This is a genomic window from Collimonas sp. (assembly GCF_035566375.1).
GTDB lineage: Bacteria > Pseudomonadota > Gammaproteobacteria > Burkholderiales > Burkholderiaceae_D > Collimonas.
In genome coordinates this window covers 1-115,343 of record NZ_DATMRK010000074.1, presented here as the reverse complement: position 1 = coordinate 115,343, position 115,343 = coordinate 1, and the positions used below count along the sequence as shown (strand labels likewise).

General features: G+C 56.6%; 101 protein-coding genes and 1 tRNA gene. 55 read left to right on the top strand and 47 right to left on the bottom strand.

Annotation, left to right across the window (positions count from 1 at the left end; genetic code table 11):
- Positions 1-7 precede the first annotated feature (7 nt).
- The 4 genes from pepN to VNZ60_RS22630 all read left to right on the top strand — a co-directional run bounded on the left by pepN (position 8) and on the right by VNZ60_RS22630 (position 5,136).
- Positions 8-2,731, top strand: coding sequence for an aminopeptidase N (gene pepN / locus VNZ60_RS22645; RefSeq protein WP_325663237.1), 2,724 nt, complete (start codon positions 8-10; stop codon positions 2,729-2,731).
- Between the two features lie 84 nt (positions 2,732-2,815).
- Positions 2,816-3,817: a class 1 fructose-bisphosphatase gene (locus VNZ60_RS22640; protein ID WP_325663235.1), complete on the top strand. Its 1,002-nt coding sequence runs from the start codon at positions 2,816-2,818 to the stop codon at positions 3,815-3,817.
- Positions 3,818-3,988: 171 nt separating this feature from the next.
- Positions 3,989-4,273: a hypothetical protein gene (locus tag VNZ60_RS22635; protein ID WP_325663233.1), complete on the top strand. Its 285-nt coding sequence runs from the start codon at positions 3,989-3,991 to the stop codon at positions 4,271-4,273.
- Positions 4,274-4,578: 305 nt separating this feature from the next.
- Positions 4,579-5,136, top strand: coding sequence for a DUF2726 domain-containing protein (locus VNZ60_RS22630; protein WP_325663231.1), 558 nt, complete (start codon positions 4,579-4,581; stop codon positions 5,134-5,136).
- Positions 5,137-5,204: 68 nt separating this feature from the next.
- Here the strand turns inward: VNZ60_RS22630 and VNZ60_RS22625 are convergent, their stop codons facing one another.
- Positions 5,205-6,608 (bottom strand): diguanylate cyclase, encoded by a 1,404-nt coding sequence (locus tag VNZ60_RS22625; protein ID WP_414648949.1) that lies wholly within the window; start codon positions 6,606-6,608, stop codon positions 5,205-5,207.
- Between the two features lie 241 nt (positions 6,609-6,849).
- Between VNZ60_RS22625 and VNZ60_RS22620 the strand changes: the two genes are divergently transcribed.
- On the top strand, positions 6,850-7,221 hold the full coding sequence (locus VNZ60_RS22620; RefSeq protein WP_325663228.1) for a nucleotide pyrophosphohydrolase: 372 nt from the start codon (positions 6,850-6,852) through the stop codon (positions 7,219-7,221).
- A 37-nt stretch (positions 7,222-7,258) separates the two neighbouring features.
- Here VNZ60_RS22620 and VNZ60_RS22615 read toward each other — a convergent pair whose 3' ends face one another.
- The gene (locus VNZ60_RS22615; protein WP_325663226.1) at positions 7,259-7,669 is read right to left on the bottom strand and encodes a MerR family transcriptional regulator; all 411 of its coding nucleotides are present in this window, start codon (positions 7,667-7,669) and stop codon (positions 7,259-7,261) included.
- 81 nt (positions 7,670-7,750) lie between these two features.
- Between VNZ60_RS22615 and VNZ60_RS22610 the strand changes: the two genes are divergently transcribed.
- Positions 7,751-8,998, top strand: a complete 1,248-nt coding sequence (locus VNZ60_RS22610) for an NADH:flavin oxidoreductase/NADH oxidase family protein (protein ID WP_325663224.1) — start codon at positions 7,751-7,753, stop codon at positions 8,996-8,998.
- A 44-nt stretch (positions 8,999-9,042) separates the two neighbouring features.
- Here VNZ60_RS22610 and VNZ60_RS22605 read toward each other — a convergent pair whose 3' ends face one another.
- On the bottom strand, positions 9,043-9,903 hold the full coding sequence (locus tag VNZ60_RS22605) for a PhzF family phenazine biosynthesis protein (protein WP_325663222.1): 861 nt from the start codon (positions 9,901-9,903) through the stop codon (positions 9,043-9,045).
- A 169-nt stretch (positions 9,904-10,072) separates the two neighbouring features.
- Between VNZ60_RS22605 and VNZ60_RS22600 the strand changes: the two genes are divergently transcribed.
- Together VNZ60_RS22600 and VNZ60_RS22595 are read left to right on the top strand one after the other, a co-directional pair.
- Complete coding sequence (locus tag VNZ60_RS22600) at positions 10,073-11,071, top strand: M14 family zinc carboxypeptidase (protein WP_325663220.1); 999 nt, start codon at positions 10,073-10,075, stop codon at positions 11,069-11,071.
- On the top strand, positions 11,064-11,885 hold the full coding sequence (locus tag VNZ60_RS22595) for an alpha/beta fold hydrolase (protein WP_325663218.1): 822 nt from the start codon (positions 11,064-11,066) through the stop codon (positions 11,883-11,885). The genes VNZ60_RS22600 and VNZ60_RS22595 overlap by 8 nt, the downstream gene beginning before the upstream one ends.
- A 15-nt stretch (positions 11,886-11,900) precedes the next feature.
- Here VNZ60_RS22595 and VNZ60_RS22590 read toward each other — a convergent pair whose 3' ends face one another.
- The 3 genes from VNZ60_RS22590 to VNZ60_RS22580 all read right to left on the bottom strand — a co-directional run bounded on the left by VNZ60_RS22590 (position 11,901) and on the right by VNZ60_RS22580 (position 15,429).
- Complete coding sequence (locus VNZ60_RS22590; protein ID WP_325663217.1) at positions 11,901-12,839, bottom strand: AraC family transcriptional regulator; 939 nt, start codon at positions 12,837-12,839, stop codon at positions 11,901-11,903.
- Positions 12,829-14,274, bottom strand: coding sequence for an aldehyde dehydrogenase family protein (locus VNZ60_RS22585; RefSeq protein WP_325663216.1), 1,446 nt, complete (start codon positions 14,272-14,274; stop codon positions 12,829-12,831). Before VNZ60_RS22585 ends, VNZ60_RS22590 begins: the two co-directional genes overlap by 11 nt.
- A gap of 276 nt (positions 14,275-14,550) precedes the next feature.
- Positions 14,551-15,429 carry a LysR family transcriptional regulator gene (locus tag VNZ60_RS22580; protein WP_325663215.1) on the bottom strand — a complete coding sequence of 293 codons (879 nt, stop codon included), beginning with the start codon at positions 15,427-15,429 and terminating at the stop codon, positions 14,551-14,553.
- A gap of 219 nt (positions 15,430-15,648) precedes the next feature.
- Between VNZ60_RS22580 and VNZ60_RS22575 the strand changes: the two genes are divergently transcribed.
- From VNZ60_RS22575 to VNZ60_RS22565, 3 genes are all read left to right on the top strand, one after another.
- Positions 15,649-16,638 carry a quinone oxidoreductase family protein gene (locus VNZ60_RS22575; protein WP_325663213.1) on the top strand — a complete coding sequence of 330 codons (990 nt, stop codon included), beginning with the start codon at positions 15,649-15,651 and terminating at the stop codon, positions 16,636-16,638.
- A gap of 346 nt (positions 16,639-16,984) precedes the next feature.
- Positions 16,985-17,989 (top strand): ABC transporter substrate-binding protein, encoded by a 1,005-nt coding sequence (locus tag VNZ60_RS22570; RefSeq protein ID WP_325663212.1) that lies wholly within the window; start codon positions 16,985-16,987, stop codon positions 17,987-17,989.
- Between the two features lie 205 nt (positions 17,990-18,194).
- Positions 18,195-18,821 (top strand): LysE family translocator, encoded by a 627-nt coding sequence (locus tag VNZ60_RS22565; RefSeq protein ID WP_325663210.1) that lies wholly within the window; start codon positions 18,195-18,197, stop codon positions 18,819-18,821.
- A 684-nt stretch (positions 18,822-19,505) separates the two neighbouring features.
- Here the strand turns inward: VNZ60_RS22565 and VNZ60_RS22560 are convergent.
- From VNZ60_RS22560 to VNZ60_RS22525, 8 genes are all read right to left on the bottom strand, one after another.
- Positions 19,506-19,581: transfer RNA gene (locus tag VNZ60_RS22560), tRNA-Thr, on the bottom strand.
- 86 nt (positions 19,582-19,667) lie between these two features.
- Complete coding sequence (gene xylB / locus VNZ60_RS22555) at positions 19,668-21,158, bottom strand: xylulokinase (RefSeq protein ID WP_325663208.1); 1,491 nt, start codon at positions 21,156-21,158, stop codon at positions 19,668-19,670.
- Between the two features lie 68 nt (positions 21,159-21,226).
- Positions 21,227-22,633 (bottom strand): D-arabinitol 4-dehydrogenase, encoded by a 1,407-nt coding sequence (dalD, locus tag VNZ60_RS22550; RefSeq protein ID WP_325663206.1) that lies wholly within the window; start codon positions 22,631-22,633, stop codon positions 21,227-21,229.
- Between the two features lie 71 nt (positions 22,634-22,704).
- Complete coding sequence (gene ugpC, locus VNZ60_RS22545; protein ID WP_325663204.1) at positions 22,705-23,847, bottom strand: sn-glycerol-3-phosphate ABC transporter ATP-binding protein UgpC; 1,143 nt, start codon at positions 23,845-23,847, stop codon at positions 22,705-22,707.
- 87 nt (positions 23,848-23,934) lie between these two features.
- Entirely contained in the window at positions 23,935-24,648 is a 714-nt protein-coding gene (locus VNZ60_RS22540; RefSeq protein WP_325663202.1) for an HAD-IA family hydrolase, read from the bottom strand.
- A gap of 21 nt (positions 24,649-24,669) precedes the next feature.
- Positions 24,670-25,497 carry a carbohydrate ABC transporter permease gene (locus VNZ60_RS22535; RefSeq protein ID WP_325663200.1) on the bottom strand — a complete coding sequence of 276 codons (828 nt, stop codon included), beginning with the start codon at positions 25,495-25,497 and terminating at the stop codon, positions 24,670-24,672.
- Positions 25,494-26,423 carry a carbohydrate ABC transporter permease gene (locus VNZ60_RS22530; protein WP_325663198.1) on the bottom strand — a complete coding sequence of 310 codons (930 nt, stop codon included), beginning with the start codon at positions 26,421-26,423 and terminating at the stop codon, positions 25,494-25,496. The genes VNZ60_RS22535 and VNZ60_RS22530 overlap by 4 nt, the downstream gene beginning before the upstream one ends.
- 126 nt (positions 26,424-26,549) lie before the next feature.
- Positions 26,550-27,830, bottom strand: coding sequence for an ABC transporter substrate-binding protein (locus tag VNZ60_RS22525; RefSeq protein WP_325663378.1), 1,281 nt, complete (start codon positions 27,828-27,830; stop codon positions 26,550-26,552).
- Positions 27,831-28,272: 442 nt separating this feature from the next.
- Here VNZ60_RS22525 and VNZ60_RS22520 point away from each other — a divergent pair, with 442 nt between their 5' ends.
- On the top strand, positions 28,273-29,238 hold the full coding sequence (locus VNZ60_RS22520) for a sugar-binding transcriptional regulator (protein WP_325663196.1): 966 nt from the start codon (positions 28,273-28,275) through the stop codon (positions 29,236-29,238).
- Between the two features lie 118 nt (positions 29,239-29,356).
- Here the strand turns inward: VNZ60_RS22520 and VNZ60_RS22515 are convergent, their stop codons facing one another.
- Genes VNZ60_RS22515 through VNZ60_RS22505 form a run of 3 tightly spaced genes read right to left on the bottom strand, consistent with a single transcriptional unit; the run spans position 29,357 to position 31,760 of the window.
- Complete coding sequence (locus VNZ60_RS22515; protein ID WP_325663195.1) at positions 29,357-29,653, bottom strand: DUF6587 family protein; 297 nt, start codon at positions 29,651-29,653, stop codon at positions 29,357-29,359.
- Positions 29,650-31,500, bottom strand: coding sequence for a ferrous iron transport protein B (gene feoB / locus VNZ60_RS22510; protein ID WP_325663194.1), 1,851 nt, complete (start codon positions 31,498-31,500; stop codon positions 29,650-29,652). Before feoB ends, VNZ60_RS22515 begins: the two co-directional genes overlap by 4 nt.
- Positions 31,501-31,511: 11 nt before the next feature.
- Entirely contained in the window at positions 31,512-31,760 is a 249-nt protein-coding gene (locus VNZ60_RS22505) for a FeoA family protein (protein WP_325663192.1), read from the bottom strand.
- A gap of 221 nt (positions 31,761-31,981) precedes the next feature.
- On the opposite strand from VNZ60_RS22505, the gene VNZ60_RS22500 reads away from it, so the two are divergent.
- The 3 genes from VNZ60_RS22500 (at position 31,982) to VNZ60_RS22490 (ending at position 35,710) form a co-directional block, all read left to right on the top strand.
- Complete coding sequence (locus tag VNZ60_RS22500) at positions 31,982-33,145, top strand: esterase/lipase family protein (protein WP_325663190.1); 1,164 nt, start codon at positions 31,982-31,984, stop codon at positions 33,143-33,145.
- 4 nt (positions 33,146-33,149) lie between these two features.
- Positions 33,150-34,154, top strand: coding sequence for a lipase secretion chaperone (locus tag VNZ60_RS22495; protein ID WP_325663188.1), 1,005 nt, complete (start codon positions 33,150-33,152; stop codon positions 34,152-34,154).
- A 425-nt stretch (positions 34,155-34,579) separates the two neighbouring features.
- Positions 34,580-35,710: an ABC transporter substrate-binding protein gene (locus VNZ60_RS22490; protein ID WP_325663186.1), complete on the top strand. Its 1,131-nt coding sequence runs from the start codon at positions 34,580-34,582 to the stop codon at positions 35,708-35,710.
- 69 nt (positions 35,711-35,779) lie between these two features.
- Here the strand turns inward: VNZ60_RS22490 and VNZ60_RS22485 are convergent, their stop codons facing one another.
- The 8 genes from VNZ60_RS22485 to VNZ60_RS22450 all read right to left on the bottom strand — a co-directional run bounded on the left by VNZ60_RS22485 (position 35,780) and on the right by VNZ60_RS22450 (position 44,289).
- Positions 35,780-35,998, bottom strand: coding sequence for a hypothetical protein (locus VNZ60_RS22485; RefSeq protein WP_325663184.1), 219 nt, complete (start codon positions 35,996-35,998; stop codon positions 35,780-35,782).
- Positions 35,999-36,165: 167 nt separating this feature from the next.
- Entirely contained in the window at positions 36,166-37,647 is a 1,482-nt protein-coding gene (locus VNZ60_RS22480) for an aldehyde dehydrogenase family protein (protein WP_325663182.1), read from the bottom strand.
- Positions 37,644-39,374, bottom strand: a complete 1,731-nt coding sequence (locus tag VNZ60_RS22475) for a 5-guanidino-2-oxopentanoate decarboxylase (protein ID WP_325663181.1) — start codon at positions 39,372-39,374, stop codon at positions 37,644-37,646. Before VNZ60_RS22475 ends, VNZ60_RS22480 begins: the two co-directional genes overlap by 4 nt.
- Before the next feature lie 57 nt (positions 39,375-39,431).
- Positions 39,432-40,247 carry a transporter substrate-binding domain-containing protein gene (locus VNZ60_RS22470; RefSeq protein WP_325663179.1) on the bottom strand — a complete coding sequence of 272 codons (816 nt, stop codon included), beginning with the start codon at positions 40,245-40,247 and terminating at the stop codon, positions 39,432-39,434.
- Positions 40,248-40,272: 25 nt separating this feature from the next.
- The gene (locus VNZ60_RS22465; RefSeq protein ID WP_325663177.1) at positions 40,273-41,379 is read right to left on the bottom strand and encodes an ABC transporter ATP-binding protein; all 1,107 of its coding nucleotides are present in this window, start codon (positions 41,377-41,379) and stop codon (positions 40,273-40,275) included.
- A gap of 75 nt (positions 41,380-41,454) precedes the next feature.
- The gene (locus tag VNZ60_RS22460) at positions 41,455-42,306 is read right to left on the bottom strand and encodes an ABC transporter permease (protein ID WP_325663176.1); all 852 of its coding nucleotides are present in this window, start codon (positions 42,304-42,306) and stop codon (positions 41,455-41,457) included.
- Positions 42,303-43,160, bottom strand: coding sequence for an ABC transporter permease (locus VNZ60_RS22455; RefSeq protein ID WP_325663174.1), 858 nt, complete (start codon positions 43,158-43,160; stop codon positions 42,303-42,305). The genes VNZ60_RS22460 and VNZ60_RS22455 overlap by 4 nt, the downstream gene beginning before the upstream one ends.
- Before the next feature lie 34 nt (positions 43,161-43,194).
- Positions 43,195-44,289: an ABC transporter substrate-binding protein gene (locus VNZ60_RS22450; RefSeq protein WP_325663172.1), complete on the bottom strand. Its 1,095-nt coding sequence runs from the start codon at positions 44,287-44,289 to the stop codon at positions 43,195-43,197.
- 410 nt (positions 44,290-44,699) lie between these two features.
- On the opposite strand from VNZ60_RS22450, the gene VNZ60_RS22445 reads away from it, so the two are divergent.
- The 17 genes from VNZ60_RS22445 (at position 44,700) to VNZ60_RS22365 (ending at position 65,965) form a co-directional block, all read left to right on the top strand.
- Positions 44,700-45,590, top strand: a complete 891-nt coding sequence (locus VNZ60_RS22445; protein WP_325663170.1) for a LysR substrate-binding domain-containing protein — start codon at positions 44,700-44,702, stop codon at positions 45,588-45,590.
- A gap of 381 nt (positions 45,591-45,971) precedes the next feature.
- A complete protein-coding gene (locus tag VNZ60_RS22440) occupies positions 45,972-46,442 on the top strand; it encodes a transposase (RefSeq protein ID WP_325663168.1) in 471 nt (156 codons plus the stop codon).
- 482 nt (positions 46,443-46,924) lie between these two features.
- Complete coding sequence (locus VNZ60_RS22435; protein ID WP_325663166.1) at positions 46,925-48,481, top strand: glycosyltransferase; 1,557 nt, start codon at positions 46,925-46,927, stop codon at positions 48,479-48,481.
- Positions 48,478-49,803: a glycosyltransferase gene (locus VNZ60_RS22430; protein ID WP_325663164.1), complete on the top strand. Its 1,326-nt coding sequence runs from the start codon at positions 48,478-48,480 to the stop codon at positions 49,801-49,803. Before VNZ60_RS22435 ends, VNZ60_RS22430 begins: the two co-directional genes overlap by 4 nt.
- On the top strand, positions 49,800-50,729 hold the full coding sequence (locus VNZ60_RS22425; protein WP_325663162.1) for a class I SAM-dependent methyltransferase: 930 nt from the start codon (positions 49,800-49,802) through the stop codon (positions 50,727-50,729). The genes VNZ60_RS22430 and VNZ60_RS22425 overlap by 4 nt, the downstream gene beginning before the upstream one ends.
- A gap of 20 nt (positions 50,730-50,749) precedes the next feature.
- On the top strand, positions 50,750-51,943 hold the full coding sequence (locus VNZ60_RS22420; RefSeq protein WP_325663160.1) for an acyltransferase family protein: 1,194 nt from the start codon (positions 50,750-50,752) through the stop codon (positions 51,941-51,943).
- Positions 51,944-51,953: 10 nt separating this feature from the next.
- On the top strand, positions 51,954-52,805 hold the full coding sequence (locus tag VNZ60_RS22415; protein WP_325663158.1) for a class I SAM-dependent methyltransferase: 852 nt from the start codon (positions 51,954-51,956) through the stop codon (positions 52,803-52,805).
- A gap of 63 nt (positions 52,806-52,868) precedes the next feature.
- Positions 52,869-53,813: a GDP-mannose 4,6-dehydratase gene (locus VNZ60_RS22410; RefSeq protein WP_325663156.1), complete on the top strand. Its 945-nt coding sequence runs from the start codon at positions 52,869-52,871 to the stop codon at positions 53,811-53,813.
- Between the two features lie 50 nt (positions 53,814-53,863).
- Positions 53,864-54,835, top strand: coding sequence for a GDP-mannose 4,6-dehydratase (locus VNZ60_RS22405; protein WP_325663154.1), 972 nt, complete (start codon positions 53,864-53,866; stop codon positions 54,833-54,835).
- A gap of 14 nt (positions 54,836-54,849) precedes the next feature.
- Complete coding sequence (locus tag VNZ60_RS22400; RefSeq protein WP_325663152.1) at positions 54,850-56,331, top strand: mannose-1-phosphate guanylyltransferase/mannose-6-phosphate isomerase; 1,482 nt, start codon at positions 54,850-54,852, stop codon at positions 56,329-56,331.
- Complete coding sequence (locus VNZ60_RS22395; protein WP_325663150.1) at positions 56,331-57,140, top strand: ABC transporter permease; 810 nt, start codon at positions 56,331-56,333, stop codon at positions 57,138-57,140. The genes VNZ60_RS22400 and VNZ60_RS22395 overlap by 1 nt, the downstream gene beginning before the upstream one ends.
- Entirely contained in the window at positions 57,140-58,402 is a 1,263-nt protein-coding gene (locus VNZ60_RS22390; RefSeq protein ID WP_325663148.1) for an ABC transporter ATP-binding protein, read from the top strand. The genes VNZ60_RS22395 and VNZ60_RS22390 overlap by 1 nt, the downstream gene beginning before the upstream one ends.
- On the top strand, positions 58,399-59,808 hold the full coding sequence (locus VNZ60_RS22385) for a glycosyltransferase family 4 protein (protein ID WP_325663146.1): 1,410 nt from the start codon (positions 58,399-58,401) through the stop codon (positions 59,806-59,808). Before VNZ60_RS22390 ends, VNZ60_RS22385 begins: the two co-directional genes overlap by 4 nt.
- Positions 59,783-60,922 (top strand): glycosyltransferase family 4 protein, encoded by a 1,140-nt coding sequence (locus VNZ60_RS22380; protein WP_325663144.1) that lies wholly within the window; start codon positions 59,783-59,785, stop codon positions 60,920-60,922. The genes VNZ60_RS22385 and VNZ60_RS22380 overlap by 26 nt, the downstream gene beginning before the upstream one ends.
- A 103-nt stretch (positions 60,923-61,025) precedes the next feature.
- Complete coding sequence (locus VNZ60_RS22375; protein ID WP_325663142.1) at positions 61,026-62,174, top strand: glycosyltransferase family 4 protein; 1,149 nt, start codon at positions 61,026-61,028, stop codon at positions 62,172-62,174.
- A gap of 262 nt (positions 62,175-62,436) precedes the next feature.
- Positions 62,437-64,125 (top strand): GGDEF domain-containing protein, encoded by a 1,689-nt coding sequence (locus VNZ60_RS22370; RefSeq protein WP_325663140.1) that lies wholly within the window; start codon positions 62,437-62,439, stop codon positions 64,123-64,125.
- Between the two features lie 76 nt (positions 64,126-64,201).
- Positions 64,202-65,965: a DUF885 domain-containing protein gene (locus VNZ60_RS22365; RefSeq protein ID WP_325663138.1), complete on the top strand. Its 1,764-nt coding sequence runs from the start codon at positions 64,202-64,204 to the stop codon at positions 65,963-65,965.
- Positions 65,966-66,025: 60 nt separating this feature from the next.
- Here VNZ60_RS22365 and VNZ60_RS22360 read toward each other — a convergent pair whose 3' ends face one another.
- The gene (locus VNZ60_RS22360) at positions 66,026-66,925 is read right to left on the bottom strand and encodes a LysR family transcriptional regulator (protein ID WP_325663137.1); all 900 of its coding nucleotides are present in this window, start codon (positions 66,923-66,925) and stop codon (positions 66,026-66,028) included.
- Between the two features lie 148 nt (positions 66,926-67,073).
- Between VNZ60_RS22360 and VNZ60_RS22355 the strand changes: the two genes are divergently transcribed.
- Positions 67,074-68,081 carry an aldo/keto reductase gene (locus VNZ60_RS22355; RefSeq protein WP_325663376.1) on the top strand — a complete coding sequence of 336 codons (1,008 nt, stop codon included), beginning with the start codon at positions 67,074-67,076 and terminating at the stop codon, positions 68,079-68,081.
- A 29-nt stretch (positions 68,082-68,110) separates the two neighbouring features.
- Here VNZ60_RS22355 and VNZ60_RS22350 read toward each other — a convergent pair whose 3' ends face one another.
- Positions 68,111-68,992, bottom strand: coding sequence for a LysR family transcriptional regulator (locus VNZ60_RS22350; RefSeq protein WP_325663135.1), 882 nt, complete (start codon positions 68,990-68,992; stop codon positions 68,111-68,113).
- Positions 68,993-69,040: 48 nt separating this feature from the next.
- Complete coding sequence (cadR, locus tag VNZ60_RS22345; protein ID WP_325663133.1) at positions 69,041-69,496, bottom strand: Cd(II)/Pb(II)-responsive transcriptional regulator; 456 nt, start codon at positions 69,494-69,496, stop codon at positions 69,041-69,043.
- A 117-nt stretch (positions 69,497-69,613) separates the two neighbouring features.
- Here cadR and VNZ60_RS22340 point away from each other — a divergent pair, with 117 nt between their 5' ends.
- The gene (locus tag VNZ60_RS22340; RefSeq protein WP_325663131.1) at positions 69,614-71,938 is read left to right on the top strand and encodes a heavy metal translocating P-type ATPase; all 2,325 of its coding nucleotides are present in this window, start codon (positions 69,614-69,616) and stop codon (positions 71,936-71,938) included.
- Between the two features lie 25 nt (positions 71,939-71,963).
- On the opposite strand, the gene VNZ60_RS22335 is transcribed toward VNZ60_RS22340, so the two are convergent.
- A complete protein-coding gene (locus VNZ60_RS22335) occupies positions 71,964-73,571 on the bottom strand; it encodes a bifunctional protein tyrosine phosphatase family protein/NAD(P)/FAD-dependent oxidoreductase (RefSeq protein WP_325663129.1) in 1,608 nt (535 codons plus the stop codon).
- A 346-nt stretch (positions 73,572-73,917) separates the two neighbouring features.
- Between VNZ60_RS22335 and VNZ60_RS22330 the strand changes: the two genes are divergently transcribed.
- Complete coding sequence (locus tag VNZ60_RS22330) at positions 73,918-74,787, top strand: MBL fold metallo-hydrolase (protein ID WP_325663127.1); 870 nt, start codon at positions 73,918-73,920, stop codon at positions 74,785-74,787.
- Positions 74,788-74,792: 5 nt separating this feature from the next.
- Here VNZ60_RS22330 and VNZ60_RS22325 read toward each other — a convergent pair whose 3' ends face one another.
- The 6 genes from VNZ60_RS22325 to VNZ60_RS22300 all read right to left on the bottom strand — a co-directional run bounded on the left by VNZ60_RS22325 (position 74,793) and on the right by VNZ60_RS22300 (position 78,602).
- Entirely contained in the window at positions 74,793-75,392 is a 600-nt protein-coding gene (locus VNZ60_RS22325; protein WP_325663125.1) for a DUF924 family protein, read from the bottom strand.
- Between the two features lie 49 nt (positions 75,393-75,441).
- Positions 75,442-75,672, bottom strand: a complete 231-nt coding sequence (locus VNZ60_RS22320) for an RNA-binding S4 domain-containing protein (RefSeq protein ID WP_211462635.1) — start codon at positions 75,670-75,672, stop codon at positions 75,442-75,444.
- A 27-nt stretch (positions 75,673-75,699) separates the two neighbouring features.
- The gene (locus tag VNZ60_RS22315) at positions 75,700-75,990 is read right to left on the bottom strand and encodes a hypothetical protein (RefSeq protein ID WP_325663123.1); all 291 of its coding nucleotides are present in this window, start codon (positions 75,988-75,990) and stop codon (positions 75,700-75,702) included.
- A 56-nt stretch (positions 75,991-76,046) separates the two neighbouring features.
- Complete coding sequence (locus VNZ60_RS22310; RefSeq protein ID WP_325663121.1) at positions 76,047-76,430, bottom strand: MAPEG family protein; 384 nt, start codon at positions 76,428-76,430, stop codon at positions 76,047-76,049.
- A 60-nt stretch (positions 76,431-76,490) separates the two neighbouring features.
- A complete protein-coding gene (gene ypfJ, locus VNZ60_RS22305) occupies positions 76,491-77,387 on the bottom strand; it encodes a KPN_02809 family neutral zinc metallopeptidase (protein WP_325663119.1) in 897 nt (298 codons plus the stop codon).
- Between the two features lie 96 nt (positions 77,388-77,483).
- The gene (locus tag VNZ60_RS22300; protein WP_325663117.1) at positions 77,484-78,602 is read right to left on the bottom strand and encodes an SDR family oxidoreductase; all 1,119 of its coding nucleotides are present in this window, start codon (positions 78,600-78,602) and stop codon (positions 77,484-77,486) included.
- 505 nt (positions 78,603-79,107) lie between these two features.
- Between VNZ60_RS22300 and VNZ60_RS22295 the strand changes: the two genes are divergently transcribed.
- From VNZ60_RS22295 to VNZ60_RS22285, 3 genes are read left to right on the top strand one after another with little or no spacing between them, the layout of a single operon-like run.
- Complete coding sequence (locus tag VNZ60_RS22295; protein ID WP_325663115.1) at positions 79,108-81,606, top strand: acyl-CoA dehydrogenase; 2,499 nt, start codon at positions 79,108-79,110, stop codon at positions 81,604-81,606.
- A gap of 41 nt (positions 81,607-81,647) precedes the next feature.
- Complete coding sequence (gene speG / locus VNZ60_RS22290) at positions 81,648-82,232, top strand: spermidine N1-acetyltransferase (RefSeq protein ID WP_325663113.1); 585 nt, start codon at positions 81,648-81,650, stop codon at positions 82,230-82,232.
- A gap of 56 nt (positions 82,233-82,288) precedes the next feature.
- Complete coding sequence (locus VNZ60_RS22285) at positions 82,289-82,858, top strand: PadR family transcriptional regulator (RefSeq protein ID WP_325663111.1); 570 nt, start codon at positions 82,289-82,291, stop codon at positions 82,856-82,858.
- 334 nt (positions 82,859-83,192) lie between these two features.
- Here the strand turns inward: VNZ60_RS22285 and sbcB are convergent, their stop codons facing one another.
- On the bottom strand, positions 83,193-84,626 hold the full coding sequence (sbcB, locus tag VNZ60_RS22280) for an exodeoxyribonuclease I (RefSeq protein ID WP_325663109.1): 1,434 nt from the start codon (positions 84,624-84,626) through the stop codon (positions 83,193-83,195).
- Between the two features lie 174 nt (positions 84,627-84,800).
- Between sbcB and VNZ60_RS22275 the strand changes: the two genes are divergently transcribed.
- Positions 84,801-85,133, top strand: coding sequence for a DUF3563 family protein (locus tag VNZ60_RS22275; protein WP_325663107.1), 333 nt, complete (start codon positions 84,801-84,803; stop codon positions 85,131-85,133).
- Between the two features lie 252 nt (positions 85,134-85,385).
- On the opposite strand, the gene VNZ60_RS22270 is transcribed toward VNZ60_RS22275, so the two are convergent.
- Complete coding sequence (locus tag VNZ60_RS22270; RefSeq protein WP_325663105.1) at positions 85,386-85,688, bottom strand: antibiotic biosynthesis monooxygenase family protein; 303 nt, start codon at positions 85,686-85,688, stop codon at positions 85,386-85,388.
- Positions 85,689-85,819: 131 nt separating this feature from the next.
- Between VNZ60_RS22270 and VNZ60_RS22265 the strand changes: the two genes are divergently transcribed.
- Together VNZ60_RS22265 and VNZ60_RS22260 are read left to right on the top strand one after the other, a co-directional pair.
- Positions 85,820-86,338 (top strand): DUF1269 domain-containing protein, encoded by a 519-nt coding sequence (locus VNZ60_RS22265; RefSeq protein WP_325663103.1) that lies wholly within the window; start codon positions 85,820-85,822, stop codon positions 86,336-86,338.
- A gap of 227 nt (positions 86,339-86,565) precedes the next feature.
- Entirely contained in the window at positions 86,566-87,864 is a 1,299-nt protein-coding gene (locus VNZ60_RS22260; RefSeq protein ID WP_325663101.1) for a solute carrier family 23 protein, read from the top strand.
- Positions 87,865-87,941: 77 nt separating this feature from the next.
- Here VNZ60_RS22260 and VNZ60_RS22255 read toward each other — a convergent pair whose 3' ends face one another.
- Positions 87,942-89,534: a BCCT family transporter gene (locus VNZ60_RS22255; protein ID WP_325663100.1), complete on the bottom strand. Its 1,593-nt coding sequence runs from the start codon at positions 89,532-89,534 to the stop codon at positions 87,942-87,944.
- A gap of 291 nt (positions 89,535-89,825) precedes the next feature.
- On the opposite strand from VNZ60_RS22255, the gene betI reads away from it, so the two are divergent.
- The 3 genes from betI to betA all read left to right on the top strand — a co-directional run bounded on the left by betI (position 89,826) and on the right by betA (position 93,692).
- Positions 89,826-90,419, top strand: a complete 594-nt coding sequence (gene betI / locus VNZ60_RS22250) for a transcriptional regulator BetI (RefSeq protein WP_325663375.1) — start codon at positions 89,826-89,828, stop codon at positions 90,417-90,419.
- A gap of 56 nt (positions 90,420-90,475) precedes the next feature.
- On the top strand, positions 90,476-91,948 hold the full coding sequence (gene betB / locus VNZ60_RS22245; protein WP_325663098.1) for a betaine-aldehyde dehydrogenase: 1,473 nt from the start codon (positions 90,476-90,478) through the stop codon (positions 91,946-91,948).
- Between the two features lie 73 nt (positions 91,949-92,021).
- Positions 92,022-93,692, top strand: coding sequence for a choline dehydrogenase (betA, locus tag VNZ60_RS22240; protein ID WP_325663096.1), 1,671 nt, complete (start codon positions 92,022-92,024; stop codon positions 93,690-93,692).
- A gap of 22 nt (positions 93,693-93,714) precedes the next feature.
- On the opposite strand, the gene VNZ60_RS22235 is transcribed toward betA, so the two are convergent.
- On the bottom strand, positions 93,715-94,983 hold the full coding sequence (locus VNZ60_RS22235; RefSeq protein WP_325663094.1) for an MFS transporter: 1,269 nt from the start codon (positions 94,981-94,983) through the stop codon (positions 93,715-93,717).
- Between the two features lie 149 nt (positions 94,984-95,132).
- On the opposite strand from VNZ60_RS22235, the gene VNZ60_RS22230 reads away from it, so the two are divergent.
- The gene (locus VNZ60_RS22230; RefSeq protein ID WP_325663092.1) at positions 95,133-96,044 is read left to right on the top strand and encodes a LysR family transcriptional regulator; all 912 of its coding nucleotides are present in this window, start codon (positions 95,133-95,135) and stop codon (positions 96,042-96,044) included.
- A gap of 112 nt (positions 96,045-96,156) precedes the next feature.
- On the opposite strand, the gene VNZ60_RS22225 is transcribed toward VNZ60_RS22230, so the two are convergent.
- The 6 genes from VNZ60_RS22225 to VNZ60_RS22200 form a co-directional block, all read right to left on the bottom strand.
- Positions 96,157-96,666, bottom strand: a complete 510-nt coding sequence (locus VNZ60_RS22225; RefSeq protein ID WP_325663090.1) for a DUF1993 domain-containing protein — start codon at positions 96,664-96,666, stop codon at positions 96,157-96,159.
- A 91-nt stretch (positions 96,667-96,757) separates the two neighbouring features.
- Positions 96,758-97,228 (bottom strand): DUF4429 domain-containing protein, encoded by a 471-nt coding sequence (locus tag VNZ60_RS22220; protein WP_325663089.1) that lies wholly within the window; start codon positions 97,226-97,228, stop codon positions 96,758-96,760.
- Positions 97,229-97,404: 176 nt separating this feature from the next.
- Positions 97,405-99,180: a glutamine--tRNA ligase/YqeY domain fusion protein gene (locus VNZ60_RS22215; protein ID WP_325663087.1), complete on the bottom strand. Its 1,776-nt coding sequence runs from the start codon at positions 99,178-99,180 to the stop codon at positions 97,405-97,407.
- 262 nt (positions 99,181-99,442) lie between these two features.
- Entirely contained in the window at positions 99,443-100,237 is a 795-nt protein-coding gene (locus VNZ60_RS22210) for a LytR/AlgR family response regulator transcription factor (RefSeq protein WP_325663085.1), read from the bottom strand.
- A complete protein-coding gene (locus VNZ60_RS22205; RefSeq protein WP_325663083.1) occupies positions 100,234-101,337 on the bottom strand; it encodes a sensor histidine kinase in 1,104 nt (367 codons plus the stop codon). Before VNZ60_RS22205 ends, VNZ60_RS22210 begins: the two co-directional genes overlap by 4 nt.
- A 42-nt stretch (positions 101,338-101,379) precedes the next feature.
- Complete coding sequence (locus VNZ60_RS22200; protein ID WP_325663081.1) at positions 101,380-101,658, bottom strand: 2TM domain-containing protein; 279 nt, start codon at positions 101,656-101,658, stop codon at positions 101,380-101,382.
- A gap of 297 nt (positions 101,659-101,955) precedes the next feature.
- Here VNZ60_RS22200 and ugpQ point away from each other — a divergent pair, with 297 nt between their 5' ends.
- The 5 genes from ugpQ to VNZ60_RS22175 all read left to right on the top strand — a co-directional run bounded on the left by ugpQ (position 101,956) and on the right by VNZ60_RS22175 (position 108,448).
- Positions 101,956-102,732, top strand: coding sequence for a glycerophosphodiester phosphodiesterase (gene ugpQ / locus VNZ60_RS22195; protein WP_325663079.1), 777 nt, complete (start codon positions 101,956-101,958; stop codon positions 102,730-102,732).
- A gap of 197 nt (positions 102,733-102,929) precedes the next feature.
- Complete coding sequence (locus VNZ60_RS22190) at positions 102,930-103,148, top strand: hypothetical protein (RefSeq protein WP_325663077.1); 219 nt, start codon at positions 102,930-102,932, stop codon at positions 103,146-103,148.
- Between the two features lie 268 nt (positions 103,149-103,416).
- Positions 103,417-106,041: an alanine--tRNA ligase gene (gene alaS / locus VNZ60_RS22185; RefSeq protein ID WP_325663075.1), complete on the top strand. Its 2,625-nt coding sequence runs from the start codon at positions 103,417-103,419 to the stop codon at positions 106,039-106,041.
- 126 nt (positions 106,042-106,167) lie between these two features.
- Positions 106,168-106,722, top strand: coding sequence for an NUDIX domain-containing protein (locus VNZ60_RS22180; protein ID WP_325663074.1), 555 nt, complete (start codon positions 106,168-106,170; stop codon positions 106,720-106,722).
- A gap of 136 nt (positions 106,723-106,858) precedes the next feature.
- Positions 106,859-108,448, top strand: coding sequence for a rhomboid family intramembrane serine protease (locus tag VNZ60_RS22175; protein ID WP_325663072.1), 1,590 nt, complete (start codon positions 106,859-106,861; stop codon positions 108,446-108,448).
- Here the strand turns inward: VNZ60_RS22175 and VNZ60_RS22170 are convergent, their stop codons facing one another.
- Complete coding sequence (locus tag VNZ60_RS22170) at positions 108,449-109,798, bottom strand: hypothetical protein (RefSeq protein ID WP_325663071.1); 1,350 nt, start codon at positions 109,796-109,798, stop codon at positions 108,449-108,451. It lies immediately after the preceding gene.
- A 263-nt stretch (positions 109,799-110,061) separates the two neighbouring features.
- Here VNZ60_RS22170 and VNZ60_RS22165 point away from each other — a divergent pair, with 263 nt between their 5' ends.
- The 4 genes from VNZ60_RS22165 to VNZ60_RS22150 all read left to right on the top strand — a co-directional run bounded on the left by VNZ60_RS22165 (position 110,062) and on the right by VNZ60_RS22150 (position 114,400).
- Positions 110,062-110,289 (top strand): sulfurtransferase TusA family protein, encoded by a 228-nt coding sequence (locus VNZ60_RS22165; RefSeq protein ID WP_325663069.1) that lies wholly within the window; start codon positions 110,062-110,064, stop codon positions 110,287-110,289.
- Between the two features lie 372 nt (positions 110,290-110,661).
- Complete coding sequence (locus tag VNZ60_RS22160) at positions 110,662-111,414, top strand: electron transfer flavoprotein subunit beta/FixA family protein (RefSeq protein WP_325663067.1); 753 nt, start codon at positions 110,662-110,664, stop codon at positions 111,412-111,414.
- A gap of 114 nt (positions 111,415-111,528) precedes the next feature.
- Positions 111,529-112,458, top strand: a complete 930-nt coding sequence (locus VNZ60_RS22155; RefSeq protein WP_325663065.1) for an electron transfer flavoprotein subunit alpha/FixB family protein — start codon at positions 111,529-111,531, stop codon at positions 112,456-112,458.
- 151 nt (positions 112,459-112,609) lie between these two features.
- Positions 112,610-114,400 (top strand): acyl-CoA dehydrogenase, encoded by a 1,791-nt coding sequence (locus tag VNZ60_RS22150; protein ID WP_325663063.1) that lies wholly within the window; start codon positions 112,610-112,612, stop codon positions 114,398-114,400.
- A gap of 74 nt (positions 114,401-114,474) precedes the next feature.
- On the opposite strand, the gene VNZ60_RS22145 is transcribed toward VNZ60_RS22150, so the two are convergent.
- Positions 114,475-114,930 (bottom strand): NINE protein, encoded by a 456-nt coding sequence (locus VNZ60_RS22145; protein ID WP_325663061.1) that lies wholly within the window; start codon positions 114,928-114,930, stop codon positions 114,475-114,477.
- A gap of 241 nt (positions 114,931-115,171) precedes the next feature.
- Here VNZ60_RS22145 and VNZ60_RS22140 point away from each other — a divergent pair.
- Positions 115,172-115,343: small ribosomal subunit protein bS16 (locus tag VNZ60_RS22140; RefSeq protein ID WP_325663373.1), on the top strand; the 172-nt coding region annotated here is incomplete at its 3' end.

Genomic DNA, 115,343 nt, shown 5'->3' with positions numbered 1-115,343 from the left:
ACTTCCCATGCGCACAGACACCTCAGCCACGCCAGCAACCATTCTCCGTAAGGATTACACCGTTCCAGCCTTTCTGGTCGACAGCGTCGACATGGGCTTTGATCTCGATCCTGCGGCCACTCGTATCGCTACACGCATCACGATGCGACGCAATCCGGCCAGCAGCAGCAAGGAAATCGTCTTGTTCGGCGAAGAGCTGGAACTGGTGCAACTGCGCCTCAACGGCAAACAATTGAAACCCGGCCAGTACCAGCTGGAAGCTGGAAAATTGCGGATCGCATCGGCGCCGGCCAAGGTGGTGCTGGAAATTGAAACGCTGACCAGTCCGGAGAAAAACACCTCGTTGATGGGTTTGTATGTGTCCAACGGTAATTTCTTCACCCAGTGCGAAGCTGAAGGTTTCCGCAAGATTACCTATTTCCCTGACCGTCCCGATGTGATGGCCAAATATACCGTCATGCTGCGCGCCGACAAGAAAAAATACCCGGTGCTTCTGTCGAACGGTAATCTGATCGAAGAAGGCGATCTGGCCGACGGCCGCCACTACGCCAAATGGGAAGACCCGTTCAAGAAACCGTCCTATCTGTTTGCGCTGGTGGCTGGCAATCTGGTTTGCCAGGAACAGAAATACACCTTGAAATCCGGTCGCGAAGTGCTGCTGCAGGTCTGGGTGGAAGACGGCAACCTGGACAAGACCCAGCACGCAATGGATTCACTGATCAACAGCATTCGCTGGGATGAAGAGCGGTTTGGCCTGGAACTCGATCTGGATCGTTTCATGATCGTTGCCGTCGGCGACTTCAACATGGGCGCGATGGAAAACAAAGGCCTGAACATTTTCAACACCAAATATGTGCTGGCCAATTCGCGTATCGCCACTGACGTCGACTACGCCAATATCGAAGCCGTGGTCGGCCACGAATATTTCCACAACTGGACCGGCAATCGGGTTACGTGCCGCGATTGGTTCCAGCTGTCCTTGAAAGAAGGCCTGACCGTGTTCCGCGACCAGGAATTTTCGGCGGACATGGTTGGTACCGACAGCGGCCGCGCCGTCAAGCGGATCGACGACGTGCGTGTCTTGCGCCAGGCGCAGTTCCCGGAAGACGCCGGTCCGATGGCGCACTCGGTGCGGCCTGACTCCTATGTCGAAATCAATAATTTCTACACTGTGACGATTTATGAAAAGGGCGCCGAAGTAGTCCGCATGTACCAGACTTTGTTTGGCCGCGACGGCTTCCGCAAGGGCATGGACTTGTACTTCGAACGGCATGACGGACAAGCGGTCGAGTGCGACGACTTCCGCGCCGCGATGGTGGATGCCAACGGCCGTGACCTGAGCCAGTTTGAACGCTGGTACAGCCAGGCCGGCACGCCGCGGGTACAAGCGCAGAGCAAGTACGACGCCGCCAGCAAGACCTACGAACTGACTCTGTCGCAGACTTGCGCGCCAACCCCGGGCCAGACCAAGAAATTGCCTTTCCATATCCCGGTAGCAGTCGGCCTGCTCGACAGCAAAGGTAACGACATGCCGTTGCGTTTGCAGACAGACGGCAAGGGCAAGGCCAACGGTGATGCCGGTGCCGCAACTACTCGTGTACTCGAATTGACCAAAGCCCAGCAGACCTTCCGCTTTGTCGATGTCGCTGAACCACCGGTGCCTTCGATCCTGCGTAATTTTTCTGCGCCGGTGGTGCTGGAGGTCGAATATAGCGACGCCGAGCTGGCTTTCCTGCTGGCGCACGACAGCGATCCATTCAATCGCTGGGAAGCTGGCCAACGCCTGGCTACGCGTAGCTTGCTGGCGCTGACTGCGGCGCTCCAGGATGCTTCGCAAGCCGGCCATGTGGCGGCGCTGCAAGATGTCTTGGACAACGCGACTTCCAACAGCGGCGCCCTGGGTTCGGCATTCGGCCTGATCCTCAACGATGCAACACTCGATGCTGCTTTCCGTGAGCAAGCCTTGACGCTGCCGTCGGAAGTGCTGCTGGCAGAACAGACTGAAGTGATTGATCCGCAAGCGATCCATAAATCGCGCCAGTATCTGCGTGGCAAACTGGGGCAGGCACTCAAGGACGATCTGCTGGCGGCTTATCACGCCAATCAAACGCCGGGCGCTTACAGCCCCGATGCAGAAGCGTCCGGCAAGCGCGGATTGAAGAGCGTTGCCTTGTCGTATCTGATTCAGGCCGACGACGCTGCGGCGCATGCACTGGCGCAGCAACAATACGATAACGCCAACAACATGACCGACCGCCTGGCAGCACTGGTTGCACTGACTAACAGCAGTGCGCCGGGCAAGGCCGCCGCCCTGGAAAAATTCTATAAGGATTTCGAACAGGAAGCACTGGTCATCGACAAATGGTTCGCCCTGCAAGCTACGGCTCACACCGCTGATATCGCGGTTATCCGCGCTTTGCTGGAGCATCCGGCCTTTACGTTGAAAAATCCGAATCGCGCGCGCAGCTTGATTTTCAGTTTCTGCAGCGGCAATCCAGCCAATTTCCACGCGGTCGATGGCAGCGGTTATGAGTTCTGGGCCGACCAGGTGATCGCACTTAACGGCGTCAACCCGCAAGTGGCGGCGCGCCTGGCGCGCAGCCTGGATCGCTGGCGCAAATATGCGCCGGCGCTGCAGGAAAAAATGCGCAGCGCTTTGCAGCGCGTCGCAGCAGCACCAAACTTATCCAAAGATGTACAGGAAGTCATCGGCAAAGCACTCGCCAATTGATTTTTGCCGTTTTTGCCATGTTACGGTCTGGCGCCGATTTGCCCCGCGCCAGGCCGTGAAAAGCCACAACAAAGAAAGAGCAATATGAAACGTATCAGTCTTACCCAGCACCTGATTGAGCAACAGCGTTTGCACAACAGCATTCCGGCAGAACTGCGCTTGTTGATTGAAGTAGTCGGACGCGCCTGTAAAACCATCAGTCACGCGGTCGGCAAGGGCGCGCTGGGCGAAGTGCTGGGCAGCGCCGATAGCGAAAACGTGCAAGGTGAAGTACAGAAAAAACTGGATATCATTTCCAATGAAATCCTGCTGGAAGCCAATGAGTGGGGCGGTCACCTGGCGGCCATGGCTTCGGAAGAAATGGAATCGATTCATCCGATTCCGAACCGCTATCCGCAAGGCGAATACATGCTGTTGTTCGATCCGCTCGACGGCTCCAGCAATATCGACGTCAACGTCTCGATCGGTACCATTTTCTCGGTATTGAAAGCACCGGACGGCATGAAATCGCCGACTGAAAAAGATTTCATGCAATCGGGCCGCAAGCAGGTCGCCGCCGGCTACGCCGTCTACGGCCCGCAAACCATGCTGGTGCTGACTACCGGTAACGGCGTCCATTGTTTTACCTTGGATCGGGAAATGGGTTCGTGGGTATTGACCCAGCGCGATATGCAAATCCCGGCCGAAACCAAGGAATTTGCGATCAATGCATCCAACGCTCGCCATTGGCATCCGCCGGTCACGCGTTACGTCAACGAGATGCTGGAGGGCAGCACCGGGCCACGTCAAAAAGATTTCAATATGCGCTGGATTGCATCGATGGTTGCTGACGTCCATCGTATTCTGAACCGTGGCGGTATCTTCATGTATCCGGCCGACGCTCGCGAGCCGGACAAGCCAGGCAAATTGCGTCTGATGTACGAAGCCAACCCGATGGCCTTCATCGTCGAACAAGCCGGCGGCGCCGCCACCGACGGCAAACAAGCGATCCTGGATATCCAGCCGGAGAAATTGCACCAGCGCGTGCCGGTTTTCCTCGGTTCGAAGAGCGAAGTTGAACTGGTGACGCGCTACCATCAGGAATAAGCAGGAACCCTCTCCGTGAGATCAGGTCCGATGCAGGGCAGGGATCGGGTTTTACGGAGCGTCACGACGGTTACACGCCAGACCTAGTAAAATCGCTCACCTGCAAGCTAGCGTACATGCGGCAAGCGTAGCTGTAGCAATATTTATCAATATAAAGACAAGAGGAATAGATTGAAAACTGCACTAATCGGAGATAAGGACGTCCCCGAGTTCGATCACGACATCATGACCAATCTGCTGGTCAGGACGGTAGAGCTGAACGTCGTCAGGCAAGAACAGATGTTGCTCGGCATCCGCAATGCGAAACAAGAGATTTATCGTGTTATCGGCGCTTCCAACAGCAAACAATTCAATAATGCCGCGGAAGAGCTGGAAGATCTGGGTTTGAGCAACGAACTGGACGAAGTCGATCGCGACAAGAACGGCTACGATGCGATTTTTGGTTTGACCGAGTAATTTCGGCCGGCAGATACTGTCAGCTCAACGGGCTGACAGGGCTAAGCTGGACGGTATCTGCCCTCCGCTCTTCCCCCTTCTATCTCCCCCCCCTTTTCCTGCCTCGCTGGCCCCGGCTTAGCCGATACGGTTCTGCGTCTTGCAGCCGTCGGCAATTCTTTCCAATTCTTCCTTCTATCGAGCTTGCCAAAGCCGTGCTTCTGCTCGCCATCAGAGTGAAGTAGAGGAAAGCTCCGTATTTTTGACTTCATTATATTTCTATATGGAAATATAATGGCCGCTGCATTCAACTAGGGAACAGAATAATGAAAGCAATCATTGCACTGACGGTGCTAACGATCATTATCATGGCGGTGATTGGCGTGGTCACCAGGGAGAAGCAGGCGACGCAACAGAAGCGCCGCGAATACATCAAGAAAAGACCGTTATCTAACAACGAACAGGTTATGTACTGGCGGCTGATTGGCGCCTTGCCAGACTATATGGTGCTGGCGCAGGTCGGCTTGAGCCGTTGCCTGGGCACCAAGGACAGCGCCGGTCTCGATACTCTGACATCAAAGAATCTGGATTTCGTGATTTGCGATAAAGCCAGCGATGTGGTCGCGGTGATTGAAATAGACAACAAGAATCACAACAACAAGATTCTCAGTAAAGAGGATGAAAGAAAATACAAGGCACTCAAAAAAGCGGGCATCGATATCATCAGATGGCGCGCAAATTCGCTGCCAAGCGAAGCCGACATCCGGGAGCGATTCACGCTGCTGGACCCTAGCAAAAAGCTGAGAGTGGTGAAACCTAAAAGCCATCAAACCAGCATATTCGGGATAGGCATAGGCAAATACCGCAATACCGGCGCCGGCTGAAATGCGATGACAGCTTTGTGATGCGAGGCTGCTGCAAGGTTATTGCGGGGTTACTGCGAGGTTACTGTTTATACCGTAATCACGCAATTGCGGCCCTGGTCTTTAGCGCGATAAAGACGCTCATCCGCAGCACGGAAAATCGTGTCGATGGTGCTGCCGTCGCGGCCGAATTGCGATACGCCGATGCTGACCGTGAGTATCACTTTGGGCATGACGATGCTGTCGAACACAGCATTTTCCGTGCCCGATCTGATGCGTTCGCCGATCGTCACTGCCAGTTCCAGCGTCGCTTGCGGCAGCAACACCATGAACTCCTCACCGCCCATGCGCGCCACAACGTCATAGGGACGGATCTCTTCCAGGCATTTCTGCACAAAACCCTGCAGCACCTCGTCACCTGTCTGGTGGCCGTAGTGATCGTTGATGGCCTTGAAGTTATCCAGATCGAGGGCCAATAGGGCAAACGACAGGTTGTCTCGCTTTGCCCGGGCGATTTCGGCGTCCACTCTTTCGATAAAATGGCGGCGGTTGGCGGCGCCGGTCAATGGATCGGTAGATGCCAGATGCTCCAGTTTCTGGTTGCTATGCTTTAATTCTTGCAGCGCATTTTCTGTTCTCACCATCGCCATCGCCAGGCGATTCACCATTTCTTCCTGATTGTAGACATTGGCGAATGAACGGGTGGTGTGGAATGCCTGGATGATGCCGTAACTGAGGAAGAAAAATCCGCCGGCAAAAATGGCGTGCGCCAGCCACCACATATGGTTCCAGGGACGGCCAAGAATGAAGGCCAGCGATGACAGGCCGAACAGGGCGATCGAGATACCGAAAATCGTCATCAGCGGTGAGCGGATCCTCCCAGCCAGCATGATAAGCAGATTGACGGCGGAGAAAAACAGCGCTCCGCCTTCCATCGTCAGACGGACCGCCGGATTGCCGGCAATCGCCGAATAGGCGACAATCGCAACCGCGATGTCGACCAGCAAAAACACCGCTATCCATTGCAGCCATGAGCGCGGGTTGGGGCGTTGTTCAGGCGTATCTGATTCCTGGTTGAACGACAGCAAGCCAATCAGCAGCAAGATCGCCATCGCCAGGCGAGACGCCGGTCCGTACAGCAGGAACAGCCAGATATTGTGATGCGCCATGCCGGTAAATGCGCCGTGCAAAGCATAGATCAGGGTAAACCCGAAAAAACCCAAGGTCAGCCAGCGCAGCAGGGGCTCTCCCGACGACAGGTAACAGCGCCAGCTGACATAGGTAACAAACAGACCTTCGAGAGTAGCGGCGGCAATCGCGATTTCGTGGAACAGGTGATTTTCAAATTTGAGTGCCGGATCCTGGAAGAAATACAGGTAGGCAATCAGCACTGCGGGGGATAGGGCGAAGGCGGCAATCAGGAGCGCCGCGTAAATTTTGGTCAGCCGGCGAATCGGCTCTGGCCGTTCACCGATTTTTGCGCTCATGTCCATATGCATCCTCGCTGAGATGATGGTTCCGTCATGATGGCCCGCTACTAAAATTAAACGGAAAATTAAACGGCGGCACGTCAGTTCACAAAATTACTGTCAAAAACAAGTTCCTGTAAGCAAGGTAACAAACATTCTTGTAAGAAAATAGGCCTACGCAAAAAAATATTTCAAGCATCGCTGGGATTGGGGCCGGATTTTGTCACACTCTGGATACCTATATGACATTAAAGGGGGCGCTTCCATGATCGAGCAGTCAAACAACGGCGAGTTTGCCAACTTACGCGATCAAATTCGTCAGTTCGTTACTGAACGCGACTGGGATCAATTTCATACTCCCAAAAATCTGTCCTCTGCGCTGTGTGTTGAGGCGGCCGAACTTCTTGAACACTTTCAATGGCTGCAGACAGGCAACGGCGATGAGCTCAGTCCGGAAAAATTACAGCAGGTCCGGCATGAAATGGCCGATGTACTGGTTTACCTGATTCGTCTGGCCGATAAGCTCGATGTCGATCTTAGCGCCGCGGTATCAGAAAAAATGGTCCTTAACCGGCTTAAATATCCGGCAGATAAAGTGCGTGGGGATGCGCGTAAATACTCGGAATATAAGGACTAGCGGAATACAAGGACTAGCAGCAGCGCTGGCGATCCATTTAGTGTTTCCCTGGTTTAGCCGGCTTGCCTTTGACCAAGTCAGTGGTGTGCAGGCATTCTCCCTCTGCCCAGGTTTCTCGCAGCGTGGTGCGTAAGGCCTGCAGATGTTGCTGCTGCTCACGCAGCGTATCCATGAGCTGCTCGATCTCCTGCAATCGTCCGTCCAGTTTGCGCAGCAGATCATCTTTGGATAGCTCTTCTTCGCTGGCAAATACGCTACGGATAGCGTCCAGCGAAAACCCCAGGCTTTGCGCCATCTGAATCCGGCGCAAGCGTTCGATGGCTGCCTCAGCATAGTCGCGATAACCGTTGCTCCCGCGTTCCGGCTTGGGCAGCAAGCCGCTTTGCTCGTAATAGCGGATGGCCGAGGCTGCCATGCCGGTTTTGTCTGCCAGTTCACCAATCTTCATATCGCTTGACCTTCAAGTTGACTTCAAGCTTAGCATACAGTATTTCCTACTTCCGCTAGCGAGCTTGCCATGATCTCAGCCATGATTCCAGCAATAACCTCAACCATGTTTTCATCTTTGCAACTACCGAACGGCAGCATCTTGCCCAATCGCCTGGCCAAGGCTGCCATGGAAGAAAACATGGCAGACAGCGGCCAACTACCCGGCGCTGCCATCCACCGCTTATACCGGGCCTGGGCCGATGGCGGCGCCGGCCTGATCATTACCGGCAATGTGATGATCGACGGCCGCGCCTTGACCGGCCCGGGCGGCATAGTGCTGGAAGCCGGCACTCCATTGCAGCCTTTCATGCAATGGGCCGAGGCCGCAAAACACCAGGGCGCACAAGTGTGGATGCAACTCAATCATCCCGGTCGCCAGGTGATGGCCGCAATGGGCGGCGCGGCATGGGCGCCTTCAGCGCTGGCGCTGGACATGGGCAAGCACAGCAAGCTCTTCGTACAACCCAAAGCCATGAGCGATGCCGAGATCCAGGAAGTCATAACACGCTTCGCCGCCAGTGCAGCCGCTGCCGAGCGGGCGGGCTTTAACGGCGTCGAGATCCACGCCGCCCATGGCTACCTGATTTCACAATTCCTCTCGCCTTTGAGCAATCAACGCAGCGATGAATGGGGCGGCAACCTGGCCAACCGGGCGCGTTTGTTGCTACAAGTGGTACGCGCAGTGCGCGCCACGGTGTCGGCCGGCTTTTGCGTCGCGGTGAAACTTAATTCCGCCGATTTCCAGCGCGGCGGCTTTAGTGAAGACGACGCCAGGCAAGTCATCCTGTGGCTCAATGAGCTGCAGGTGGATCTGGTCGAGCTGTCTGGCGGTAGTTATGAAAGTCCGGCGATGCAGGGGCGCACCGCCGATGGCCGTAGCCTGGCGCGCGAAGCCTATTTCCTGGAGTTTGCCAAAGAACTGGCAGCCGTCGCCCGTATGCCCGTAATGACTACCGGCGGCATCAGTCGCAAGGCGGTGGCGGAACAGGTTCTCGCCAGCGGAGTGGCGGTGGCGGGCATGGCGACAGCGCTGGCGATAATTCCCGATTTGCCGGCGCAATGGCTGGCCGGCGGCGACCAGACCGCGCACAGTCAGCAAGTCGACTGGAAGGATCAAGTCATGGCGGCAGTGGCGCGCATGGCCCTGGTCAAACGCCGCTTGCGCTTGCTCGGCGCCAGCCGCATGGCGACGGCCAATCATTCACCGCTACTGAGTTTGATTATCGACCAGCTACGCACACGCCGCCTGACACGGCGCTATCGGCGCTGGTCGCAGGGGCGGGCTTGACGGGCTTGAGTAAGTCGCTGCGCCCGTGCTACCGGATTTGATCGCTACAAACTGATCTTGCCGCGGCCGATTTCGATGACTTTGCCGCCTACCTGGATGGCGTTATCAGCCGTCACTTTAAGCCGCAACAGACAGGGCCGCTGCACAGCTTCGCCTTGTTCGATTTCATATTCGACAGGCAGCGCATGGCGACTGGCGATCAGCCAGCCGCCAAGATTGGCGCAAGCCGATCCGGTGCCCGGATCTTCGACCACGCCGCCACCTTGCTTGGCAAAGAAGTAGCGCGACAGGATCCGGCCGGGGCGCTCCGGATCGAAAGCAAATACATACACGGTCTTGCGCTCAAGGCTGCTTTCAGGCCAGGCGTCTAGCTGCGCGCTGTCGGGACGGGCGCGGTGCACGGCGTCCATGCTGCGCAGTGCTACCAGCAACTGATCGGTGCCGGTGTCGACCCACAAAGGCGGGGCTAGCAAATCGTCTTCGCGCAAGTTGAGCAGTGCCGCCATCCCGGCCTGGGTCAGATTTGCCGGCGCCGTTTTCAGCCCGCCACTTTGAGGCGCGGTGAGCGTCCAGACATCGCCCACGGCATGGACTGGGACTATGCCCGCGGTGAATTCCAGCGAGAGTGCATCGCCGGTTCCGGCCAGATCGCGCACCACATGTGCAGTGCCCAGCGTAGGATGGCCGGCAAACCGCATTTCATAGCCGGGCGTGAAGACTCGCACGCGGGCGTCGGCGCGCTCGGACGGCAGGATAAAAGTGGTTTCCGAGAGATTGAACTGCAGCGCCAATGCCTGCATGGTGGCGTCGTCCATGCCGCGCGCGTCTTCAAATACACATAGCTGATTGCCGCCGAAAGTGGATTCAGCAAAGACGTTGAGGATGCGGAAGGAGTAGGTGGCCATGGAAAACCTGCTGTTCTGATAAGAGGGAAATTCTAGCAGGTAAATTGCAGCAAACCGGCCTCGTTGAAGGGGTGGTTTTTTTAGATATGCCCTTGACAAGACCCCAAACAAAGCGCAAAAGTTTTCCTTGTCCCGATGCACAAAAAAATGGGGCAGAGGGGGCGCCAAAATGGAAGTCGATTTGCCGGAATTGATCGAGCTTGAACGCATTATTCAGGAGGGGCGGCCTTACCTCGAAGCTCGGTCCGTATGCGAAATAGAAATGAAGGGTCATCTCTTCCCGGTCTATGTCTTGTCTATCGGCAGCAAAAATCCGGAGGCGCCGGCAGTCGGTTTTTTCGGCGGCGTTCACGGTCTCGAACGCATCGGCACCCGAGTTCTCCTAGCCTTCTTGCGCAGCTTGCTGGCACGTTTGAAATGGGATGCGGTATTGCATCACCAATTGGCGTCGGTACGTTTGATTTTCATGCCTTTGGTGAATCCTGCCGGGATGTGGGACAGTACCCGCAGCAATCCGCGCGGTGTCGACCTGATGCGCAATGCGCCGATAAATGCTAGCGAGAAAGTCCTTTTTTTGCTTGGCGGACAACGCATCAGCCCGCATTTGCCTTGGTACCGTGGAGCATGCAACACGCCGATGGAGGCTGAGGCCCAGGCATTGTGCAACGTCGTCCAGCAAGAGCTGCTGAGCCGTCAATTCAGTATCGCACTGGATTGCCACTCCGGCTTCGGATTGAAGGATCGCATCTGGTTTCCTTACGCCTGCAGCAGGACGCCGATCCGGCACTTGCCGCAAGTTCTCGCTCTCAAGGATCTGTTTAATCAAACCTATCGCGAACACAATTATCTGTTCGAAGCGCAAAACTGCCAGTATCTGACCCATGGCGATCTGTGGGACTACCTTTACCTGCAAGTGCCAGCCAGCAGTGATCAGGTTTTTCTCCCCCTCACGCTGGAGATGGGATCCTGGCTTTGGGTAAAAGAAAATCCGCGGCAACTGTTTTCCCGTCTCGGCATGTTTAATCCAAAATCACCGGGACGTCTGCATCGTGTGCTGCGCAGCCATCTGGTATGGCTCGATTTTCTTACCAGGGCCGCCAGCGCTCATCAGTATTGGATGGCAGGTATTCCTGAGCAAGCAGAACAACATGAGGCGCGCCATGAATAAATGGGTGTTTCTGAGAGGGCTGATGCGGGAGACACGGCACTGGGGAAAGTTTCCGGAGCTGTTTCGTTCGATGGTGCCGGAAGCCGATATCACACTTCTCGATTTACCCGGCAACGGCAGCCTGCACGCGCTCAAAAGCCCTATGCGAGTGGAGCAGATGACAGATTTCTGCCGGCGCCAGCTCTTGAGCCTGGATATCGCGCCTCCCTATTATTTGTTTGCTCTATCTTTAGGAGGGATGGTCGCGACCGATTGGGCTAGCCGTTATCCGGATGAAGTTGATGGCTGTGTTTTGCTCAATACCAGTTTACGGCCAGTCAGCCCATTCTATCGACGCCTGAGGCCGCGCAATTATCCGGCGCTGCTGGCTCTTGGTCTGTTCGGTCTGCATAAGCGCAATGTCGCAAGGCAGGAAAGTCTCTTGTTGCGCTTGACCAGCAATCAGCATGCTCAGCAAGCAGATGTGCTGGCTGACTGGATCAGTTATCAACGCGACCAACCGGTTACTTATCGGAACGCCCTGCGGCAGCTATGCGCGGCAATCCGTTATCGCGCACCTGCGCATGCGCCGCAGCCGCCGTTGCTGATTCTTGCCAGCGGCACGGATCGCTTGATCGATCCACGCTGTTCACAGCAGTTGGCGCATCAATGGCAGGCATCTTTGGCGGTACAAGCCAGCGCAGGCCACGACCTGCCGCTGGACGCCGGGGAATGGGTGGCAGAACAGGTGCGGGATTGGCTTGTGAGATCGTCCAATGCAGATTGGCGCCGGCGAGACCACCGTTCCCCTCGCGGCCTGGAGCGCATCGACTGATATTGACGCACCGGACTATTGCTCCAGTTCGTGGTGCTTCAGGTATTCCATATCTTGCAACGGCGATGCTCCGAACAATCTGCGATATTCCCGGCTGAACTGCGACGGGCTTTCATAGCCCACCTTGAACGCCACCGTCGCAGCTTCGATATTCCCGCTTAAGAGTAGCTTGCGTGCCTCCAGCAGGCGTATCTGTTTTTGATACTGCAAAGGGCTCATGACGGTGATTGCCTTGAAGCGGTGATGCAGGTTCGACACGCTCATGCTGACTGTCTTGGCCAGCTTCTCGATCTGCATCGGTTCGGCGTAGTTTGTCTTGATCCAGTGAATCGCTTGATTCACTCCTTTTTCCTGATAATGCGCCAGCACGGTTTGACCCAGCAGGTCGCCGTCTTTCGCACTGATGAGGCGGTACAGGATTTCTTGCTTGACCAAGGGCGCCAGGGCGGCCAGGTCCTTGGGTTTCTTCAATAGCCGCAGCAGGCGTAGAAACGCATCCTGCAATTCAGCATCCGACGCTTCTACATAAGCACCCGCACGCGAGCGAGAATTCTTTGGAATCGCGATTTTGCCGTCAATAATCTGCGCGGCGATTTCCTTGGCGTCCAAAGCAATTCTCACCCCGAGATAGGGCTCTGCAACCGAAGCCTCTGTTACCTGGCCCGAAACCGGCATATCGATGGCGGAGAGCACATAACTGCCGCTTCCATAGTGCGTTATTTCGGTCCCTATGAGTACCTTCTTCTTCCCTTGCAACACCAGGCACATCGACGGTTCCAGCATACCCCTGCTGAGTTCGGTGGGGCGGACGAAACGAATGAACGAAAGATAGGGCAGCGCAGTGGGCATATCACGCTGCTCTTCAGGAATATTTTTGAAATGGCTAAGCACCTCCGCCCGCAGCAGGTCCAGCGGGCTGGAGGGCAATATTGAAGAGTTGCCGCTATTGCGCATTTTCATTACTTGTTTCACCGTGGCCCATGATGGCTTTCGGTTCCAGGTAGGCTTCAAGTCCGTATGTGCCAAACTCCCTGCCGATGCCTGACTGTTTGAAGCCGCCAAACGGCGCTCTAGGTTCATCATACATGCCATTGATAAACACCCGGCCGGCGACGATCCGGGCCGCCACACGATTTGCCCTGCCGATGTCTGACGAACTGACGAAGGCGTGCAAACCATAGATTGTGTCATTCGCGATATCGACGGCTTCCGCCTCGGTTTTATAGCTCAGAATCGACAGCACCGGCCCGAAAATTTCTTCTTGCGCGATTTTCATGTCCATGGTCACGTTCGCGAACACAGTAGGCTGCACGAAGTAGCCGCTGTCAAGTCCGGCCGGATGACCGGCGCCGCCGATCAACAGCTCTGCGCCTTCTTCCACGCCCAGGCGGATATAACGTTGCACCCGGTCATACTGCGTTTGAGTGACCATCGGCCCGATCGCCGTAGCGCTGTCGCGCGGATCTCCCACTTGCAAGGCTTGCACCGCTTTTTTCACCAGAAGTTTTACTTCATCGAGACGACTCTCAGGAACGATCAGCCTGGTGCCGGCCATGCAAGCCTGGCCGCTATTGACGGTCGCCGCCGCCACCGCAATAGGAATGGCTTTTTCCAAATCGGCATCATCCAGGATCACGTTCGGAGATTTACCGCCGAGTTCCAGGGTGACCCGCTTCATCGTATCCACCGCGCCGCGAACGATGGTTTTACCGACAGCAGTCGAGCCGGTGAATGAAATCTTTGCAATATCGGGGTGGCGAGTTATCGCTGCACCTACCGTCGCGCCACGCCCGGTAACAATGTTAATCACGCCAGCAGGCAAACCGGCCGCGTGCAAGCACTCGGTAAGCAACTGGGTTTGCAAGGAGCTCAGCTCGCTGGGTTTGATCACAGCCGTGCTGCCGGCGGCAATCGCCATGGCCAGCTTGCTGCAGATGAAACCGTAGTTGGCGTTCCAAGGAGTGATGAGGCCGACTACCCCAAGTGGTTCGAGCACGACTTTCGAGATGCCGACATGCTTGACGAAATCAAATGTCTTCAACAGTTCTTTTGCCAGAAGAAAGCTATTGGCTGCGCGCTGCGTGCTTGCATTGCTGATGCGGCGCGGGCCGCCGTATTCTTCAATCATGACTTCCAAGAGTTCGTCTGATCGCGCCGCTACGGCGTCGTGCAAGCGCTGCAAATATTCCATACGCTGCTCTTTGGTGGTTTGCGAAAAACTCTTGTAAGCTGCCTTTGCCGCGGCTATGGCGTCTTGTGCATCCTGTTCATCCGCGAGCGTAACCCGGCCGATTACCGTCTTGGTCGAAGGATTGATGAGTTCGAGCGTTTCTGTGCCGTGCGGTTTGGTGAATCTACCGTTGATATAGATGTGGTCTAGCGTTTTCATGGGATCTCCGTGGATGAACGAAACGTTGATCTCATCTTAGGCGGCGCGCATGAACTGGGGTAGATCAATGCTGTGGGAGGATTGCCTGATTCTGCCGAAATCGCAAAGGGGAGAGGAGCGGGAGTGGCTACCAGCAAGCAATAGTTTTAGTGATAATTTGTAAATTTTTTAAAGAGGCGCTGCAGAACCATACATCACCTGGTATTTTTGAGGGATGGAAATTTCGAGTTGCTACTGCTTCTTCTATCCAGACTATGACGTCGTAACACGGTACACTTATTTCGGATGTCCCGACATCGCAAGCCTAGGTTCTCGCTCAATGCAATCAACCAGAAAATCCATCACGACTTTCACTAATGGACTACGCCGAATGTCCGGATACACAATCATCCAGATCTCTCTCTCGGGTGCTTCCACTTCCGTCGGCAGTTGAACCAGTTCCGGGTCGATCTCGCCGACCATTGTGGGCAAAACGACCGCGCCAACATGGTCCCTTGCCGCTATTTGCTGTGACATCAGGTCACTCGCAAAGAATGTTATTGGACGATCTGCCCTAATTCGATGTAACCAAATTTGCTGTGGCAGATGATCGAGCGACTCGTCATAAGAAATGAATGTCCAACGCTCGGGAGGACGTCGGCTGAACTCGCGCGTACCGTAGAGCCCGAATCGCACCACACCTACCTTTTTTCTGATCAGTTCGCCTTCCTCAGGACGAACGGTGCGAATCGCAATATCAGCTTCTCCCTTACTCAATGCTGCCAAAGATGTGGAAGGCTGCAAAATCAAACGAAGCTTGGGATGCGCGGCTCGTAGCGCCGCTATGCGAGGAACTATGCATGCTCGTGCGAGTGACGGAGGAGCGCTAACTCGGACAGCGCCTGCCAGCCCGATAGAGGCCGTACGCGAGCGCTGCTCTATCAAGCTCGCCATTTGCTCCATGTTCTGCGCCAGAATGGCGACAGCTCGCCCGTCTTCTGTTAGCGGGCGACTCCGGGGAAGTTTATCGACAAGTCGCAAGCCCAATGCCTTCTCGAGCGACTCTATCCGTCGCCCTACCGTAGCGTGTTCGATACCTAACTCTCTGGCAGCGCCCGAGAGTGATTCCGTGCGCGCCAGTACCGTAAATATGTAGAGATCTTGCCAATCAAACATCGGTAAATATTTTCACGGAAAGGGTGAGAAATTTGGGAATTTTCAATCGACTATCGCCGTTTTATCATGCTTCTCAGAAAACGGGAAGTAAATAGAAAAGAGCGTGGGTTCTCACCTGCCGCTGTCTGCACCGATCGGACTGGGTAGTCGGCGAAAGCGGAATTCTTTTCGATCTTCCTGCAAAACACATTTTTAAATCGTCTGAAGGGAAGAAATCCAGTGAAAGCTATCACCATAGAGCAATATGGCGGGCCGGAAGTAATGCAAAAGCGCAATGATGTGCCGGAGCCTGAAGTACGAGCGGGTCATGTGTTGATTAAAGTTGTCTGCGCTGGAATTAATTTTATGGATGTACATACGCGCCAAGGAAAATACGCAAACTCGCGGACATATGGAGTGCGTTTGCCTTGCACTTTGGGAATGGAAGGCGCGGGTGAGGTGATGGCGTTTGGTCAAGATGTCCAAGATTTTTCCGTTGGCGATCGCGTCGCATGGTGCATCACCTGGGGTAGTTATGCGGAATACATATCCGTGCCCGCAGCGCTAGTGGCCAAGATTCCGGACAACATCACATATGCGCTGGCAGCAGCGTCTATCTTCCAAGGCTCAACCGCGCATTATCTTATAGAGGACGTCGCACGACTGGAGCAAGGCAGTACATGCCTTATTCATGCTGCGGCCGGCAGCATCGGTCAGTTGTTGGTGCAAATGGCAAAGCGCCGGGGGGCGACGGTATTTGTCACAGCCGGCTCCGCAGAAAAACGCGCTATTGCGATCAAGCGGGGAGCCGACCATGCATTTGATTATTCGCGGGGCGACTTCGTAGATCAAATTCGTGAGGCTAACGGCGGAAATGGCGTGGACATAGTATTCGACTCCGTCGGGAAAGCAACATTAAGAGATAGTTTCCGCGCTTGCAGAAAAAAAGGATTGATCGTGAATTATGGAAATGTATCCGGTTCTCTTATCGACCTGGACCCAATCGAGCTTGGCGAGGCTGGGTCACTCTTCCTTACGCGTCCGCGTCTCGCGGATCACATGGGGGATCGAAAAATAGTTCAGCACAGGGCGAATGATGTTTTCGCAGCACTTCTTGATGGATCGCTACAAGTGGAAATTGAGGGCTACTACTCGCTAGACAACGTGGAACAGGCGCACGCTCGCATAGAGGGACGAGAGCAAGTGGGTAAACCCATTTTGCGAATATAAATCTAATCGAAAATTCGCCTATCGATTTGAGGAATCCTCGAAAAATCGCAGCTTGCGATGCAAGTTCAGCAGGAGAAGTGCCGTCGTACGAAGCGCGTTACATCAAAAAAGCCTTTGCAACAGAACCGTCTCGTCATCCCCAATGACGAAGTAAAAGAGCCAGATCTAGGCCTTCATAATAAGTAGACATCCGGAGATAGATATGATCTACGCGATTAGTAAATCAGTAATCAAGCCAAACCGGTGATGCCTTACGTCAGCGCCGACTTTTTCATCGGCCACTGCCAGCGAGGAACATGCTTTTCAGCACAATCGAGCATTCAAAACTAAAACAGAGGAGATATTTATGAATTTCATAATCAGATCCGTTGCAACCGCCACCATTCTGTCGTGCGGGTTATTTACGGCGAGTGTACGAGCCGCAGAAAAAATTACCATCATCGTTGGTGGAATCAACAAATTGATTTATCTGCCGCCCAAGCTTGCAGAGAATTTGGGTTACTTCAAGGATGAAGGATTAGATGTAGATTTACAATCCCAACCGGCCGGCGTAGATGCCGAGAACGAGCTGCTGGCAGGAGCGGCGCAGGCGGTAGTCGGATATTACGATCACACGATAGACCTGCAAAGCAAAGGTAAGGCGGTCCAGAGCATTGTTCAATTCGGTCTGGTGCCAGGTGGCATGGAAATGGTCCGAGCTGATGCGGCCAGCCAGATCGGCAACATGGGCGATATCAAAGGTAAAACTATTGGCGTTACCGGATTAGGGTCGTCGTCAAGCTTCCTTGGGCAATACCTTGCCTCCGTGCACGGCGTGAAAAGCACCGATTATTCGATATTGCCAGTGGGTGCCGGAAACAGTCTTTTCGTCGCGCTCAAGCAAAAGCGGATCGACGTGGCCTGGACGACCGAACCAACTACTTCAGTTTTGTTAACCAGTGGCGAGGCAAAGGTGCTCGTTGACATGAGCACAATTGAAGGCACCAAAGCGGCCTTGGGCGGTCTTTACCCAGCCTCAAGCCTATACGTTCAAAGTGATTGGCTGCTGTCACATAAAGACACTGCGACCAAACTTGCACGCGCCTTTGTCCGAACGCTGCAATTCATCCATACGCACACGGCGCAGGAGATCGCGGATAAAATGCCGCGCGACTACTACGGCGGTAACAAACCTCTTTATATTCAGGCGTTAAACGCATCGCTTCCAATGTATTCGGCGGATGGCAAGATGCCCGATGGCGGACCGGAAAATGTTCTGAAAATCATGGCGGCCTTCAGCCCTAACATCAAAGGCAAGCATACAGACCTGTCTAAAACGTACACGAATGAGTTTGTGTCGAAGGTCAAATAACACATGAGTTTGGTAAACACGAAAGCAGACTAGTTCGACAGGGCGGTTTGTATATGGAGCTGCCCAGTTTCGCAGCCAGTAGCTGGTCCGTCTTTTATTGGTTGCGGGGGCAGGATTTGTACGTTATCTACCTATCCGCCCGAAATGGCGCTTCACCCTTCCCTGATATAGTGCAAGGATAGAAACTTGCGCATAAGGAATTCTCATGCTTGACATTGCTACCATAGCAACATTCATGGCTGTTGTACTTGGCCTGTTCCTCATCCCAGGCCCGGCGGTTCTCTTGGTATTCACGCGCACACTGCAAGACGGTCGCAAGACAGGTATCTTCACTGGATTGGGCATCGCTGCCGGTGATTTCGTTCATACATTGTGCGCGGCAGTTGGGCTATCTGCGTTACTAATGACTTCTGCGCTGGCGTTCAATGCTGTTAAATTTGTGGGTGCGGCGTATCTTATCTATCTTGGCATACGCGCGCTGCGAACAAAGTCGATCAGTCCCCATTTGCCCAAGGTGGCGCCTGTGACGGCCACCCGAGCATTTCTGCAAGCCGTTCCGGCTGAAGTGCTGAATCCGAAAACGGCATTGTTCTTCCTAGCATTTCTGCCCCAATTCGTGCATCCAGAGCATGGTTCTTCGTTTCTTCAATTCGCTTTACTAGGGCTGATCTTTGTGGCCATGAGCGCGATGTATACGACCCTTATCGTCCTGGCCATCCGCCCACTGGGTCGACTCGTCAAACACCTGAGCTGGCTCAGCCGCTGGCAAAACAAAGCAATTGGCGTTATCTTTATTTCGCTGGGACTCAAGGTAGCCACTCAGACGCGCTGACCATCCTGCAAATTAGAATAACCAATACAGAAGGGCATAAGCGGCTGAGGATTCGATCCCCGCCGCCGCCATTACAAACCACTCCAGACCACCGCAGACCGCATAAACATTAGGATGCACAAAAGCGGCTAGGTCTGGGACTGGTTAGAAACGTCTCCATTTTTGCCAAAATTTCGCCCACGCTTGAGAGTTCCGACTCAACGCCAATCCATCATCCTATAGTTCACGGCGTGGAATGAGACTGAAACCCCGCGCCAGTTATACATCCCACTATTTGCTGTAGCAAATCCGTAGCACTCAATTTCTTCTACGATTTTCTGCATTCGCATGCATTACGAATGTCTGATATCAGATGTGGATTCAACCGGTGGATGCAACACACTACTATAAACTGCTCACAACGAATTGGAATGGATGATCAGGTCGGACTGGCGTATACAAGCTACGCAGAATTGATAGCTAAAGCTTTAAAAGGGCGGTCTGTTAACGCAACTGCTAAAGACTGGAATGTTCAACAACGGACATTAGACCGATATGTAAAGGTTGAAATGCTGCCGGACTTCAGAACAGTCATAAAGATTGTAGAAGAGACCGCTGTGACCTATGAGGAAGTGATAGCTGCACTTGCGATAGAAGAGACAAAACGAAAAAACCACTCTCATGCGAAAGTGGTTTCGAACAGCGTGGTGCCGGAGAGAGGAGTCGAACCCCCGACCTCTTCATTACGAATGAATTGCTCTACCAACTGAGCTACACCGGCACTGCTCTTGCAAAAAACGCATGCAGGAGCACGAATAGATTCTAGCAGCAACCAACCGCAAAATTAAAGCGTTAAATTGAAGCAATTCAATGCCTGGCCGGGTTGACCTCTGCGTTGCGTTGCGGACGGCAGCGATAAATCTCGCGGAAGGCCGCCAGGCGTGGCTGCAACGCTGCGTGACGTTGGGCATTTGGCGTAAATATTTCCCGTACCGGCGGCTTGGCGCAGATGACGGCCTCCTTGCCGGGCTGGTCGTTGGCCGCCAGCCAGGCCAGGCGGGCAGCGCCTAGCGCACCGCCGGTTTCGCTGCCGACATGGGTCACCATGCGTACATTCAGCGCGTCGGCGATCAGTTGCGCCCAGTAGGGGCTGCGCGAACCGCCGCCTACCAGCGACAATTCCGTGACTTCGGTGCCGGCTGTGTGCAGGGCGCCAAGGCCGTCGGCCATGCCGAAGGTGACGCCTTCGATCACGGCGTAACCTAGCGCGGCGCGGCCGTGAGCGTGCGTCAGGCCGTGGAATACGCCTTGCGCATAGGGATCGTTGTGGGGAGTGCGTTCGCCCGACAGGTAGGGCAGGAATAGAGGTGCATTTTCCAATGCAGCCGGGTCAAGTTCGGCGATTTCTTTCAGCAACGTGGCTTCGTCGACGCTGACCAGCCGGCAGAACCAGCGCAGGCAGCTGGCAGCCGACAGCATCACGCTCATCTGGTGCCAGCGGCCGGGCAGGGCGTGGCAGAAGGCATGTACCGCCTGGGCCGGATTAGGGCGGAAGCGGTCATTGACGACGAACAGTACGCCCGAGGTGCCGAGTGAGATAAAACCGTCGCCCGGGTTCACAGCACCGATGCCTACCGCACTGGCGGCGCCGTCGCCACCGCCGCCGGCGACGATCACTTCGCGCGACAAGCCCCAGGCGTCCGCCACTTCAGGCAACAGCGCGCCGGATGACTCGCCACCTTCCACCAGGCGCGGCATGTGCGAGCGGCGCATGCCGGTGGCGGCGAGCAATTGGTCCGACCAGTCGCGCTTGGCGACATCCAGCCAAAGGGTGCCGGCCGCATCGGACGGCTCGGATACTTTGTTGCCGGTCATTTTCAGGCGCAGCCAATCTTTCGGCAGCAACACCGTCTGCATCGCGGCAAATGTTTTCGGTTCATGCCGCGCCAGCCACAGCAGCTTGGGCGCAGTAAATCCGGGCATGGCCAGGTTGCCGGCAATCTGGTGCAGTTGCGGCGCGCGCTCGGTCAGCTCGGCGCATTCATCGATGCTGCGTAAATCGTTCCATAAAATCGCCGGGCGCAATACCTGATCTTGCGCATCAAGCAGCACCGCGCCGTGCATCTGGCCGGACAGGCCGATGGCGCGCACGGCGCGAAATTGCGCTGGCGCTTTTTCCCGCAGTTTGGCGATGGCTTCGCCGGTTGCTTGCCACCAATGCCCGGGATCCTGTTCCGACCAGCGCGGCTGCGGGCGAGATACGGTGAGCGTGCTGCCGGCGTCGGCCAGCAGGCTGCCGGCCTGATCCATCAGGACTATCTTGACTTCCGAAGTGCCCAGGTCGATGCCGAGATACATGTCTCCATCCTTGCTTTGTTTTTATGCTTGGTTATTGCGGCAATCAATGCCGCGATCGCATCATTCCGTCAGGTTTGTTGCGCAAGCCAGTTCTGAACCTGAACCAGCGCTTCCCGCAGCGGCAACTCAAGCTGCGAGCTGCCAGCTAGTGTGCCCCATAAGGCGGCATCGGCGCAATAGGCGCGCAGCGGGTCGGCGCTGGCGAGCATGGCGCGGGTGGCGCTGGCATCGAAGACACCGTCTTGATATTCGTAGGGAAGCTGGCCTTTGGCCCAGCGCTGCAGGAATACGAAGAATAGCGCCGGCAAGACGAGGGTGGCGTGCGGCGCCGCGCCGCGCGCAAAACATTCCTGCAGGGTTGGCACGATGAAGCCGGGGATTTTCGAGAAGCCGTCGGCGGCAACCCGCTGGTTGCTGTCCTGGATATTCGGATTGCCGAAGCGTTCCAGCACCACGTCGCGATAATTTTCCAGATTGAGCGGGCTCGGCGTCAGGCATGGAATGACGTCTTGCGTGACATAGTCGTAGGCCATTTTGCGAATATCCGCGCGGGCGCAGCCTTCGTGAATATAGCTCAGCCCGACCAGCGTGCCAGCCCAGGCGATGCAGCTGTGGGTGGCGTTGAGTATGCGGATCTTGGCCTCTTCATACGGCAGTACCGACTGCACCATTTCGACTCCGACCTTTTCCAATGCGGGACGCCCTGCGGCAAACTTGTCTTCGATCACCCACTGGATGAACGACTCCGCCATCAGCGCGCAGGGATCGGCCTGGCCGCAGGCTTGCGCTACGCGTGTTCTGACTTCTTCGGTAGGGCGCGGCGTGATGCGATCGACCATCGAGTTGGGGCTACTGGTGTGTTCTGCCACCCAGTGCTGCAACTCGGTTTCGCCGCGCAATGCCAGGAACTGCAGCAAGCCGTCATGAAAGCGTTCGCCGTTGTGGCGCAGGTTGTCGCAATTGAGCAGGGTAAGCGGGCCGCCGTTGGCAGCGGCGCGAGCGCGCAGGATGGCCGCCGACGCGCCGTAGATCGTGTTCAGTTCGCCTTGCAGATCGGCGGCAAGATCCGGATTGCTGGTGTCCAGGCGGTGATGATGATCGAGATAATAACCAGCTTCGGTGACCGTGAATGAAATTATCCTGGTGGCGGTTTTTGCACCAATCGCGGTCAATTCAAGCAGCGCTGCATCCCAGGGCACGATGGTCTTGATCGAGCGGATGGTTTCGTAATTGCGGACGCCGCCCGGCGTCACGGTTTCCAGCGTATAGGCGCCGTCTTGGCGCTCCAACGCATCCAGTAGCGGTGTCATGTCGTCACGGATATTGGCCAGGGCGAGCGACCAGCCGGTATCGCCGGCTTCCATCAAGTGATGCAGATACACCGCCTGGTGCGCACGGTGGAACGAGCCTGCACCGATGTGCAGCCAGATCTTGTCGGCGGTATCAGCCGTGGTGGCGGAGGAAGTTACTTGCATGGTGGGTCCTGAATAAATAATGGCAAACGCCGCTTTTGTAAATAGTGCGTTATTAGTACGTTATTAGTACATTATGCAGTTTGTGCCGCAGCCGTCACTGCCTGCGCTGTCGTGGCCGCAGTCGAATCCAGCCGGCTCAAGGCGCGGCCGTCGCGATCGAACAGATGGCAACGCTGCGGATCGGCGGAGACGCCGATCTCGCTGCCGTGCTGGATGCTCACGGTATCGGCTACCCGCAGCACCAAGGGCTCTTCCGAAACGTCGGAATCGGCGTACAGATAGGAAAAATCGCCGAGCGCTTCCAGCACAGTGAATTTTGCTTTCAGCATCGGCTTGTGCGGATCAAGCATCAGGTGTTCGGCCCGCACGCCAATGCTGACCGGGTCGCCGATCTGCAAACCGCTGCCATCGACCGCGACCGATTGCCGGCCGCCGGTGGTGAGTTGGACCAGCACGCCTTGACTGGCGATGGCGGCCACTTTGCCATCGATGAAATTCATCTTGGGAGAGCCGATGAAACCCGCTACAAAACGGTTCGCCGGGTGATGGTAGAGCTGCTGCGGCGAGCCGACCTGTTCGACCCGGCCGGCGGACAGCACCACGATCTTGTCGGCCAGCGTCATGGCTTCGATCTGGTCGTGGGTGACGTAGATCATGGTGGTCTTGAGCTGATCGTGCAACCGTGAAAATTCAAGGCGCATCTTGACCCGCAAGGCGGAATCCAGATTCGACAAAGGTTCGTCGAACAGGAATACGCTCGGCTCGCGGGTGATGGCGCGGCCGATGGCGACCCGCTGACGCTGGCCGCCTGACAAGGCCTTTGGTTTGCGATCCAGCAGGTGATCGATGTGCAAGGTCTTGGCGGCGCGTTGGACTGCGGTGTCGATTTCGGCTTTCGATTTGCCGGCGATCTTGAGGCCGAAAGCCATGTTGTCGTACAGCGTCATGTGCGGATACAGCGCGTACGACTGGAACACCATGGCGATGCCGCGCTTGGCTGGCGGCACGTCGTTCATGCGCGTAGCGCCGATGAACAGGTCGCCGCTGCTGATGTCTTCCAGGCCGGCGATCATGCGTAACAGAGTCGATTTACCGCAGCCGCTGGGGCCGACGAAGACGACGAATTCGCCGTCGTCGATGTCGAGATTGATGTCGCGCATGACTTCATTGTCGTCGTAGCTCTTGATGAGGTTTCTGATCTTTACGCCTGCCATGATGGTCTCCTTCTGTTTTGTTCGTAGAGCGCCGTTATCTGTGTCACGAATGTCACCTATGTCACATGCTGCGGCGGCTCAGTGGAATTACGCTGTTTGTGTTCCGAGCAGTTCTGCCAGTTGCTGCATGTCGTCGAATATCCGTTCGGCGCCGGCTGCCAGCAATCTTGCGCCGGCTCGTTTGCGGTCGTGCGCTACGCCGGTGAAGCCGATGACGCGGATGCCGGCGGCGACGGCCGAACGAACGCCGGTGATACTGTCGTCTATCGCGATGCATTGCTGCGGCGCGACGCCAAAGCCGGCAGCAGCGGCCAGGTAGACGTCCGGTGCTGGTTTGGGTTTGCCTATTGCATGGCCGCTATGAATATGACCCTCAAACAAGTCCAGCAAATCGCAGCGGCGCAAGCCGGCAACGATGCGATCCAGGCTGCTATTGCTGGCGACCGCCTTGGGCAAGGGGATTGCCGCCAGCGCTTGCCTGACGCCTGGCACCGAATCGACTTCGTCACTGCAGGCGCGGCCGACCGCCAGGTTGATCGCGCTGTAGTCAGTTGCAGCCAGTCCCAATTTGAACTCGCTGTCGATTTCATCCAGCAGCAGGTCGGTCATCATGCCTAGCCGTTCGGCGATTGCGCTGTGCAGTGCGGATCTGGCCTGCGGCGTTGGATATGGCAGATGCGTAGACAGGTACGGCGTCAGCTGACGATGCAAAACATTGAGGGCGATGCTTTCGCTATCCAGCAAAACGCCGTCGCAATCGCAGATAAGGTGGCTGACGGGGTGGAAAATACGGGTATTCATTGCTTTATCCATTGAAATGCGTCATTTCACCGCGCCGAATGTCAGGCCACGCACCAGTTGCTTTTGCGCCAGCCAGCCGAGCACCATGATCGGCGCGATCGCCAACAGCGAAGCGGCTGACAGCTTGGCCCAGAACAGACCCTCTGGATTCGAGTAGGAGGCGATGAATACGGTCAGCGGCGCACCGCTGACGCTAGTCAGGTTGATGCTCCAGAACGCTTCGTTCCACGACAGGATGATCAGCAGCAGGGCGGTCGAGACCAGGCCTGGCATGGAGGTCGGCAGCAGCAGGTACAGCATTTCCTGCCAGGCGTTGGCGCCGTCGATGCGCGCCGCTTCCAGGATTTCCTTCGGCACATCGTTGAAGTAGGTGAACGCCATCCACACCGCAATCGGCAGATTGATCAGGGTGTAGATGATGGTCAGGCCGGTCACCGTATCGAGCAGGCCGGTATTCTTGGCCAGCAGATAGATCGGGATCAGCACGCCGACGGCCGGCATCATCTTGGTCGACAGCATCCACAGCAGCAGCTTCTGGGTGCGCGCGGTGGGGAAGAACGCCATCGAATACGCCGCCGGCACCGCGATCAGCAGCGCCAGAATGGTGGAGCCGAGCGAGACGATCAGCGAATTACCGACAAAGTTCATGTAGCTGCTGCGTGCCATCACTTCGTGGAAACTTTCCAGCGTCGGCCAGAAGATCAGGGTCGGCACGTAGGCCTGATGTTCGGTCTTGAAGGCGGTGATCGCAACCCAGAAAATAGGAAAGAACAGGACGATGGCGCAAGTCCATGCCAGCAGTCCCGGCCACAGGGGATTTTTGCGCTTCTTATAATTTAATGTGCTCATTTTTCGTTCGCTCCTTTCAGATTCTTAGCCATCATCCGTACCAGGAAGAACGACACAATATTGGCCAGGATCACAGCAAAGATGCCGCCGGCCGAGGCGATGCCGATATCGAACTGCTGCAAACCGATCGAATACACCAGGTAAGCCAGATTGGTGGTCGCTGTGCCCGGACCGCCGGCGGTGGTGGTGAAGATTTCAGCGAAAATCGACAACAGGAAAATGGTTTCGATCATGATCACTACCGTGATCGCCCGCTTGAGATGGGGCAGCACCACATACCAGAACACCCGGATCGGTCCGGCGCCGTCAAGCTGCGCCGCTTCTTTCTGTTCCATGTCGAGCGATTGCAGCGCCGTCAGCAGTATCAGGAAGGCAAACGGAATCCATTGCCAGGCGACGATCATGATCACCGACAGCATCGGATATTCAGCCAGCCAGTCGATCGGCTCCAGGCCGACCAGGCGCATGGCCCATGCCAGCAGGCCGTAGACCGGATGCAGGATCATGTTTTTCCAGATCAGGGCGGCCACGGTCGGCATCACGAAGAACGGCCCGATCACCAGCAGGCGGGCGATGCCGCGCCCGAAAAACGGCTGGTCGAACAGCGCCGCCAGCAGCGTGCCGGCGACCACGCTGATAACCAGCACCGAGCCGATCAGCAGCAGCGTATTGAGGATAGCCGGCCAGAACGCCGGATCGTTGAACAGGAAGGCATAGTTGTCCAGTCCGACAAAGCCGGTCACGTCCGGCATCATTAGGTTATAACGGATGACTGAGAAATACAGCGTCATCGCCAACGGCACTATCATCCACAGCAGCAACAACAAGACCGAGGGCGTTTGCAGCAACCGTACCGGCTTGAATTTGCTGGCGCTTGGCCGCACCAGCGCGGCCGCGTTTGCGACCTGGGCGGAAGGAATCGACATGATGATTTACCTCTTACGTTTTGTTGCGCTACAGATCGTGGGCCAAGCAAGGGCAAAGTCCAGCAGCGGCAAGGGAGGGCAAGCGGACGCTCGCGTCCGCTTGCCGGTCTGCTTTTTATTGACTATTTATTTGATATAGCGTCCTTGACGCATCACCCGATCCGCCTGCGCTTGCGAAGTCTGCAGCGCAACTTCGACAGTCGACTTGCCAGCCAGTGCGCCGGCAATCGCCTGGCCGACTACCGTGCCCAGCGATTGGAACTCAGGAATCGTCACGAACTGGATGCCGGTATAGGGCACTTTTTGCAGCGTCGCATCTTTGGTGTCGGCCGACTGGATCGCGTTCAGCACGAAATCGGAATAGGGCGCAGCCTGCTTGTATTCAGGCGAGGCGTAGGTCGACATGCGGGTGCCGGGAGGCACCAGCCCCCAGCCCTTTTCCTTGGCCACCAGTTGCACGTATTCCTTGGAAGTCGCCCAGGCAGCGAATTTCTTGGCGGCCTCCTGCGATTTAGACGATTTGGGAATCGCCAGCGACCAGATCCACAACCAGTGCGCACCCTTCGGCGTGACGGCCACCGGCGACGGTGCAAACGCCACCTTGCCGACCACTTTCGATTCCTTGCTGCTGTAGATCATGCCGGCCGCCACGGTGGCGTCGATCCACATGCCGCATTTGCCGCTGGAGAACAGCACCAGGTTTTCGTTGAAGCCGTTGGAGGTGGCGCCTTGCGGACCGTATTTACGCAGCAGGTCGACATAGGTGGTGACGGCATTTTTCCACTCAGGCGAATTGAGTTGCGGCTGCCATTTTTCATCGAACCAGCGGGCGCCGTAGGTATTGGCGATGGTGCTGACCAGCGCCATGTTCTCACCCCAGCCGGCGCGTCCGCGCAGGCAGATGCCGGCGACGCCGTTTTGCTTGTCGGTCAGCTTTTCAGCGAAACCGGCGATGTCCTGGAAAGTCGGGTGCTCAGGCATCTTCAAGCCTTTTGCCGCAAACAGGTCCTTGCGGTAATAGGTCATCGAGCTTTCGGCGTAGAACGGCAGAGCGTACAGCTTGCCGCCTTCAGTCAAGCCTTCGCGCACGGTCTTGATCAGATCGGCTTCATCGTAGCCGGCCGGCAAACCTTCCATCGGCGCCAGCCAGCCTTTCTTGGCCCAGATCGGCGCTTCATATGCGCCTATCGTCATCAGGTCGAACTGGCCGCTGCCGGTGGCGATGTCGGTGGTGACGCGCTGCCGCAGCACGTTTTCTTCCAGTACTACCCAGCGCAGCTTGATATCAGGATTGGCTTTTTCGAAATTCGACGAGAGTTTTTGCAATTCGATCATGTCTGGATTGTTGATCGTTGCGATGTTCAGGGTGGCCGGTGCGGCCCAGGCGCTGCTGCATAGCATAGCCATCGAGATCAGGCTGAGCGGGAGTGGGGATGAAGCCAGGACGGTCGAAAACGAGCTTGCGCGAATGCTGCGACGTTTCATGTTTGTCTCCATGGTTGGAATGATTAATACGCCATGCCGACTTGCGCGGCTTCGCGGTATCACTTTCTCAAGCAGTGTTTATGGTTTCTACCTGGAAAATTTTTAACGTTGTCTTTTGGTTCATAGTGATAAAAATATTGAGCAAAAGACTTTTCGTTGAGCAAATAATCATCCATGATTCAAAGCATGTCAAGATTTTTTTGCTGAATAAATGTGCGCCGGGTAGTTCTGCGACGCTGCGCTATCTGGGACAATCCCGAGGTCGAATGCCAAAAAAACAGGGCCGCAGCGAGATTGGTGATGCATGTTGTGCGCATGTTGTGAGTCAGCACGCCAAGCGCTCCACGCCAAAAAAGGAAATCAGATGGCATCAAGAAATGAAAAGTTGGATCTCGCCGCGCGTGCGGCGTGGATGTATTACGTGGCCGGCAATACGCAAAACGAAATCGCCGATCACCTTGGCATCTCGCGCCAGATGGCGCAGCGGCTGGTGGCTTATGCGCGCGAATCGGGGCTGGTCAAAGTCAGGGTAGAGCACCCGGTGTCGACTTGCCTGGAGCTGGCGGCCGCATTGCAGCAGCGCTACGGCCTTGAGCAATGCTATGTGGTGCCGAGTGAAGGCGCGGGCGATAGCGTGGTTGACGACGTTGGCGTGCAGCAGATGTTGGCGGTAGTCGGGGCCGAGGTGATGGAGCGCTATCTGCAGCAGGAAACGCCGCTGGTGGTCAATGTCGGTTCGGGGCGGACCTTGAAGGCGGCGCTGGAAGCGGTCACCGAAATGGAGCGGCCGCAGCACCGGATCGTTTCGATGGTCGGTGCGATTGCTGCCGATGGTTCATCGAATCGGTATGACGTGGCGCTTACCGCCGCCGATAAAATCCAGGCGCGTTTCTTTTTCCTGCCGGCGCCGCTGGTGGCCGACAGTGCCGAAGACATGCGGCAGTGGTGCAGCCATCGGGTGTATCGGATCGTTGCCGATCTGGCGCAGCAGGCGGATGTGACCTTTATCGGCGTCGGCACCATTGCGCCCGGTTGCCCGATGCATGTAGACGGTTTCATTACGGCTGAGGAAGTTGCGCAATTGCAGGCGTATGGGGCGGTGGGGGAAATGATCGGACATGCGATTGCGGGTGACGGCCGCTTGATCGCATCGCCGCTTGAAGAGCGTGTCACCAGTCTGCCGCTGAGCTCGCCGCCAACCCGGCCGGTAATCGGCATGGCCGGCGGGGCCAAGAAGGCTGAGGCGATTCGGGCTGTGTTGCGGGGTGGCTGGTGGTCAGGATTGATTACCGACGAGTACTGCGCACGCTACGCGCTGCAGGATAAATAGTTAAATGGGGTCAGAGTTTTTTTTCGCGGTTGTTTGCGAAAATTACTCTGACCCCTTTTAACGGGCCACGGAGTGCATGCACCGGCATCCAGAAGCTGAAAATAGCCTCCCAAGATATTTATTCGCTCGATCGCTCGCGAAACTGCATCGGTTGTTCGGTAGTGGCGGACGCCGAACCGCATCCAGTGGAGCACGAACCGCAACCGCTGCCGCAACCGCCGGCAGCCGCCACCGGCTGCAAACGCTTGCCGATCGCGCGCAGCGCTGCCGGTCGAGAAGCAGTGCTCAATGCATTTGCCAACGCCGCCTGCCAACGCTGGCTGGTAGCTGGCATCAAACGGCGGCAGGCGTAGATCAGGCTGGCGATTACAGCGCTGCCGATCACAATGGCTTGGATCACGAGAAATGGCGTCATGTCAGGAACTTGGTAATTTGGTAGGTGAGGAAAGCCGCCAGATAAGCCAGGCCAAACAGGTAGGCGGCAGCGACGGCGACAATCTTCCAGGAATTTGTCTCGCGCCGCATCACTGCCAGTGTCGACATGCATTGCGGTGCAAATACATACCAGGCCAGCAACGCTAGCGCAGTCGCCAGCGACCATTGATGGGCAATCATCGGTCCCAGTTGCGAGGCAATCATGTCTTCGCTGCCGGACATGGCGTACACGGTACCCAACGCCGACACCGCAACTTCACGCGCGGCCATGCCCGGCACCAGCGCAATGCAGATCTGCCAGTTAAAGCCGATAGGGGCAAAGATGTGTTCCAGCAGATGGCCGATCCTGCCGGCCAGGCTGTAATCGATGGCTGGCATGGTCGCACCTGGCGGCGGGCCGGGGAAGGTCGACAGAAACCACAGCAGTACGGTGAGCGCCAGGATGATGGTGGTGACGCGGCGTAAAAAGATCAGCGCCCGTTCCCACAGGCCGATGGCGATATTGCGGGCGCCGGGCAGACGGTAGGACGGTAATTCCATCAGCAACGCATGCTCGCTCTTGTCCTTGCGCACCCGCTTGATGACCCAGGATACCGCCAGCGCGCTGACGATCCCGGCCACGTACAACACGAACAGCACGATGCCTTGCATATTGAACAGGCCCCACACGCTGCGGTTCGGAATGAAGGCGGCGATCAGCAGCGTGTACACCGGCAGCCGTGCCGAGCAAGTCATCAGCGGCGCCACCAGGATAGTGGTGAGGCGATCGCGCGGGTCTTGAATGCTGCGGGTGGCCATGATGCCGGGAATCGCGCAGGCGAAACTCGACAATAGCGGGATGAAGGAACGGCCGGTGAGGCCGGCCTTGAACATCATGCGGTCGAGCAGGAAGGCGGCGCGCGGCAGATAGCCGGATTCTTCCAGCATCAGGATAAAGAAAAACAGAATCAGGATTTGCGGCAGGAACACCAGCACTGTACCCAAGCCGCCGAAGATGCCGTCGCTGATCAGGCTGCGCAGCAGGCTTTCCGGCATGGCAGCGGCAACCCAGGCGCCGACTGCGCTTACGCCGGCCTGGATGCCTTGCATCAGCGGCTGCGCCCAGGAAAAAACCGCCTGGAAAATAAAGAACATGATGGCCGCCAGTAGCGCCAGCCCGAATACCGGATGCAATACCCAGCGGTCGATCGCATCGTCGATCATCGAGGTATTGCGCGGCATGGTAACCGCCGCCGCCAGCATGCTACGCACTTGTGCGTGCAAATCGTCGTCGGCGCTGTCGCTTGCCGATGTCGATGTCGATGAAGGGGCAGCGGCCTGGTCCAGGTGCTGGATCAGTGCGCGCGCGCCGCCGCTGCGTACCGCTACGGTTTCGATTACGGGAATACCGAGACGACGTTCCAGCTCGGCGCGGTCGATGGTGATGCCGCGTTTGCGGGCGGCGTCCATCATGTTCAGCGCCAGCACCATGGGCCGGCCCAGCCGTTTGACCTCTAGCACAAAGCGCAGGTGCAGGCGCAGATTGGTTGCATCCGCCACGCAGACCACCAGGTCCGGCAACGCTTCGCCTGGCATCTGGCCGAGGCAGATTTTGCGGGTAATCATTTCGTCCGGGCTGGTTGCTTCCAGGCTATATGCGCCCGGCAGGTCGAGCAATTGGAACGCGCGCCCGGAGGGAGCAGTGAAGCGGCCTTCCTTGCGTTCTACCGTGACACCGGCATAGTTCGCTACTTTCTGGCGGCTTCCGGTCAACTGATTGAAGAGGGCGGTCTTGCCGCAATTAGGGTTGCCGACCAGGGCGATGCGGAGGGAGGATGCGCTAGACATGGGGCTGGGATTCAGGACGCCGGATTAGCAGGATTGACGTGGACCCGGTGCGCTTCGGCGCGACGCAGGGCAAAACGGGTGAAGCCGATCTGTATCATCAGCGGATCGGCGCCGACCGGGCCGCGCGCCACCAGGCTGACCGCTTCTCCCCGGACAAAACCCAGCTCGCGCAAGCGTTTGGCGATCGGGTCCAGCTCCAGCACGTCTTCTACGTAGTCAATCACTGCCGGCGCAAACGGCGTCAAATCACAAAGTCTCATACAAAAGCCATGATCAATAATGATTCTCATTATATACATTCAGCGCTGTCTGTATGTTGTTCAACTGGGAAATCAGAATATTCCAGCCCGCCTTGTAGCGCTTTGCTGAGTATCTTGCCAACAACAAGTGATGAAAATAAGAATCGTCTTATTTTTCCGTCAACGTTACTCACCTATGATCTGACGATTCTCAACTACTGCACTGATTATTCAGCAGAAACATGACTTCAATCGCAAAAAAAACCATGCTGGCCGCCGCCGTGGCTGCGGCAACCCTGATGTATAGCATCGGCAACGTGAACGCGCAGGCAACCCCGGCTAAGCAATATGCTGAGACGGCGTACCCGGTGATCCTGGTGCCGGGCGTTGGCGGCGCGGAAAGCTATTCCAAGGGCACGATTGCCATGCTGGGCGGCCTTATCAACTCAGTTCTGAAGGCACTGAACATACAGTTTGCCGTGCCCACCACCGACGTCGATTATTGGTACGGTTTTAAGCAAGAACTGGAACGCAGCGGCGCCAAGGTATATGTGGCGGATCTGGAAGCATTCAGCGTCGATGACGCCAAAGATCCGTTATTTGGTGTGGTAAATATCGGTCGCGGCGATCAGTTATTGAACTATGCGAATGCAGTGATGGCGCAGACCGGCGCTACCAAAGTCAATTTCATCGGCCACAACCAAGGCGGTATGACGGCGCGTTATGTGGCCGCCGTGGCTCCGGGGAAGGTGGCGTCGGTGACCACCATCGGCACGCCGCACAAAGGCTCTGAGCTGATTGATCAGGCGTTGAATTTCATGGATCAGCAAAAGTTGACGGATAGCGCTCTGACGGCATTGACCGTCGCGAGCATTGCACAGCGTACGGCTGACGGCAAAGCAAATCTTCAATACACGCCGTTTCAGAATGCTCAAGCAGCATTACGCCAGCTCACTGTCGGTGGCGCCAAGCAGTTCAATGCCAAGTTCCCTAGCGCTGGTTTGAGCACCGCAAGCTGCGCCAGCGGTGCTGCCACGGCCAATGTCGATGGCAATACGCAGCGTATGTATTCTTACACTGGCGCTGCATTTCAGCCTTATAGCCTTTTCGGCGTCAAACTGGTCAGCGACACCAGCCTGAGCTGGTTCCTCGACTCGGCACAATGGACCGATCCATCGACCTTGGCGCTGCGTGCGGCCGGCGTGTTCGTGGCGAATCAGGGCGTGGGCGCGAATGATGGCCTGGTTTCAGTCTGTAGCGCCAAGTACGGCCAGGATGTCGGCACTTACCAATGGAACCATCTGGATGAAATCAATCAGTTTCTCGGGATTCGCGGCGGCAAGGCAGAAAATCCGGTAGCCGTGATGAAGACACATCTGAATCGCCTGCAAAAAGACGGAGTGTAACGCCATGAGTCGACGTATTGCGTTGTGGGCAGGCGCAGCCGCGCTTGGATTGGCGGCTGGATTGAGCTACTGGCGCAGCGCCGACAGCAACGTTGCAGAGCCGGGGCAGCAGCCGCAGACCGTTGCGATCAGTGCGGCCGAACCGTTCATGAAATTACCCTACGGTAGTTTCGAGGCAAGTCCTGACTTGCCTTCCCATTTGCAAGGAACCTCGGCTCCGCCATTGCCGCTGGATAGTGGCGGCCGGCTGTTGCGGGTGCGCGCAGTGCGCGACTTTTATGACTACTTCCTCATAGCGCAAAACCAGCTGCAGCCGGCAGCGTTGGATGGGCTGGTCAATGCTGCGATCGTTGCCCAATTGAATGGCAAGCCTGCGGCGGCTGAGGCAACCCAGCTGTGGCAGCGTTACCGCGATTACCTCGCCGCACTGGAAAAATTACCCGGTAACGGCAATCAAGTGCCGACTGAATCCAGCATGGATCTGGAGGCCATCAGCCGCACGCTGGATCAGCAGGCGCAACTGGCTGCCCAATACCTGGGTGAGTGGCAAACGGCTTTTTTTGGTGATGAGTTGAACCAGCAACGCTTTGCGTTGGCCAAGGTGCGTATCGACAGCGATAGCACTTTGTCTGCTGCAGAGAGAGCACAACGCAAGCTGGCCTTGGAGCAAAGCCTGCCCGCAGCCGAGCGCCAGGCGCTGGAGCGCAGCCGGCGCGAAGACGCATCGATCCAAGGTTTGCAGCAAGCACTGCTGCAAGGCGATTCACCCGAGAAAATGCAGGCGCTGGCCCAGCAACTGGGGCCGGGGGTCGCTGCCCGGGCTCAGCAGTTTGCCCAACAGGAGCGCGATTGGAAAAGCCGCTATCAGCAATATGTGGAACAAGCTGCGCAACTCAAGACGCAGCAACTGGCGCCTCAGGATCGCCAGCAGCGGTTGGAACAACTGCGCCAGCAACTGTTTGCCAGTCCCGGCGACGCCTTGCGCGCAGAGGCACATTACGGCGAGTAACAAAAATTGCATAGGTGTTTTGCTATCTGCACATGCGGATAGTTCAGATTGTGATAATTACATGTTTTATGTGCGTCGCAACAAAGATTTGAATGCCCGGTCCCATTCTTGCTCGGAAGCCAACGTTTCATTGCATGTCTATACCGTGAAAGTGGCGTAGTTTGCTTGACAGCATCCCCCGCTTTGCGTTTTACTTAGCGAAATTTTTTGCGTCGCAACAAATTACGTCGATGTTTTTTGTCGCGCACCGCGAATGATCGCAGCCAGATCCCTAGTCCAACCCCACGCCATTAAGCGCATCGAAACTGGCCATGCCAGGTGTCTGCTTACTTTGGTTTTCGGTAGCGCTAACATCGACTGCATCGAATTTTGCAACGGGTTTTCAATATCTATCAACTTCATCCAAACGAACGATCGGATTTCGCATGCGACTTCATAAATTACTCGTGCTGTCATCCCTGCTGTTGACAACCGTCTTCTGCCGCGCCGATACTGGCGTCACCGCCACCACCATTACTCTCGCTCAGTCAGCGGCATTTACCGGACCTGCCAAAGAGTTGGGCAAGGGCATGCATGACGGCGCTCAAGCGTATTTCGATCAGGTCAACGCCAGCGGCGGCGTGTTCGGCAGAAAAATCATTCTGAAGACGCTGGACGATGGTTATGAACCGGAGCGCGCGGCAGCGAATACCCGGCAGTTCATTGAACAAGACGAGGTACTGGCCTTGTTCGGTTATGTCGGCACGCCCACCTCGAATGCGTCGATTCCAGCAGTGACCAAGGCCAAGATGCCATTTTTCGCACCGTTTACCGGCGCCCAGTCTCTGCGTGAACCGTTCAATCGGAATATTTTCAACATCCGCGCCAGCTATTTTGCCGAGACCGAGAAAATCGTGCAGCAAATCACCACCCTGTCATTGAAGCGGATTGCTGTCTTCTATCAAAATGACGCCTATGGCAAGGCTGGCCTGGAAGGAGTGACCCGGGCGTTGAAGAAGCGCGGCATCGAGGTTGCCGGTTTGGGCACGGTCGAGCGCAATAGCGTAGACGTCAGCGATGCGGTCGCCAAGATACGCCAAAGCAAACCGCAGACGGTGATCATGGTGTCTGCCTACAATTCCAGCGCCGCTTTCATCAAAGCCATGATCGCCGCCGGCAGCCCGCCGTCGTTCTGGAACATCTCATTCGTCGGCAGTCAACAACTGGTGAACGCGCTGGGCAAGGACGCCAGCGGGGTGCAGATTGCGCAAGTGATGCCGGCGCCTTGGGATGAGGTCAACGGCATCGTCAAGGAGTATCGCAAGTACTATCTGCAAGATGGCAAGAAAGAGTGGGATTACGTCAGCATGGAGGGTTTCATTGCGGCCAAGGTCCTGGTGGAAGGTCTTAGGCGCGCCGGCAGCAATTTGTCGCGCGACGGCTTGATCAGGGCCTTGGAAACCATCAACCACTATGACGCCGGCGGCTATTTCGTCACCTTCAGTCCAAGCAACCACAATGGTTCAGAGTTCGTCGATCTGACCATGGTTGCCAAGAGCGGCAGATTCTTGCACTGATTGCGCTGGTGATCTGGCCCCTGAATAACCAGGCGCCGGCAGGGTTAACCTTGGTTTAAAGTTGCCTTTTCACAGATGAAAAGGCAACGCTAGATCAGACTCCATGTCGGCAAGCATCTGCAGTACGTCCGTACGTTTAAGCGCGGTCAAGGCAATTGCCTCCTGCACGTATTCTCCTCTGCCATTGCCGGCATGGCCGACGGTTTGCTTTTCCGCCTTGATGGCTTTTGCAAGCGTAAGTATTTGCGCTACGACTAAAGTTTGCAGTAAGTCAGTTTGTTGTTCCACGAGATATTTCCTTGAAGTGATAACCATGTTTTACGGCGTTCCACCTTGCTTTGATGGGTGTTGCCGTATCAATCAAGCTGGGCCCGCATGCTGCGGACCCAAAGTATTGAAATGAATTGCATGATTCATGGTAATCACCGGTCGCCTGGATTGGCATAAGAAAAATCTTATTCTGGCGGCTGCTGTGTTTTTGGCGTTGCAACAACTACATGCTTTATTTCTTGAAACGCTTGTAATCCCCACGGCCCCAGTTCGCGGCCTATGCTGCTTTTCTTCATGCCGCCCCAGGAAGTCTGGGGAAAAATCACCTGCGGGCTGTTGACCCAGACCAGGCCCACTTCCAGCGCCGCCGAGACACGGCTTGCGCGTTCCTGGTCGGTGGTCAGCACGGTCGCCACCAAGCCGTATTCGCTTTGATTGGCGATCGCAATCGCTTCCTGTTCGCTGTCGAAGGTGTTGACGCACAGAACCGGGCCGAAGATTTCCTCACGCCACAACGGGCTGTCGAAGGGCACATCTGCAAAGATTGTCGGCGCAACAAAATATCCCTTGCTCATGCCTTGCGGCTCACCGCCGCTGATCAATCTCAAGCCGCCGGCCAGTCCCTGCTGAATGTATTGCTGTACTTTTCGATATTGCTGGCGGTTGCTCAAGGGGCCCATTTGGGTAGCGGGGTCCAGCGGATCGCCGACCTTAATAGCATCGACGCGCCGCTTCAGGCGAGCCATGAAATCCTCGGCGATGCTGCGTTCGATCAATAGGCGCGAGGTGGCGGAGCACATTTGCCCTGCATTGAAAAATATCCCGCCGCAGACAATCTCGAGCGCCAGTTCGAGATCGGCGTCGGCAAACATCAGCGCCGCCGATTTCCCGCCCAGTTCCAGGCTGACGCGCTTGAGATCGTCGGCGGCGGCCTTCATCACCGTCTGGCCGACGGCGGTACTGCCGGTGAATGAGACTTTGCGTACTGCTGGATGAGCAACCAGTGCAGTCCCGACTTCAGCACCGCTGCCGGTGACCAGGTTGAAGACGCCGGCGGGTAATCCAGCCTGATCGATAATCGCGGCCAGCGCCAACTCTGGCAGCGGCGTGATTTCAGATGGCTTGAGTATGACCGTGCAACCGGCCGCCAGCGCCGGTGCGACTTTCCACGCCGTGGTCACCATAGGAAAATTCCAGGGCACGATCAAGGCCGCAACGCCGCACGGCTCGCACCGCAATGTCGCCGCAAAGCCGGCGTCAGGCAGGGTTACCGGCTGATCCTGACGGGCATCGAGTTGTTCGGCCAGTTCAGCGTAGTAGTTGAATGTGGCGATCACATCGCCGATGTCGATCTGCGATTCGCTCAGGGGTTTGCCGTTGTTGGCGGTTTGCAGCTGCGCCAGTTGCTCTTGCTGTTGTTCTACCCCTCGGGCAATCGCCCGCAAGCAGGTGGCGCGTTCATGGCCGGAACTACGACCCCATGCACTTTGTGCAGCAGCGGCTGCGCTAACGGCGGCGTCGACATCTTCCGCTGCCCCAACCGCGACTTCAGCCAGCGGCGCTTCAGTAGCCGGATTGAAGACGGTTTCCACACGGCCGGAGCGTGCGTTGCACCAGCGGCCTGCGATATATAGCTGGCCCTGACGGGGTGGGGTGGTAGACATCATTGCTCCTGTCCGGTCCATTCTGTTTCTGAAATTTCGATCACGGTCGGCGTGGTCGCATGCTTCGCCTGTTGCAAGGCGCGAGTCAATTCCGTTGCCGTTGCCGCATGCACGGCAGAGCAACCGAAGCCGCGTGCAATCGCCAGGAAATCCGGTGTGTAGATATCGACGCCAACCGGCTCGATGGCGCGGTTTTGCATATATTTCTTGATTTCGCCGTAGCCGCTGTTATTCCATAGCAGGATAATCACCGGCACGCCGGCTTCCACCGCGCTGGCCAGTTCCGGCAAGGTAAATTGCAAGCCACCGTCGCCGATCAGGCATACCACCGATGCGTTGGCCGCGGCCAGTTTGGCGCCTATCGCGGCTGGCAGCGCATAACCGAGCGTGCCGTATCCGGTCGATGAATTGAACCAGCTGCGCGGCGTGCGGGCGTCGAAGGTGATGTTGCCGGTATACACAGGCTGGGTCGAATCGCCGACGTAGATCGCGTCCGGCAATGTATTCGCTACCACCTCCAGCATGCGCTGCTGCATGCGGGCCGGATGGTCAAGGCTGGCGTCGACCGTACGGCGCAAGGCCGCAACCCGGTTGCTGCCCCACGAGGCGTCAGAGAGCGACGCGTGCAAAGGCGATTCCGGCAGCGGCGGCAAATGCTGCAGCAAGCCCTGTAGCGCGCTGCCGGTGTCCGACAGCAATGCGAGCGATGGCGGATAGTTACGCGCCAGCTGCAGGGCGTCGATGTCGATACGGATCAATTTTCCGGGAATGCGGAAACCGCCGTCGAACACGGTGTCATAGTCGGTTTCGCCGAGTTCTGTGCCGATTGCCAGCACCACATCGGCTTCGCACACCAGTGCGCGTGTCGCCGCGGTGGACTGGGTCGAGCCGAGCAGCAGCGGATGTTGCGGCGGCAGCAAACCTTTGGCGTTGATGGTGAGCGCCGTCGGCGCCTGCAAACGTTCTGCCAGCTGTTGCAATTCGATAGCAGCATTGACGGCGCCGCCGCCGGCCAGGATCAAAGGCCGCTTGGCTTGCCGCAACATGGCTGCCGCCGCGGCCACGCTGCGCGGATCGGCGCAAGGTTTCGAACTGCGGGCCGGCATGGCGCAGGACAGATGCGCTGCAGTTGCGAGAGCGACGATGATATCCAGGGGAATCTCGATATGCACCGGGCGCGGACGGGCGCTGTCGAACACTGCGAATGCGCGTGCCAATACCGCTGGCAGTTCATCGGCGCTCATCAGCGTATGCGAGAACGCGGTCATGCCGGAAAACACAGCGCGTTGCGACGGCAACTCATGCAGCATGCCGTTGCCATTGCCCAGATGCTGGCGGGCGTTGACGCTGGAAATCACCAGCATCGGGATCGAATCGGCATAGGCTTGCGCCATGGCGGTAGCGATATTAGTCATGCCGGGGCCGGTGATGATGAAGCAGACGCCGGGCTTGCCGCTGACACGCGCATAACCGTCGGCCATGAAGCCGGCGCCCTGCTCGTGGCGCGGCGTGATGTGGCGCAGGCGCGACCGCGCCAGGCCGCGATACAGCTCGACGGTATGCACCCCGGGAATGCCGAACACTAGTTCGACGCCGTAGTTCTCCAGGAGTTTGATCAGCAGCTCGCCACAGCTGATTGCTGCCGATGCAAGCGTCAGCGCTCCGGCGTCGGATACGCCAGCTCCAGCATCGCCGGTCTTGCCTATTTCAGTAATCTCAAGTCGTTTCATTTTTTGTCAGCGAGTGGTGCTGCGTTGATATTCGATGGTTCCCCGCGATGCGACAGACTACAAATCCGCCGGCAACGGCAGCCGCAGCCATTTCTGTGAAATCTTGTTCAAGCTGCCGTCTTTCTTGGCTTGCACGATAGCCTGGTTGATTTGCTGCGTCAGGCGTGGCTCGTTCTTGTTCAAGCCGACGTGATCGGGTGAGCTGAACAACTGGAATTTTTGCTGTATGCCGGCCGCCGGGTTCCTGGCCATGATGGTGGCGCCGACGTCGTTGCCGACTACCATCAACTGCGTCTGTCCCGACAGGAAAGCCGAGATGGCGCCGTTAGGATCGTCGAAGCGTTTGATGGTGGCGTCGGCCGGCGTTACTTTGGAAATGCTCAGATCCTCAAGCGTGCCGCGGGCGACGGAGATGGTCTTGCCGGCCAGGTCGGCATTGTTTTTAACTGCCAGTTTGGGGCCGCCGAACACTGCCAGATAGTAGGGGGCGTAAGCATCGGAAAAATCGATGACCTTGGCGCGCTCCGGTGTTTGCCCCACCGATAACAGCAGATCCACTTTGCCGCCGGCCAGGTAAGCCATGCGGTTGTCGCCGGTGACTTGCACCAGCTCGACCTTGGTTTTCAATGCCTTGCCGATCAGTTCTGCCATATCGATGTCGTAGCCGAGCGGCTTCATGTCCGGGCCGATCGAACCGAATGGCGGGTAGTCCATAAAGACCCCGATCCTGACCTTGCCGCTTTTACTGATGTTGTCGATGGCGTCCGCGTGGCTGGGTGCAGCGTGCAATATTCCGGCGGCGAGCAGAGCGGCGGCGCCGATCTTGAAGATGCGGCGGCTGAGGATGGAGCTGGAGAAAGGCAAGACGTTCATGGCGTTTTCCTATGAGTAAGTTGAATCAGGCGGCAAGCCGGCCGGGGCTGGCGTCGATCAGCTTGCAGGCATGCGGCGGCAAAGTCGCCAATACCTGTGTCCCTATCGTCAGGCCAGGCACCTCGCGCGGACTGGTCGCCACGGTCAATGAAAAACCGGAGCAGTTTATGGTGGCTTCCAGCGACGAGCCGACATCGCGGATAAAACTGACCTGGCCTGGCACACTGTTGTTGCCGATGCTGGAGTGAAGATCATCGTGCCCGACCGCGGCGCTGATTTTCAGGCAAACATCTTCGGGGCGGATCAACAAGCGGATTTCCTGGCCATCGCTGATTTTGCGCGCACTGCTGATATCTATCTGTTGACCGCCGGCCAGCCGCACCCGCTGATCGCCGCTAGGCACGGCTGGCAGGATGTTGCCGAGCCCGATGAAATCAGCCACAAATTCGTTGACCGGATCCCGATACACTTCCAGCGGCGAACCGATCTGCGCGATCCGGCCTTGTTCCATCACCACGATCACATCGGCCATGGTCATCGCTTCACGCTGATCGTGGGTCACCATGATGGTGGTGATGCCGAGGCGTTGCTGCAGCAGGCGGATTTCAACCTGCATTGCTTCGCGCAGTTTGGCGTCGAGTGCTGACAGCGGCTCGTCCAGCAATAGCAACTTGGGCGCGGACGCCAGCGCGCGGGCAATCGCCACCCGTTGCCGCTGGCCGCCGGACAGTTGCGCCACCGGACGGTTGGACATGTGCGGCAACTGGATCAATTGCAGCAATTCGTCGACCCGTTTGCTCTGGCTTTGCTGGTTGACCTTGCGCAAACGCAACGGATAGGCGATGTTGCCGGCCACGGTCATGTGCGGGAACAAGGCCAGCGATTGGAACACCATGCCGAAATCGCGCTCGCAGGCAGCGACATTGGTGAGATCCTTGCCGTCCATGGTGAGGCGGCCGCTGGTCGGCGTTTCGAGACCTGCAATCATGCGCAGCAAGGTGGTTTTGCCGCAGCCGGAGGGACCCAGGAAGCACACCAGCTTGCCTTCCGGAATACTCAGGTTGACATGCTTGACGACTTGCACCGCGCCGAATTGCTTGCTGACGTTTTCAATAACTAATTGGTTGCTCATATTCTTCTCGCAAGGTTGAAACGTGTTGCCGCAAAGTTGAAGCGTGTTGCTTCGAGGTGTTGCTTCAATGCGCGGCTACAGCGCCACGCCGTCGTCGCCCACCAGTTTTTCCAGCAGCCAGATCAAGCCGAAATCGATCAGGACGATGAATACGGCGAACGAAAATACAGTAGGGTCGAGCGATGAAACGGTGCGGCTGTAGAGCCACACCGGCAGCGTCATGGTGTCGACGTCGTACAGGAAAAATGTCACCGTGAATTCGTTGAAGGAGACGATGAAAGCGAACAGCATGCCGGCCAGGATGCCGGGCCGCATCAAGGGCAGCACCACGTCGAACATGGCGCGCAGCGGCCGCGCACCCATCAGATAGGCTGCTTCTTCGAATTCCGGGCCGATGCCGGCAATCGACGCCGAACAATTCTTGACCGCGAACGGCAACGCCAGGATTACATGGGCGATGACCAGGCGGAATATGCCCAGTTCGAGCGGCAGATAGTTGAACACCAGCAGCAGAGAAATGCCCAGCATCACCAGCGGATACACCATGGGCAAGGCGATGAATTGCTCGACCAGGCCTTTGCCGGGGAAGTCGAAACGATTCAGCGCATAGGCGGCGGGGATGGCGACAGCAGCGGCGATCAGCATGGTCGCCAGCGCCACCATCAGGCTGGTGCCTAGCGCTTGCCCCATCGACAAGACGTCGCTGGCATCAGGCGACATGAAAGTATGCCAGGCGGCCCGATACCATTGCAGGCCGTAGCTTGGCGGCGGAAAGGCCAGGGTGTCGGAGGCGCCGAACGACATGATGATCATGGTGATGATCGGCATCGCTGCCAGGATCAGCACCACCGTTGCCAGCACGCCGGTCAAGCGCGTGAGTTGGCCGGGCAGGGCCCGTCGCAGGAGGGGAAGAGCGAGCGAAGTCATGGTGTGTTTCCCAGCATTTTCTGTGATCGATGAACCAGTTTCTGCGACAGCGCCATCACCGCCAGGGTCGCCAGCATCAAGACCACGCTGGTGGCTGACGCCGCCGGCCAGTTGAGCAAGGGGGTGATCTGGTCGCGCACCAGCACGGCTAACATCGAGACCCGACGGCCACCCAGCAGCAGCGGTACGGCAAAGGCACTGGCGTTATAGGCGAACACCAGCAAGGCGCCCGACAGGATGCCTGGCATCGCCAGCGGCAGCAGCACATGGCGCAGGATTTGCCAGCGGCTGGCGCCCATGGTGGCAGCGGCTTCTTCGTAGCTGCCGGAAATCGCTTTCAGTGCACTGGCCATTGGCAGCGCCGCCAACGGAAAGGCAGTCTGAATCAAGCCCAGCAACACGCCGTTTTCACGATACAGCCATTGCACCGGACGCTGCACGATACCTAGCGCCAGCAGCGAATTGTTGAGTACACCGCCGGGGCCGAGGATGATCAGCCAGCCGTAACTTTGCAGCAGCAGATTTACCAGCAAAGGCAGCAGCACCCCGGTCAGCAGCAAGCGTCGCGCCAGCTTGGATTTGGCGCGCGCCATGGCGATCGCCACCGGGATTGCCAGCAACACCGCCAGCACCGTACTTTGAAACGCCAGGCGCAAGGTGAGCCATAACGATTTCATGTAGTAAGGCGTCGCCAGATCGGCATAACTGGTCAGCGAAACGCTGTGCCATTCATCGCCGTTGCTGCCGACGCTCATGCGGATTACCGCCAGCGCCGCCGCTGCCAGCACTGCCAGGAACAGCAGTACCGGCAGTAGCAGCAGCCACGGTCGTGCATTGGAATTTTGATCAAGCATTGCTTTTGCCTTTACCTGTTGCCGCATGTTGCCATTAGGCCGAGAAGATCTCGGTGTAGCGGCGCACCCATTCGCTTTGCACCACAGCCAGCGCCTTGTCGTCGTGAATCTGCGCCTTCTCCGCAATTTGCCGCAGGCTAGGGACGTAGCGGCTGCTCTCCGCCGGTATCGCCGCCTTGGTATTTACCGGCCCGTTGAGCACGTCGGCGGCCATCTTGCCTTGCACTACCGGGTCCAGCGTATGGTTGATGAAGGCGTGGATCAGGTCGAGGTCGCCGGGATGAGATTTCGGAATCACGGTGTACATCAACTGTGCAGCAAAACCCTCCTTCATGTCATAGGTGACGCCCATTTTGTATTCTGGCTTTTTAATCGCAACCGGGAAGAATGCCGGCGAGTAGATGCCGCCCAGATCCAGCGCGTTGGTGCGGAACAGTTCCGCTACCTGGTTTGGATTCTCGCCGAGCATCAGGATACGATCCTTGAGTAGCGCCAGCTTCTTGAAACCGGGATCGATATTCTTTTGCGAGCCGCCCGACAGTTTCGCTGCAATGATGGCAAGGTCGACTGCCTCGACCCAGCTTGGCGGCGGCAGAAAAATGCGGCCGCTGTATTTTTGATCCCACAAGGCTTCGTAGCTGGATGGCGGCGCTTTGAAGGTCGATGTGTTGTAGATCAGGCCGTTGGTCCACAGCAGATAGCCGACACCGAAACCGTTGGCGCCGCTGCGATGCTCAGGTGCGACATCTTTCAGGTTAGGCAGGCGCGCCAGATCCGGTTGCATCAGCAAACCGGCGTCGGCCAGGCCGGAAGCGCCGACACCCGCCAGCGTAATCACATCATATTGCGGCTTGCTGCCAGCCGCCTTTAGCTTGGCAACCATGCCCGAAGTACCGTCAGCGCGGTCGGCGATCACTTTGGCGCCGGTCTTTTCAGAGAAGCTGGCTGCAATATTGCGTAGCGCTGCCAGGCCGGTGTCGTCCGACCAGGTAAGGAAGCGCAACGTCTTGCCTTTGAAGTTCTGTTCCTGTGCAAAGACGTTCACAAATGGTGCGGACAGGGTGGAGGCAGCGATCGATGCACCAATTGCCTTGATGACATTGCGCCGTTTGGTATTTGTATTTTGCATGGCTTGCTCCTGCTGTGAGAGTGTGGAAACAACTGCTGAATGCTAGGGGTATGCTGTGATAGCGTTACTTGCGGATGCAAGAGCTATGCCAGATATTGCCTAAAGGCATCAGTTTTAATGATTGCTTGGATGCGTAAAACTGATGCCTGAAAATACGAGGCGTAGCCGGCGCAGATGCTGCTTGGCAATAAGGGGGAGGCTGATTCCACCGATGGTGGTCCGCTGTAGGATGGTTTGCATTTTTTTCTCACTCCGGTATTAGAAAATGTATTTTCTTTACGCGCTGTCCCAGTGGGATCCAGTCGCTTTTTTATGTTGGCTATTCTTGTGCATCGCCTGCGCATTCACAAACGAAATATAATCATGCGAGCCATGCGTTTTCCTGGTGGCTCGAATCTCCGGAGAAGATCATGCGCAAATTGCCGCCTTTGAATGCCCTGCAAGTCTTTGAGACTGTCGCCCGCCATCAAAATATTACGCATGCCGCCAACTATCTGTGCCTGACCCAGGGCGCGGTCAGCCGCCAGATACTGATCCTGGAAGAGTATTACGGCTTCCCGCTGTTTCAGCGCCATGCGCGCGGTTTGACCCTGACGGAAGAGGGTGAGCTGCTGTTGCCGACGGTGCGCGAAAGCTTCGCGCGGATCGAAGAGATATCAGCGCGATTGACGCGGCAGCGTACCGATCTGGCGTTGAAAGTGCCGACCTGCATCATGCGCTGGATCTATCCCAAGATCATGCTGTTCCAGGCGGAATACCCGGATATCCAGCTGCAGGTGACCACGGCGTTGCAGCACAACGTCGATTTCCAGCGCGAGTCGTTTGACGCTGCAATTGTGTACGGCGCGCCGACCGGCAAGGATACGCATTCCCTCTTGCTGTTCACCGAACAATTGACGCCGGTATGTTCGCCTGCAATGCTCAAGGAACAACCGCAGTTGCAGCCGGAACAGCTGGCGCAACAGACTTTGCTGCACCCGACCAGGGATCATCGGGATTGGGAAATGTGGTTGCGCTTTGCTGGCGTCAAAGGCGTTGACGCCAGCAGCGGCCAGAGTTTCGACACCCTGGATCTGGCGGTGAATGCGGCGGCGCAAGGATTCGGCGTGGCGATAGGCGATTGCATCCTGGCTGGCGATGATCTCGAGATGCAGCGTCTGGTAAAACCGTTCGATTGTGTGATGCCGGGGCAGAGCTATTACTTTGTTTATCCGGAAAGCGTCGCCAATCAGCAAAAAGTCACTATCTTCCGCAAGTGGATCAGCCAATATTGCATGCAACATGCGCTGCCGCCTGCCTGAGCTACTGATTTAGCCGGGGCGTTGTTGTCATATAGGCAACATTTCAGCAGGCAACAAATATTGTCCAAAAGAAATAGTTAAATCGACTTAATTTTCTATATGAAATAATAAGTGTCTATCTGACGTCATTGGATGGTTAAATATTGTTAATTTGTGTCAACGATAGTTAAAGATTGAGTTTTTAGGTGGTTTCGAAAGCCTCTTGCTTTTACTCTTTGCTTGCATGCTGTCGCCGGATTTAACAAACCGGTGAATGTATAGCGGCAGGGTTAACAGATTGGGCGTGGACAAGCGATTTCCAAAAGAGAAATTTGCCAGATGGCAAGTCGACGCGCTTGATTCATTTTCAACAATCAAAGAGTAATCAAAGAGTAAACAGAGATGCAGAAAATTATTGGCATTCTTCGAGATGATCAGTGGGAGAGGCTGGAACCTTTATTGGTCGGGCGACCTGGGGATTCCGGCATGTGCGGCCGCGATAATCGTCTATTCATGGAGGCGGTGTTATGGGTTGCGCTGAAATTCGGATCATGGAGCAATCTGCCAGCGGAATTCGGCCGCTGGAGAACCAGCTATATGCGGTTTCGGCGCTGGACCAAAGCCGACGTCTGGCGGCGTCTGTCCGAAAATCTGGCTGACGATCACGCACTACAAGTAATGCTGGAGGCAATTATTGCCCTTGGCGATGAACATACCCGATTGAACGCTGAAAGATCGATCAGGCGGGAAAATGTGAAAATTTACGGACGTGCCCTGGCGTCAGCCGCGGGTGCAAATACCAAACCAGGGCGCCACGACGACATATCTTCGCCGTGGGTGTGGCTGGTCACCAATGACGGCCAGACTGGCTGATTTTCAATCGCTTTACTCTTACCACGGCCGCAAACGCTAATCGCCAAGCGTCCTTGCAGCCTCCAATATCCTGCCACTGCGCGCAATGCCTGCCGGAGTTGCGTTTTATGCAAGTCCCGCTGTGCCCTTAACTGAACACCAAACCGAACGTCAAACCGAGAATTTCTTGTCAAGTGCAAGTGCCCGAAGAGCGAATATCCGTATATTGTTACATTTGTACACAATAGGGTTCGCGCTCTAAAGCCGAGGCTCATCGCACTACCATCGTGCGGTATCGGGTATTATCGGCAACCATAGGGAGAGTGTTTGAAAGGAAACTTTCTGGTCGATGCGCCTACGGCTGCCACCACACTTTCTCAATGCATAACAAAGAATGGCCCCGACTACGGGGCTGAGACAAGTCTAAAACAGCTATATGCCAAAACTGCAGCTAGTTTTGGCAATCGTTTGGACGATTAACATTCGATTAAATTACGATTTTGATGAATTTCATTCTGTATTCGGATATCGGCGAAAGTACGATCGATAAAAGCCTTGGTTTGCCAGAGTACAGTTATTACTTTGTCTTGAAAGCTTTTCGCACCGTTTTGGCAGAACTCGGTACGGTCACCTTGGTGCGGCACCCCGAAACCGAAGTCGACCCTTTGTTTGAGGAATGCCAGCAGCGCGGCGAAGAATGCGTGTTCCTTTCCTTTTCCCCTCCGAACAAGACCTTGATCGATCTCAAGTGCCCGACGCTATCGGTGTTCGCCTGGGAGTACAGCAATATTCCCGATGAAATGTGGGATGACGATGTCCGCAACGATTGGCGCGTCGTGTTTGGCCGTCATGGCAGAGCGATAACCTTGTCCAGCTATACCGCCCGTACCGTCAAAGACGCGATGGGGGCGGCGTTTCCGGTGCTGGCGCTGCCGGCGCCTTTGTGGGAGCAGTATGCCAGCGCGCGTGCGCGATTTGGAGGTAAGCTGCCGGCCAGGAAAACCACGCTGCAGCTGCATGGTACGGTGATCGACAGTCATTTATTGGGTTTGTCTGCAGACGGGTTGATAGCGCATCTTTCCTCTCCAGAGGCAGAAGCTGTATTGGCGCAACAAGCGCCACCCGCAGCCATGCAAACATTGCCGGAGTTGCAAGCGCCAGCGCCGGCAAAAAACCTGCGTTATCGACTGGCGGTGACTAAGCGCCATCTGCTGACATGGTATCGAGAGGCATTGCGCGATTTGCTGCCTTTGTGGCTGGCCAAGACGGTGGCCGTGAGCGGGCGCAGTGGTTATGCGCTAGCACGTGCGCTGACGGGGAATCCGCTCGGAAAACCCCAGCCGCAGCCTATACAGTCAACGCCACCATTGGCGGCAACTCCAATCCCAGTCCAGGAACCTGAGGCGGTGGTCAGCCTGGAAGGAGTGGTTTACACCTCCATTCTCAGTCCCAAGGACGGCCGCAAGAACTGGTTCGACATGGTGACGGCATTTTGCTGGACCTTCCGCGATGTGGAAGATGCGACACTGGTTCTGAAAATGAACGAGCGCGATTTGTCGATATATCACAATACCTTGCTGACCTTGCTGTCGCAGCTGGCGCCGTTCAAATGCCGCGTCGTGACCTTGCATGCTTATCTGGATGACGCCGCATATGAAGAATTGATCGGCGCCACCAGTTTTTACGTCAATACCTCGCTGTGCGAGGGTTTATGTTTGCCGCTGATGGAATTCATGTGTTGCGGCAAACCGGTGATTGCGCCGGTGCATACAGCGATGGAAGACTATATCGACGACGGCGCTGCCTTCATCGTCAAGTCCAGCCTTGAGCACAATGTATGGCCGCATGATCCGCGCGACCTGTTCCGGACCCTGCGCTACCGGCTTGACTGGGAATCGATTTGTACTGCCTATAAAGATAGCTATCGCGTGGCGAAACAGCAGCCCGAACAATATATCGCGATGAGCGAGCACGCCATGGCGCGCCAGGCCGCCTATTGCTCAGGCGCTGTCGTGAAAGAACAGTTGAACAACTTCTTTCTGAAACCCGGTGTCAGATGATTATTATTATTTACTCCGATACCAACGCCGCCTCGATTGCTTCCAATCTGGGTTTGCCGGAATACAGCTACTACTTCGTGTTGAAGGAGTTTCGCCCGGTGCTGGAACAGCTTGGCATCGTGGTTACCGTCAGCGATCCTGCAAGCGAAGTCGACGCCATCTACAGAAGCGCCAGAGCACACGGCGAATCCTGCGTATTCCTGTCTTTTTCGCCGCCGCATAAAACGGTGGTCGATCTTGCCTGCCCGACTATTCCGGTATTTGCCTGGGAATTCACTACCGTGCCTAACGAGGCCTGGCTTGGCGAGCCGCGCCACGACTGGCGCCACGTCTTCAACAAGCTCGGTTGTGCGATTACCCACTCCGCATTCACCGCGGATACAGTCAGGCAAGCGATGACCCCAGAGTTTCCGGTGACAGCCATCCCGGCTCCGGTCTGGGATCGTTTTTCTGCACTGCGTGAAAAATGTTCGATTGCCAATCATCCGGATGGCGTCGTGCTGAACGTCGCCGGCACCGTGATTGACAGCCGCAACGTCGACCTCTCGCCATATAGTCCGCCGCGCCGGCGCCTGCCCAAGCCGGATCTGCTGCGGCCGCCGGCGCTGGCCCAGCGTGAGCCGGTCAAGGTGCATATCGGCGGTGTGGTGTATACCTCGGTCTTCAATCCGTATGACGGCCGCAAAAACTGGTATGACATGATCAGCGCGTTTTGCTGGGCCTTGCGCGATGTCGAAGACGCCACGCTGGTGCTGAAGCTGACCCACAATGATGCGCGCATCGGCATCGATAATTTATTAGAGAATATTTATAAGCTGACGCCGTTCAAGTGCCGGATCCTGCTGATTCACGGTTATCTGAGCGACGCCGATTATGAAAACCTGGTGTCGGCGACCACCTATGTCTTGAATACCTCGCATGGCGAAGGCCAATGCTTGCCGTTGATGGAATTCATGTCTTGCGGTAAGCCTGCCATCGCGCCAGTCAACACGGCCATGGCCGACTACATCGATAGCGATAATGCCTTCGTGCTGGATTCCAATACCGAGCCCAGCCACTGGCCGCACGATCCGCGCCAGGCCTATCGCACTTTGCGCTACCGCATCGACTGGGGTACTTTGCTTAGCGCCTACCAGGAAAGCTATCGCGTCGCCAAACAAGACCCGGAAAGATATTGGCAAATGGCGCAGCACGCAGTGCGGCAACTGCAACGGCACTGTTCACAAGCGGTCGTCAAAGAGCGTCTGCTGGCTTTCTTTTCCAATCATCCAGGGCTAGCTGGAAGCGCCATCCCGCAGACGGCGGAGAAGGTATCCGCATGATGAGATTCCTCGCCGACTGGCTGCGCCCGAGCAAAGCAAAGATCGTAAAAACCGCAAAGACCGCCGAGAAAGTTGAGCTAGTCGAGATGCCGCAACTGGTATCGAGGGCTGGCGTGGTCGATTCACGCATCTGCGGTTTGGTTGATAACGTGCAAAGCGGCTGGTTCCGCCAGGACAGTGGCGAGTTGCTGGAAGGTTTTGCGATTACGTCCGCAGATGTGGTGCTCGATGTCGGTTGCGGCGAAGGCGGGGCGACCATGTTTGCGGCGCGTTGCGGCGCCCATGTGATTTTTTCCGATACCGATGCCGCGCAGGTGGAGCGCCTTTCCGCCAAAGTAGCAGAGAGCCCGGCACGCGGCGCGCAGCCGCTGGTGTGCGATACCAATCCGCTGCCGTTGCCGGATGGTTGCGCCAGCCGCATCATCGCCATGGAAATGCTGGAACACGTCGACGATCCGGCGCAAGTACTGGCCGAGCTGGTGCGCGTCGGGCAACCGGGTGCGCTGTATTTGCTGACCGTGCCGGACCCGGTTGGTGAAGGATTGCAAAAAAAGCTGGCGCCGGCGTCGCACTTTCAAAAACCCAACCATATCCATGTTTTCGAGCGCGAAGCATTTGCTGCACTGGTGAGCGCTGCCGGTTTGCAGATCGAACGGCGGCACGCTTCGGGTTTCTTCTGGTCGCTATGGATGTGCCTGTATTGGGCCAGCAAACCGGACAGCGATGGCAGCGGCAACGGTGACATGGGCGCCACGCGTGACAACATCAAGCCGCCGTATCCTCCTTTACTGGATGAGTGGGCAAAGACCTGGCATCAATTGATTTCGCTGCCGGAGGGCGCTCGGATCAAGCAGGTATTGGATAGCGTCATGCCGAAAAGCCAGGCGATCATCGCCCGCAAGCCGCACCATCCGGACCATCGATAGACTATCGGAGCTGATCGCAGATGAATCATCGCATCAAGGATATCGAACTATTGCGCGGAATCGCGGTGATTTTCGTGTTGATCGAACATACGCGTTTCAATTTGTTCGGGCAGCCAAATCGGCTGCTTGAATTTCTATATACCTATTTCGGCGGCTGGACCGGCGTCGATCTGTTTTTTGCGATTTCGGGATTCGTGATTGCTCGCGATTTGATTCCGCGCTTGAGCCGGAGCAATGGGCAGGCATTCTCCGTCATGCTGGGTTTTTGGGTGCGGCGGGCGTCGCGCTTATGGCCGTCAGCGTGGTTGTGGTTGCTGCTGATCCTGGTCGCCACCGTCACCTTCAATAAATCCGGCGTATTCGGTTTATTGAAGACCAATCTTGACGCCACGCTGGCCGGCGTCTTCAATTATGGAAATTTCCGTTTGCAGGAAGTTTTCGGCCGCTCAGAATACGGCTCCAGCTTTCCGTACTGGAGCTTGTCGCTGGAAGAGCAGTTTTATCTGTTGTTGCCGTTCGTGGCGATTATTTTCCGCCGCTGGCTGCCGTGGGTGCTGGTGATAGCGGTGCTGCTGCAGCTTTCCGCCAACCGCCATATCAGCTTATTTCTGATGACAACGCGCTCCGATGCATTGTTGCTCGGCGTGCTGCTGGCGATGTGGAGCAAAAAAGAGAGTTATCGCAGATTCGAACCGGTATTCCTGAAAAATCATCTGTGGCTGCGTTGGATTTTTTTGGCGGCTCTGGTGCTGGGCCTGGGTGGGATGGGATCCTATCGCTTCCAGGAGTTCCGTTATTGGATTGGCGCAGTCGCGCTATTGTCGATTGCGTTGGTATTCATCGCATCGTATGACAAAGATTATCTGATGCCGGACAACCCCTTGAAGAAAATTTTCCTGTGGTTCGGCAGCCGTTCCTACGCGCTTTACCTGACGCATATACCGGCTTATCTGGCCAGCCGCGAAATCTGGTTCCGGATAGCACCCGTTAATACCATTTTCGACAGAACTTATAACATCCGTCTGGCTCTGACAGCTATCGCGCTGCTGCTGATTTTCAGCGAATTGAATTATCGTTTCGTCGAAACCCCGTTCCGCGCGCGCGGCAAGAAGCTCGCCGACCGCATCAGCTTGCGCCAGGACTGGTGGCAAACATGGCTGGCCAGGTTCCGTAACCAAGCGTCGATCAGCGCTGACAGTGAGAGATCACAGTAATGAGCATAGTATGAGGAAATTTATCAGGAGCCTGTTCGGCATTGGCAAGACGGATAGCGTTATTCCGGTGATAGCCCCGGCCCCAGCCGCTGCTGCGGCGCTATCGGCCGCGCCCATCGATTCGTTTCATATAGGCTTGCGCGATGCCTTAGCCAGTGGCTGGTATCTGCAGGAGAGCGATGAACTTTATCGCGGCTTTGTTATCAGTGCCGAAGACGTGGTGCTCGATGTCGGCTGTGGCGACGGCGGCAATTCGCTGTTTTGCGCGAACCGCGGCGCCCATGTAATCGTCGCCGATATCGACGCCGGCAAAGTCGAGTCCAGCAAACAGCGTCTGGCGGCAACCCCGGCGCGCTTGGTGCAGGGAGTGGTGAGCGACGCCAATCCCTTGCTGCTGGAAGACGGCATTGCTTCCAAAGTGATTTCGATGGAAGTGCTTGAGCATGTCGACGATCCGGTGCAATTCCTGAGCGAACTGGTGAGGGTCGGTAAGGCGGGCGCGCAATATCTGCTTTCGGTGCCGGATCCGGTGCAAGAGCATTTGCAAAAAAAGGTGGCCCCGGCTTCGCATTTTGAAAAACCAAACCATATCCGGATTATTCAACGCGACGAATTCGAGAAGATGGTGACAGATGCGGGCCTGGTGATCGAAAGTCATGAGTATTATGGTTTTTACTGGTCAGTCTGGTGGTTGTTTTTCTGGGTCTGCAAAGTCGATCTGAGCGACGCTCATCACCCGTTGCTGGACAGTTGGGCGAAAACCTGGGAAATCCTGATGGATAGCCCCAATGGTGAACACGTCAGGAACACCTTGAACGATTTCATGCCAAAAAGCCAGGTCATTATCGCGCGCAAGCCATAGCAGGAAATGCAGAATTCGCAGCATGGATTTAACCGAACAAAGGCAGGGAAGGGTGGACTGCGTATGAAGCGACTAGTTAAGCGATTATTCATTACCGGGCAGTCAGGGTTTGTCGGGCTTGCCTTTGAGCGTTTGCGTGCGCACGCGGTTGCCGGGCAAGGCTGGGAGCTGGTTGTCGCAGACAGTCCCTATGATTTACTGGAGCCGGAATCGCTGCAGCGGATATTGCAGCAGGCGCGCCCGGATGCCGTGATCCATCTTGCCGGTCAGACTTTTATTCCGGAAGCGTTTCGCGACCCGGCGCACACCTTGGACGTCAATCTCAAGGGAACCCTGAATTTGCTGCAAGCGCTGCAACACAGCGGCTTCAACGGCACCTTTTTATACGTCAGTTCGGGCGATGTCTATGGCCGGGTGAGTCCGGAGTTATTGCCGATCACCGAGCAACAGCCAGCGCGCCCGCAGAATCCGTATGCGGTCAGCAAAGCCGCAGCAGAATTGCTGTGCTATCAGTGGAGCTGCAATGTGCCATGGCGCATCCTGGTGGCGCGCCCGTTCAACCATATCGGCCCGGGGCAGCGCGAAGATTTCGTGATTTCCAGCGTTGCGCGGCAATTGGCACGTATCAAACTGGGCCTGCAAGAGGCGCGCATATTGGTCGGCGACGTTGACGTCAGCCGTGATTTTCTTGATGTCGAAGATGTCATTTCAGCGTATCTGGCGCTGTTGGAAAAGGGCCAGAATGGCGAGATCTACAACGTCTGTTCGGGCAAGGAATATCTGATCCGCGACATGATTGCCAGCATGCTATATCTGACCGAAACAGATGCCGTGATTGCGCAAGATCCTGCGCGTATGCGGCCTTCCGACCTGCGCCGGGTGAGGGGCAGCAACCAGAAGATTGAACTGGCAACGGCATGGGCGCCGCAGATTCCCATGCAACAGACCTTATTGAATGTCTTGGCGGATTGGGAAGTCAGGGTAACGGCGGAGAACGCGCCACCTTGATCCTCTCAGGTCTGAGGCGGTAAAAAATAGAACTAATGGAGACAAACGCGATGACAAAAACAGCATTGATTACTGGTGTGACGGGGCAAGATGGCGCCTACCTTGCCAAGTTATTGCTCGACAAGGAATACAAGGTATACGGCTTGCTGGCAAGGCGCAGCAGCGATACCTTATGGCGCTTGCGCGAACTCGGAATTGTGGAGCAGCTGCAATTCATTGAAGGCGATCTGGCCGATGCGACCTCGGCAATCCGCGCGGTATGCCAATCGCGTCCTGATGAAATCTATAACCTCGGGGCGCAAAGCTTTGTCGGTACTTCCTGGAACCAGCCGGTAGTAACCGGTATGGTGGACGGCTTGGGTGTGACCCATATGCTGGAAGCGATTCGCCAATTCAGTCCTGAATCGCGCTTCTATCAAGCGTCGACCAGTGAGATGTTTGGTTTGATCCAAGCTGAACACCAGGATGAAAATACACCGTTCTATCCGCGCAGTCCTTATGGCGTGGCCAAGCTTTACGGCCACTGGATCACCGTCAATTATCGCGAGAGCTTTGGTTTGCATGCGTCCAGCGGCATTTTGTTCAACCATGAATCGCCTTTGCGTGGCATTGAATTCGTCACTCGTAAAGTAACTGACGCGGCGGCCCGGATCAAACTCGGCAAACAACAGGAACTGCGGCTTGGCAACATCGACGCCAAACGTGACTGGGGATTTGCAGGCGACTATGTGGAAGCAATGTGGCTGATGCTGCAGCAAGAACAGGCTGACGATTATGTGATTGCCACTGGTGTCACCACCAGCGTACGCGAGATGTGCCGTATCGCCTTTTCCTATCTTGATTTGAATTACGAAGATCACCTGGTGATCGATCCACAGCTGTTCCGGCCGGCCGAAGTGGATGTCTTGCTCGGCAACCCGACTAAAGCTCGCCGGAAATTGGATTGGAAACCGAAAACCGGTCTCGAGCAATTGATCCGGCAGATGGTTGACGCAGATCTGCGTCGTGTCGGTAAAGAATAACGAGGGATGAAAAAATGCGCACTCCAGAGCCCGGTATGCCGTTGACAGCGACCGCAGTGATTGTTCCGGTGGTACTTTCAGGCGGCGCCGGCGCGCGCTTATGGCCGGTGTCGCGGGAAGGGCATCCGAAACCATTCATCAAACTCCCGGACGGCAAGAGCCTGCTGCAAAAAACCTATCAACGGGTGGCTCAGCTCGGCATCCGCGGCGATATCCTGAGCGTGACAAATCGGGATTACTATTTCCAGAGCAAGGACGAATTCACTTCGGCAGACCTGGGCGTTCATCATCGCCCACATTTTATTCTTGAACCCTCGGGGCGCAATACTGCGCCTGCAATTGCCGTCGCCGCACTGTCTCTGCGCGCGCTGCATGGCGATAACACCATCATGGTGGTGATGCCGGCAGATCATCTGATCAAGGATGTCGGGCGTTTTACCGAAGCCGTACATCACGCGGTGGAAGTTGCCAAGCAAGGTTATCTGGTGACCTTTGGGGTGCGGCCGTTGATCCCGGAAACCGGCTATGGCTATATCGAATGCGGCGCCGAAATCGATACAGCAGGGGCCGCCAAGGTACAGCGTTTCATTGAGAAGCCGGACGCAGAACGGGCAGCTTCCTTCGTTCAAAGCGGCAAGCATTTGTGGAATGCCGGAATCTTCTGTTTCCCCGTCTCGACTTTCCTGAGCGAACTGGAAAGACACGCACCCGAAATTCTAGCGCTGGCGACCGCTTGTATCGAAGCCAGTCCGGCCAGTCCGGCGGCCGGTGTCTTGTTGCAGGAACTGGACAGCGACAGCTTCATGGCGATGCAGGACATTTCCATCGATTATGCAGTGCTGGAACGCTCCGACCGCGTAGCGGTGATACCAGCCAGTTTTGATTGGAATGATATCGGTTCCTGGGGAGCGCTGCGGCAGCTGGTTGAGCCCGACGAGCACGACAATCGGGTCTTGGGCGAGGCGGTGCTGATCGATAGCAAAAATAATTACATCTATTCCGAACAGCGTCTGGTGGCTACGGTTGGCGTCAATAACCTGATCGTGGTGGATACGCCAGACGCACTGTTGATCGCCCATCCGGACCATGTGCAGAATGTGAAGAAAGTGGTGCGCCAGCTGAAGAGCGTCGAACACGATACCTATAAACTGCATCGCACTGTATTCCGGCCATGGGGTAGTTATACCTTGCTGGAGCAAGGGCCCAATTTCAAGATCAAACGTATCGTCGTCAAGCAAGGGGCATCGCTGTCGTTGCAGATGCATCATCATCGTAGCGAGCACTGGGTGGTGGTGCATGGCATGGCCAAAGTCGTCAACGGCGACCGGGAGCTGTATGTCAATACCAATGAATCGACCTATATCCCGGCGGGCAGCAAGCATCGCCTGGAAAATCCCGGGCTGCTGGAGCTGGTCATGATCGAGGTGCAGAGCGGCACCTACCTGGGCGAAGACGATATCGTGCGGTTTGATGATAAATACGGCAGGTGCAAGTAATGCTGCAGACAAAGACGCACACCCTCTTGCGCTCCTTGTGGCATTACCGCGGATTCATGGTCGGTAGCGTCAAGCGCGAGTTTCAAGCGCGTTATCGCAATTCAATGCTGGGCGCGGCCTGGATGGTGCTGAATCCGCTGGCAATGATTGTCGTCTACACGGTGATTTTCTCGCAACTGATGCACGCGCGCCTGCCGAATGCGAGTAGTCAATTTGGCTACGGCATTTATCTGTGTGCGGGTTTGCTGACCTGGGGATTTTTTACCGACACCGTTTCGCGCCTGCAGAATGTCTTCCTGGAAAACGGCAACCTGATCAAGAAGCTGAATTTCCCGCGCATCTGCCTGCCCGTCATTACGGTAATGAACGCCGGTTTGAATTTTTCCATCATCTTTGGTCTGTTCCTCGGATTCCTGCTCATCTCCGGCAATTTTCCGGGCTGGGTGTTCTTTGGCATGCTGCCGCTGCTGCTGATTCAAGTGCTGTTCTCCATCGGTCTTGGCATTGTGCTCGGTGTGTTGAACGTGTTCTTCCGCGATATCGGTCAGTTGTTTGGCATCGTGCTGCAATTCTGGTTTTGGTTTACGCCCATTGTGTATACGGTTTCGACCTTGCCTGAGAGAGTTCAAGTCTTGCTTAAATTTAATCCGATGACAGCGCTGATGGTTGCCTATCAGGGGATTTTCGTCAGCGGCGTCTGGCCGCAGTGGAGTGCATTGTGGGCAGTGACATTATTGAGTATCGCCTTGTGCGTTTTTGGCATGCTGTTGTTCCGTCGGCACGCAGGTGAAATGGTGGATGAGCTCTGATGGGTAAAGTAACGGTTAAAGCTTTAGGCAAAGCCTACAAGACATACGACGGGCGCTGGGCGCGCCTGGCCGAATGGATCTTGCCGTTTGCCAGGCAGCGGCATCAATTGCATTGGGTGTTGCAAGACATCGGCTTTGAGCTGCAGGCTGGCGAGGCCGTCGGCATTGTGGGCATCAACGGCGCTGGCAAAAGCACTCTTTTGAAATTAATCGCCGGCACCACCCAGGCCACTACCGGTAACGTCGCGATTCAGGGACGAGTGGCGGCACTGCTGGAACTCGGCATGGGTTTTCATCCGGATTTCAGCGGCAGGCAGAATGCCGTCATGGCTGGCCAGTTGCAGGGCATGAGCGGCGCTGAAATCGAAGCGCTGATGCCGGCTATCGAGGCCTTCGCCGAAATCGGCGAATACATAGACCAGCCGGTCCGGACTTACTCTAGCGGCATGCAGATGCGGCTAGCCTTCAGTGTGGCTACCGCCAGCCGGCCGGACGTATTGATTGTCGATGAAGCCTTGTCTGTCGGTGACGCGTATTTCCAGCATAAGAGTTTTGAACGTATCAGGGAATTTCGCCGCGCCGGCACTACCTTGCTGATCGTCTCGCACGATCGCTATGCGATACAGACCATTTGCGACCGCGCCATCTTGCTTAATCGCGGCAAGCTGGAGATGCAGGGCGATCCGGTGGAAGTAATGGATTTTTATAATGCCATGCTGGCCGAACGAGAACAGCAAACGGTCAGGCAGGAGCGTCTGGCCGATGGCAGGTTAAGAACCATCTCCGGCACCGGTGAAGCCAGCATTACATCGGTAACCTTGCTCGACGATGCAGGCAAACATCTTGAGGTGATTGAAGTTGGCGCCCATGTCACGCTGGAAGTCCGGGTTGCCATCAACGCTCCGGTAGCGCGTCTGGTCATGGGTTATATGATCAAGGACAAGCTGGGGCAATCGATCTTCGGCATCAATAGCCACCGGCTCGACATGCCGCAGACCGATTTGCTGCCAGGCGAGGACCTGGTATATCGCTGCCGCTTTCCGATGAATCTGGGCAAGGGTAGTTATTCGGTGGCGATTTCCTTGTCGCGGCTGGATTCGCATCTCGATACCAACTACGAGTGGCGTGATTACAGCGTTATTTTCCATGTAATCAATACGCGCCATGCCGATTTTGTCGGCTGCGCCTATCTGGACGCCGAGATGGCGATAGAGCGGTCTCTCCACTGTGCAAATTCAAGCAAAGACGAGGTGGTGTCATGACCAGACTCTTGGTCGATTGTACTTTTGTATTTAATCATCCTGAACTGAACACCGGGATACAGCGTGTCGTGCGTAATATCATCAATCATTTCCCGTCGCTGCGGGATGAAGTTGCTTGTGTCCCCATCATATTTAAGCAGGGGGAAATGCTGGAGGTAAAAAAGTTAGCTCCGAAATACGCGGATGCCTGGTACGGCCGCTGGCACTGCAGACTGGAGGCGCTGGCGCAAAAATTTGCGCACAAGTTAACACAGATACGGCTTCGCTACTGGCGGATGCATGCACGTCTGTTTCGTTGGCTGCCATGGAGTCCTCCGCGCATTGTGCAAAGAGCTGCTAATTTGGGGTTTCACGTGCTTAGCATGTCGTTTATCCTGCCTTTATATTTTGTTGAGTGGATCCTGGAGAAAATCGAAGATCGGTCGCGTACCGTCGGTCTGGAATGTCGTGCTGACGATATTTTGGTGTTGTTGGATTCATCTTGGCATACAGATTTTTTCCCCATAGTCGAGAAACTGCAGCGGCAGGGAATGCCGATAGTCTCAGTGATCTATGATCTTATTCCATTGACGCATCCACAATTCTGCGACAATTCTCTGGTGCAGGTATTCGATCGCTGGTTTGACTGGATTTCGAATACAGCAAACGGATTCATCGCAATATCGGGCACCATCCGCGATGAGGTGCGCGACGAGGTGCAACGACGTTTGGGGCATGAACGTGCCGCCAGCCGCTGGTTCGATTTCTTTCATCTTGGCTCAGAGCTTGACCGGCTCAATGAGAGCAGCTCAGTGCGTCCTGCAGTGAAAAAATTATTCACTTCCGGCCGCGCTATCTATCTGATGGTCAGCACCATCGAGCCGCGCAAGAATCACGCATATCTGCTGGACGCTTTTGAGCACCTCTGGCAAGAGGGCAGCGATGTCATATTGTGTTTTATCGGGCGCATAGGATGGAAGAATGAGCGTCTGATCGAGCGTGTAAAAAAACATCCACAACTGAAACAGCGCTTATTCATGTTCAACGATCTCAGCGATGTTGAACTGGAATATTGCTATAGCCGCGCGCGAGCGCTGGTTTTTCCGTCGTTTGCAGAAGGCTTCGGTTTGCCGCTGGTTGAAGCCATGCAACGCGGCTTGCCGGTGATGGCGAGCGAGATTCCGGTGTTTCACGAAATTGGAGGTGAATTTGTCAGTTATTTCGATTTGAGCCAGCCGGAATCGCTGGCTGCACAGATTCGACAATTTGAAGCCCATGGCATTTTCCCGGCGACGAGACAGGTGGCGGACTGGTCCTGGCTGAACTGGGAGGATTCTGCGCGTCAACTGGTGAAACGGGTTATGCATCAGGTAGAAACGCAACAGCACGCGCAAAGCAGCTATGAAACTGACCATTGCGCTGAATAGCAGAATCCTGCTCGCGCCGCGCACCGGCATCGGCAACTATGTTGCCGAGCTGGCGCAGGCCTTGCAGCAAGACCCTGATCTGGGTATGCATTTTTTTTATGGTTCGCGCTGGCGGGACGCGCTCGCTAGCGTACCGATGCCGGGTTATTCGCGCTGGGCCGGGATTGCCAAGCGGCTGCCAGCCGCCTACAGTTTGCGGCGGATCTTTGAACAAAAATACTTTAACCGCGGCGTGCACAAGCTGCGTCCGGACGTGTATCACGAACCCAGTTTATGGCCGCTCGATTTCGACGGACCAACGGTGATGACGGTGCATGATTTGACGCATATCCATTACCCGCAAACTCAGCCTAAAGATCGCCTGAAGGAAATCGAGCGCAGGCTGCCTTCGGCGTTGACGCGTGTCAGCCGGATCTTGGTTGATTCGGAATTTATCGGACATGAGATCAAGCAGCATTTCGGTTTGCCGGCGCAAAAGGTGGTGGTGGCGCCGCTAGCCTGTTCCGCTATCTTTCAACCTCGGCTTGAACAGCAGTTGGCGGTTCGTCTCAATAAACTGGGTTTGAATTACCGCGGTTTTATCCTGTCGGTCGGCACCCTTGAACCGCGAAAAAATCTGTTGCTGACGCTGAGAGCGCACGCGCGTTTGCCGCCACTTTTGCGGACCCGTTTCCCTTTGCTGGTAGTCGGTATGCCGGGATGGCAGACGGAGCAACTGAGCGGCGAGTTGTCGCAAGCGGTCAGCTCCGGTCATGTGCGTGTGGCAGGTTATCTGGATCAGGCGGACCTGGCTTGCGTCACGGCGGCAGCCAAAATCATGGTGTTTCCCTCCCTGTATGAAGGTTTTGGTTTGCCGGTGCTGGAAGCGATGGCCAGCGGCACGCCGGTGATTGCATCCGATCGCGCCAGTCTGCCGGAAGTGGCTGCCGCCGCCGCTGCCTATGTCGATCCGCAAGATGAGACAGGATTGACGGAGCAGATGCGCCGGCTGATCGAGGATGACCGCGCCTGGATGGCGCGACGCATTGCGGGTTTGGAGCGATCCGTGCAATTTTCCTGGAAAAAATGTGCGGCCATCACTGCCGAAGTGTATCGGCAGGTCGCTGCTTGTTGAGCAATGCTAGACGTTGTTGGTGCAGGTAGTTTGTACAAATAGAAAATAGCCTTTCACTTCTTGTTGCAACAGAAGATGGGGCAGATTACGAGAGGAGTGTGCAATGCGGGTTCTTCATTTCTACAAGACCTATCAGTCGGAGTCGTACGGCGGAATCGAGCAAACCATTTATCAATTGTGTAAATGTTCGCCGGCCAGCGGAGTCGAGAGCGAAGTATTGACGCTGAGCGATAACCCGGATCCGGCGGAATTGATGTACGAAGGGCATAAGGTGCATCGGGTCAAGCTTGACCTGCAGATCGCTTCGACCGGATTTTCGTTTGCGGCTCTCAAGCGTTTCGCTCAGCTCGCGGCCGAGGTCGATATCGTGCATTACCATTTTCCATGGCCGTTCATGGATTTCGCCCATTTCATTACCCGCATGAATAAGCCGAGCGTGGTTACCTATCACTCCGACATCGTGCGTTACAAAACACTGTTGCAATTATATCGGCCGCTGATGCACCGCTTCCTTGACAGTGTCGATGCGATCGTCGCTACTTCTCCGAATTATCTGCAAACCAGTTCGGTGCTGGCCGGATATAAAGACAAGACGGAGGTGATTCCCATCGGTCTCGACAAGAATAACTATGCAGCGCCGTCAGCGGCACGAATGGACGAATGGCAAAAACGGATTGGCGGGAAGTTCTTCTTGTTTGTCGGCGCCATCCGTTATTACAAAGGTTTGCATATTCTGCTGGACGCCGCGCGCGGAACCGATTACCCGATCGTGATTGTCGGCGCGGGGCCGATTGAACAGGAGTTGAAACAGCGCGCCGAAGAGCAGGGCTTGCGCAACGTAATTTTCCTGGGCATCGTCAGCGATGAAGACAAAGTCGCGTTGCTGCAGTTGTGTTACGCCCTTGTGTTCCCGTCGCATTTGCGTTCGGAGGCGTTTGGCATCTCCCTGCTGGAAGGAGCGATGTACGGCAAACCAATGATTTCCAGTGAGATCGGCACTGGCACCAGTTACATCAACAACCACGGCGAAACCGGCTTGGTGGTCCCTCCCAGCGATCCGGACGCGTTCCGGCTGGCGATGCAGCAATTATGGGATAACCCGCAATTGGCGCAGACGATGGGGGCACGCGCGCAAGCACGCTACCAGAAATTGTTTACGGCAAGGGTGATGGGGGAGAGTTATGCGACGCTCTACCATGACGTGTTGGCAATGCACGGACAGACGGAAAAGCGCGTAAGTCTAGGGACTTGAATAGTCTGATAAGTTGTTGTTTTAGCAGGTTGTGATACGATCATTTAATAGTAAAGCTATTAAAATTATATTTTAATAGACATTAACTATTGAAAACAATAGATTACATTCACATCCTGGTCCCAGTCTGGACACAGCTATTCGTATGTCGCTAAATCGTTTATTTTGGCTGATTTCCATTTTGCTGATGCTGCTTTTTCTGACCTTGATCGGCAGAATTGTGAACAGCGAATGGTCTGCGTACCAACGCAGTACGAAAAGCATGCCGGCAATCAAGAATTTTCGGCTTGCGTTGGTAGCCGAGGAAAAGCTGATAGCGGAACGTGGCCTGACCAGTTCGCTATTGAAGCAAAAATCTGACGACCCCACACGAGTGTTTGCCCGACTAGAGTTGGCGCGGGTCGCGGGTGATCAATCGCTGGCGATTTTGCAGCAGGCTTTGCAAGCGCAATCCGCTCCATGGCTGGGGCCGGTGACTGCTCACGTAAATTCGACAAGGCAGGCACTGGCAACGGCGCGCAAGAGGGTTGATTTTCTGCTGGCTCAGCCGAGTTGGCGCCCCGATACGGAAACCATCGGCGCCGCAGTGGCAATGATGGCGCAGTCAGTCGATAATTTTTCCCCCGTAATTGTCGCCCTGTCCGACAACGCCGCGCAGGCGGACCCACAGTTTCGCGACGGCTTGGAGAGCGCTCAACTGACCTCTGGCATGCGCAACATTGCAGGTCAGCTGGGCGCAATCTTTATCGCTCCGGTGATTACGCAACGGCCCCTGACCGCCCATGAAGTCTACGCATTTTATAAATTGTCAGGTCAGATTGAGCAGCTATATTCGGTGATTGAACTGCAGTTACGCACTTATCGTCATCGGCCGGCTTTCAAGATGGCTTTGGATACGGTGCGCGATCAATATCTTGACGGTGGCTTGGGTATTCTCAAGGAACTGTTCGCCGTCGGGCGTCGCTCGGGAGACTACGGCATGAGTGCTAATGAGGTGATTACTCGCTACGGACCGAGAATGGCGGTGATTCCGCAGCTGCGCGATCTTATCCTGGAAGAGATGCTTCACCAGGCCGAATACCGCAACCGGCGGGCCGCCTATTTTTTACTGGCCGTGAGCATCCTGGCTGCGGCTGCCTTCGCCATCTTTGTGCTGTTGATGCGAGTGATACGGCAGCGCGTTCTGCGCCCGATTCTTGACGCCACGGCATTGTTCGTGTCGCTGGCCGACGAGCGCTTCAGCAGCGCAATTCCGATTCCGCGCTATGACGATGAGATCGGCGCCATGATGCGGGCGATTCATGTATTGAAGGCGCGTAGCCTTGAAAAAATTCATCTCGAAAAACAACGCGAGGAGATGATTGCGCAGTTGCAGACCTTGTCCGATACCGACTTCCTGACCGGCTTGCTGAATCGCCGCGCTTTTTTTAACCAAGGTGAGCAGCAATTTGGCATTGCTCAGCGCTATCGGCGGCAGTTGACGCTGATCCTGATGGACGTTGATCATTTCAAGAAAGTCAATGATCAGCATGGGCATCAGGCAGGCGATCAGGTGCTGCGCGTAGTGGCCGATCTGTGTCGCCGGCATCGCCGCAAGGTCGATCTGCTGGCACGTTATGGCGGCGAAGAGTTTCTCTTGATGCTACCTGAAATCGACTTGTATCAAGGGCTTGCCGTGGCAGAGAAATTGCGCAGCGCTATCGATGCTCGTCATTTTCACCTGGACGATGGTGCTATGGTCAAGGTAACCGCCAGTTTTGGCGTGGCAGCGTTTGAGCAGGACCATAATCTTGAAAACTTGATCGTGCGCGCCGACGGCGCGTTATACAGAGCCAAGAACGGTGGCCGCAACACAGTCGTGACATCGGCGCAGGAGATGGATCTGACGCGGCGCCCGGTTGCGCCGCTAGCCTCCCTCTCCTGCATGACGGTGGCGCCGGGCGGCGAATAGGAGGAAGTTTGATTTCCATGTGGAAATTTTTCCGGTTTAGTTTGATAGAATGGCGGGCTAATCTTCGGAGACATGGATGCATAAATTCCCTTTTTTCCTTACCGTACTTCTTACATTTTTTCTGGCGCCGTTCAGTCACGCTGCAACCCCGCAGCAGCAACTGAATGTGCTGTTTGACAGCGACTGGCAATGGAGCATGCGCCACGCGCCTGAAGCTGCCACCGCGGTTGGCGACAATCGTTACAACGACCGTTTGTCGGACGTCTCGCCGGCAGCCAGCCTGGCAGGCAATGCGCATCAGGAGCAGATGCTGGTCCAAGCCAAGCGCATCGATCGCAGCAAGCTGAGCGGCCAGGATCTGCTGTCTTACGATCTGTTCATCTATGAAAAACAGAAAAACATCCAGGCCGCCAAATTTTATCCATACAACCCGGAGCCGATCTCGCAGCTGAGCGGCGTCCAGTTCGAATTTCCGCAACTGGTTGCGCAAACGCCGTTTAATACCGCCAAGGACTATCGCAATTACCTGGGGCGCTTGCGGGCATTGCCCAAATATGTCGACGGCGTGATTGCGCAATTGCAGCAGGGCGTCAAAGCCGGTTGGGTGGCGCCCAAAGTCACCATGAGCGTGGTTCCCGGGCAGCTGCAGGAATTTGTCGCCAAGCTCGACAGCAGCCCATTGGCGGCCCCGTTCAAAGACATGCCTGCATCGATTCCAGCGGCGCAACGCGCCAGCCTGACGCGTGAAGGCCAGCGCTTGTTGCAGCAAGCTGTGGCGCCGGCGTTCCGCAAGCTGGATGCCTACATCAGCGATAACTACCTGCCGGCTTGCCGCGATAGCATCGCGGCCTCGGGTTTACCCGGCGGCGCGGCGTATTACGCGTACAAGGTCAAGGAAAATACAACCACCAGCATGACGCCGCAGGAAATCCATGAGGTCGGCTTGCAGGAGGTGGCGCGGATTCAAGCAGAAATGAAGTTGGTGATGCAACAAACCGGTTTCAAAGGCACGTTCGCAGAATTCATCACTTTCCTGAATACCGATCCACGTTTCTATTACACCAAACCGGAAGACCTGCTGGCCGGTTACAAGGACATCATCAAAAAATCTTCTGCGCAGTTGCCGCGTTTTTTTGCCGATATTCCGCGCGCCGCGGTCGATGTGAAGCCGGTGCCGGAAGTGGGAGCCGAGAACCAGGCGGGCGCCTATTACGAACCGGGCACGCCGGACGGTTCACGGCCAGGGTATTTTGTCGCCAACCTGTCGAAGCTGGATTCGCGTCCCAAATGGGAAATGGAAACTTTGACTTTGCATGAATCGGTGCCGGGCCATCACTTGCAGACCGCGCGCGCCCACGAAATCAAAGGTTTGCCTGAGTTCCGCCGCTTCGGCTGGTATGTCGCGTTCGGCGAAGGCTGGGCGCTGTATGCTGAAAGCCTGGGCGGCGAAATGGGTTTCTATACCGATCCTTATTCGAAATTCGGGCATCTCAACGACGAGCTGTTCAGGGCTGCCCGCCTGGTGGTGGATACCGGCATGCATGCACTTGGCTGGACGCGGCAACAGGCGATTGACTATATGAATGTGAATACAGCCAATCCACCGCACGACAACCAGGTTGAAATCGATCGTTACATCGTCGATCCCGGCCAGGCTCTGGGCTATAAGATCGGCCAGTTGAAAATCAAGGCCTTGCGTGAAAAAGCGCAGCAGCAGTTGGGCAGCAAATTTGATCTGCGGCGCTTTAATAATGCGGTCATCGACAACGGCGCTTTGCCGCTGGAGATGCTGGAAACGCAGATAAACAGCTGGATTGCGCAGCAGGCAGCCTCTGCCTAGTTTCTCAATGACTGAGCCGACTCTGAAGGGTTGGCTCAGTTCAGTTCAGTTCAGCTCAGTTCAGCTATAGCGAGCAGCCAGCAATTTCGCGATCCAGTCGACAAACACCCGCACTCGCGGCGACAGATGTTTGTTGTGCGCATACACCACGGATATCGGCAGTGGCGCCGGTTTGAAATCCGGCAGCACTTCTTCAACGGCGCCGCTCTTCAGCAATTCTTCCAAACCAAAGCGCGGCGCTTGTATCAACCCCAAGCCGGCGCTGCAACTAGCCAGGTAAGCATCCGAACTGGCCACCGAAATCAGGCTTGGAAGTTTCAGAAAACGCGGCTCGCCATCCTCCATGTATTCCCAGCCCAGATCGCGTCCGGTACGGCTGGAAAAGAAATTGACCACCACGTGATGCTGCAAATCGCTCAAGGTTTGCGGCCGGCCGTAGCGATCCAGATAGGATTTGGCGGCGCAGTTGATCTGCTCCAAGCTGCCGATGCGACGCGCGATCAGACTTGAATCGCTGAGCGCGCCGACCCGTACCACACAGTCAACCGCTTCGCCAATCAGGTCGACAAAACGATCGGTGGCGCTCAGCTTGAGCCGCAGATTCGGCTGCAGCGCAAAAAAATCGGGCAGCGCAGGAATCACCACCATATGCGCCAGGCGCTCGGGCAGATCGACCCGGATCACGCCGCGCGGCTGTAGCTGGTCGCGTTGAAACAGGGCGTCGACATCTTCGAATTCGGCCAATAATCGCGTGCAGCGATCGAAGTAGGTGATGCCTTCATCGGTCAGCGTCACCTTGCGCGTGGTTCGCTGCAACAGACGCACCCCGAGGTGCTTCTCCAGCGCCTGGACCGCGTTGGTGACGGTGGCCGGCGGCAGGTTCAACTGCTCGGCCGCGCGGCTGAAGCTGCCCAATTCAGCGACGCGCGAGAAAACCTCCATTGCCTGAATCCTATCCATGGCTGTTCCGATTATTTGTGATTTTCGAATAAAGAAATCATTTTATGCTCATTTATTATTGAATTAGTGTGGGCAATAATGTTTTCAAGGCAGACGGATCTGGTTTCCACTTTAGCTGCCGTCAAATAAATCACATAAGGATGTCATGATGAAAACGCAAAAATTAGGCAGCACTGGCCCGCAATCTTCCGTCATCGGCCTCGGTTGCATGGGCATGTCCGATTTGTACGGACCAGCCGATGAAAATGAAAGTATCGCCACGCTGCATGCAGCTATCGACGCCGGCATTACCTTGCTGGATACCGGCGATTTTTACGGCATGGGACATAACGAGATGCTGATCCGGGAGGCGCTGCGCACGCGCAATCGCGATCAGGTATTGCTCAGCGTCAAATTTGGCGCCATGCGCGATCCTGCCGGCGGCTGGAGCGGCATCGACGGCCGGCCTGAGGCGGTGAAAAATTCCCTGGCTTACACCTTGCGCCGGCTCGGCACCGACCACATAGATATCTACCGCCCGGCGCGGCTCGATCCGGCGGTGCCGATCGAAGAAACGGTGGGCGCTATCGCCGATATGGTGAAAGCAGGGTACGTGCGCCACATTGGCTTGTCTGAAGTCGGTGCGCACACTCTGCGCCGGGCGCAGGCCGTGCATCCGATTGCGGATCTGCAGATTGAATATTCGCTGATCTCGCGCGGCATCGAAGCCGAGATATTGCCGGTTTGCCGTGAGCTTGGTATCGGCATAACCGCCTACGGCGTGCTGTCGCGCGGCTTGATCAGCGGTCACTGGGGCAAGGACAAATCTTTCTCGCCCGGAGATTTTCGTGGTCGCAGTCCGCGTTTCAGCAGCGACAATCTCGGACATAACCTGGCTTTGCTGGAAGCCTTGCGCGCCATCGCGGCCGACAAGCAGGCGACAATGGCGCAGATTGCGATTGCGTGGGTAATGTCGCGCGGCAAGGATATCGTGCCGCTGGTCGGCGCACGTCGCCGTGACCGGCTGGCTGAATCGCTGGGGGCACTGAATATTCAGTTAAGCACCGACGATCTGGCCAGGATCGAGTTAGCCGTACCAGCCGACGCCATCGCCGGCGAACGTTATGCGCCGGTAATGATGGAACATCTGGATAGCGAGCAATCCCACGCTAATTGAGCATTGGTTGCTGGCGCTCCGGCAAAACCCTAAAGTTTGAGTTGAAGGAAATCGAGAAAGCATGTGATGCGCCGCGCCAGCTGGGTGTTCCTGTAATACACCGCGTGAATTTGCTGGCGGTAGCCATTGTTGTGACTTGCGAGGATGTCGACCAACGTCCCTTGGGCGATATCTTCGCGGACCATGAAAGCCGACAGGCAGGCAATCCCTAATCCATGCAAGGCCAGCTGGCGTATGGTTTCGCCGCCGGACGCCAGCAGCGTGGGGCTGATCGTCAGGCTCTCTTCCTGCTGCTGTCGCAGCGGCCAGGTATTCAGCGATTCCGGTTGCGTGAAGCCAATCAATTGATGTTGCTTCAGCTCCTCGGCGCTGCCTGGCGTGCCATGCGCGCGCAGGTACTCGGGGCTGGCGACGACGTGCAGCAGGCTTGCTCCCAGCCGGCGTGCATGCAGCATCGAATCTTGCAATGCGCCGTGGCGGATGGCGATGTCGGTGCGCTGCTGCAGCAAGTCGATGTTCTGGTCGTTGCTGGTCAGCTCAAGTGTAATGTCGGGATAGTTGTGCCGGAATTCGGCAATGTGCGGCACTATGCAATGCAGCATGAAGGGCGGCGAAGCGTCCACCCGCAAGCGTCCCGACGGTCTTTGATGGCGCACCTGGATAGCCTCTTCGGCTTCTTCCATTGCTGCGATAATCGTGCGCGCCTTTTCCAGGAAAAGATGGCCTTCTTCAGTCAGCTCCATGCGACGCGTGGTGCGGGTCAGGAGCGAGGTGGCCAGCTTCTGCTCCAGCCGCGACAATGCACGGCTAAGACCTGATGTGGTCTGGCCCAGTTGTTCGGCGGCGGCGCTGAGTGTGCCGCAGTCAACCACGGCGATAAAAATCCGCAGATCGTCGGAGTGTATATTCATCTTCTTATTGGTGTGCGGTGGGGAATCTGGCGCCGCTGAGCGAGTGGTTCAATGGACGCCGCCGCCGTGACTGCCAAGATTGGCGGGCGCTTCGTCTTCCATGTTGGCCAGACCTTGCAGAATGCCACAATCCTTGGCTGCCTGGCTTTTTTGGCATTGCTTGCGCAATTGTTTCAGCTGCGATTGCAATGCCTTCAATTCGCTGATGCGATCGGCAACGTGGTCGATATGGTGGTCTAGCAATGTGTTTACTTCGGCGCAATTGTCTTCCGGCAGATCGCGAAACTGCAATAATCTGCGCACTTCATCCAGCGTCATGTCCAGTGAGCGGCAATGGCGGATGAATTGCAAGCGCTCGATATGCGCCTGTCCATATACGCGGTAATTGTTTTGAGAGCGTGCCGCCAGCGGCAGCAAGCCTTCGCGTTCGTAATAGCGGATGGTTTCCACCGGGCAGCCGGCGTGACTGGCCAGCTCTCCGATTTTGAGTGAAGTTGCGCTCATGCTTGCCCTTTCCGGGGTTATTTCAAGATAAATCCTTGACCTTATAGTAGCTACAGGGTTTCAAATGCGCAAGGAGTATGCGATTGCGTTATTAAAACCCGAGTCAAGGAGAACACCATGGGCCGTTGCGAACACGACCATCAGGATCATCGGCATGGTCACGATCATAAGCACGATCATAAGCACGATCACAAGCACGATCACAAGCACGATCACAAGCATGAGCATGCACAGGCAGATGCGGGCGCGTTCGCTGTCGGTCATCAGCCATTGGCTGCCGGCGCCGAGCAGGCGGTGTTCCTGATTCAGAACATGGATTGCCCGACTGAAGAAAAATTGATCAGGGACCGGCTCAGAGGCATGGCCGGGATCGTGGCCATGCAATTCAATCTGATCCAGCGCGAGCTGACGGTCCAGCATCGTCTGCCGTCGGTCGACGCCATCATCGCCACCTTGAAAGCGCTGGACATGGAGCCGGCGCTTAAATCGGACACGCTGACCGGCGCGGTCGATTTAACCGAAGGCATGGGTGATGGCGCTTTCAAGATCTCCAGAAAAAAATGGCTGCTGATGGCCCTCTCCGGCATTACCGCCGTCGGCGCCGAGGTCGTGGTCTGGAGCGGCGGCCAGGATAGTTCGTGGCTAGTGATCAGCCTGGCGCTGATTGCGATCTTGAGCGGCGGTCTGGATACGCTGAAAAAGGGCTGGATCGCACTGCGCAATTTCTCCTTGAACATGAATTTCCTGATGTCGCTGGCGGTGATCGGCGCTGCCATCATCGGCCAATGGCCGGAAGCTGCGGTCGTGATCTTCTTGTTCGCATTGGCGGAAATGATCGAAGCTTTGTCGCTTGACCGGGCCCGCAATGCGATCAAGGGATTGATGGCGATGGCGCCGGATGTGGCGACGGTGCAGGGCGCCGATGGTGAGTGGCGTGAAGTTGCCACCGGCGAGGTGGCGCTGGCTGCGCTGATCCGCGTCAAGCCGGGTGCGCGGGTGCCCTTGGATGGGCAGGTGACAGAAGGCCAGAGCACCATCAACCAGGCGGCAATTACCGGCGAGAGCATGCCGGTGGAAAAGCAGGCCGGCGATCAGGTATTTGCCGGCACCATCAACGAGCGCGGCTCCTTTGTTTATCGGGTGACTGCGCTGCAAGCCAATTCGACCCTGGCGCGCATCATCAAAAGCGTGCAACAGGCGCAGGGCGAGCGGGCGCCGACTCAGCGCTTCGTCGATCAGTTCGCGCGTTATTACATTCCGGTAGTGGTACTGGCCGCGATACTGGTTGCCACCTTGCCGCCGTTGCTGATGGGTCTGGCGTTTTATCCATGGCTGTACAAGGCTTTGGTGTTGCTGGTGATTGCCTGTCCTTGCGCGCTGGTGATCTCCACGCCAGTGACGGTGGTCAGCGGCTTGGCGGCCGCGGCCAGGAACGGTGTGCTGATCAAGGGCGGGGTGTATCTGGAGTTGGGGCGCAAGATCAAGGCGCTGGCACTGGACAAAACCGGCACGCTGACATTGGGCAAGCCGCGCGTCACCGATGTGCAACTGGTGCAGCCCTTAGCCGATGCTAACGGCAGCCGCCTGTTGCAATTGCAGCGCCAGGCGGCTAGTCTGGCCAGCCGTTCCGATCATCCTGTATCGGCTGCGGTGGCGGCGCACTGGCAAGCATCGGGCGATGCTGAGGCATTGTTTGAGGTGAGCGCTTTTGAAGCGCTCACTGGCCGCGGCGTGCAGGGCGATATCGACGGTCAGCAATTCTATCTGGGCAATCATCGGCTGGTGCATGAGATGAATATCTGCAGCCCGGCCCTGGAGGCACGTTTGTCGGCGTTAGAGAGCGAGGGCAAAACCACGGTGGTGCTATGCTCCGCCACGCAAGCTCTGCTGATCCTGGCGGTAGCCGATACGATACGCGACACCGCAGTTGAAGCGGTGGCCGGCTTGCATGCGATCGGGGTCGAGGCAGTCATGCTGACGGGTGACAACGCGCATACCGCACAAGCCATCGCGACCCAGGTCGGCATCAGCGACGCCCGTGGCGACCAGCTGCCGCAGGACAAGCGCAACGCCGTCAACGATCTGCGTCAGCGCTACGGCTGCGTCGGCATGGTGGGGGACGGCATCAACGATGCGCCGGCGCTGGCGCAAGCCAACATCGGCTTTGCGATGGGTGCGGCGGGCAGCGATACGGCGCTGGAAACCGCCGACGTGGCGCTGATGGATGACGACCTGCGCAAGATTGCGGCATTCATTCGCTTAAGTAAAAAGACGCACACGGTGCTGATGCAAAATATCACCGTGGCGCTCGGCATCAAGGCGGCCTTTCTGGTGCTGGCCCTGAGCGGTGAAGCGACGCTGTGGATGGCGGTGTTCGCCGACATGGGAGCAAGCTTGCTGGTGGTGTTTAACGGCTTGAGGCTGTTGCGGGCATTGCGTTGAGTTTATCGTTGTTGCGCCGCTGGCGTCACGGATTCTCTGCAGACGCCGAGGATTTCGTCAGCCACTCTTTGCCCTTGAGCATCAGCTTCCAATAGATCCAGGGCATCACAGCGGTCTTCAGGAACCAGGCACTGCGGCGCGCGATGGTCGGGTCGAGGCGGAAAGTCGGCAGCAGCTTGCCGCCATAACCGAACTCGGCCAATATTACCTTGCCCTTTTCGACAGTAAGCGGACAGGCGCTATAACCGTCATAACGCGCGCTAAGCGCTTTTCCAGTACGTACGGCGAGCAGGTTGTGTGTTACCACCACAGCTTGTTTGCGGATTGCCGCCACCGTTTTTGCATTGCTGGTTGAGCAGGCATCTCCCAGTGCGAACACATTCCGATAGCGCACATGCTGCAGCGAGGCCGGATCGACTTCGCACCAGCCGTCGAGATTAGCCAAGGGGCTGTTGCGCACTGCATCGGGAGCCACCTGTGGCGGCACCGCGTGCAACATGTCAAACGGTTTTTCCTGGCGGCTGATGTTGCCGGCGCCATCCTTGATATCGAACCAGGCCAGTTTTTTTTCGCCATCGACTTTGACCAGGGTCGATTCGAATACCAGGTGTGCCTGATATTTTTTGACATAGCGCATCAGCGGCGGCACAAATGCAGCGACGCCGAACAGGGCGGTGCCTGCATTATGGAATTCGACTTCTATCTGCTTTAGTGCGCCCTGGCGCAGCCAGTAGTCGCACGAGAGATACATGGCTTTTTGCGGCGCGCCGGCGCATTTGATCGGCATTGCCGGTTGTGAAAACAGTGCCTTGCCTTGTTTTAATTGAGACACCAGTTGCCAGGTATAGGGCGCCAGATCGTAACGGTAGTTCGAGGTGACGCCGTTCCTGCCCAGGGTTTGTTGCAAGCCTTCTATTTTTTCCCAGGCCAGTCGCAGGCCGGGGCAGACAATCAGCTGCCGATAGGCGATCAGGTCGCCGTTGTCGAGGCGGACGCGGTTGTGATCCGGCAGGAATTCCGACACAGCATGCTGTACCCACTGCGCGCCTTCAGGTATCAGCGAAGCCATCGGCCGCACGGTTTTTTTGCTATCGAAAACGCCGCGCCCAACCAGCGTCCAGGCTGGTTGGTAATAATGCTGGCTGCTGGGATCGATGATCGCGATCTGTGCATTGGGCGCGCGCTTTAGCAAGCTGCTGGCAGCCGCGATGCCAGCGGAACCAGCGCCGACAATCACGATTTCATACTGCGTGAGTTTGTCGTTCGCGGCTCCTGTTGCCTGGATCGGCGTGTCGATGCTATTTGCCAGCCTGAAGATATTTGTCGAACGATTTCCGGTGCGGCAAAAGGCCAGGACCGGGCCGGGCATGTCGGCGAGTAACTGACGCAGCGCTACGCCATGTTCCTTACTGAGGTGGGTGGCGTCAGCCGGCAGGTAGTCGAAGGCCAGGCCATGCGCCGCGCAGGCTGCGGCCAGTTCGCTGCTGCTGACGTGCCGGCCGCCGTCTTCTGCATCAGGACGATTGCAAATCACCGACTTGTAGCCGGCCGCTACAATAGCGGGCAAGTCTTCCGGGGCGATTTGACCGGCAGTTGAAAATAAGTCGTTATGCTTGATGATATTTAAGTTCATAGCTGATGATTCCATCGTGATAGGCGGGTGGCACTACTGGGTGGCACTACTTACTTGGGTTTTATTCGAGCTTACTTATTCCCCGCCAAATCCTGGCAAGCGAGTGCGGCATAGAGGTGCTTGCAGTCGCGATCGTGGCGGTAGTTAATGCGGGCAAAACCGTTGGCGACGCGGGAAGGCGTGGATAATGATGTTTTGCATGCGCCTGGGCGGACTGATAGAAGTCTGGGACTGACCTTGGGTTGCTACTTGGCGGATTGTTAATAATATGAGATAAATTGGATATCTGTCAATGCTGCAAATGTTTGTATATATTTACGTCGTGTTAAGTCAAGGATGCGGTTAGATGGCAAGTCCACAAATAGAAGTTATTTTTGATCAGAATACTGCCACGTTTACCTACGTGGTTTATGCCGCGAGCGGCAGCGAGTGCGCGATTATCGATTCGGTCCTCGATTACGATCCGATTGCCGGTCGCACTTCCACCGCAGCGGCCGATCGTGTCATTGAGTTCGTGCGCAGCAAGGACTTGAAGGTGCAATGGTTGCTGGAAACCCATGCCCATGCCGATCACATCTCGGCAGCGCCCTATCTGCGCCAGCATCTGGGCGGCGCAATCGCCATCGGCGATCAGATCAAGGCGGTTCAGGGAGTCTTCAAAAAAATCTTCAATCTGCAGTCGGAATTTTTGCTGGACGGCGCCCAGTTCGACCATTTGTTCGCGCCAGACGAGATTTTTTATATCGGCAACTTGCGTGCGCAAGCGCTGCATGTGCCGGGACACACGCCGGCCGACATGGCTTATCTGGTGGAGCAGGATGTGGTGTTTGTCGGCGACACGCTGTTCATGCCGGACCTCGGCACCGCGCGCTGCGATTTCCCTGGCGGCAGCGCCAACAGCCTGTATCGGTCAGTGAGCCGCTTGTTGAGTTTGCCGCCGTCGACCCGGTTGTTCGTCTGCCACGACTATCCACCTGACGGCCGGCAGCCGGCTTGCGAGGCAACAGTCGCCGAACAACGGGCGAAAAACATCCACGTGCGCGACGGCGTCAGCGAAAACGAATTCATCGCCATGCGTAACCAGCGCGACGCCACGCTGACCTTGCCGACCCTGATGCTGCCGTCGATACAACTCAATATCTGTGCCGGCGTTTTGCCGGCGGCGGAGGAGAATGGCGTCAGTTATCTGAAAATTCCCTTGAACGTCGCTTTGTAAGGCGTTTAAAAAGACGATCCGGGCTGCTGCAGGAAGAGCAGTTCTTCAGGTGTTGACTGGCGTTGCAGGATACTGTTTCGATGCGGGAAGCGGCCGAAGCGGGCGATGATATCGCGATGTCGAATGGCGAATGACAGGTAGCCGGCAAAGCACTCCTTCTGGCTTGGCGCGACTTGTTCGACCAGCGCAGCGGCCAGCATTACCGCCTGCTCCTGGTCTTCCAGCTGTTCTGAATGGGTCAGCGGCAAGTGCAGGAAGCTGCGTTCGATCGGGCGCAATGCGCCGTAAAAATCCGCTTGCAGGCCGCGCCGGCAAAAGCCCCGCGCCAGCGCATCGAAAGCGAATGAGCGTGGCGTATTACGGTAGATGTTGCGTGGGAACTGATCGGTCAGCAGAACCAGCGCAAGGATGCCTTGCGCTGTGTTTTCCCACTCTGCCAACTGGTTTTCCCCGGCCGCCAACAAGCTTGTTTCGAAGCGCTGCTTGATCTGTAAATCGAGGTCCGGGTTTTTCCCCCACCAAAGGCTGGCTTGCTGCTTGGCAGTGACTGCGTCGTCCGGATTATTGCCAAACCAGAATTCCCTGATCGCTTGAATATTTTCCATCCCTTGTGTCCGCTCTACCTGATGATTGCTTGCAAGCGCAGGCTAACGATCAAGGTGCGCTGCGTCGGGGCAGCACGTAGATAAGAAGATCGCCGATGGTGACTTTTTGTCCAGCGTGGATCTTGCAGGTCTTGCGCAGTTCGATTTTGCCGTCGACCGCTACCACGCCGCTGGCGACCAGCGCCTTGCCGGCGCCGCCGCTGTCGCACACGCCGGTCAGCTTGAGCAGTTGATTGAGTTCGACGTAATCGCTATTGAGGCGTAATTCCAGTTGTTGCATAGTGTTCCGATGGAGGTAAATAAGTATTTAGGTGCTGCTGGCCATGCGGTTCAGCGCCAGCTGCGCCTGATCCAGCCAGACGTGCAAGTTATCCAGCAAGTCCTGCTGGCTGAACGAGCAGCTTTCTTCGCTGAACAGGCTGCCGGCTTCCAACCGTCCGAGAAAATTTTCTGCGACTTCCGCGAAGCGTGGCGGCAACACCGACAGCAGTGCGGTTTGCGCGCGCCAGGTCTGACACAGGGCCGCTACGGTGCTGCGCTTGTTCTGCAATGCGCTTAGGGCGTCGCGTAGAAGTTGAATGGTGGCTTGATGCGACATGTTGCAACTATTTAATTTAATAGATCAATCTCGATGGACAGTCTCAAAGAACAGTCTTAATGAGTCAGTCCCGCCAGTACGAACAAACCAATCGCGGCCAGGAACGAAATGCCCCAGACAGCCGAGCGCTGGGAAGGGCGGTCTTTCAGATACAGGATGGTGTAAGTGACGCGGGCGACAATAAATATCAGCGCCAGCAAATTCAGCATGTTTTGCGCGGCGTGCACCTGCTGCGCAATGATCACGCCAGCCGCAAAAAACGGGAACGCCTCGAAATGATTGCGATGCGCATAATCGGCACGACGCCGCAGGCCTGATTGTTTCTCCAGCCAGGCGCGTGGTTCGGCGTTGTCAAAGTCAGGACGGCCGCGCTTGGCGATCGCGACCGTGAACAACGGCATCAATCCCGCAATCAGTACGCACCAGTAAGCAATCGTCATGGAATTCTCCGGGATGTGTTCCAGTTTTGGGTTGGGATACGTTTGTTGCAGCCGCGTTCTTTACAGCGTCTTTACTTCAAACGTATTGCAGGATTTCACTTCGCCGGTGCTAACGCCTTGTTTGAACCAACGCACCCGTTGCGCCGAAGTGCCGTGGGTGAATGAGTCCGGCACTACATAACCCTGCGCCTGTTTTTGCAGGGCGTCGTCGCCGATCGCGGTAGCGGCGTTGAGAGCACCTTCGACATCACCTTGCTCCAGGATGCTGCGCGCCTGGTTGGCGTGGAAGGCCCAGACGCCAGCCAGGCAATCTGCTTGCAGTTCGAGCCGCACCGACATCGCGTTCGCCTGTGCCTTCGACATCTTGCGCTCGGCGCTATTGACCTTGTCCATGATGCCCATCAGGTTCTGCACATGATGGCCGACTTCATGGGCGATCACATATGCCTGGGCAAATTCGCCGGATACATGAAAGCGTTGTTGCATCAGCTGATAAAAGCTGAGGTCGATGTATACCTTGCGATCACCGGGGCAGTAAAAGGGACCGGAAGCCGTCTGGCCGGTACCGCAGGCAGTTTGGGTCGCGTGGGAAAACAGCACCAGGGTCGGCGCTGGATATGTCTTGCCGTTGGCGCGGAAAATTTGGCTCCAGACGTCTTCGGTGTCAGCCAGTACAGTGCGCACGAACTTGGTCTGCCGATCTTCAGCTGGCCCGGTGCGGTTTGGTCTCGGAGCTTGCTGCGATTGCGGCTGGCTGACCGGCCCGCCGCTCAACAGGCTCAGTACGGTAGTCGGGCTGATGCCAAAGAAATACGACGCCACCAGTGCAATGGCGATAGTGCCGAGGCCGATGGAACGGCCGCCGCCAAATCCAAAACCGCCGCCGCCACTACTACCGTCATCATCACCGCGGCGGTCTTCGACGTTGTCGCTTTCCCGATTGCCTTCCCATTTCATGGCTGCTTCCTCTGTTGATTTTAGTAGGCAATTCTAACGGAATGGCCACAACGGGCAACAGATAGATGCACAAGCAATGTGAGATATTGTAAAAATCTATTTGAAGTCCCACTTCATCTGTTCGGCAATCGGGATGTGTCTTGCCGACTCGACGCAAAGCGGAATGTAATCGGTAAATCGTGGCGCAGGACGGATCCCTTCAGCCAGCAGGTTTTCATTGCTAAATACATAATTCAGTCCAGCAAAAGCGCCATACAGTTTGAGCGCGCGCAGTAGCAGGCGGTCATTGCATTCAGGTATGCATTCGCGCATGCGTGGCAATAGGGTAGCGATGGCGTCTGGCGTGATTTGCTTGTATGTGGCGCCAATCGGTTCGATGCCACGGGCAGCCGCCAGCACCAGGTCGATTTCACGGAACGATACGCTGGAGCCGAGGCCGGCCGAAATATGGAATACGTTGTGTGTCAGGGTATCTTTTTGGGCCAGATCGATGATGGCTTGCGCGCACCAGTCAACCGGCACTACATCGACTTTTTCGTCGAGGGCGGTGGTTAGTGCCCCCAGCAATTGCCAGACCATGAAGACCCAGAAAATACTTTGCGAGGGTGCGCAGCCCAGCACGGTATGGCCGACAATGATCGACGGCCTGACATACACCAGCGGCAGGTCAGGATACGTCTCGCGCAATTTTTTCTCGCCCAATGCCTTGGAGCGGGTATATGCCACCAGATGTTCGTCGCCGAGAGGCAAGTCGATGCGTTCTTTGACCACGGCGTTGATGCCGGCGCCTTCGCCGCACGCCATTGCTGTGCCGATGTACATGAAACGCTTCAAGGCCGGCCGCCGATGCATCAGCTTGCCAAGCGCCAGGCTGCCGTCAACATTGATTTTTTCGAGCAAAGGGTGGTTCGAGAAAGTCGCGAGGGCAGCTGAATGGATCACTACCGACACCTGGTCCAGGCGCGGATCGTTGCTGACATTATCAAGTTCCGACAAGTCGGAGCAGAGGATTTGATCGACGCTGATTTGCGCTATGTCGGCTGCACTTGCGCCCAACAGCTGTAAATTCTCGATGACTCGAGCATGCGCCGCCTCTGGCGTTTCCGCACGTGCCAGCAGCAGCAGATTTTTACCTAGCCCGCGATGAATTGCCTCAACTGCATTGGCGCCACCTAGAAAGCCGGTCGCACCGGTCATCAAAATTAAATTATTCATGAAAGGCGTGTGCTCTTGTAACTTGTCTGATAGGGGTTGATGGCTGCCTGCTGGCTTATTATGCGCTGGCTACAGGTATTTTATTTATGGCGGCGGCAGCGGGCTGTGTGCCCGGTGGTTTTAGGTTTTCTCATAAGGCCGCACAAGTTTACATACCACGTAACGCGCGATTCTATAGTAAGGTTGACAAATGGATACAAAGATTTACAAAGCGTTGCATGTTGCCCGTTGGAAATCATTGTCATTTGTCGCCAAACAACCGCCTAGGATAGGCTAAATGAGTGTTTTTTAACATTTAAATTTGCTTCCCGTGAACTTTCCCGGTTCAAAAAGTGACCAAAGATTAAAGAAATGCCGGGTCAGATCGCCAGACGCTTCCATTGTCTGGCATGCCGGTTCCACATTCAGTCCGGTCCTATCTGGTCCTATCTTATAGCCGCGTTTTAGCCCGTGTCGGTTATGTTCAAGATTTGTCGCTCGATGAATCGCCAAATTGGGAGTCAACATGTTCTATTGGATCGCAGCGTTGCTGGTCGGCGCTATGGCATTAATGCAGTTGCGCGTGAACGCCTGGTTTTGGCTGCTTGCCATTCTGCTCTGGATAGCAGGCGGTTTCCGGTTTGCGGGGATTGGCCTGCTGGCAGCGATACTGCTGGCGCTGCTGCTGGTGATCCCTGCTTTGATCGTGGCGCTCAAACCACTGCGCTACGCCTTGCTGAGCCGCCCGATACTGGCAGTATTCCAGCGCATTTTGCCGCGCATGTCGCAGACCGAACGCGACGCGATCGAGGCTGGCACCACCTGGTGGGATGCCGAATTGTTTTCCGGCAAGCCAGCCTGGGACAAATTGCTGCAACTGGCGGCGCCGAAATTGACTGCTGAAGAACAGGCCTTCTTCGATAACGAAGTCGAGCAGTTGTGCGGCTTGATCAGCGACTGGGAAAGCACCGAAGTCTGGCAGGATCTGTCGCCGCAGGCTTGGCAGTTCGTGAAAGACAAAGGTTTTCTCGGCATGATCATTCCCAAGCAATATGGCGGCAAGGAATTCTCTGCCTACATGCATTCGCAGGTGATCATGAAGTTGTCGTCGCATTGTTCGGCTGCCGCGATTTCAGTGATGGTGCCGAACTCGCTGGGTCCCGCAGAGCTGCTGCTGCAATATGGCACTGAAGTGCAAAAGGATTATTTCCTGCCACGCTTGGCGGCCGGCGAGGAAATCCCGTGTTTTGCCTTGACCAGTCCTTACGCCGGTTCCGACGCCGCGGCGATCCCGGATGTCGGCGTGGTGTGCATGGGCAGCTACGACGGCCAGGAAATGCTCGGTTTCCGGATCACCTGGGACAAGCGCTACATCACGCTGGCGCCGGTGGCGACGGTGCTGGGGCTGGCGTTCCGGGTCCAGGATCCGGATCAGTTGCTGGCCGGCGATGGTGCTGCAGGCACGGTAGATCTGGGCATCACCTGCGCGCTGATTCCTGTCAATCATCCCGGCGTGGTGACCGGGCGTCGTCATTGGCCCTTGAATGCGGTGTTCCAGAACGGCCCGACTTCCGGTAAGCACGTTTTCATCCCGCTCGACTGGGTGATCGGCGGCCGCGAACAGATTGGCAAGGGCTGGCGCATGCTGATGGAGTGCCTGGCCGCCGGCCGGGCAATTTCCTTGCCATCGTCGACGGTCGGCTTTTCCAAGCTGGCGGTGCGCGGCACCAGTGCCTATGCCGCGATGCGTCACCAATTCCGGATCCCGATCGGAAAATTTGAAGGGATACACGAAATGCTGGCGCGCATGGGCGGCAACCTGTATCTGATGGACGCGGTGCGCCGGTTGTCGGCGCTGGCGGTGGACGCCGGCGAAAAACCTTCCGTGATTTCAGCCATTTCCAAATACCACGTGACCGAGCGCGGCCGGGTGTTGGTGAATGCCGGCATGGATGTGCTGGGCGGTAAAGGCATTTGCATGGGGCCGAATAATTTCCTGGCGCGCAGCTACCAACAGATGCCGATTGCAATTACGGTTGAAGGCGCGAATATCCTGACACGTTGCCTGATCATTTTCGGCCAAGGCGCGATTCGTTGTCATCCCTATGTGTTGAAGGAAATGGCGGCAGCCGGCGAGACCGATCAAGGCAAGGCGCTGGCCGATTTCGACCAGGCGTTCTTTGCGCACATCAGTTTTATCTTCGCCAATTTTTCACGGACCTTGTCGGCTGGACTGACTAGCGGTAGCCTGCCCAGCGCACCGCGTGCAGCGCCGCCGGAGCTGCGGCATTTTTACCGCGCGGTTAACCGCATGTCGGCGGCGTTCGCACTGCTGAGCGATATGTCGATGTTCGTACTTGGCGGCTCGCTGAAATTCCGCGAGCGGATTTCCGCCCGGCTGGGCGATATTTTGTCGCAGCTGTATCTGGTGTCCAGCGTACTCAAGCGCTACGAAGACGACGGCCGGCAGCAGGAAGATTTGCCCTATGTGCATTGGGCCATACAAGACGCCTTGCACCAGGCGCAGGAAGCCTACCTTGGCGTGCTGGATAATTTCCCGAATCGCGTGCTGGCAGTCTTGTTGCGTTTCATCGCCTTTCCTTTCGGGCGGCCATACAAACTGCCATCGGATGCGCTGGACAGTACGGTGGCGCGGATCATGCAAACCAACGGCGACAGTCGTGACCGTTTGACTGCCGGCATGTTTATGCCAGGCGTCGAGCAATCGCCGCACGCTTTTGGCGAGCTGGCGTTTCAGTTGATCCCGCAGGTGACTGCAATCGAAGCACGGCTCAAGCCGGCGATCCAGGCAGGTACGCTGGCGCCGCTGCCGCAAAGCCTGATCGAGATGCCGCACTGGATAACGGCCGCGGCCGCCAGTGGCGAGATTACCGAGCAAGAGCAGCAGGTCTTGCAGGATTTTGCGCGTTGCGGCGATATCAGCGTGCAGGTGGACGATTTTCCGCAGGATTTCGATCTTCTGGAATCCGCGCAAAAGCGCATGCAAGCTCTGCAACAGTCTTAAACATCAGCCATGGAATTCGCAACAAGTAAGAAAGAAATCAAATGACTACCCTAGTGCAACCGGGCCTGAAACTGCGGCCCCTGGAGCGTAACGATCTGCATTTTGTGCACCAACTCGACAATAACAGCCACATCATGCGTTATTGGTTCGAGGAGCCGTACGAAGCTTATGTCGAACTGGTGCAACTGTATGACCAGCACGTGCATGATCAAAGCGAACGGCGCTTTATCCTGGAAAGCGACAACGGCGAAATGGTGGGGCTGGTGGAGCTGGTCGAAATTACCCATATTCACCGACGTGCGGAGTTCCAGATCATCGTCGCGCCGAGCGCCCAAGGCAGAGGTTATGCCGAACGCGCTACGCGGCTGGCGATTGAATATGCGTTCTGCGTGCTCAATTTGTACAAACTCTACTTGTATGTCGATAAGGAAAACAACAAGGCCATCCATATCTACCAAAAATGCGGCTTTGCACTGGAAAGCGAGTTGAAAAGCGAGTTTTTCATCAATGGCGTGTATCGCGACGCGATTCGCATGTGCATGTTCCAGCCGGAATATCTGGCCAAACGCGCGCTGAGGCCCTCGTTGGGCGTGACTGAGCCAAAGAAAATTCAAAATCAGTCTTGACTTAGTAGTTTCTAAGATATATCTTTCAATCTCATTCAATGAGATAAGGAAGAAACATGTTTGGACATAGAAGAGGCTGCGACCGCAGCCGTATGCATCAAGGTCACGAACGGCAACATCGTGGCGGCGGTCTGTTTGAACGGGGCGGGCGCCGCGAAGGCGGACGTGGCGGGCGCATGTTTGAGCAGGGCAGTTTGCGATTGGTGATTCTTAATCTGTTGCAAGAAAAGCCACGCCACGGCTACGAAGTCATCAAGGCGATCGAAGAACTGGTTGGCGGCGATTACAGCCCAAGCCCGGGTGTGATCTATCCGACTTTGACATTGCTGGAAGAGCTGGGCTACACCGCCATAGAGGCTGAATCCGGCGGTAAAAAGTTGTATCGCATTACCCCGGAGGGCGCAGCGTTTTTGGCTGCAAATAGCGAAGCCTTGGCCCTGGCAATGCAGCGCTTGGAAACTGCACAACGTGCGTCCGGCAGCTCGGCACCCGAGTTGAGGCGCGCTATCCAGAACTTCCGCATGGCCTTGCATACGCGGCTGGAACGCGGCGAACTGAGCCAGGAACAAATCCGCGCGATGGTCGACGCCATCGATCTGGCCGCTGTGAAGATCGAACGCATCTGAAGTAAACCATCGTCGCCGCAACAGGCAAAAGCAAGTCGTTTGGAAGAAAGGAGTTGTTATGCGTGAACACCGCTACCGCATCACCCTGGAGCATCTGGCCACACCGAAGCAAGGCGAGCCGACCAATGCTGCCATCAGTTTTGAAACCGGCATCACGACGATCTGTTCGTGATACGCGAGTCGGACGCATAAATGAACACGGTGCCTGAGCGGGACGCCGCTCGGGTGATTGAAGTATAAAAACGCAGGGCCAGGATAATTTTCGATCGCACGAAAATTATCCTGGCCCTGCTTTGTATTGTGGCCCTAGCCAGGCCAGCCGGCGGCAGGCAAGTTATTCGCGAGCCGGCGCGATCATCTCCGCATAGTCATACAGAGCGCCAAGAATTTCTTCGCCGCGTTCATCTGCCGATTCCGACAAATTATCTATCTCTTCAAACAGCATATCGACTGTGCGCGCCTTGCCTTCGCCGTCGAACAGGCGCGCGGCGCGATGCTCTTCCCAGCGCTGCTGGTCTTCTGCGCTCAAGGTTTCAGGGAAATTGCGGGCGCGGTAGCGGAATGCCAGTTCTTCCAGGCGCTTATCGTCAAAACTGGTACGGGCGACGGCCAGTTTTTGCGGCGGCAACGCGCGCAATTCATTCAGCTTGCGGCGATCATTGTTGCCGACGAAACCGCCGTACAAGTCTTCATCGACATCGTTTACCGCCTCTTCGGGGCGTTGGAATACCTGCCGCCACAGGCCGCTGAGGTCAGGCGCTTGTGCCGCAATTTCCGCATGGCGCAGCGCGAGCGGAATATCGATACCCCAACGCGCCGCCATGTCGGCCGATAGCGTTTGCAATTTGTTGATCACCATCGGCGATTTATTCAGATGCACGGATTTCAATGGCAGGCGTGTGACGCCTTCGGGCAGGGCGTCTGTTTTGCTGAACAACCTGGTACGCACGGTATCTGCATCCAGGGAAAATAGTTCGCTGGGGTCGAACGCCAGATCCCAGGCCAGTATTTCATTCTTGTTGGTGGGATGTACGCCGAGCGGCCACATGACAGCGAGGCAGCCGCGTTCAGCCGGGAACATACCCGAGATATGCAGGAATGGCCGCGCCGTCGGCAAGCCGATTTCAGCGCCGGCGCGGTCTTTTTTGTGCAGGGCGAGGCAAAAATCGAACAACCTCGGCTGCTGTTGCCGGATCAGTCTTGCCAGAGCGATCGTCGCCCGCACGTCGGACAGCGCATCATGCGCGGCTTCGTGGCTCAGCCCATTGGCGGCGGTCAGGAGTTCCAGGCGAAAACTCGGCCTTCCCTCATCGTTGAGCGGCCACTGGATGCCGTCCGGCCGCAAGGCATAAGCGGTGCGCACCACATCCAGGATATCCCAGCGGCCGCACTGGTTCTGCCACTCGCGGGCATAAGGATCGATCAGGTTGCGCCAAAACAGGAAACGTGTGACCTCGTCGTCGAACCGGATCGTGTTGTAACCGACGCCTATGGTGCCCGGCTCGGAAAACGCTTTTTCGATTTGCGCTGCGAACTGATGCTCGGCGACACCGCGCTCCAGGCATAGCTGCGGCGTGATGCCGGTAATCAGGCAGGACTGCGGGTCCGGTAAAAAATCATTTGCCGGTTGGCAATACAACATGATCGGTTCGCCGATTTCATTCAGCTCGGCATCCGTGCGGATTGCTGCAAATTGGGCCGGGCGGTCGCGGCGCGGCTGGACGCCGAAAGTTTCGTAGTCGTGCCAGAGGAAGGTGTGGGTAGACATTGGGCTAAGGCATGTGCATGAGGGAGGTGCAGCAGTTTACAGGCATCTTTCCTTGCCTGTATAGCAGTTTTACAACGCTTTAAGTCAAATCATAAGAAGGCCCGAAATAGCGCTTTTAGCCCCTTAAATTCACAAAACTGATAACTGCTATTGGCAATCGAAATTGGATAATTAATGGGGAAACGCTATTCTGATTGTGCGACGCAACAATTGGCTTGCGGTGAACGCAAAACGAAAGAGGAATTCATCATGTCTACAATGACAATCAGCAACAATTCTAGTATTTCCCGTCCAGCTGCTTCGGCACAAGCTGCGGCTGTTTCCAGCACATTTTTCAGCTCCGTAGCGGCTTTCATCAAGCGCGTCGGTACTGCTTACGAACGTTCGGAAGCGGCACGTAAAGAAGCTTACCTGGCAGAAGCCGTCGATTTGTATGATCTGGAATATCGTATGCAACGCCTGGATCGTGAAAGCGCCCAGACTGCAGCATGGATCAAAGGCTTCTAAGTTCTAACTAAGTTCTAAGTAAAGCGTGTGTTGGTAGTCGCTGGAAATCGGTAGTAATCTGCAATCGATTGCAGCAAGGATCGTAGTAAAAAGCAGTTTCAGCAGTCTTTTGTAGTTCATCTGTAGTTCATTTACATCGCTGCGTAGCAGTCGGGCATCCCGCCGGCATAAGCCGTCAGATCGGGTTGCCCCGCTGCTCACACAGTGCATCTCTGTTCACTCACCCTCACACCCTCACGCCTTATTATGTATTCAGTGCGATTCCGTCAGTAGTGTGAAATGTTCGACGGTTGGCGGCACCGCAAAAAACGGCCCCACCAATGCACGCCATTTGGCAAATGCCGGCGATTCGCGAAAATCCACCGTATGGTTTTCCAGCGTTTGCCAGGAAATCGTCAGCACATAGCGTTCCGGCGATTCAATTCCCTTGTGTATCTTGAATCCAGCAAAGCCTTTGGCTTTGCTGATGACTTGTGCAATTCCTTGTTGAATTGCGGCATCAAATTCCTGCTGTTTACCGGGTTGGATGCGGATATCGGCTAATTCGAGAATCATGGCGTGTCCATCGTTGTTGGTTAGCGGAATCCGGATTGTCGCATTTTTAGCTGAATCAGGCGCCAATCAACCTTTGTGGATTGCCTGCCGATTGACTATGCTGAAAGCATAAACACTCAAAGGAGGCCATCATGGTGGGCAGAAAAAGACTCTATTTCATGTTGCCGGATGTTTCCAGTGCACGCAGCACGCTAGACGAGTTGCTGCTGGCCCGGATCGAGATTCGGCACATTCACTTCTGGGGTGCCGAGGGAAAGCTGCCGGCTGATATGCCTGAAGCCAATGTGTTTCATAAAACCGACCTTGCCAACGGCGCCGAAGTCGGTTTGCTGGCAGGCGGCATGATAGGTTTGGTACTGGGCATGTGGCTGGTGTATTTCCCACCGGATTGGGTGCACCTGAATTGGCTGGCGCTGGTGGGGCTGACTCTGGCTGGCGCGGTGCTCGGCAGTTGGATGTCGGGCATGGCGGCGGCGGCGATTCCCAACTCCCGTCTGAAAGCATTCCATGCCGGGATCGAAGAGGGCAAGGTATTGCTGCTGGTCGACGTGCCGTTCAAACAGGTGCCGGCGATAGAAGAGTTAATTGAAAAGCGTCATCCGGAAGCTGCTTTTTCTGGAGTGGAAAAGCATATTCCAATGTTCCCATGATTGCATCGGACTAGCGACAATCAGACACCGGCCATCCCGCCGGTGTTTTTTTATGCACGTTGCAATGCATTTCTTTCCTGATTGCATTGTTATTTTGCAGTTGCCTTCGTACACTAGCTTCCGGTTAAAAACAAAATCAATCATGCGAATTTGCGCTGCCAGCGGTGCTCGCTTGGTAAAGAGCTAGCCGTGCCAGGCACGCAAGTCGTCATACAGAGAGGAAATTCATGGGAGCTTCTTATTTCCCCAAATGGCGTCTGCGCGCCAGTACGGCCGACGGCCAGGGGCAGGTTATCGCTGCCGACGAGCGTCTACCGTGGCCGCAGACTTTCGCCATGGGGGTGCAACACGTGGTGGCGATGTTCGGTGCCACGGTGCTGGCGCCGTTGCTGATGGGTTTCGATCCGAATCTGGCGATTTTCATGTCAGGCATCGGCACCTTGCTGTTTTTTGTCCTGGTCGGCGGCCGGGTGCCGAGTTACCTCGGTTCCAGCTTTTCTTTCATCGGCCTGGTGATTGCGGTCAGCGCTTACGGCGGCCATGGCCTTAATCCCAACCTCGGCGTTGCGCTGGGCGGGATTATTGCCTGCGGCGTGGTGTACGCGTTGATCGGCTTGCTGGTGATGGCGATCGGCACCCGCTGGATCGAAACCCTGATGCCGCCGGTAGTCACCGGTGCGGTAGTGGCGGTGATCGGGCTTAATCTGGCGCCGATTGCGGTCAAGGGCGTCAGCGGCAATAACTTCGACGCCTGGATGGCGCTGGGGACGGTCTTGTGCGTCGGCGGTGTCGCCGTGTTTGCGCGCGGCATGATACAGCGGCTGCTGATATTGGTCGGCCTGATGCTGGCCTATGTGATTTATGCGGTGCTGACTAACGGCGCCGGTCTGGGCAAGCCTATCGATTTTGGCATAGTCGCGCAAGCCGCCTGGTTCGGCATCCCGCATTTTTCGGCGCCGGTATTCAAGGCCGATGCGATGGCCTTGCTGGCGCCGATTGCGATTATCCTGGTGGCTGAAAACCTGGGGCATATCAAGGCGGTGGCAGCGATGACCGGGCAAAATCTCGATAAGTATATGGGCCGCGCCTTTGTCGGTGATGGCTTGGCGACGATTGTCTCGGGCAGCGTCGGCGGTACCGGCGTCACCACTTACGCGGAAAATATTGGCGTGATGGCGGTCACCAAGATTTATTCGACCTTGGTATTTGTGGTGGCGGCTTGCCTGGCAATCGTCTTGGGTTTTTCGCCGAAATTCGGCGCCGTGATTCAAACCATTCCAGGTGCCGTGCTGGGCGGCGTTTCGATAGTGGTGTTTGGCCTGATCGCTGTGGCGGGTGCACGTATCTGGGTCGAGAACAAGGTCGATTTCTCCAACAATCGCAATCTGATCGTGGCTGCCGTGACCTTGGTGCTGGGGGCCGGCGACTTTACCTTGAAGCTTGGCCAGTTCTCCCTGGGCGGCATCGGCACCGCGACTTTTGGCGCGATTATCCTGCACGCTTTGCTGCGGCAAAAGAAAACCTGAGCCGGGCCCGACACTTCGGACGCTCATAAAAAAAGCTGCGCAAGAGTCCACTCTGCGCAGCTTTTTCATTATTTAAACTAAGTTTGCCTGGCTAGCTTCGCTGCAGTTTTTACTGCAATTGCGGGCTTGAATTCCATTCTGAGAGCCTTCAGCAGACATGCCATATACAACACCAGCACCATGGAAAACGGCAGCGACGCCAGTACGATCGTGGTTTGAATCGCGCTGATGTTATCGGCAAACATCAAGCCGACGGTGACAGCCATGATCAGCGCCGACCAGAAAATGCGCAGCCAGTGCGGTGCATCGGCGTCGTTATCATTATCGCTGCTGCCGCGCACCGATAAATTGGCCAGCATCACGGCGCCGGAGTCGGCCGGTGTCAGAAACAACACGAAACCTACGAAAATCGCCACACCGGACATGGCCGTGCCAAACGGGTAGTGCGCCAGCAGCATGTACATGGTCATGGCCGGTTGCTCCAGCGCGGTCCGGCTCAGTTCGGTGGCGCCGTGATTGATCAGCAGATCCAGGGCGCTGTTGCCGAACACTGAGAGCCACATCAGCGTGAACGCCAGCGGCAGCAGCAACACGCCAGTCACCACTTCGCGAATGGTGCGTCCGCGTGAGATGCGTGCAATAAACAGGCCGACAAATGGCGCCCAGGAGATCCACCAGGCCCAATAGAACAGAGTCCACTTGCCGAGCCAGTCGCTAGGCCGGTCGTAGGCATAAAGATCAAAAGTCTTGCCGACGAAATTGCTGATGTAATCGCCCAGATTCTGGGTCATCGCGTTCAGCAAATGCAGCGTCGGTCCCATCGTCAGTACAAAAATCAGCAAGCTGGCAAACAGCACCACGTTCAGATTCGACAGGCGGCGGATGCCGACTTCGACGCCGGAAATCGCGGCCAGGGTCGCCACTATCGTCATCACGATGATCACCGCCAGCAGCGTGCTATGGCTGTTTTGCAGGCCGAACAGATGCTCCAGGCCGGCGCTGATTTGCAGCGAGCCTATTCCCAGGTTGCTGACCAGGCCCAGCACGGTCACCACGACGCCAAAACAATCGACAGCGTGGCCGGCGACGCCATGAACGCGCTCGCCGAGCAGTGGATACAGCGCGGTACGCAACGCCAAAGGCTGTTTGTGGCGATAGGCAAAGTAACCCAGCGCTACCGCGATCAAGGCATAAATAGCCCAGCCATGCAGGCCCCAGTGCAGGAAGGTCAAGGTCATCGCCTGGCTAGCCGCGGCCGGCGTTGCTGCCTCCCCCTGGGGTGGATATAGATAATGCGTCAGGGGTTCCGAGGCGCCGAAATACAGCAGCGAAATGCCGATGCCGGAAGAGAACAGCATGCCGGCCCAGGCGCCGTAGCTAAAGGCCGGCTGTTCGTCATCCGCCCCCAGTTTTATTTTGCCGTAGGGCGATAGCGCCAGCCAGATGATAAAGCCAAGGTAAGCGGCGACCACCAGCATGTAGTACCAGCCGAAGCTGCTGGCCAAGGTGATTTGTGCGCTCGACAGCCAGGCGGTCGAGGCTTGCGGGAAGGCGATGATGACAATGGTGAAGGCGATGATCAGCAATGCCGACGAGAAGAAAACCGGGCGATTCAGTTTGTTCTTGCTCGGCTGCTGGCCAGTGACGGTAGCGGTAGCGGCGGCGCTCATTTGCATTGCTCGCAGTGCATTGGTGCGCTGGCCTGGTCTGGTTGTCCCATCGTTTCCATGTTTGATTGATATTGCATTTAAATAAACCTCATTCCGATTCTGCTGCCCGTCTTTTGACGGGACTTTGATCTGATTTTTGTTTTCAAAAAGGACATATTTTATTGTCAACGACAGCTTAATATTAAATTGATTGAACGTCCAATCAATTTAAATTATACTGAATTCAGGCAGCGGGTGGGCAGGCCGCTTTTCGCCAGCGTTTGGGAGAGTAAGTTGAGGAAAAGAAACGAAATGCTGCCGCTGCGCCGCAAGCAGCTGATCCAGGCCACGCTGGAAGTGATAGACCGGGTCGGCCTGGCCGATGCAACCATCGCTCTGATTGCCAGGCAAGCCGGTTTGTCGACCGGCATCATCAGCCATTATTTCGGCGACAAGAGCGGCTTGCTGGAAGCCACCATGCGCCAGATTCTGCGCGATTTAAGTGAAGACACCATGCGCCGCCGCAGCGAACTGGCGGCAGACACTGCTGCAGGCCACATGCGCGCCATCGTCGACGCCAACTTCAATGACAGCCAGGTCAGCGGCCCCGTCATGAAAACCTGGCTGGCGTTCTGGTCGTCCAGCATGCACCAGGAATCGTTGCGCAGATTGCAGCATGTGAATGACCGTCGCCTGTTTTCCAACCTTTGCTGCCAGTTTTTACGCGAACTGCCGCTGGAGCGGGCGCGCCATGCCGCACGCGGCCTGGCGGCGATGATCGATGGCTTGTGGCTGCGCGGTGCGCTGTCCGGCGCCGCCTTCGACGCCGATGCGGCGCGCCAGCTGGCCTATGAATATCTGGATCAACAATTGGCAAAGAAAATCGACGCCGTAGTAGCGGCTTAATCCGCAGCGGCTTCATCTTTGACCTGTCTGATAGAAACCCTTTGAGGAGAATCACTATGCCTGTTTTTAAGCAACAACAACTCTATATCGGTGGCCGTCGGGTCGACGCCAGCGGTAGCGATACTTTCCAGACCGTCAATCCTGCCAACGGCGAAGTGCTGGCCGAAGTCCAGCGCGCCACCAAGGCCGATGTCGATCGCGCCGTCGCCAGCGCACAGCAAGGTCAGCGCGAATGGGCCGCGCAAACCGCCATGCAGCGCTCGCGGGTACTGCGCCGTGCGGTAGCGATCCTGCGTGAACGCAATGACGAACTGGCCGAACTGGAAACCCTGGATACCGGCAAGGCATTGTCGGAAACACGCGCCGTCGACATCGTCACCGGCGCTGATGTGCTGGAGTATTACGCCGGCCTGGTGCCGTCGATAGAGGGCACCCAGATTCCCTTGCGCGAAAGCTCGTTTGTCTACACCCGCCGTGAACCGCTGGGCGTGGTGGCCGGCATCGGTGCATGGAATTATCCGATCCAGATCGCCTTGTGGAAATCCGCGCCGGCGCTGGCCGCCGGCAATGCGATGATTTTCAAACCGAGCGAAGTGACGCCGCTGAGCACGCTCAAGCTGGCCGAAATCTATACCGAGGCAGGCTTGCCGGATGGCGTATTCAACGTACTGACCGGCAGCGGCCGCGAAGTCGGCACCTGGCTCACCGAGCATGCCGGCATCGAAAAAATATCGTTCACCGGCGGCACCGCCACCGGCAAGAAAGTCATGGCCAGCGCTTCCAGCTCGACCTTGAAGGACGTGACCATGGAGCTGGGCGGCAAGTCGCCGCTGATCGTATTTGCCGACGCCGATCTGGAGCGCGCGGCCGATGTCGCCGTGATGGCCAATTTCTACAGTTCGGGCCAGGTGTGCACCAACGGCACCCGGGTATTTGTGCATAGCTCGATCAAGGCGGCGTTTGAAACCAAGGTACTGCAACGGGTAGCGCGTATCCGTCTCGGTAATCCGCTCGATATGAATACCAACTTCGGCCCGCTGGTCAGTTTCCCGCATATGGATAGCGTGCTGTCGTATATCGAGTCGGGCCGTGCCGAAGGCGCACACCTGCTGATCGGCGGTCAGCGCGAAATCAGCGGCGCCTATGCCAAGGGCGCTTATGTACAGCCGACCGTGTTTACCGACTGCCGCGACGACATGAAGATCGTTCGTGAAGAAATCTTCGGCCCGGTCATGAGCATTCTCAGCTTCGATGAAGAGGACGAAGTGATCCGCCGCGCCAACGATACCGAATACGGCCTGGCGGCCGGCCTGATGACAGAAAACCTAAGCCGCGCGCACCGTGTTATCCATCAGCTGGAAGCAGGTATCTGCTGGATCAATACCTGGGGCGAATCGGCGGCGGAGATGCCGGTCGGCGGTTACAAGCAATCCGGCGTCGGCCGCGAAAACGGCTTGACCACGCTGGAGCACTACACCCGCATCAAATCGATTCAAGTGGAGCTGGGCGCTTATACCTCGGTGTTCTGAACACCGTCCTCCAAGGCAATATCCATGTTTTACAACGATGCCGCAGAGCCGGCATCGGCAAGGAAGGATCATCATGCAGCAAGCAAAAGAATACGATTACATCATCATTGGCGCGGGTTCGGCAGGCAATGTTTTGGCGACACGATTGACCGAAGACGCCGGCACCAGCGTGCTGTTGCTGGAAGCCGGCGGTCCCGATTACCGCTTCGATTTCCGCACCCAGATGCCGGCGGCGCTGGCGTACCCATTGCAAGGGCGGCGTTATAACTGGGCCTACGAAACCGATCCAGAACCGCACATGAACGGCCGCCGCATGGAGTGCGGCCGCGGCAAGGGCCTGGGCGGTTCGTCGCTGATCAACGGCATGTGCTACATCCGTGGCAATGCGCTGGATTACGATCACTGGGCTAAACGAGAAGGGCTGGAAGACTGGTCCTACCTGGATTGCCTGCCGTATTTCAAGAAAGCCGAAACCCGCGACATCGGCGGCAACGACTATCACGGCGGCGACGGCCCGGTCAGCGTGACTACGCCGAAGAGCGGCAACAACGTGCTCTACCATGCGATGGTGGAAGCCGGCGTGCAAGCCGGGTACCCGCGCACCGATGACCTCAACGGTTATCAGCAGGAAGGTTTCGGTCCGATGGATCGCACCACGACTCCGCACGGGCGGCGCGCCAGTACTGCGCGCGGTTATCTGGATCAGGCGCGGGACCGGCCCAACCTGACGATCGTCACGCACGCGCTCACAGACCGCATACTTTTTGCCGGCAAGCGCGCTGTTGGCGTCGCCTATCTGCATAACGACCAGCCGCAAACCGTACAAGCCAGGCGTGAAGTGCTGCTGTGCTCGGGGGCGATCGCCTCGCCGCAAATCCTGCAGCGTTCCGGCGTCGGCCCGGCGCCGTTGCTGCGTCAGCACGACATTCCTGTCGTACTGGATTTGCCCGGCGTCGGCGCCAATTTGCAAGATCATCTGGAAATTTATCAGCAATACGAATGCAAGCAGCCGGTCTCGCTGGCGCCGGCGCTGAAACCGTGGAACCAGCCGCAAATCGGCGCCCAATGGTTGTTGATGGGGACCGGCATCGGCGCCAGCAATCAATTCGAGGCCGGCGGTTTTATTCGCAGCGACGACAGCTTCGAGTGGCCGAATATCCAGTATCACTTCTTGCCGGTAGCGATCAATTACAACGGCAGCAATCCGATCAAGGTCCACAGCTTCCAGGCGCACATGGGATCGATGCGCTCGCCGAGCCGTGGCCGGATCCATCTGCGTTCGAAAGATCCGCGTCAGCATCCGAGCATTTTGTTTAACTACATGTCGACCGAGCAGGATTGGCAGGAATTCCGCAACGGTATCCGGATCACGCGCGACATCATTGCGCAGCAGGCCTTGTCGGCCTATGCCGGCCGCGAAATTTCACCGGGCGTGCAGGTCCAGACCGATGCCGAGCTGGATGCTTTCGTGCGCCAGCACGCTGAAACCGCTTTCCATCCATCCTGTTCCAACGCCATGGGATACGACGAGATGGCAGTGGTGGACAGCGAGGGACGGGTGCATGGCTTGCAAGGCCTGCGTGTGGTAGATGCCTCGATCATGCCGCAGATCACCACCGGCAACCTGAATGCGCCGACCATCATGATCGCTGAAAAAATCGCCGATCATATCCGCGGCCGGCAACCGTTGCCGCGGGTGGAAGTGCCGTATTACGTCGCTGGCGACAAACCGGCGCGGCAATAGGCGCGGCAATAAATCGCAAGGGTCATGTCTTCTGGAGTGTTGCGATAAGCAGAGCTGCCATAGCGTAGGCGATGCCGGCCAGGCAGACTCCGCTCCAGCCAGCCATGACCCAGGCCAGCGCTGCGCTCGCCGCGCCCAGCGCGCCGCCGACGAAGAAAATACCGACGAATAAGCCGTTCAAGCGGCCGCGCGCTTCCGCTTGCAGCAGGTTGATGGCGCGTCGGCCCAGGGTTTGATCGGTGGTTACGCCAGCGTCCAGTCCGACGGCGGCGAGCACCAACATGGCCAGCGCCAGCCACGGATGCATGGCGATGGCAAAACCACCCCAGCCTGCGCCCGCCACGCCAGCCAGCAGCAACGCGCCTATCATCAGCAGATGCGCAGCCAAGGTCGCGCGCCGGGTCCAGCCGCGATCGCCAAGGCGGCCGGCCAGCGGCGCCGCCACGGCGCCAGCCGCACCTGCCAACGCGAACAAGGCGATCTGGCGCTGATTCATGTTGAACGGCTGTTGCGTCAGAAGCAGGGCGACCGCTGTCCAGAACAGGCTGAAGGTGGCCATGGCAAGCGCCGCGGTGAGCGCACGCCGGCGCAAGACCGGCTGCTTGCACAGCAAACTCCACAACGATTTGATCAAAGCCAGATAAGACAGGTCGGCCGCAGGCTGGCGTTGTGGCAGCGTGCGGCTCAGGGTTGCCGCTACCAGGGCGATCGAGACGGTCAGCACCAGGTACAGCAGGCGCCAGCCGCCGGCGTCCATCAGCAGGCTGGCCAGCGGCCGCGACAGTAGAATGCCGAGCATCAGGCCGCTCATGACATTGCCCACCACTTTGCCGCGATGTGCTTCGCAGGCCATCAGGGCCGCTAACGGCACCATGATCTGGATCGCGCTGGAGGCGGCGCCAGCCAAAAAAATCGCCAGCAGGAACAGCCAGCCGGAAGTCGATAGCGTGGCCGTCGCCAGCGCCAGGGCGCAGCAAGCCAGCAGGCGCACGATCAAACGGCGGTTTTCCAGCAGGTCGGCCAACGGCACCAACAACACCAAGCCAGTGGCATAGCCGAGTTGCGGCAGCATGGCGACCATGCCGCTCAAGTGTGCATCCAGGCCTAGTGCAGCGGCGATAGGGCCGATTAACGTCTGCGTCGCGAATAAATTAATCACGGTGATACCGACCGCGGTGGCGAATAACAGCTGCAACGCCAGGGAAATGCCATCGTCGGCGATGCGCGTGGCGCCAGCCTGGGAGGCGGTGAAAGGGGAGGGGGCGCTTGAGGGGAGTTGAGGTGCGGTCATGGCATTCTTCGCGAAGGGCGGCAGCGGGATCGGCGGAGTCCTGTCCCTGGCAGCCTGTTTTCAATGCACCGATTGTGCATCTGCGATGTTTATGCTACAAGTGAATTATTATCATAAATATTATGCTAATTTGTTTGCTGAGGTTATTTATGAATACGCATGACATCGAAGCCTTTGTGGCCGTGGTCGAGACCGGTTCCATTGTCGCCGCGGCGACTCGCCTGCACCTGACCCAGCCCGGCATCAGCCGCCGCGTCCAAAGTCTGGAAGACAGGCTAGGGGTGGCGTTGCTGGAGCGGCAATCGAAGCCGCTTAAGCCAACTGCGGCCGGCCGCGAGGTTTATCAGCGCGGCCGCCGGGTGCTGGGATCGGTTGCGGATCTGCTGGCCGGGGTCGAATCCGGATCGGAAACGAGCGGTGAATTTCGTTTGGGGATTGCGCCATTCCTGGCTGAATTGGCCCTTACCCAGCCGATCGATCGCTTGCGCAGCGAGTTCGCCAAGCTGACCTTGCGCATTACAACCGGCTGGTCGCCGACGCTGCTTATGTTGCTGGAAAGTAATGCAATCGATGCGGCTGCAGTGGTGTTGCCTGACGATGTGATGCCGCCCAATACGCTGAGCACACATCTGCTCAGTCATCAAATGCCGGTGATCGTTGCACAGCGGGAAGCGCCATTGCGCAAGGGCCGTCTGTCGTTGCCGGAATTGGCGTCGCAAGCCTGGGTGCTGAACCAGGATGGCTGCGGCATACGCCGCTCGATCCGGCATACGCTGGACGCAGTGCGTTTGCCGATGGTGGTTGCGGTGGAAACTTTCGGCACCGAGCTGCAATTGTCGCTGGTGGCGCGCGGCGTCGGCATCGGCATGGTGATGCCGGGCGCTTTGGCGCGCAGTGCCTTTCGCGATCAGTTGCGGGTGTTGCAGGTGCCTGAATTCAAGGCTGGCGTGAATACCTGGCTGGTGCATGCACGGACGCCGGGCCGCCTGGCGGCGCCGATCGAACGTTTGCGCCAGGATATGAGTGAGATGCTGGAGGCAGAACAGCTTTTGCCAGCGTGACACCGGCAGCAGCGATAAATTGCGGGCTATAAAAAAGCGACCCGAAGGTCGCTTTTTTTACATGCTAAACGCGGTTTGCTTCCGGCCTAATGTTCCGGCTTATTCTTCCGGCTTAATACGCGCCCATGAAGTCGCGCTTGCCGACTTCCACGCCGTTGTGGCGCAGGATGTCATAGGCGGTGGTCACGTGGAAGAAAAACTGCGGCAAGCCGTAACCCAGCAGATAGGTCTGGCCAGTCAGTTTCTTCTCTTTCGGCGTTCCTGGACGCAAGACGATTTCGAGTGTTTCGCTACCGTCGATCTGTGCCGCTGTCAGGCCGTCGATAAATGCCAGTGTCTTCTTGATGCGGGCATGCAAATCGGCAAAAGTCTGTTCGCTGTCTTCATACGCTGGAACTTCGGCGCCGGCCAGGCGTGCCGGTACGCTCTTGGCAAAATCGGCAGCGATCTGCACCTGGCGGACCAGCGGGAACATGTCCGGGAACAGGCGTGCCTGCAGGAAAGCGTTGGGGTCGATTTTCTTTTCAGTCGCGTGCGCTTCGGCCTTTGCCAAGACGTCGTTGAGCGCAGTCAGCATCTGCTTGAAGACTGGAATCGAGGCGCTGTACATGGAGATGGTCATGGGTGTTCCTTGGTTGGTGATGGCTGTGTGTTCGGGAAAGGTGGGTGATTATAGTGCCTGCGTCAAGAGTCTGCTGCCAGCACCCTATTACCTAAAGTCCCAGCAGTTTCTTCTTGGCGCTGACCCATTCCGGACGTGAGATAAGACCCTGTTTGTATTGTTCCGCCAGCTTGTCAAGCTGGTCAAAATCTATGACGGCCGGAGCGTCAGCCTTGGCGGCAGCGATTTTTTGCTCGATCTGGTTTTTCAGATTCGCGAATTTAGTGAATTGCCTAGGGTTAAACAGCACCGTATTTTCATCGCTGGCGGCGCGAATAAGGGTGTTGTCGGTTTGCTTGTCGTCGCTTAAATAAAAATGGATATAACCATTGGTCAACAAGCCGGGCAATTGGATCCGGACTGCGCTGAGGGCCGAAATCGGGATGTCCTTGTCGCGGTTCCTGGCTTGTGTCCAGCGCGCCATGAGGCCGGCGCGTTTTATCTGGACTCGGTCGCTGAGCAGCGTTACTTGGCCATTGATGCCGCGTACCTGCATCTCAACTTGTATAAGCGCTGGCTCCACGTTTTATTACCTTCTGTCTCAATCTTCTCAGCAGCGATCGCTGTTGCCTGTAGTTGGATAATGTAACACTGCCCCCACAAGTAATAAAGACGCGGCACCGAATTTACGATGCCGCGTCTTTTGCACGCCAAAAATTGAATCGAAGCGGGTTTTGAAGCGCTTTCCGAATGGCGTTTTTACTTGCCCCAGCTGTCTTTCAAGGTAACAGTCCGGTTAAATACCGGTTTGCCGGGCAGGGAATCAATCCGGTCGGCGATGAAATAACCATGCCTTTCGAACTGGTAGCGATCTTCCGCCTTGGCGTCTTTCAAACCGGGTTCCAGGTAGGCCGTAATCACTTGCTTGGCGTTCGGATTCAATGCCGCCTTGAAGTCCTTGCCGCCGGCGTCCGGATGCGGATCGGTGAACAGGCGGTCGTACAAGCGTACTTCGGCTTCCAGCGCATGGGCGACGCTGATCCAGTGGATATTGCCTTTGACCTTGTAGTTGGCGCTGCCTTCGGTGCCGCTCTTGCTGTCCGGAAAATAGGTGCAGTGGACTGCGCTGACCTTGCCATCCGCGTCTTTTTCAAAGCCGGTGCATTCGACCACATAACCGTGGCGTAGGCGCACCCGGCTGCCTGGCTTGTCGGCAGTCGGCGGGAACAGGCGGAAATACCCTTTGACCGGGGTTTCCATAAAATCTTCCTGTTCGATCCAGAGCGTATTGCTGATCGGGAAGTGGCGCAATGCGGTGGCGTGCTCGGGATGCGCCGGCGGATAGACCGGTGCATGACAGGCTACGGTTTCGCCTTCCGGGAAGTTGTCGATGATCAGTTTCAACGGGTTCAGCACAGCAGTAGCGCGCGGCGCTTTGGGATCGAGGTCCTCGCGCAAGGCGCCTTCCAGTGAGCTCATGTCGATCCAGCCGTCGGACTTGGTGACACCGGTGCGATCGCAAAACAATTGCAGCGATTCCGGCGTAAAGCCGCGGCGCCGGATGCCGACCAGGGTCGGCATGCGCGGATCGTCCCAGCCGTCGACGATGCCTTCGTCCACCAGCTGGCGCAGCTTGCGCTTGCTGGTGATCACGTAGGTCACATTGAGGCGCGAGAATTCGTATTGGTGCGGCACCGGCTTTTGCAGGAAGCCGGCGGCGCTCAAATGTTCCAGCACCCAATCGTAGAATGGCCGGTGGTCCTGGAATTCGAGGGTGCAGACCGAGTGTGAAATGTTTTCCAGCGCATCCGAAATCGGGTGCGTGTAGTCGTACATCGGATAGATGCACCATTTGTCGCCGGTGCGGTGATGATGGGCATGGCGAATCCGGTAGATCGCCGGGTCGCGCATGTTCATATTCGGCGACGCCATATCGATCTTGGCGCGCACGATGTGCTCGCCATCCTTGAATTCACCGGCCTTCATGCGGCGGAACAAGTCCAGCGATTCGGCTGCCGGACGGTTGCGGAACGGCGAGTCCTTGCCCACTTCGCCGAAATTACCGCGATTGGCGGCCATCTGTTCGGCGCTTTGGCTGTCGACATAGGCCAGGCCGGCGCTGATCAGGTATTCCGCCATTTCATACAGCTTGTCGAAGTAGTTGCTGGCGAAGTACAAATGTTCGCCGGTCTCATCTTTCCAATCGAAACCCAGCCAGCGCACGCTGTCGATGATGGTGTCGACATATTCCTGCTCTTCTTTTTCAGGATTGGTATCGTCGAACCGCAAGTGGCAGCGGCCGGCGTAATCGCGCGCCAGGCCAAAGTTGACGCAGATCGACTTGGCGTGGCCGATGTGCAGGTAGCCGTTGGGTTCTGGCGGAAAGCGGGTGACGACCTGCGGCAATGGCTGACCCTGGCTGTCCTTGCGTTCGGCATAGGCGCCGGCGCTCAGATCGGTTTCGATGATGCCGCGCAAGAAATTGGACGAGGCAGGTGCAGGTGGGGTATGGCCGTTGGTGTGATCGGTGCTCATGGAGAATTGGTTTATACGCTTTGCTGAGTGGTAGGGATGTGCTTCATTCTACCGTAGCACGAGCGTTTTCAGGAGCGGCCGGGCAGATTTTGTTGCACTGCGGATGCGGGATGGAGCGAGGGTTGCCGTGCGGCTTGCTGGGGTCGGCCGGCATCAGCAGGGCGATTGCCAAAAAGACATTTAAAGCGGCAGGGCTGACGAATTCAGGCTGGCATCCCGACGCCTTCACCCGGGACTGGCCTGCGCCAATCCCGGATACTCCTCACATCTGCCGGAACAGATGGGCAAACACGCGGCTCACCGTCAGCGCCTCGTCGCGGCCGCGCAGCTTGAGCGACAGTTTGCCGCTTTCGTCGCGTATCGCCATCTGTATGCATTGGTGATTGACGACGGTGCCGCGGTGCACCTGCCAGAACTGGCGGCTGTCGAGTTGCGGCAGCAGATCCTTGAGGCTGGTGCGGATCAGCGATTCACTGTCGGCGGTAACGACATTGATGTATTTGTCGCTGGCTTCGAAATAGATCACATCGCCGATCGGGATCATGCGGATCTGGTTGCCGACGGCTGCGCGGATCATGGTCAGCGGCTCGGCGCCGGCCTTGGGCTGCATATTGTGCAATTGGCCGATCAGACGATCCAGTGCTGCGTTGCTATCGCCGTTTTGCTGCAGGCGCTGCTGTAAGCGGGCGATGGTCTTGCCCAGGCGGGCGTCGCTGATCGGTTTCAGCACGTAATCGGCGGCGGCGTGCTCGAAGGCGCTGATCGCATATTCGTCATAGGCGGTGACAAACACGATCAACGGAAAGGCCTCATTCTCCGGCCATTCCTCAGCCAGTTCCTGGGCTGCTTCAAGGCCGCTTTTGCCGGGCATCTTGATATCCAGGAACAGGATGTCGGGGCGTTGCCGTAGGGTTTGCTCGACCACCGCCTGGCCGTTATCGACGCTGGCGACGATCTGCAACTCCGGCCACAGGCGCTGCAAAGCCTGCAGCAGCGCGGCCGCCAGGATCGGTTCGTCTTCGGCAATCAGGGCGCGCAAATGGGATGGTGTAGTCATGGCAGGATCGGCAGTTGGAGTTGGGCGATGACGCCGTGCGGCAGCTTCGGCTTCAGAGTCAGGCTGGCCTGGGGCCCGTATAGCGCCTGCAGGCGTTCGTGGATATTGCTGAGACCGATGTGGCCGAGGTTGCCGGCATGGCTGGCCGCTTGCGGCAACGCTTCAGCCGCCAGGCCGAGGCCGGTGTCGCTGACGTCGAGCAGCAGCAGCTGGCCTTGGCGGCGGGCCGCGACTTCGACCCGGCCGCCTTCGATCTTGGGTTCCAAACCATGCTTGATGGCGTTTTCCACTAAAGGCTGCAGCAGCATCGGCGCAATCACGGTGTCGCGCAGCGCAGCCGGCAACTGCAGATCAAAGCTGAGACGGCTGCCCATGCGCAGCGACATCAGTTCCAGGTAGGCCTCCATCAGGCCGAATTCCTGGGCCAGCGTGGTTTGCTCGATACGCGATGAAGACAAGGAAGCGCGCAGGAAGTGGATCAGCTGGTCCAGCATCTGCTGCGCTCGCGGCGCATCAAGCGTTATCAGGCTTTGCAGTGTCGCCAGCGTATTGAACAGCATATGCGGTTCGATCTGCGCTTGCAGCATCTGCAACTGCGCCTGCAGAGCCTGTTTCTCGACAGCCACAGTGCGCGCTCTTTCGATGGCTGCCTGATTGCGCAATTCGGCCAGCGTGCTGAGGTTCCAGAAGAACAGGGTGGCGCCGACGCAGACCGAGACGGTCAGGATAATCAAGCCGAGGCCGCTTAGGTTCATATACATGGAAAAATTATCTGTTGGCAGCCCGAGCAGCCAGCTGGCCAGCCGGATGCCGAGGAATTGGGCGATGCCTGCCGCCAGCAGTATGAATGCGAGAAAATGCACTTTGCGTGGCGTGGTGTTGCGCCAGAACAGATAGCGGCCGCCCTCGATGAGCACCATCGCCAGCATGCCGATGCACAGCGAAAACACCAGGTTCGGCAAGAACCGGTCGCTGATGCGCATTACGTAAGTGACGATCAGGGCGCAGATAATATCGATGCCAAGGTTGAGATACAGGCTGCGCAGCAGGCGCCGCGCCAATGGCTCGGTGGTTTGTGGTGATGCGGTGGCTGGTTTCATGCGCGAGGGGTGTGCTTAGAGAGAAAGCTTTGGAGGGTGTGCTTATTTTTGTCGGGTTTGTTTGTCTAATTCTCGTTCTATCAAGCGCCGTTTCCATTGCGCGCCAGGGGCGTTGAGGAACACCGCCAAGGCGTGGAATAGTAACCCGATTCCCCAGCCCAGGAGCGGCCCTAGCGCCCACGGCCGCTCCGGATTATGCAAGAAATTCAGCAGCACCAGGCCGCTGTTGACAATCACATATGCCGCCAGGTGCACGAAAAAGCCGATTTTCCTTTCAACCTGGCGTTTTGCGTCCTGATAGCTTGGGTTGGTGTCGTTCATTGCAGTCCTCCGTGGTGTGGGAATGAGGTGATTGTGGCTAGAGCTGCCGCCGAAAAAAAGCGGAATGCGACGAAACCGGGATCGCATGGCGTGAATCGCGGCCAGCGGTCGCCGATGGTAGTGGAAGGTAGTAGAGGGGTGACGATTGCCAAATCAGTCAAATCCATTAAGATTGGCGCTAACGGCAAGCAAAGACTGTGGCTTTGTTTTCAAAACATTCCTGTCGTTCCTGCTTATTTCTTTATTTCTTTATTTCTTTATTTATTTCTTTATTTATTCGATGGAAAGAGAAGATTCATGTGGCCCTATCCCAAAATAGTCGCGCATCGCGGTGGCGGTACGCTGGCGCCGGAAAATACGCTGGCTGCGCTGCGTTGCGGCCTGGAGCATGGATACCGGGCGGTTGAGTTCGATGTCATGCTGGCGCGCGACGGTGTGCCGATCCTGATGCATGACGCGGTATTCGGCCGTACCGTGCGTGGCGTCGGCAAGGTTGCCGATTTCACCGCGGATGAATTGACCGCAATGGATGCGGGAAGCTGGTTAGGACCGCAGTTTGCCGGCGAGCCGATATGTACTTATCGGCAGGCGCTAGCTTTTTGCCGGCAGCACGCTATCTGGATGAACGTCGAAATCAAGCCGGCCGAAGGATTTGAAGTGGAGACCGGGCGCGTCGTCGCCCAGGTCACAGAGGAAATTTTTGCGGATGAGGTGGCGGCTCACGTAGCCAGCGGACGCGGCACCTGGGCCGATCCGGCATTGCCTCTGTTTTCGTCCTTTTCGTTTGAAGCGCTGCGTGCGGCACAAGTCGCGGCGCCTGATATTCCGCGCGGATTTTTGACTGACGTTATCGAAGATGACTGGCAACAGCGCCTGCAAGAGCTGGATGCGGTTGCGCTGCACACCAACCACAAATATCTGTCGCCGATGCAGGCACAGGCAATCGGCCAGGCGGGCTACGGTTTGTTTTGCTATACGGTGAATACGCCGACGCGGGCCAGGGAGATACTCGGCTGGGGTGTGGATGGATTTTGCACTGACCGGATTGAGCTGATCGGCGCCGATTTTTCCTGATTTTTTCCGATCTGGGCAGCTGGAGCGAAGTCAAAACCGTCCGTAACGTCGTGTCAACCGAATCAACAAGCTGGCGTTAATAGAGTGCAGAACCGAGTTTCAGGCCATATCCATCGTGATCAGGCGAATGGTTGATCGTAATTTACTCGTAAAGCACCAAATTTGCTTGTGTTTACAATAACCGAAAGGAAGTCAAAATGAAGATCAATAAATTGCTGGCTGCCGTAGTTGTAGCTGCTTTCGCTTTGCCAGTCATGGCCCAAAACGCTCCTGCTCCCGCACCAGCACCTGCTCCTGCCGCTCCAATGGCAGCTCCAGCTCCTGATGCAGCAGCACCAGCGAAACCAATGCACAAAAAGCATCATCACAAGAAAAGCCACGCGATCAAAGCTACCCCAACCAATAAGGGCGCTTAAAAGCTCGCTCTAGAGCTGATACGAAGCTGAAATCAGGCTGAATTTCGCCGGAATGCAGGTTTCATATCATTCAAAGCCCGTCAGGAGCGATCCTGATGGGCTTTTTTCATCACGCCGCGGCGGAATGGCCGGGCTGGTATCACGTATAATCAAAGGTTTGCAAAAGGACATACATCCACCGTATTACGGATAGCTCCCGGATCCGCGTATGGTGTTGAGCCTGCCCCTTGCCTTTTTTCCTTGCACCGTTTCATTTTTGCCCAAGAACATGAACTCAGCCGAAATCCGCGAAAAGTTTCTCAAATTCTTTGAATCCAAAGGCCATACCATCGTGCGCTCGTCGAGCCTGGTGCCAGGCAACGATCCGACATTACTGTTTACCAACTCCGGTATGGTGCAGTTCAAGGATGTGTTCCTGGGTACCGAAAAGCGCAACTATGTGCGCGCTACCTCGGTCCAGCGCTGCCTGCGCGCCGGCGGCAAGCACAATGACCTGGAAAATGTGGGTTATACCGCGCGTCACCATACTTTTTTCGAAATGCTGGGCAACTGGTCGTTCGGCGACTATTTCAAGCACGATTCGCTGGTCTGGGCCTGGGAGCTGCTGACCAAGGTCTACGGCCTGCCGGCCGACAAATTGTGGGCCACGGTGTATGAAACCGACGATGAAGCCTACGATATCTGGCATAAGGTGATCGGCTTGCCGAAGGAACGCATCGTGCGTATCGGCGACAACAAGGGCGCGCCGTATGCGTCGGACAATTTCTGGCAGATGGCCGATACCGGCCCTTGCGGTCCTTGCTCCGAAATTTTCTACGATCACGGTCCCGATGTCTGGGGCGGCCCGCCAGGCAGCCCGGAGCAGGATGGCGACCGTTACATCGAAATCTGGAACAACGTGTTCATGCAATTCGATCGCCAGATAGATCCGAAGACCGGCGCGGCGACTCTGACACCGCTGCCGAAGCAGTGCGTCGATACCGGCATGGGCCTGGAGCGTCTGGCTGCGGTATTGCAGCATGTGCACAGCAATTATGAAATCGATTTGTTCCAGCGCCTGATCAAGGCTGCTGCACGCGAAACCAATATCACCGACCTCGAAAACAATTCGCTGAAAGTGATCGCCGATCACATTCGCGCCTGTTCTTTCCTGGTGGTCGACGGCGTGATTCCTGGCAATGAAGGGCGCGGTTATGTGTTGCGCCGGATTATCCGCCGTGCGCTGCGTCACGGCCACAAACTGGGCCAGACCAAGCCGTTCTTCTACAAGCTGGTGAAGGATCTGGTGCTGGAAATGGGCGCCGCCTATCCGGAACTGCCGGAAGCCGCAGAGCGCGTCGAACAGGTACTGAAGCAGGAAGAAGAACGTTTCGGCGAAACGCTGGAAAACGGCATGAAGATCCTGGAAACGGCACTGGCCAAGACGCCGAAAAAACTGGATGGCGAAACCGCGTTCACGCTGTATGACACTTTCGGTTTCCCACTCGATCTGACTGCGGATATCTGCCGCGAACGCGAAGTCGAGCTGGATGAAGCAGGTTTTGCCACAGCCATGGAACGGCAGAAATCGACCGCGCGCGCGGCCGGTAAATTCAAGATGGCCGCCGCCGTGGAATACAGCGGCGACAAAACCCGCTTTGTCGGCTACGACGCCCTGGCGCATGAGGCCAAGGTGCTGGCACTGTATGTGGATGGCAGCGCAGTACAAAAAATCGAAGCCGGCCAGGACGCGATCGTGGTGCTCGATACCACGCCGTTTTATGCCGAGTCGGGCGGCCAGGTTGGCGATTCCGGCGTGCTGGAAGCCGCAGGCGCTGTGTTTGTGGTGGCCGACACCCAGAAAATCCAGGCCGAGGTGTTCGGTCATCACGGCAATCTGAGCAGCGGTTCGCTGGCAGTCGGCGATCAGCTGAGCGCCAAAGTGGATACCGCGGTGCGCGCGCGCACCGTGCGCAATCACTCGGCCACGCACTTGATGCACAAGGCATTGCGTGAAGTATTGGGTGGCCACGTCGCGCAAAAAGGTTCTTTGGTGGACGCCGACAAGACCCGTTTCGATTTCAGCCACAATGCGCCGGTCAGCGCCGATGAAATTCGTCGCATCGAGGAAATCGTCAATCGTGAAATCCTGGCCAATGTGGCTACCGAAGCCAGGCTGATGTCGTTCGACGATGCGGTAGGCGCCGGCGCCATGGCCTTGTTCGGTGAAAAGTATGGCGACGAAGTGCGGGTGCTGTCTATCGGCACGTCGCGCGAATTGTGCGGTGGCACCCACGTCAGCCGCACCGGCGATATCGGCTTGTTCAAGATCGTCGCTGAAGGCGGCGTTGCCGCCGGCATCCGTCGTATCGAAGCGGTGACCGGCGAAGCCGGGCTGGCGCTGGTGCAGAACCTGAGCAATCGCGTCAATGAAGCTGCGGCGGCATTGAAAGCGCAACCGGAAGAACTGACCCAGCGTATCGCGCAGGTGCAGGAACACGTCAAGGCGCTGGAAAAGGAATTGAACAGTTTGAAGTCGAAACTGGCGGCGAACCAGGGCGACGAGCTGGTCACCCAGGCTGTCGACGTCAAGGGCATCAAGGTATTGGCGGCGACGCTGGAAGGCGCCGATAGCGCAACCTTGCGCGAAACCATGGATAAGCTGAAAGATAAGCTGAAGACTGCCGCGATTGTCCTGGCTGCGGTGAAGGATGGCAAAGTGAGCCTGATCGCAGGCGTTACCGCTGATGCTACCGCCAAGGTCAAGGCCGGTGAGCTGGTCAACTTTGTGGCTCAGCAAGTGGGCGGTAAAGGCGGCGGTCGTCCCGATATGGCGCAAGCCGGCGGCACCGACGCCAGCGGTTTGGCGGCGGCACTGCAAGGCGTCGCTGCGTGGGTTGGCGAACGCGCGTAAAAAACTTGTTACTGAAAACCTGCCACTGCGATAGTGGCCGGCCAAAGCGGGAAGCATCAAATCGCAGTAGTATCGCGGATTGATTCTTCCCGCTTTTTTATTCTGACCACACACATCAACTCTGATATGAGCGAATTCAAATTCTGCCCGGTTTGTGCCGCATCCTTGATCCAGCGTGCCGATGAAGGCGAGACTGGAAAGTTGCGCCTGGCGTGTCCCGAAGGGCACTGGACGCATTGGGATAACCCCTTGCCGGTGCTGGCGGCGGTGGTTGAGATCGACGGCAAGATCCTGCTGGCGCGCAATGCGGCATGGGAAGAGGGCATGTTCGCTTTGATCACCGGTTTCATGGAGCGTGATGAAACGCCGGAGCAGGGCGTCGCCCGTGAGCTCAAGGAAGAAACCAATCTGGATGCCGAGCAGATCACGCTGATCGGCGTCTATGAATTCATGCGCAAGAACGAGCTCATCATCGCCTATCACGTCAAGGCGTCCGGCCTGATTCAACTGTCGCCGGAACTGCTGGAGTATCGCCTGCTGGAGCCGGCCGCGTTACGCCCCTGGCGCGCCGGTACCGGCCATGCCGTCGCCGACTGGATGCGGGCGCAAGGACTGGCGGTTGAATATATCGACCGGCCCTTGTTGCCGAAGGCGCAGCCTGAACTTGCTTTGAAAACCTGAAATTGTGCGGCGGCTACGGCAGAAGAAAATCAATGCGTAAAAAATAGTGCTGCAAATAACGCTACAAATAACGCTGCCATACGGCAATCACTGGGTAGAATTGCGATATTGCAATTTTTCCTGCTCTTGAGCCGCCATGTTGATTATTCCGGTAGACCGTAAGCCAGACTGGAAGCGCCCACCGCTAGTCACCATTTTTCTGGTGCTGGTCAACTTGCTGATTTACTTCGGCATTCAATGGCATGAGCGCAGCCAGATGGAGCCTGCTGCTCACTACTATCTGGTCGAGTCGCGCTTACCCGAATTCGAATTTCCTGCCTATGCGCGTTATCTGGAAAGCGATAACAAGCCGGAGGCCGCCACCGCCATGCGCCGAGCCCTGGAGCGTTGGCGACGCTTGCGGGCACGGGCCGATCTGGCTGCCGCACGGGACGGCAGCACCGCTTCGTTGAAAAACTATCAGCAGCTTATCGAGAGCTGGTATGTGCTGGATGCGGATCTCCGTTTTGGCGCCCTGATGCAGCAAGCGAAGCCGGCTGTGCTGGGCGCCATCGCTGACGACGATCTGGCGGAATGGAAAGAGCAGCGCGAGCACTATGTGCAGACGCGCAAGCGCAGTTTTACCGAGCGCTATTCATTGATTCCGGCGCAAGCATCCGAGCGCCCGGTTACGCTGCTTACACATATGTTTTTGCACGCCAGCGTCGAGCATGTGCTGGGCAATATGGTGTTTCTGGCGATGGTCGGCTATGCGGTGGAAATCCTGCTGGGCGGCGGCTGGTATCTGCTTTTTTATCTTTTGTCGGGTTTGCTGTCGGCGGCGTTTTATCTGGTGTTCCGCGGCGATAGCATGATCATGTCGCTGGGCGCATCGGGCGCCATTTCCGGCGTCATGGGGATATACACCGTGCTGTACGGTTTGCGCAAGATACGTTTCTTTTATTGGTTCTTGTTTTACTTCGATTTCGTCAAGGCGCCGGCCTTGATCATGTTGCCGATCTGGGTCGGCAAGGAAGCATTCGATCTGTGGTTTGGCGCGCCCTCGAATACCAATTATTACGCCCATATCGGCGGCTTGCTGGGCGGCGCATTGCTGGCCTTGCTCTATCGCTTGCTGGCGCGGCGCAAGCTGGAGCAGGCGCATGCCAGTTATATCGCCCCGGCCGACGACGATGAGCGCTTGCGCAGTCTCCAGCAGAGTGCGTATGCTGCCCTGGGCAGACTAGACTTTGAGCGCGCCCGGCGCGATTTCGGCCACCTGGTAAGCAAGACCCTGGCGCAGCAAGGGACGCCGCAGCCAGACTGGTTGTTGCAATTGTTCACTCTGTCGAAACAAGCGCCGGCTGGGGCCGCTTTCCACAAGACTGCAGCGATGCTGCTGCGTTTGCCGAAAGGCAGCCTGGCCGAAGATAAAATTCATCAGGTCTACCTGGACTACGTGGCGCGAGCCGAGCCGCGGCCACAGCTGAGCAGCGAGCAATCGCTGGCTGTCGCCAAGCGCTTCGCATTGAACGGCCAGCCGCAAACCGCGGCAGCCATCCTGCAGATATTAATGGTGACTGCGCGCCAGCATCAGCAATTGCCGCAGCTGGTGCAGTTCGTCGCCAGGGGATTCATGGCGGCGGGCTTGCACGACAAGGCGCGGCATTACCAGCAATTGTTGCTGCAGCAGTTTCCCTTGAGTGAAGAAAGCCGGATCGCAACCAGCCCCGGCAATCGCTATTGATCAGCTTTGCCCGGCACTCTGCGTCAAGCCTTCGATTACATTCTTGTATCGCTGTGCTTCGCTGGCCGCCGGGTTGGCCGGCCACTGGGCTATCACGTGATTGAACAGCGATAAGGCGCGGGCATCCTGGCGCAGATGATCTGACAGCAGCTTGCCAGCCAGGACCAGCACTGCCGGCACATCCTTATGGCGTGCGGCGCGCTTGTGGAAGCCCGATACGATTTCCAGTGCAATCTGATATTCGCGCACCGCAGCAGCGGCTGCTGCAATTTCCAATACATGATCCGGATTGTCGATCTTGAACTCAGGGTCGAGCTGGCGTGCCTGGCGCCAGGCATCGCCGATACGGCCGGCTTTGCCCGAGCGGGCCAGCGCAAACAGATGACGTGGCGCATATTCCAGCTGCTTGCTCTTCTCGCCCTTTAACATCAGCAGTTTGGCGTAATGGCCTGATAACTGCGGGTTGAATTGATCGTAACGCAGTTCTTCCCACACCATTTCGATGGCCAGGTTGATGTCGCCGTCGCGAATCAGCGCGCCGATTTGCTGCGCCAGGATTTCATCGTCGCTCAGAGGACGATTGGAGCGGCTGCCGGCGAGCGCATTTGTTTCAAAATTACGATCCGGGGCATAGCCGATCTCTTGATGGTACTGGTACATCGTATAGCCCATCAAATTGAAGCCAATCAGTGTGAAATAGGCGAAAGCGAAAATGCTCAAGCCGATCAACAGGGTTATCGACACTTTTCCTAGAAAAAGCGCGATGGTAATCGGCGCGCACTGGCTCAGTATGAAGCCGAACACCCATAGCGCCAGATAAGGCCAGCCGCAAGCCTTGATCATCTTGGACACGTTGAATGGATTGATGGCGTCGGTAAAGCTGTGGGTATGCCCCAGCACCATGATGCTGGCGGGCAGCATCAGATTGGCAACGGCGCTTCCCAATAGTCCGAGGAAGGGGTGGAGTGCGGCCATGACGACGATAAAAATGCCTTGGACCAGCATCACAAAGTTGAGCTTGTAGGGCGTCATCTTGTGCATGTCGTCCGGCTCGTCGAAATCGGCATAACGCAAATTGCCGAGCGAGGTTTGCTCCAGAATCCGGAATGCCTGGCGCATCAGGTCGATGGAAAACCCCAGGCCGACCAGTACCGCGATGATGAGAATGATCGGTGAGAAGCCATCGTCTTCACCGCTCCTGCCCAATAGCCATAAACCGCTGCCGGCCAGGGCATACACCACCGGGCGCCAGATCAACTGCTGCTGCATCGGATACAGGAAAAATTGAGGTAAGCGCTGCCAGAACGGAGTAATGTTGTTGTAAGGATTTTCGCTAAAACTATCCCGCATGCTGGTTCCTTAGAATGGTTCACCAGGCGTTGCTGGGGAGCGGCATCATCCCTGGTGTGTCTCCGCTACATTTAGTTACTTTGTGGCATGAATGTTAGCATGTGAATTGAATAAAAATTGCATTAAAGACATATTTGTTTGCGGGGCAGCTGTTGTAAAAATGATGGAAGGTTTGTTGCGATGCGTCAAACGGGCCTGCGTTTGGAGTAGAATCATCAAATAGCAGCAAATGTTAAAAATTTTCACATTACGACGAAGTGGTTATGAACTTTAATAAAGAACTCGACGCGCGCGGCCTGCATTGCCCACTGCCGATTTTGAAAACCAAGAAGGCGTTGGCAGACATGCTGAGTGGTGAAGTACTCCGTGTGTTGGCGACTGATTCTGGTTCGGTACGTGATTTTCAGGCGTTCGCGAAACAGACCGGTAATGATTTGCTGGAGCAGAGCGAAGAAAACAGAGAGTTTATTTTCTTCATGAAGCGCAAGTAAGAAAAATGCTGAGCGCCGTTCTGCTGTAAGTCTTTGCCCATCAATATATGCTGCAACCAGCGTCCTGCTGGTCGTGCCATGCCTGGTTTTTACCCTTTTTGTCCCCTTTTTTGCCGCCTTTTACTGGCCGGCGCACCACATCCCCCAATCCATAAATCACCATGAGCCCGTCTCGTTTCACAAGAGACTGGCGCGATTAGTCGATTTGCTCTAAGATTTAATAGAACGATCGTGCTAAATTTCAGCGTCGGATCGAATTCTCTCTTATAATTCCCAAGTGGGATTTACGTTAACGTCAATTTGCGCCTATTCGCTCCGATTCGCGCCAATCCGCGTCAGTTCAGATTTTTTATTTCAATAAAAGGCATAACGATGAAAGTATTAGTACCAGTCAAGCGTGTCGTCGACTACAACGTCAAGGTGCGGGTCAAGTCAGATGGCAGCGGCGTAGATATTGCTAACGTCAAAATGTCGATGAATCCGTTTGACGAAATCGCGGTGGAAGAAGCCACGCGCCTGAAAGAAGGCGGCAAAGTGACTGAGGTGATCGCGATTTCCTGCGGCGTTACGCAATGTCAGGAAACCTTGCGCACGGCGATGGCGATTGGCGCCGACCGCGGCATCCTGGTCGATACTGCCGACACCGATCTGCAACCGCTGGCGGTGGCCAAGCTGTTGAAAGCAGTGGCTGACAAAGAACAGCCGCAGCTGATCATCCTCGGCAAGCAAGCGATCGACGACGATTGCAATCAGACCGGTCAGATGCTGGCCGCGCTGCTGGGCTGGCCGCAAGCCACTTTTGCATCCAAGGTGGTACTGGAAGAGGGCAAGGTCGTGGTCACGCGTGAAGTCGACGGCGGCCTGGAAACCATCGCCCTGACACTGCCAGCCATCATCACCACCGATTTGCGCCTGAATGAGCCGCGTTATGTGACGCTGCCCAACATCATGAAAGCCAAGAAGAAAACGCTAGACGTATTCAAGCCGGCCGATCTGGGTGTGGATGTCGCACCGCGCCTGAAGACGCTGAAAGTGGTGGAGCCAGCCAAGCGTAGCGCCGGTATCAAGGTGCCTGACGTGGCAACCCTGGTCGCCAAGCTGAAGAACGAAGCCAAAGTCCTGTAAGCGAACGCCGACTTTAGCTTACTGAACCACAACCTATTCAAGAACCACGTGCAGCGCTGCCGCACCGACATCATCTAGATGATGCAGGCGAGCGTACACAACACAGGAGCCAACATGACAGCCTTAGTCATTGCTGAACACGATAATGCCTCATTAAAAGGCAGTACCCTCAATACCGTCACCGCCGCCAGCCAATGCGGCGGCGAAGTCCACGTTCTGGTCGCCGGCAGTAACTGCGGCGCAGCCGCTCAAGCCGCAGCGCAACTGGCTGGCGTGAGCAAAGTATTGGTGGCGGATGCAGCCTATTTTGCCGATGGCCTGGCTGAAAACGTTGCCGAGCAGGTGCTGGCTCTGGCTGCTGCCTACAGCCATATCCTGGCGCCGGCTACCGCCTACGGTAAAAACATCTTGCCGCGTGTAGCGGCCAAACTGGATGTCGGCCAGATTTCCGAAATCACCAAGGTCGACAGCCCGGACACATTCGAACGCCCGATCTATGCCGGTAACGCCATCGCAACAGTGCAATCGAGCGACGCTACCAAAGTCATCACCGTCCGCACCACCGGGTTTGACGCTGCAGCAGGCGGTGGTTCTGCTGCCGTGGAAAATATCGCAGCAGCGGCTGACTTCGGCAAATCCGCATTCGTCTCGCGCGAACTGGCCAAGTCGGATCGCCCTGAACTGACGGCTGCCAAGATCATCGTATCCGGCGGCCGCGGCCTGGGCTCCGCTGAAAACTTCAAGATCCTGGAGCCGTTGGCTGACAAGCTGGGCGCTGCAATGGGCGCTTCGCGCGCTGCGGTCGACGCCGGCTTTGTGCCCAATGACTGGCAAGTCGGACAGACCGGCAAGATCGTCGCGCCGCAGCTGTATATCGCGGTCGGCATTTCCGGTGCGATCCAGCATCTGGCCGGGATGAAAGATTCCAAGGTCATCGTCGCCATCAACAAAGATGAAGAAGCGCCGATTTTCTCGGTGGCGGATTACGGCATTGTCGGCGACTTGTTCGAGATCGTGCCGCAATTGGTGGCCGCACTGGGCTAAGTCACTGGCGTTTAGCTGACGTTTAGCTGACGATTAGTTTAACCAGGCGTTGCTAACAACGCCTGGTTAAAAATAGAAAGCATACGGGTGGTATCGCGGGTACTGGCAATGTCAGGCCAAGTGGTGCCGCCCGAATTTTTAGGAGTAGCTCATGAGTTATGTCGCCCCGTTGAAAGACATGCTGTTCGTGCTCAACGAACTGGCTGGTCTGGAGCAGGTCAGCACACTGCCTGGTTGCGAAGATGCGACGCCGGAAACCGTGGAAGCAGTGTTGCAAGAGAACGCCAAATTCTGTAGCGAAGTTGTCGCACCCTTAAACCGTAGCGGCGATCAGGAGCCTAGTTATTGGCATGACGGCGAAGTCACTACCAGCAAAGGTTTTAAGGAAGCATTCAAGGCATTTGCGGAAGCAGGCTGGCAAGGCGTGCAGCATCCGGTCGAATTTGGCGGCCAGGGTTTGCCCAAGCTGGTAGCGACCCCGTGCATAGAGATGCTGAATGCAGCCAATCTTTCTTTCGCTTTGTGCCCGCTGTTGAGCGATGGCGCGATCGAAGCTTTGCTGACGGCCGGCAGCGATCAGCAAAAACAGATCTATCTGGAGAATCTGGTATCCGGCAAATGGACCGGCACCATGAACCTGACCGAACCGCAAGCCGGTTCCGACCTGGCGCTGGTGCGCACCCGTGCAGTGCCGCAAGGCGACGGCACTTACAAGATTTCCGGCACCAAGATTTTCATCACCTACGGTGAGCACGATATGGCTGAAAATATCGTGCATCTGGTGCTGGCGCGCACGCCGAATGCACCGGAAGGCGTGAAGGGAATTTCGCTGTTCATCGTGCCGAAATTCATGGTCAATGCGGACGGTTCGCCGGGCGCACGCAATGACGTTCATTGCGTCTCGCTGGAACACAAGCTCGGTATCAAAGCCAGCCCGACCGCGGTGCTGCAGTTCGGTGACCACGGCGGCGCTGTCGGCACCTTGGTGGGCGAGGAAAACCGTGGCCTTGAATATATGTTCATCATGATGAACGCTGCGCGCTTTGCGGTGGGCTTGCAAGGCATCAGCGTCGCCGAGCGCGCTTATCAAAAAGCGCTGGCCTACGCCAAAGACCGGGTGCAATCGCGCGATCTGGCGGGTTCTGCCGGTGCAGTGACGATTATCCACCAACCCGATGTGCGCCGCATGCTGATGAGCATGCGCTCGCAGACCGAAGCGGCGCGCGCGCTGGCGTATGTCACCGCGGCGGCTCACGATGCGGCCCATCATCATGGCGACGAGGCTACCCGCAAAGCCAATCAGGCGTTCTATGAATACATGGTGCCGATTGTCAAAGGCTGGTCGACCGAGATCTCGATTGATGTAGCGTCAACCGGTGTGCAGATTCACGGCGGCATGGGCTTCATCGAAGAAACCGGCGCTGCGCAGTTCTATCGCGATGCGCGGATTCTGACGATTTATGAGGGTACTACGGCAATCCAGGCCAACGACTTGATCGGTCGCAAGACTGTGCGTGATGGCGGCGCTGTCGCCAAGGGCATCATCGCTCAAGTGCGTGCTACGCAAGCGGAGCTGGCGAGCAGCGGTGCGGCTGATCTGGTTGCCATCGGCAAGCAGCTGGCCAGCGGCGCTGATGCGTTGGAGCAGGTTGTCAGCTATGTGGTCGGCAATCTGAAAAGCGATATCAAGGGCGTGTTTGCCGGTAGCGTGCCGTATCTGAAGCTGGCTGGTATTGTGCTGGGCGGCTGGCAGCTTGGGCGTGCAGCGCTGATTGCAACGCAAAAATTGCAGTCGGCTACGGGCGATAGTAATTTTTATCAGGCCAAGATTGGTACGGCGCGTTTCTTTGCCGAACACATACTGTCCCAGGCCGACGCTTATCGCATCTCGATTGTCGAAGGCAGCAGCGGGGTGATGGCGTTGACGGAAGATCAGTTCTGATATTTTTGCCGATGTAAAAAAAAAGCAGCCCAGGCTGCTTTTTTTATTGGTGCTGGTGCATCGGGTTTTCAGGCTCAACCGTAGGCGCCGCCGGTGAACAGCAGGTCGAATGTGCGGGCAATGCTGCCAATCAAGGCAATCGCACCGACGCCCAGGGTCAATACCACCAGCAAGACGACAAACCAGCCGGAGTCGGATTGGCGGCCGGAGCCTGCGTTGTATTTTTCATCCCATTTTTCATCTGGGGTCAATCCGATCACCAGCGATTCTATACAGGCAATCAGGCCCGAGACGATCAGCGCTCCAAACAGGAAGGCCACTTGCTGATCTTGTCTCCAAAGAAAGTAAGCCAGCAAACAGGCTGGCAGGGTGGCAAGATGCAGCCAGCCCCAGACGTCTTTAATTCCCTTGAGATAGAAGCGGTGTAAGCCAATGCTGCCGAATACGGTAGCCACGAAGGTGGCGAGTGTCTTGTTCTTGTGGGATTGGGTCATGTGCAGGGTGGGTGGATGAATTGTCGTCTGAAACATGCAAAAAAGCAGGCAATCCTTGCATCAGTCGGGAATATTGCTAATATACTAGCTTGGCTATCGCTACTGATGTTTCCGAACCGCACCATGTGCGTCGGAAAGCGAATTGAGGGCGTAGTGTACAGCCTGCCTCAATAGAATGTCACTTGATAGTCAGGCCCGCTTGCTGCCTGAGCAGATACGGCAGCAAAGCGTTTTTAGAGCCCAGCAAATACCTGTTTGACGTAGTGAAACCACACCCATGGCCTGCTTTGGTTGCGGGGGTGGCTCACTTTGCGTTATAATTTGCGGCTTTTTCCGTGTTCGAACACTTTTTGGAAACATTATGGTCGTTATTCGTTTATCCCGTGGTGGCGCAAAGAAGCGTCCTTTTTACAACATCGTAGCTACTGATTCGCGCAATCGCCGTGACG

Excerpts from the sequence above, each read along its gene's own strand:
- pepN (WP_325663237.1), top strand. The coding sequence starts at position 8 with ATGCGCACAGACACCTCAGCCACGCCAGCAACCATTCTCCGTAAGGAT.
- VNZ60_RS22640 (WP_325663235.1), top strand. The coding sequence starts at position 2,816 with ATGAAACGTATCAGTCTTACCCAGCACCTGATTGAGCAACAGCGTTTG.
- VNZ60_RS22630 (WP_325663231.1), top strand. The coding sequence starts at position 4,579 with ATGAAAGCAATCATTGCACTGACGGTGCTAACGATCATTATCATGGCG.
- VNZ60_RS22625 (WP_414648949.1), bottom strand. The coding sequence starts at position 6,608 with ATGGACATGAGCGCAAAAATCGGTGAACGGCCAGAGCCGATTCGCCGG.
- VNZ60_RS22620 (WP_325663228.1), top strand. The coding sequence starts at position 6,850 with ATGATCGAGCAGTCAAACAACGGCGAGTTTGCCAACTTACGCGATCAA.
- VNZ60_RS22615 (WP_325663226.1), bottom strand. The coding sequence starts at position 7,669 with ATGAAGATTGGTGAACTGGCAGACAAAACCGGCATGGCAGCCTCGGCC.
- VNZ60_RS22610 (WP_325663224.1), top strand. The coding sequence starts at position 7,751 with ATGATTCCAGCAATAACCTCAACCATGTTTTCATCTTTGCAACTACCG.
- VNZ60_RS22605 (WP_325663222.1), bottom strand. The coding sequence starts at position 9,903 with ATGGCCACCTACTCCTTCCGCATCCTCAACGTCTTTGCTGAATCCACT.
- VNZ60_RS22600 (WP_325663220.1), top strand. The coding sequence starts at position 10,073 with ATGGAAGTCGATTTGCCGGAATTGATCGAGCTTGAACGCATTATTCAG.
- VNZ60_RS22595 (WP_325663218.1), top strand. The coding sequence starts at position 11,064 with ATGAATAAATGGGTGTTTCTGAGAGGGCTGATGCGGGAGACACGGCAC.
- VNZ60_RS22590 (WP_325663217.1), bottom strand. The coding sequence starts at position 12,839 with ATGCGCAATAGCGGCAACTCTTCAATATTGCCCTCCAGCCCGCTGGAC.
- VNZ60_RS22585 (WP_325663216.1), bottom strand. The coding sequence starts at position 14,274 with ATGAAAACGCTAGACCACATCTATATCAACGGTAGATTCACCAAACCG.
- VNZ60_RS22580 (WP_325663215.1), bottom strand. The coding sequence starts at position 15,429 with ATGTTTGATTGGCAAGATCTCTACATATTTACGGTACTGGCGCGCACG.
- VNZ60_RS22570 (WP_325663212.1), top strand. The coding sequence starts at position 16,985 with ATGAATTTCATAATCAGATCCGTTGCAACCGCCACCATTCTGTCGTGC.
- VNZ60_RS22565 (WP_325663210.1), top strand. The coding sequence starts at position 18,195 with ATGCTTGACATTGCTACCATAGCAACATTCATGGCTGTTGTACTTGGC.
- xylB (WP_325663208.1), bottom strand. The coding sequence starts at position 21,158 with ATGTATCTCGGCATCGACCTGGGCACTTCGGAAGTCAAGATAGTCCTG.
- dalD (WP_325663206.1), bottom strand. The coding sequence starts at position 22,633 with ATGCAAGTAACTTCCTCCGCCACCACGGCTGATACCGCCGACAAGATC.
- ugpC (WP_325663204.1), bottom strand. The coding sequence starts at position 23,847 with ATGGCAGGCGTAAAGATCAGAAACCTCATCAAGAGCTACGACGACAAT.
- VNZ60_RS22540 (WP_325663202.1), bottom strand. The coding sequence starts at position 24,648 with ATGAATACCCGTATTTTCCACCCCGTCAGCCACCTTATCTGCGATTGC.
- VNZ60_RS22535 (WP_325663200.1), bottom strand. The coding sequence starts at position 25,497 with ATGAGCACATTAAATTATAAGAAGCGCAAAAATCCCCTGTGGCCGGGA.
- VNZ60_RS22530 (WP_325663198.1), bottom strand. The coding sequence starts at position 26,423 with ATGTCGATTCCTTCCGCCCAGGTCGCAAACGCGGCCGCGCTGGTGCGG.
- VNZ60_RS22525 (WP_325663378.1), bottom strand. The coding sequence starts at position 27,830 with ATGGCTATGCTATGCAGCAGCGCCTGGGCCGCACCGGCCACCCTGAAC.
- VNZ60_RS22520 (WP_325663196.1), top strand. The coding sequence starts at position 28,273 with ATGGCATCAAGAAATGAAAAGTTGGATCTCGCCGCGCGTGCGGCGTGG.
- VNZ60_RS22515 (WP_325663195.1), bottom strand. The coding sequence starts at position 29,653 with ATGACGCCATTTCTCGTGATCCAAGCCATTGTGATCGGCAGCGCTGTA.
- feoB (WP_325663194.1), bottom strand. The coding sequence starts at position 31,500 with ATGTCTAGCGCATCCTCCCTCCGCATCGCCCTGGTCGGCAACCCTAAT.
- VNZ60_RS22505 (WP_325663192.1), bottom strand. The coding sequence starts at position 31,760 with ATGAGACTTTGTGATTTGACGCCGTTTGCGCCGGCAGTGATTGACTAC.
- VNZ60_RS22500 (WP_325663190.1), top strand. The coding sequence starts at position 31,982 with ATGACTTCAATCGCAAAAAAAACCATGCTGGCCGCCGCCGTGGCTGCG.
- VNZ60_RS22495 (WP_325663188.1), top strand. The coding sequence starts at position 33,150 with ATGAGTCGACGTATTGCGTTGTGGGCAGGCGCAGCCGCGCTTGGATTG.
- VNZ60_RS22490 (WP_325663186.1), top strand. The coding sequence starts at position 34,580 with ATGCGACTTCATAAATTACTCGTGCTGTCATCCCTGCTGTTGACAACC.
- VNZ60_RS22480 (WP_325663182.1), bottom strand. The coding sequence starts at position 37,647 with ATGATGTCTACCACCCCACCCCGTCAGGGCCAGCTATATATCGCAGGC.
- VNZ60_RS22475 (WP_325663181.1), bottom strand. The coding sequence starts at position 39,374 with ATGAAACGACTTGAGATTACTGAAATAGGCAAGACCGGCGATGCTGGA.
- VNZ60_RS22470 (WP_325663179.1), bottom strand. The coding sequence starts at position 40,247 with ATGAACGTCTTGCCTTTCTCCAGCTCCATCCTCAGCCGCCGCATCTTC.
- VNZ60_RS22465 (WP_325663177.1), bottom strand. The coding sequence starts at position 41,379 with ATGAGCAACCAATTAGTTATTGAAAACGTCAGCAAGCAATTCGGCGCG.
- VNZ60_RS22460 (WP_325663176.1), bottom strand. The coding sequence starts at position 42,306 with ATGACTTCGCTCGCTCTTCCCCTCCTGCGACGGGCCCTGCCCGGCCAA.
- VNZ60_RS22455 (WP_325663174.1), bottom strand. The coding sequence starts at position 43,160 with ATGCTTGATCAAAATTCCAATGCACGACCGTGGCTGCTGCTACTGCCG.
- VNZ60_RS22450 (WP_325663172.1), bottom strand. The coding sequence starts at position 44,289 with ATGCAAAATACAAATACCAAACGGCGCAATGTCATCAAGGCAATTGGT.
- VNZ60_RS22445 (WP_325663170.1), top strand. The coding sequence starts at position 44,700 with ATGCGCAAATTGCCGCCTTTGAATGCCCTGCAAGTCTTTGAGACTGTC.
- VNZ60_RS22440 (WP_325663168.1), top strand. The coding sequence starts at position 45,972 with ATGCAGAAAATTATTGGCATTCTTCGAGATGATCAGTGGGAGAGGCTG.
- VNZ60_RS22435 (WP_325663166.1), top strand. The coding sequence starts at position 46,925 with ATGAATTTCATTCTGTATTCGGATATCGGCGAAAGTACGATCGATAAA.
- VNZ60_RS22430 (WP_325663164.1), top strand. The coding sequence starts at position 48,478 with ATGATTATTATTATTTACTCCGATACCAACGCCGCCTCGATTGCTTCC.
- VNZ60_RS22425 (WP_325663162.1), top strand. The coding sequence starts at position 49,800 with ATGATGAGATTCCTCGCCGACTGGCTGCGCCCGAGCAAAGCAAAGATC.
- VNZ60_RS22420 (WP_325663160.1), top strand. The coding sequence starts at position 50,750 with ATGAATCATCGCATCAAGGATATCGAACTATTGCGCGGAATCGCGGTG.
- VNZ60_RS22415 (WP_325663158.1), top strand. The coding sequence starts at position 51,954 with ATGAGGAAATTTATCAGGAGCCTGTTCGGCATTGGCAAGACGGATAGC.
- VNZ60_RS22410 (WP_325663156.1), top strand. The coding sequence starts at position 52,869 with ATGAAGCGACTAGTTAAGCGATTATTCATTACCGGGCAGTCAGGGTTT.
- VNZ60_RS22405 (WP_325663154.1), top strand. The coding sequence starts at position 53,864 with ATGACAAAAACAGCATTGATTACTGGTGTGACGGGGCAAGATGGCGCC.
- VNZ60_RS22400 (WP_325663152.1), top strand. The coding sequence starts at position 54,850 with ATGCGCACTCCAGAGCCCGGTATGCCGTTGACAGCGACCGCAGTGATT.
- VNZ60_RS22395 (WP_325663150.1), top strand. The coding sequence starts at position 56,331 with ATGCTGCAGACAAAGACGCACACCCTCTTGCGCTCCTTGTGGCATTAC.
- VNZ60_RS22390 (WP_325663148.1), top strand. The coding sequence starts at position 57,140 with ATGGGTAAAGTAACGGTTAAAGCTTTAGGCAAAGCCTACAAGACATAC.
- VNZ60_RS22385 (WP_325663146.1), top strand. The coding sequence starts at position 58,399 with ATGACCAGACTCTTGGTCGATTGTACTTTTGTATTTAATCATCCTGAA.
- VNZ60_RS22380 (WP_325663144.1), top strand. The coding sequence starts at position 59,783 with ATGAAACTGACCATTGCGCTGAATAGCAGAATCCTGCTCGCGCCGCGC.
- VNZ60_RS22375 (WP_325663142.1), top strand. The coding sequence starts at position 61,026 with ATGCGGGTTCTTCATTTCTACAAGACCTATCAGTCGGAGTCGTACGGC.
- VNZ60_RS22370 (WP_325663140.1), top strand. The coding sequence starts at position 62,437 with ATGCCGGCAATCAAGAATTTTCGGCTTGCGTTGGTAGCCGAGGAAAAG.
- VNZ60_RS22365 (WP_325663138.1), top strand. The coding sequence starts at position 64,202 with ATGCATAAATTCCCTTTTTTCCTTACCGTACTTCTTACATTTTTTCTG.
- VNZ60_RS22360 (WP_325663137.1), bottom strand. The coding sequence starts at position 66,925 with ATGGATAGGATTCAGGCAATGGAGGTTTTCTCGCGCGTCGCTGAATTG.
- VNZ60_RS22355 (WP_325663376.1), top strand. The coding sequence starts at position 67,074 with ATGAAAACGCAAAAATTAGGCAGCACTGGCCCGCAATCTTCCGTCATC.
- VNZ60_RS22350 (WP_325663135.1), bottom strand. The coding sequence starts at position 68,992 with ATGAATATACACTCCGACGATCTGCGGATTTTTATCGCCGTGGTTGAC.
- cadR (WP_325663133.1), bottom strand. The coding sequence starts at position 69,496 with ATGAGCGCAACTTCACTCAAAATCGGAGAGCTGGCCAGTCACGCCGGC.
- VNZ60_RS22340 (WP_325663131.1), top strand. The coding sequence starts at position 69,614 with ATGGGCCGTTGCGAACACGACCATCAGGATCATCGGCATGGTCACGAT.
- VNZ60_RS22335 (WP_325663129.1), bottom strand. The coding sequence starts at position 73,571 with ATGAACTTAAATATCATCAAGCATAACGACTTATTTTCAACTGCCGGT.
- VNZ60_RS22330 (WP_325663127.1), top strand. The coding sequence starts at position 73,918 with ATGGCAAGTCCACAAATAGAAGTTATTTTTGATCAGAATACTGCCACG.
- VNZ60_RS22325 (WP_325663125.1), bottom strand. The coding sequence starts at position 75,392 with ATGGAAAATATTCAAGCGATCAGGGAATTCTGGTTTGGCAATAATCCG.
- VNZ60_RS22320 (WP_211462635.1), bottom strand. The coding sequence starts at position 75,672 with ATGCAACAACTGGAATTACGCCTCAATAGCGATTACGTCGAACTCAAT.
- VNZ60_RS22315 (WP_325663123.1), bottom strand. The coding sequence starts at position 75,990 with ATGTCGCATCAAGCCACCATTCAACTTCTACGCGACGCCCTAAGCGCA.
- VNZ60_RS22310 (WP_325663121.1), bottom strand. The coding sequence starts at position 76,430 with ATGACGATTGCTTACTGGTGCGTACTGATTGCGGGATTGATGCCGTTG.
- ypfJ (WP_325663119.1), bottom strand. The coding sequence starts at position 77,387 with ATGAAATGGGAAGGCAATCGGGAAAGCGACAACGTCGAAGACCGCCGC.
- VNZ60_RS22300 (WP_325663117.1), bottom strand. The coding sequence starts at position 78,602 with ATGAATAATTTAATTTTGATGACCGGTGCGACCGGCTTTCTAGGTGGC.
- VNZ60_RS22295 (WP_325663115.1), top strand. The coding sequence starts at position 79,108 with ATGTTCTATTGGATCGCAGCGTTGCTGGTCGGCGCTATGGCATTAATG.
- speG (WP_325663113.1), top strand. The coding sequence starts at position 81,648 with ATGACTACCCTAGTGCAACCGGGCCTGAAACTGCGGCCCCTGGAGCGT.
- VNZ60_RS22285 (WP_325663111.1), top strand. The coding sequence starts at position 82,289 with ATGTTTGGACATAGAAGAGGCTGCGACCGCAGCCGTATGCATCAAGGT.
- sbcB (WP_325663109.1), bottom strand. The coding sequence starts at position 84,626 with ATGTCTACCCACACCTTCCTCTGGCACGACTACGAAACTTTCGGCGTC.
- VNZ60_RS22275 (WP_325663107.1), top strand. The coding sequence starts at position 84,801 with ATGGGGAAACGCTATTCTGATTGTGCGACGCAACAATTGGCTTGCGGT.
- VNZ60_RS22270 (WP_325663105.1), bottom strand. The coding sequence starts at position 85,688 with ATGATTCTCGAATTAGCCGATATCCGCATCCAACCCGGTAAACAGCAG.
- VNZ60_RS22265 (WP_325663103.1), top strand. The coding sequence starts at position 85,820 with ATGGTGGGCAGAAAAAGACTCTATTTCATGTTGCCGGATGTTTCCAGT.
- VNZ60_RS22260 (WP_325663101.1), top strand. The coding sequence starts at position 86,566 with ATGGGAGCTTCTTATTTCCCCAAATGGCGTCTGCGCGCCAGTACGGCC.
- VNZ60_RS22255 (WP_325663100.1), bottom strand. The coding sequence starts at position 89,534 with ATGAGCGCCGCCGCTACCGCTACCGTCACTGGCCAGCAGCCGAGCAAG.
- betI (WP_325663375.1), top strand. The coding sequence starts at position 89,826 with ATGCTGCCGCTGCGCCGCAAGCAGCTGATCCAGGCCACGCTGGAAGTG.
- betB (WP_325663098.1), top strand. The coding sequence starts at position 90,476 with ATGCCTGTTTTTAAGCAACAACAACTCTATATCGGTGGCCGTCGGGTC.
- betA (WP_325663096.1), top strand. The coding sequence starts at position 92,022 with ATGCAGCAAGCAAAAGAATACGATTACATCATCATTGGCGCGGGTTCG.
- VNZ60_RS22235 (WP_325663094.1), bottom strand. The coding sequence starts at position 94,983 with ATGACCGCACCTCAACTCCCCTCAAGCGCCCCCTCCCCTTTCACCGCC.
- VNZ60_RS22230 (WP_325663092.1), top strand. The coding sequence starts at position 95,133 with ATGAATACGCATGACATCGAAGCCTTTGTGGCCGTGGTCGAGACCGGT.
- VNZ60_RS22225 (WP_325663090.1), bottom strand. The coding sequence starts at position 96,666 with ATGACCATCTCCATGTACAGCGCCTCGATTCCAGTCTTCAAGCAGATG.
- VNZ60_RS22215 (WP_325663087.1), bottom strand. The coding sequence starts at position 99,180 with ATGAGCACCGATCACACCAACGGCCATACCCCACCTGCACCTGCCTCG.
- VNZ60_RS22210 (WP_325663085.1), bottom strand. The coding sequence starts at position 100,237 with ATGACTACACCATCCCATTTGCGCGCCCTGATTGCCGAAGACGAACCG.
- VNZ60_RS22205 (WP_325663083.1), bottom strand. The coding sequence starts at position 101,337 with ATGAAACCAGCCACCGCATCACCACAAACCACCGAGCCATTGGCGCGG.
- VNZ60_RS22200 (WP_325663081.1), bottom strand. The coding sequence starts at position 101,658 with ATGAACGACACCAACCCAAGCTATCAGGACGCAAAACGCCAGGTTGAA.
- ugpQ (WP_325663079.1), top strand. The coding sequence starts at position 101,956 with ATGTGGCCCTATCCCAAAATAGTCGCGCATCGCGGTGGCGGTACGCTG.
- VNZ60_RS22190 (WP_325663077.1), top strand. The coding sequence starts at position 102,930 with ATGAAGATCAATAAATTGCTGGCTGCCGTAGTTGTAGCTGCTTTCGCT.
- alaS (WP_325663075.1), top strand. The coding sequence starts at position 103,417 with ATGAACTCAGCCGAAATCCGCGAAAAGTTTCTCAAATTCTTTGAATCC.
- VNZ60_RS22180 (WP_325663074.1), top strand. The coding sequence starts at position 106,168 with ATGAGCGAATTCAAATTCTGCCCGGTTTGTGCCGCATCCTTGATCCAG.
- VNZ60_RS22175 (WP_325663072.1), top strand. The coding sequence starts at position 106,859 with ATGTTGATTATTCCGGTAGACCGTAAGCCAGACTGGAAGCGCCCACCG.
- VNZ60_RS22170 (WP_325663071.1), bottom strand. The coding sequence starts at position 109,798 with ATGCGGGATAGTTTTAGCGAAAATCCTTACAACAACATTACTCCGTTC.
- VNZ60_RS22165 (WP_325663069.1), top strand. The coding sequence starts at position 110,062 with ATGAACTTTAATAAAGAACTCGACGCGCGCGGCCTGCATTGCCCACTG.
- VNZ60_RS22160 (WP_325663067.1), top strand. The coding sequence starts at position 110,662 with ATGAAAGTATTAGTACCAGTCAAGCGTGTCGTCGACTACAACGTCAAG.
- VNZ60_RS22155 (WP_325663065.1), top strand. The coding sequence starts at position 111,529 with ATGACAGCCTTAGTCATTGCTGAACACGATAATGCCTCATTAAAAGGC.
- VNZ60_RS22150 (WP_325663063.1), top strand. The coding sequence starts at position 112,610 with ATGAGTTATGTCGCCCCGTTGAAAGACATGCTGTTCGTGCTCAACGAA.
- VNZ60_RS22145 (WP_325663061.1), bottom strand. The coding sequence starts at position 114,930 with ATGTTTCAGACGACAATTCATCCACCCACCCTGCACATGACCCAATCC.